General features: G+C 73.0%; 99 protein-coding genes. 41 read left to right on the top strand and 58 right to left on the bottom strand.

Features of this window, described 5'->3' with window-relative positions; translation table 11 throughout:
* Positions 1-141 (bottom strand): aldehyde dehydrogenase family protein (locus ABD944_RS42565; protein WP_425550321.1); only part of this gene is annotated, 141 nt, incomplete at its 3' end.
* Positions 142-292: 151 nt separating this feature from the next.
* Between ABD944_RS42565 and ABD944_RS29130 the strand changes: the two genes are divergently transcribed.
* Entirely contained in the window at positions 293-1,474 is a 1,182-nt protein-coding gene (locus ABD944_RS29130) for an acyl-CoA dehydrogenase family protein (RefSeq protein WP_345182188.1), read from the top strand.
* A 70-nt stretch (positions 1,475-1,544) separates the two neighbouring features.
* On the opposite strand, the gene ABD944_RS29125 is transcribed toward ABD944_RS29130, so the two are convergent.
* The 3 genes from ABD944_RS29125 to ABD944_RS29115 form a co-directional block, all read right to left on the bottom strand.
* Entirely contained in the window at positions 1,545-2,336 is a 792-nt protein-coding gene (locus tag ABD944_RS29125) for an enoyl-CoA hydratase/isomerase family protein (protein ID WP_345182186.1), read from the bottom strand.
* The gene (locus ABD944_RS29120; protein WP_345182184.1) at positions 2,333-3,298 is read right to left on the bottom strand and encodes an alpha/beta hydrolase; all 966 of its coding nucleotides are present in this window, start codon (positions 3,296-3,298) and stop codon (positions 2,333-2,335) included. The genes ABD944_RS29125 and ABD944_RS29120 overlap by 4 nt, the downstream gene beginning before the upstream one ends.
* A gap of 78 nt (positions 3,299-3,376) precedes the next feature.
* A complete protein-coding gene (locus tag ABD944_RS29115; RefSeq protein ID WP_345182182.1) occupies positions 3,377-4,126 on the bottom strand; it encodes a gamma-glutamyl-gamma-aminobutyrate hydrolase family protein in 750 nt (249 codons plus the stop codon).
* 607 nt (positions 4,127-4,733) lie between these two features.
* Here ABD944_RS29115 and ABD944_RS29110 point away from each other — a divergent pair.
* On the top strand, positions 4,734-5,789 hold the full coding sequence (locus ABD944_RS29110) for a globin domain-containing protein (RefSeq protein ID WP_345182179.1): 1,056 nt from the start codon (positions 4,734-4,736) through the stop codon (positions 5,787-5,789).
* A gap of 6 nt (positions 5,790-5,795) precedes the next feature.
* Here ABD944_RS29110 and ABD944_RS29105 read toward each other — a convergent pair whose 3' ends face one another.
* Complete coding sequence (locus ABD944_RS29105) at positions 5,796-6,596, bottom strand: helix-turn-helix domain-containing protein (RefSeq protein ID WP_345182190.1); 801 nt, start codon at positions 6,594-6,596, stop codon at positions 5,796-5,798.
* A 121-nt stretch (positions 6,597-6,717) separates the two neighbouring features.
* On the opposite strand from ABD944_RS29105, the gene ABD944_RS29100 reads away from it, so the two are divergent.
* The gene (locus ABD944_RS29100; protein ID WP_345182177.1) at positions 6,718-7,122 is read left to right on the top strand and encodes a PaaI family thioesterase; all 405 of its coding nucleotides are present in this window, start codon (positions 6,718-6,720) and stop codon (positions 7,120-7,122) included.
* 18 nt (positions 7,123-7,140) lie between these two features.
* Here ABD944_RS29100 and ABD944_RS29095 read toward each other — a convergent pair whose 3' ends face one another.
* Positions 7,141-7,863: a dienelactone hydrolase family protein gene (locus tag ABD944_RS29095; protein WP_345182175.1), complete on the bottom strand. Its 723-nt coding sequence runs from the start codon at positions 7,861-7,863 to the stop codon at positions 7,141-7,143.
* 51 nt (positions 7,864-7,914) lie between these two features.
* Positions 7,915-8,712, bottom strand: a complete 798-nt coding sequence (gene thyX / locus ABD944_RS29090) for an FAD-dependent thymidylate synthase (RefSeq protein ID WP_345182173.1) — start codon at positions 8,710-8,712, stop codon at positions 7,915-7,917.
* A gap of 160 nt (positions 8,713-8,872) precedes the next feature.
* On the opposite strand from thyX, the gene ABD944_RS29085 reads away from it, so the two are divergent.
* Positions 8,873-10,930 (top strand): molybdopterin-containing oxidoreductase family protein, encoded by a 2,058-nt coding sequence (locus ABD944_RS29085; protein ID WP_345182171.1) that lies wholly within the window; start codon positions 8,873-8,875, stop codon positions 10,928-10,930.
* A gap of 204 nt (positions 10,931-11,134) precedes the next feature.
* Complete coding sequence (locus ABD944_RS29080) at positions 11,135-12,388, top strand: DUF1266 domain-containing protein (RefSeq protein WP_345182169.1); 1,254 nt, start codon at positions 11,135-11,137, stop codon at positions 12,386-12,388.
* Positions 12,389-12,397: 9 nt separating this feature from the next.
* Here the strand turns inward: ABD944_RS29080 and add are convergent, their stop codons facing one another.
* On the bottom strand, positions 12,398-13,423 hold the full coding sequence (gene add / locus ABD944_RS29075; protein ID WP_345182167.1) for an adenosine deaminase: 1,026 nt from the start codon (positions 13,421-13,423) through the stop codon (positions 12,398-12,400).
* Between the two features lie 100 nt (positions 13,424-13,523).
* On the opposite strand from add, the gene ABD944_RS29070 reads away from it, so the two are divergent.
* On the top strand, positions 13,524-14,510 hold the full coding sequence (locus ABD944_RS29070; RefSeq protein ID WP_345182165.1) for a helix-turn-helix transcriptional regulator: 987 nt from the start codon (positions 13,524-13,526) through the stop codon (positions 14,508-14,510).
* On the opposite strand, the gene ABD944_RS29065 is transcribed toward ABD944_RS29070, so the two are convergent.
* From ABD944_RS29065 to ABD944_RS29050, 4 genes are all read right to left on the bottom strand, one after another.
* A complete protein-coding gene (locus tag ABD944_RS29065) occupies positions 14,507-14,905 on the bottom strand; it encodes a ChaB family protein (RefSeq protein ID WP_345182163.1) in 399 nt (132 codons plus the stop codon). The two genes, ABD944_RS29070 and ABD944_RS29065, sit on opposite strands and share 4 nt — an antisense overlap.
* Positions 14,906-14,987: 82 nt before the next feature.
* Entirely contained in the window at positions 14,988-15,905 is a 918-nt protein-coding gene (locus ABD944_RS29060; RefSeq protein WP_345182161.1) for an SDR family oxidoreductase, read from the bottom strand.
* 70 nt (positions 15,906-15,975) lie between these two features.
* The gene (locus ABD944_RS29055) at positions 15,976-16,122 is read right to left on the bottom strand and encodes a GPGG-motif small membrane protein (RefSeq protein ID WP_165959128.1); all 147 of its coding nucleotides are present in this window, start codon (positions 16,120-16,122) and stop codon (positions 15,976-15,978) included.
* A 148-nt stretch (positions 16,123-16,270) separates the two neighbouring features.
* Positions 16,271-18,433: an anthranilate synthase component I gene (locus ABD944_RS29050; protein ID WP_345182159.1), complete on the bottom strand. Its 2,163-nt coding sequence runs from the start codon at positions 18,431-18,433 to the stop codon at positions 16,271-16,273.
* A 333-nt stretch (positions 18,434-18,766) separates the two neighbouring features.
* Here ABD944_RS29050 and ABD944_RS29045 point away from each other — a divergent pair, with 333 nt between their 5' ends.
* From ABD944_RS29045 to ABD944_RS28990, 12 genes are all read left to right on the top strand, one after another.
* The gene (locus ABD944_RS29045; RefSeq protein ID WP_345182157.1) at positions 18,767-19,018 is read left to right on the top strand and encodes a DUF3311 domain-containing protein; all 252 of its coding nucleotides are present in this window, start codon (positions 18,767-18,769) and stop codon (positions 19,016-19,018) included.
* Between the two features lie 4 nt (positions 19,019-19,022).
* Entirely contained in the window at positions 19,023-20,633 is a 1,611-nt protein-coding gene (gene mctP / locus ABD944_RS29040) for a monocarboxylate uptake permease MctP (RefSeq protein ID WP_345182155.1), read from the top strand.
* 143 nt (positions 20,634-20,776) lie between these two features.
* Entirely contained in the window at positions 20,777-23,572 is a 2,796-nt protein-coding gene (locus tag ABD944_RS29035) for a family 20 glycosylhydrolase (RefSeq protein WP_345182153.1), read from the top strand.
* Between the two features lie 167 nt (positions 23,573-23,739).
* Positions 23,740-24,840, top strand: coding sequence for an exonuclease/endonuclease/phosphatase family protein (locus tag ABD944_RS29030; protein WP_345182151.1), 1,101 nt, complete (start codon positions 23,740-23,742; stop codon positions 24,838-24,840).
* Positions 24,837-25,787: a DUF6772 family protein gene (locus ABD944_RS29025; RefSeq protein WP_345182149.1), complete on the top strand. Its 951-nt coding sequence runs from the start codon at positions 24,837-24,839 to the stop codon at positions 25,785-25,787. Before ABD944_RS29030 ends, ABD944_RS29025 begins: the two co-directional genes overlap by 4 nt.
* 14 nt (positions 25,788-25,801) lie before the next feature.
* Complete coding sequence (locus tag ABD944_RS29020; protein ID WP_345182147.1) at positions 25,802-26,143, top strand: hypothetical protein; 342 nt, start codon at positions 25,802-25,804, stop codon at positions 26,141-26,143.
* A gap of 11 nt (positions 26,144-26,154) precedes the next feature.
* Positions 26,155-27,669 (top strand): ABC transporter substrate-binding protein, encoded by a 1,515-nt coding sequence (locus ABD944_RS29015; RefSeq protein WP_345182145.1) that lies wholly within the window; start codon positions 26,155-26,157, stop codon positions 27,667-27,669.
* Positions 27,666-28,727, top strand: coding sequence for a LacI family DNA-binding transcriptional regulator (locus ABD944_RS29010; RefSeq protein ID WP_345182143.1), 1,062 nt, complete (start codon positions 27,666-27,668; stop codon positions 28,725-28,727). The genes ABD944_RS29015 and ABD944_RS29010 overlap by 4 nt, the downstream gene beginning before the upstream one ends.
* Positions 28,727-29,653 (top strand): ABC transporter permease, encoded by a 927-nt coding sequence (locus tag ABD944_RS29005; protein WP_345182141.1) that lies wholly within the window; start codon positions 28,727-28,729, stop codon positions 29,651-29,653. The genes ABD944_RS29010 and ABD944_RS29005 overlap by 1 nt, the downstream gene beginning before the upstream one ends.
* Positions 29,654-29,810: 157 nt before the next feature.
* Positions 29,811-30,689 (top strand): ABC transporter permease, encoded by an 879-nt coding sequence (locus ABD944_RS29000; protein WP_345182139.1) that lies wholly within the window; start codon positions 29,811-29,813, stop codon positions 30,687-30,689.
* A 25-nt stretch (positions 30,690-30,714) separates the two neighbouring features.
* Positions 30,715-31,749 (top strand): ABC transporter ATP-binding protein, encoded by a 1,035-nt coding sequence (locus ABD944_RS28995; protein WP_345182137.1) that lies wholly within the window; start codon positions 30,715-30,717, stop codon positions 31,747-31,749.
* On the top strand, positions 31,746-32,816 hold the full coding sequence (locus ABD944_RS28990) for an ABC transporter ATP-binding protein (protein ID WP_345182134.1): 1,071 nt from the start codon (positions 31,746-31,748) through the stop codon (positions 32,814-32,816). The genes ABD944_RS28995 and ABD944_RS28990 overlap by 4 nt, the downstream gene beginning before the upstream one ends.
* Here the strand turns inward: ABD944_RS28990 and ABD944_RS28985 are convergent.
* From ABD944_RS28985 to ABD944_RS28970, 4 genes are all read right to left on the bottom strand, one after another.
* The gene (locus ABD944_RS28985; protein ID WP_345182132.1) at positions 32,801-33,208 is read right to left on the bottom strand and encodes a phosphomannose isomerase type II C-terminal cupin domain; all 408 of its coding nucleotides are present in this window, start codon (positions 33,206-33,208) and stop codon (positions 32,801-32,803) included. The two genes, ABD944_RS28990 and ABD944_RS28985, sit on opposite strands and share 16 nt — an antisense overlap.
* Positions 33,205-33,861: a TetR family transcriptional regulator gene (locus tag ABD944_RS28980; protein ID WP_179848736.1), complete on the bottom strand. Its 657-nt coding sequence runs from the start codon at positions 33,859-33,861 to the stop codon at positions 33,205-33,207. The genes ABD944_RS28985 and ABD944_RS28980 overlap by 4 nt, the downstream gene beginning before the upstream one ends.
* A 95-nt stretch (positions 33,862-33,956) precedes the next feature.
* Entirely contained in the window at positions 33,957-34,550 is a 594-nt protein-coding gene (locus ABD944_RS28975) for a lytic polysaccharide monooxygenase auxiliary activity family 9 protein (protein WP_345182130.1), read from the bottom strand.
* A gap of 254 nt (positions 34,551-34,804) precedes the next feature.
* Entirely contained in the window at positions 34,805-37,699 is a 2,895-nt protein-coding gene (locus ABD944_RS28970; RefSeq protein ID WP_345182128.1) for a M36 family metallopeptidase, read from the bottom strand.
* A gap of 397 nt (positions 37,700-38,096) precedes the next feature.
* Between ABD944_RS28970 and ABD944_RS28965 the strand changes: the two genes are divergently transcribed.
* Positions 38,097-38,819 (top strand): hypothetical protein, encoded by a 723-nt coding sequence (locus tag ABD944_RS28965; RefSeq protein WP_345182126.1) that lies wholly within the window; start codon positions 38,097-38,099, stop codon positions 38,817-38,819.
* Between the two features lie 30 nt (positions 38,820-38,849).
* Here ABD944_RS28965 and ABD944_RS28960 read toward each other — a convergent pair whose 3' ends face one another.
* From ABD944_RS28960 to ABD944_RS28935, 6 genes are read right to left on the bottom strand one after another with little or no spacing between them, the layout of a single operon-like run.
* Positions 38,850-39,722, bottom strand: coding sequence for a class I SAM-dependent methyltransferase (locus ABD944_RS28960; protein ID WP_345182125.1), 873 nt, complete (start codon positions 39,720-39,722; stop codon positions 38,850-38,852).
* Positions 39,719-40,717 carry a dTDP-glucose 4,6-dehydratase gene (gene rfbB, locus ABD944_RS28955; protein WP_345182123.1) on the bottom strand — a complete coding sequence of 333 codons (999 nt, stop codon included), beginning with the start codon at positions 40,715-40,717 and terminating at the stop codon, positions 39,719-39,721. Before rfbB (ABD944_RS28955) ends, ABD944_RS28960 begins: the two co-directional genes overlap by 4 nt.
* A 37-nt stretch (positions 40,718-40,754) precedes the next feature.
* A complete protein-coding gene (locus ABD944_RS28950) occupies positions 40,755-41,708 on the bottom strand; it encodes a homocysteine S-methyltransferase family protein (protein ID WP_345182121.1) in 954 nt (317 codons plus the stop codon).
* A gap of 19 nt (positions 41,709-41,727) precedes the next feature.
* On the bottom strand, positions 41,728-42,846 hold the full coding sequence (locus tag ABD944_RS28945) for a trans-sulfuration enzyme family protein (protein ID WP_345182118.1): 1,119 nt from the start codon (positions 42,844-42,846) through the stop codon (positions 41,728-41,730).
* A gap of 1 nt (position 42,847) precedes the next feature.
* Complete coding sequence (locus tag ABD944_RS28940) at positions 42,848-44,158, bottom strand: aminotransferase class V-fold PLP-dependent enzyme (RefSeq protein ID WP_345182116.1); 1,311 nt, start codon at positions 44,156-44,158, stop codon at positions 42,848-42,850.
* Positions 44,151-44,948 (bottom strand): crotonobetainyl-CoA--carnitine CoA-transferase, encoded by a 798-nt coding sequence (locus tag ABD944_RS28935; protein WP_345182114.1) that lies wholly within the window; start codon positions 44,946-44,948, stop codon positions 44,151-44,153. The genes ABD944_RS28940 and ABD944_RS28935 overlap by 8 nt, the downstream gene beginning before the upstream one ends.
* 226 nt (positions 44,949-45,174) lie before the next feature.
* On the opposite strand from ABD944_RS28935, the gene ABD944_RS28930 reads away from it, so the two are divergent.
* The 3 genes from ABD944_RS28930 (at position 45,175) to ABD944_RS28920 (ending at position 47,802) form a co-directional block, all read left to right on the top strand.
* Positions 45,175-46,527 (top strand): nucleotide sugar dehydrogenase, encoded by a 1,353-nt coding sequence (locus ABD944_RS28930; protein WP_345182112.1) that lies wholly within the window; start codon positions 45,175-45,177, stop codon positions 46,525-46,527.
* An 81-nt stretch (positions 46,528-46,608) separates the two neighbouring features.
* Entirely contained in the window at positions 46,609-47,517 is a 909-nt protein-coding gene (locus ABD944_RS28925; RefSeq protein ID WP_345182110.1) for an SUMF1/EgtB/PvdO family nonheme iron enzyme, read from the top strand.
* Between the two features lie 9 nt (positions 47,518-47,526).
* Positions 47,527-47,802 (top strand): MoaD/ThiS family protein, encoded by a 276-nt coding sequence (locus tag ABD944_RS28920; RefSeq protein WP_345182108.1) that lies wholly within the window; start codon positions 47,527-47,529, stop codon positions 47,800-47,802.
* 37 nt (positions 47,803-47,839) lie between these two features.
* Here ABD944_RS28920 and ABD944_RS28915 read toward each other — a convergent pair whose 3' ends face one another.
* The 3 genes from ABD944_RS28915 to ABD944_RS28905 all read right to left on the bottom strand — a co-directional run bounded on the left by ABD944_RS28915 (position 47,840) and on the right by ABD944_RS28905 (position 51,062).
* A complete protein-coding gene (locus ABD944_RS28915) occupies positions 47,840-48,988 on the bottom strand; it encodes a DegT/DnrJ/EryC1/StrS family aminotransferase (protein WP_345182106.1) in 1,149 nt (382 codons plus the stop codon).
* Between the two features lie 80 nt (positions 48,989-49,068).
* Positions 49,069-50,268 (bottom strand): macrolide family glycosyltransferase, encoded by a 1,200-nt coding sequence (locus ABD944_RS28910; protein ID WP_345182104.1) that lies wholly within the window; start codon positions 50,266-50,268, stop codon positions 49,069-49,071.
* A gap of 32 nt (positions 50,269-50,300) precedes the next feature.
* A complete protein-coding gene (locus ABD944_RS28905) occupies positions 50,301-51,062 on the bottom strand; it encodes a class I SAM-dependent methyltransferase (RefSeq protein ID WP_345182102.1) in 762 nt (253 codons plus the stop codon).
* A gap of 129 nt (positions 51,063-51,191) precedes the next feature.
* On the opposite strand from ABD944_RS28905, the gene ABD944_RS28900 reads away from it, so the two are divergent.
* A complete protein-coding gene (locus ABD944_RS28900) occupies positions 51,192-52,196 on the top strand; it encodes a methyltransferase (RefSeq protein WP_345182099.1) in 1,005 nt (334 codons plus the stop codon).
* A 13-nt stretch (positions 52,197-52,209) separates the two neighbouring features.
* On the opposite strand, the gene ABD944_RS28895 is transcribed toward ABD944_RS28900, so the two are convergent.
* On the bottom strand, positions 52,210-53,904 hold the full coding sequence (locus ABD944_RS28895; RefSeq protein WP_345182097.1) for an ABC transporter substrate-binding protein: 1,695 nt from the start codon (positions 53,902-53,904) through the stop codon (positions 52,210-52,212).
* Positions 53,905-54,249: 345 nt separating this feature from the next.
* On the opposite strand from ABD944_RS28895, the gene ABD944_RS28890 reads away from it, so the two are divergent.
* Genes ABD944_RS28890 through ABD944_RS28880 form a run of 3 tightly spaced genes read left to right on the top strand, consistent with a single transcriptional unit; the run spans position 54,250 to position 58,634 of the window.
* Entirely contained in the window at positions 54,250-55,587 is a 1,338-nt protein-coding gene (locus ABD944_RS28890) for an aminotransferase class V-fold PLP-dependent enzyme (RefSeq protein ID WP_345182095.1), read from the top strand.
* Positions 55,584-57,356, top strand: coding sequence for an ABC transporter substrate-binding protein (locus ABD944_RS28885; protein WP_345182092.1), 1,773 nt, complete (start codon positions 55,584-55,586; stop codon positions 57,354-57,356). Before ABD944_RS28890 ends, ABD944_RS28885 begins: the two co-directional genes overlap by 4 nt.
* Positions 57,357-57,395: 39 nt before the next feature.
* Positions 57,396-58,634, top strand: coding sequence for a DUF885 domain-containing protein (locus ABD944_RS28880; protein WP_345182090.1), 1,239 nt, complete (start codon positions 57,396-57,398; stop codon positions 58,632-58,634).
* Here the strand turns inward: ABD944_RS28880 and ABD944_RS28875 are convergent.
* The 3 genes from ABD944_RS28875 to ABD944_RS28865 form a co-directional block, all read right to left on the bottom strand.
* Positions 58,615-59,748: a nucleotide disphospho-sugar-binding domain-containing protein gene (locus ABD944_RS28875; RefSeq protein ID WP_345182088.1), complete on the bottom strand. Its 1,134-nt coding sequence runs from the start codon at positions 59,746-59,748 to the stop codon at positions 58,615-58,617. The two genes, ABD944_RS28880 and ABD944_RS28875, sit on opposite strands and share 20 nt — an antisense overlap.
* 153 nt (positions 59,749-59,901) lie before the next feature.
* Positions 59,902-61,125 carry a cytochrome P450 gene (locus ABD944_RS28870; RefSeq protein WP_345182086.1) on the bottom strand — a complete coding sequence of 408 codons (1,224 nt, stop codon included), beginning with the start codon at positions 61,123-61,125 and terminating at the stop codon, positions 59,902-59,904.
* Between the two features lie 94 nt (positions 61,126-61,219).
* Complete coding sequence (locus tag ABD944_RS28865; protein ID WP_345182083.1) at positions 61,220-61,921, bottom strand: DUF899 family protein; 702 nt, start codon at positions 61,919-61,921, stop codon at positions 61,220-61,222.
* Positions 61,922-62,263: 342 nt separating this feature from the next.
* On the opposite strand from ABD944_RS28865, the gene ABD944_RS28860 reads away from it, so the two are divergent.
* The gene (locus ABD944_RS28860) at positions 62,264-62,935 is read left to right on the top strand and encodes a DNA alkylation repair protein (protein WP_345182081.1); all 672 of its coding nucleotides are present in this window, start codon (positions 62,264-62,266) and stop codon (positions 62,933-62,935) included.
* Between the two features lie 21 nt (positions 62,936-62,956).
* Here the strand turns inward: ABD944_RS28860 and ABD944_RS28855 are convergent, their stop codons facing one another.
* The 3 genes from ABD944_RS28855 to ABD944_RS28845 are packed head-to-tail and all read right to left on the bottom strand — an operon-like array spanning position 62,957 to position 65,943.
* Complete coding sequence (locus ABD944_RS28855; protein WP_345182079.1) at positions 62,957-63,613, bottom strand: NHL repeat-containing protein; 657 nt, start codon at positions 63,611-63,613, stop codon at positions 62,957-62,959.
* Positions 63,600-64,652, bottom strand: coding sequence for an NAD-dependent epimerase/dehydratase family protein (locus ABD944_RS28850; protein ID WP_345182077.1), 1,053 nt, complete (start codon positions 64,650-64,652; stop codon positions 63,600-63,602). The genes ABD944_RS28855 and ABD944_RS28850 overlap by 14 nt, the downstream gene beginning before the upstream one ends.
* A 52-nt stretch (positions 64,653-64,704) precedes the next feature.
* Complete coding sequence (locus tag ABD944_RS28845) at positions 64,705-65,943, bottom strand: macrolide family glycosyltransferase (RefSeq protein WP_345182075.1); 1,239 nt, start codon at positions 65,941-65,943, stop codon at positions 64,705-64,707.
* A 183-nt stretch (positions 65,944-66,126) separates the two neighbouring features.
* Here ABD944_RS28845 and ABD944_RS28840 point away from each other — a divergent pair, with 183 nt between their 5' ends.
* Together ABD944_RS28840 and ABD944_RS28835 are read left to right on the top strand one after the other, a co-directional pair.
* Positions 66,127-67,140, top strand: coding sequence for an ATP-binding cassette domain-containing protein (locus tag ABD944_RS28840; protein WP_345182073.1), 1,014 nt, complete (start codon positions 66,127-66,129; stop codon positions 67,138-67,140).
* Between the two features lie 10 nt (positions 67,141-67,150).
* On the top strand, positions 67,151-67,978 hold the full coding sequence (locus ABD944_RS28835; protein ID WP_345182071.1) for an ABC transporter permease: 828 nt from the start codon (positions 67,151-67,153) through the stop codon (positions 67,976-67,978).
* A 6-nt stretch (positions 67,979-67,984) separates the two neighbouring features.
* Here the strand turns inward: ABD944_RS28835 and ABD944_RS28830 are convergent, their stop codons facing one another.
* Entirely contained in the window at positions 67,985-69,472 is a 1,488-nt protein-coding gene (locus tag ABD944_RS28830; RefSeq protein ID WP_345182068.1) for an NDP-hexose 2,3-dehydratase family protein, read from the bottom strand.
* 45 nt (positions 69,473-69,517) lie between these two features.
* Here ABD944_RS28830 and ABD944_RS28825 point away from each other — a divergent pair, with 45 nt between their 5' ends.
* Positions 69,518-70,255 carry a class I SAM-dependent DNA methyltransferase gene (locus ABD944_RS28825; RefSeq protein WP_345182066.1) on the top strand — a complete coding sequence of 246 codons (738 nt, stop codon included), beginning with the start codon at positions 69,518-69,520 and terminating at the stop codon, positions 70,253-70,255.
* 23 nt (positions 70,256-70,278) lie between these two features.
* On the opposite strand, the gene ABD944_RS28820 is transcribed toward ABD944_RS28825, so the two are convergent.
* A complete protein-coding gene (locus tag ABD944_RS28820; RefSeq protein ID WP_345182064.1) occupies positions 70,279-71,052 on the bottom strand; it encodes a class I SAM-dependent methyltransferase in 774 nt (257 codons plus the stop codon).
* 41 nt (positions 71,053-71,093) lie between these two features.
* Positions 71,094-72,095: an aldo/keto reductase gene (locus ABD944_RS28815; protein WP_345182062.1), complete on the bottom strand. Its 1,002-nt coding sequence runs from the start codon at positions 72,093-72,095 to the stop codon at positions 71,094-71,096.
* 495 nt (positions 72,096-72,590) lie between these two features.
* Between ABD944_RS28815 and ABD944_RS28810 the strand changes: the two genes are divergently transcribed.
* Positions 72,591-73,967, top strand: coding sequence for an acyltransferase family protein (locus tag ABD944_RS28810; RefSeq protein ID WP_345182059.1), 1,377 nt, complete (start codon positions 72,591-72,593; stop codon positions 73,965-73,967).
* 90 nt (positions 73,968-74,057) lie between these two features.
* Complete coding sequence (rfbB, locus tag ABD944_RS28805; protein WP_345182057.1) at positions 74,058-75,071, top strand: dTDP-glucose 4,6-dehydratase; 1,014 nt, start codon at positions 74,058-74,060, stop codon at positions 75,069-75,071.
* On the opposite strand, the gene ABD944_RS28800 is transcribed toward rfbB (ABD944_RS28805), so the two are convergent.
* Positions 75,055-76,461: a metallopeptidase TldD-related protein gene (locus ABD944_RS28800; RefSeq protein ID WP_345182055.1), complete on the bottom strand. Its 1,407-nt coding sequence runs from the start codon at positions 76,459-76,461 to the stop codon at positions 75,055-75,057. The two genes, rfbB (ABD944_RS28805) and ABD944_RS28800, sit on opposite strands and share 17 nt — an antisense overlap.
* Entirely contained in the window at positions 76,458-77,966 is a 1,509-nt protein-coding gene (locus tag ABD944_RS28795; protein WP_345182052.1) for a TldD/PmbA family protein, read from the bottom strand. The genes ABD944_RS28800 and ABD944_RS28795 overlap by 4 nt, the downstream gene beginning before the upstream one ends.
* A gap of 228 nt (positions 77,967-78,194) precedes the next feature.
* On the opposite strand from ABD944_RS28795, the gene ABD944_RS28790 reads away from it, so the two are divergent.
* The 3 genes from ABD944_RS28790 to ABD944_RS28780 all read left to right on the top strand — a co-directional run bounded on the left by ABD944_RS28790 (position 78,195) and on the right by ABD944_RS28780 (position 82,199).
* Complete coding sequence (locus ABD944_RS28790; protein WP_345182050.1) at positions 78,195-79,784, top strand: CoA-transferase; 1,590 nt, start codon at positions 78,195-78,197, stop codon at positions 79,782-79,784.
* Positions 79,785-79,804: 20 nt separating this feature from the next.
* The gene (locus ABD944_RS28785) at positions 79,805-80,890 is read left to right on the top strand and encodes a methyltransferase (RefSeq protein ID WP_345182048.1); all 1,086 of its coding nucleotides are present in this window, start codon (positions 79,805-79,807) and stop codon (positions 80,888-80,890) included.
* An 85-nt stretch (positions 80,891-80,975) separates the two neighbouring features.
* On the top strand, positions 80,976-82,199 hold the full coding sequence (locus ABD944_RS28780) for a cytochrome P450 (protein ID WP_345182045.1): 1,224 nt from the start codon (positions 80,976-80,978) through the stop codon (positions 82,197-82,199).
* Between the two features lie 38 nt (positions 82,200-82,237).
* Here the strand turns inward: ABD944_RS28780 and ABD944_RS28775 are convergent, their stop codons facing one another.
* From ABD944_RS28775 to ABD944_RS28720, 12 genes are all read right to left on the bottom strand, one after another.
* Positions 82,238-82,924, bottom strand: a complete 687-nt coding sequence (locus tag ABD944_RS28775) for an NADPH-dependent F420 reductase (RefSeq protein WP_345182043.1) — start codon at positions 82,922-82,924, stop codon at positions 82,238-82,240.
* Entirely contained in the window at positions 82,921-83,391 is a 471-nt protein-coding gene (locus ABD944_RS28770; RefSeq protein ID WP_345182040.1) for an acyl-CoA thioesterase, read from the bottom strand. The genes ABD944_RS28775 and ABD944_RS28770 overlap by 4 nt, the downstream gene beginning before the upstream one ends.
* Positions 83,388-88,982: a type I polyketide synthase gene (locus ABD944_RS28765; RefSeq protein ID WP_345182038.1), complete on the bottom strand. Its 5,595-nt coding sequence runs from the start codon at positions 88,980-88,982 to the stop codon at positions 83,388-83,390. The genes ABD944_RS28770 and ABD944_RS28765 overlap by 4 nt, the downstream gene beginning before the upstream one ends.
* Positions 88,979-89,992, bottom strand: a complete 1,014-nt coding sequence (locus tag ABD944_RS28760) for an enediyne biosynthesis protein UnbU (protein WP_345182036.1) — start codon at positions 89,990-89,992, stop codon at positions 88,979-88,981. Before ABD944_RS28760 ends, ABD944_RS28765 begins: the two co-directional genes overlap by 4 nt.
* On the bottom strand, positions 89,989-91,935 hold the full coding sequence (locus ABD944_RS28755) for an FG-GAP repeat domain-containing protein (protein WP_345182034.1): 1,947 nt from the start codon (positions 91,933-91,935) through the stop codon (positions 89,989-89,991). The genes ABD944_RS28760 and ABD944_RS28755 overlap by 4 nt, the downstream gene beginning before the upstream one ends.
* 4 nt (positions 91,936-91,939) lie before the next feature.
* Positions 91,940-92,896 carry a DUF1702 family protein gene (locus ABD944_RS28750; RefSeq protein WP_345182031.1) on the bottom strand — a complete coding sequence of 319 codons (957 nt, stop codon included), beginning with the start codon at positions 92,894-92,896 and terminating at the stop codon, positions 91,940-91,942.
* A gap of 204 nt (positions 92,897-93,100) precedes the next feature.
* Positions 93,101-93,646: an LmbU family transcriptional regulator gene (locus ABD944_RS28745; protein ID WP_345182029.1), complete on the bottom strand. Its 546-nt coding sequence runs from the start codon at positions 93,644-93,646 to the stop codon at positions 93,101-93,103.
* 481 nt (positions 93,647-94,127) lie between these two features.
* On the bottom strand, positions 94,128-94,526 hold the full coding sequence (locus ABD944_RS28740) for a transposase (protein WP_345182027.1): 399 nt from the start codon (positions 94,524-94,526) through the stop codon (positions 94,128-94,130).
* Between the two features lie 614 nt (positions 94,527-95,140).
* Positions 95,141-96,421 carry an ABC1 kinase family protein gene (locus tag ABD944_RS28735; protein ID WP_345182024.1) on the bottom strand — a complete coding sequence of 427 codons (1,281 nt, stop codon included), beginning with the start codon at positions 96,419-96,421 and terminating at the stop codon, positions 95,141-95,143.
* Between the two features lie 5 nt (positions 96,422-96,426).
* Positions 96,427-96,906, bottom strand: a complete 480-nt coding sequence (locus ABD944_RS28730; protein ID WP_345182022.1) for a hypothetical protein — start codon at positions 96,904-96,906, stop codon at positions 96,427-96,429.
* A gap of 635 nt (positions 96,907-97,541) precedes the next feature.
* Complete coding sequence (locus tag ABD944_RS28725) at positions 97,542-98,192, bottom strand: winged helix-turn-helix transcriptional regulator (protein ID WP_345182019.1); 651 nt, start codon at positions 98,190-98,192, stop codon at positions 97,542-97,544.
* Positions 98,193-98,339: 147 nt separating this feature from the next.
* Positions 98,340-99,842, bottom strand: a complete 1,503-nt coding sequence (locus ABD944_RS28720; protein WP_345182017.1) for a B12-binding domain-containing radical SAM protein — start codon at positions 99,840-99,842, stop codon at positions 98,340-98,342.
* A gap of 180 nt (positions 99,843-100,022) precedes the next feature.
* Between ABD944_RS28720 and ABD944_RS28715 the strand changes: the two genes are divergently transcribed.
* Genes ABD944_RS28715 through ABD944_RS28705 form a run of 3 tightly spaced genes read left to right on the top strand, consistent with a single transcriptional unit; the run spans position 100,023 to position 102,451 of the window.
* On the top strand, positions 100,023-100,751 hold the full coding sequence (locus tag ABD944_RS28715; RefSeq protein WP_345182015.1) for an FkbM family methyltransferase: 729 nt from the start codon (positions 100,023-100,025) through the stop codon (positions 100,749-100,751).
* Between the two features lie 39 nt (positions 100,752-100,790).
* Positions 100,791-101,384, top strand: a complete 594-nt coding sequence (locus ABD944_RS28710) for a dTDP-4-dehydrorhamnose 3,5-epimerase family protein (RefSeq protein WP_345182012.1) — start codon at positions 100,791-100,793, stop codon at positions 101,382-101,384.
* Between the two features lie 11 nt (positions 101,385-101,395).
* The gene (locus ABD944_RS28705; protein ID WP_345182009.1) at positions 101,396-102,451 is read left to right on the top strand and encodes a glucose-1-phosphate thymidylyltransferase; all 1,056 of its coding nucleotides are present in this window, start codon (positions 101,396-101,398) and stop codon (positions 102,449-102,451) included.
* Between the two features lie 31 nt (positions 102,452-102,482).
* Here ABD944_RS28705 and ABD944_RS28700 read toward each other — a convergent pair whose 3' ends face one another.
* The 4 genes from ABD944_RS28700 to ABD944_RS28685 form a co-directional block, all read right to left on the bottom strand.
* The gene (locus tag ABD944_RS28700) at positions 102,483-103,394 is read right to left on the bottom strand and encodes an arylamine N-acetyltransferase family protein (protein ID WP_345182007.1); all 912 of its coding nucleotides are present in this window, start codon (positions 103,392-103,394) and stop codon (positions 102,483-102,485) included.
* Positions 103,395-103,498: 104 nt separating this feature from the next.
* Positions 103,499-104,335 carry an ABC transporter permease gene (locus ABD944_RS28695; RefSeq protein ID WP_345182004.1) on the bottom strand — a complete coding sequence of 279 codons (837 nt, stop codon included), beginning with the start codon at positions 104,333-104,335 and terminating at the stop codon, positions 103,499-103,501.
* Between the two features lie 108 nt (positions 104,336-104,443).
* Positions 104,444-104,932: an EF-hand domain-containing protein gene (locus ABD944_RS28690; RefSeq protein ID WP_345182002.1), complete on the bottom strand. Its 489-nt coding sequence runs from the start codon at positions 104,930-104,932 to the stop codon at positions 104,444-104,446.
* Positions 104,933-104,978: 46 nt separating this feature from the next.
* Complete coding sequence (locus ABD944_RS28685; RefSeq protein WP_345182000.1) at positions 104,979-105,458, bottom strand: SRPBCC family protein; 480 nt, start codon at positions 105,456-105,458, stop codon at positions 104,979-104,981.
* Between the two features lie 86 nt (positions 105,459-105,544).
* Between ABD944_RS28685 and ABD944_RS28680 the strand changes: the two genes are divergently transcribed.
* The gene (locus ABD944_RS28680) at positions 105,545-106,696 is read left to right on the top strand and encodes a nucleotide disphospho-sugar-binding domain-containing protein (protein ID WP_345181998.1); all 1,152 of its coding nucleotides are present in this window, start codon (positions 105,545-105,547) and stop codon (positions 106,694-106,696) included.
* 60 nt (positions 106,697-106,756) lie between these two features.
* Here the strand turns inward: ABD944_RS28680 and ABD944_RS28675 are convergent, their stop codons facing one another.
* The 5 genes from ABD944_RS28675 to ABD944_RS28655 form a co-directional block, all read right to left on the bottom strand.
* On the bottom strand, positions 106,757-107,116 hold the full coding sequence (locus ABD944_RS28675) for an ArsR/SmtB family transcription factor (RefSeq protein WP_345181996.1): 360 nt from the start codon (positions 107,114-107,116) through the stop codon (positions 106,757-106,759).
* Positions 107,117-107,187: 71 nt separating this feature from the next.
* The gene (locus ABD944_RS28670) at positions 107,188-108,522 is read right to left on the bottom strand and encodes an ABC1 kinase family protein (protein WP_345181994.1); all 1,335 of its coding nucleotides are present in this window, start codon (positions 108,520-108,522) and stop codon (positions 107,188-107,190) included.
* Positions 108,503-109,171 (bottom strand): NHL repeat-containing protein, encoded by a 669-nt coding sequence (locus ABD944_RS28665; RefSeq protein WP_345181992.1) that lies wholly within the window; start codon positions 109,169-109,171, stop codon positions 108,503-108,505. The genes ABD944_RS28670 and ABD944_RS28665 overlap by 20 nt, the downstream gene beginning before the upstream one ends.
* Complete coding sequence (locus ABD944_RS28660) at positions 109,171-110,055, bottom strand: class I SAM-dependent methyltransferase (protein WP_345181989.1); 885 nt, start codon at positions 110,053-110,055, stop codon at positions 109,171-109,173. Before ABD944_RS28660 ends, ABD944_RS28665 begins: the two co-directional genes overlap by 1 nt.
* A 132-nt stretch (positions 110,056-110,187) precedes the next feature.
* A complete protein-coding gene (locus ABD944_RS28655; protein ID WP_185024253.1) occupies positions 110,188-111,390 on the bottom strand; it encodes a DUF6004 family protein in 1,203 nt (400 codons plus the stop codon).
* A 290-nt stretch (positions 111,391-111,680) separates the two neighbouring features.
* Between ABD944_RS28655 and ABD944_RS28650 the strand changes: the two genes are divergently transcribed.
* Positions 111,681-112,382 (top strand): O-methyltransferase, encoded by a 702-nt coding sequence (locus ABD944_RS28650; protein ID WP_345181985.1) that lies wholly within the window; start codon positions 111,681-111,683, stop codon positions 112,380-112,382.
* 347 nt (positions 112,383-112,729) lie between these two features.
* On the top strand, positions 112,730-112,853 hold a 124-nt coding region (locus ABD944_RS42560), incomplete at its 3' end, for a Clp protease N-terminal domain-containing protein (protein ID WP_139578418.1).

The raw sequence follows: 112,853 nt of genomic DNA, 5'->3' as shown, positions 1-112,853 counted from the left end.
CGCGCTGGCCGCCTCCACGGCCGCGTCCACGTCCGCCGCCGAGGAGGCGGCCACCACCCCGAGCGGCTCACCGGTCGCCGGATCGGTCACCGTGAACGTCTCGTCCCCGGTCCCCTGGCTCCACCGTCCGCCGGCCAGCATCCACCTGTCGCGCGGCCGCATGGTCTCCCCTTCCGTGTCGGCTCCCGGTGTCGCCTACCCGGCACGGGGCGCTTCAGACCCACCCCGCGTCAGTGAACACTTACTCGCGTCGGCTACCGTGGGCCCAGGCGAGAACGTGCGAGGAGGCGCGATGGACTTCGACCTGCCGGAGGGCGCGGCCGCGGTGCGCGAGGGCGTGCTGGCGGTCGCCGGGAAGTACGACCAGGACTACTGGGGCCGGTGCGACGCGGACAAGCGCTGGCCGGAGGAGGTCTGGCGGGAGCTGGTCGACGGCGGCTGGCACAGCCTGGCGATCCCCGAGGAGTACGGCGGCGGGGGCCAGGGCCTGCTGGAGCTGGCGGTGGCCCTGGAGGCCCTCGCCGAGGGCGGCGCGGGCGGCGCCGCGTCCTTCATGTACCTGCTGACGCCCGCGTTCGGCGGCCTGACCATCGCCCGGCACGGCACCGCCGAGCAGAAGCGCGAACTCCTGCCGAGGATCGCCTCCGGCGAGATCGAGACGTGCTTCGCGATCACCGAGCCGGACGCGGGCAGCAACGCCATCGCCATCTCCACCCAGGCGCGCCGCGACGGCGACTCCTTCGTCGTCAGCGGCCAGAAGATCTGGATCTCCGGCGTCGAGCGCGCCGACCTCCTCGTGCTGGTCACCCGGACGATCCCGGCCGCGCAGGCACGCCCCCGCACCGCGGGTTTCACCGTCCTGCTGGTGGACGTCAAGGAGGCCGTGGCCGAGGGCACGCTGACCTACCGGCCGATCCCGAAGCTCGGCACCAACACCGTCGCCTCCAGCATGGTCTTCCTGGACGGAGTGCGCGTGCCCGCCGACCGGGTCCTCGGCGAGCCCGACGAGGGCTTCGCCGTGCTGTGGGACATCCTCAACCCCGAGCGGATCCTGGCCGCCGCGGGCGGCGTCGGGTCCGGCGGCCTGGTGCTGCGGATCGCCTGCGAGTACGCCGGCGAGCGCGCCCCCTTCGGCACGCCGATCGGGGCGAACCAGGCCGTCGCGTTCCCGCTCGCGCGGATCAAGGCGCAGCTGGAGCTGGCCCGGCTGATGACCTACAAGGCCGCCTGGCTGTGGGACCGCGGCCGGCCCTGCGGCTCGGAGGCCAACATCGCCAAGCTCACCGCGGCGGACGCGGCCTGGCAGGCGGCCGACCGGGCGTTCCAGACCTACGGCGGCATGGCGTACTCCCTGGAGTACCCGGTCGCCCGGATGTTCCGGGACGCTCGCATCGCGAAGAACATCCCGGTCGCCGAGGAACTCGTCCTCGCCCACATCGCCCAGCACGAGCTGGGACTCCCCAAGTCGTACTGACCCGTCCTCATGCCCCGGGCCGCGCGGGCGCGGCCCGGGCCACGGGACGCACGGAGGCGGGGGACGCGCCTCAGCCGAAGCGGGGCGGGCGCTTCTCCCGGATCGCCGCGACGCCCTCGCGCACGTCCGGGCCGGTGAACCCGAAGAACTCCATCGCCAGGGAGGCGTCGAACGTCGGCCCCGCGAGGCGCAGCCAGTTGTTCAGCGCGTGCTTGGTGAACGACAGCGCCTCGGCGGGCCCGGCGGCGAGGCGTCCGGCGATCTCCAGCGCGCGCTCGTGCACGTGCGCGTCGTCCACGCACAGCGAGACCAGGCCGATCCGCTCGGCCTCCTCGCCGGTGAGGACGTCGTTGAGCAGCAGGTAGTACTTGGCCTTCGCGAGCCCGCACAGCAGCGGCCACACGATCGCCGCGTGGTCGCCTGCCGCGACGCCCAGCCGCGTGTGCCCGTCGATGATCTTCGCGGTGCGGCCCGCGACGGACACGTCGGCCAGCAGCGCGACCGCGAGACCGGCGCCCACCGCCGGGCCCTGCACGGCGCTGACCACCGGCTTGGAGCAGTTCAGGACGTTCATCACGATGTCGCGGGCCTCGCGCATGATCCGGCGGCGGGAGGCGTGGTCGGTCATCATCTCCTCGATCATGGCGAGGTCGCCGCCGGCGGAGAACGCCGTGCCCTCCCCCCGCACGAGCACCGCGCGGACGTCGTCGTCGGCGTCGGCGTCCCGCCAGATCTCCGCCAGCTCGCGGTGCCCGGTGGTGTCGACCGCGTTCAGCTTGCCCGGTGTGCTGATCGTGACCCGCAGCACCCCGTCCGCCGCCCAGTCGATCTTCAGCCGCTCGTACGCGTCGTACCGCGTCATGCCGCACTCCCCTGCCGCGAGTGGTCGTCGAATGCCGCGCGCAATCGTCGCACAGCGAACTCCACCGCCTCGGCGCCGGCGTCGAAGATCTCGGGCAGCAGGAAGAAGGAGTGCACGACGCCGTCGTAGCGGCGCAGCTCCACCGGCACGCCGGCCTCGGCGAGCCGCCGCGCGTAGGCCTCCGCCTCGTCGCGCAGGATGTCGCACTCGGCGGTGATCACGGTGGCGGGCGCGGCGCCGGCCAGGTCCGCGGCGCGCAGCGGGGCCAGCCGGGGATCGGCCGGGTCGGCTCCGTCCCGGTAGAGCTCCATGAACCGGGCGAGCGACCCGGCGTCCAGCCCGTAGCCCGTCCCGTACTCCCGCCAGCTCGGGGTGTCCCTCGCCGTGTCGGTCACCGGGTAGACGAGCAGCTGGTGGGCGAGGGCGACCCCGGCGTCCCTGGCCAGCAGCGCGGCGGCCGCGGCGAGGTTGCCGCCCGCGCTGTCGCCGGCGACCGCCACGGCCCCTTCCAGCACGCCGTACCGGCCGGGCTCGCGCGCCACCGAGGACACCACGGCCCAGGCGTCGTCCACCGCCGCGGGGAACGGGTGCTCGGGGGCCAGCCGGTAGCCGACGTTCAGCACGACGCACCCCGCCGCGGCCGCCAGGTCGCGGCAGAAGGCGTCCACGTTGTCGACGCCGCCGAGCACCCATCCCCCGCCGTGCAGGTACACGACGGCCGGCAGGGGCCCTCGCTCGGGCGGCGCGGGGCGGTACAGGCGCACCGGCACGGAGCCACCGGGGCCGGGCACCTCGACGTCGCGGACCCGCGGAAGCTCGCGCCGCACGACCGGGAAGGCCGCGCCGATCCGCTCCCGCATCTGCTCGATCGTGGGCTCGGCGGGCCCGTCCCGCCCCGGGGGCACGGCGGTCCACGAGGCGAGCTGCTCCAGGAAGCTCACGGTCTGCGGGTGCAGGGGCATGCGGCGGCCTCCGGTGGGGGGACATCGGCGGAAATCCACCCCTCGGCCTGCCCGGTGGCCGGGCCCCCAATCCCCGCGTCAGCGTCCGGCGGCTTCGGCGACGAGGGCCTCGAAGAGCCGCCTGTCGTCGCTCTCCTCGGGGTGCCACTGGACCGCGACGCCGAAACGGTGGCCCTGGAGTTCCACGGCCTCCACCACCTGGTCCTCGGCCCACGCGACGGCGGTCAGGCCCTTGCCGAGCCGGCTCACCGCCTGATGGTGGTAGGTGGGGACGTCGGAGGAGGCCCCGAGGATCCTGCCGATCCGGCTCCCCTCGCCGGTCCGCACCCGGTGCGAGCCGAGGACCCCGGCGGCGGGGGCGTGCCCCCGGTGGCCCACCGCCTCCGGCAGGTGCTGGACGAGGGCGCCGCCGCGCGCGACGTTCAGCACCTGCATTCCCCGGCAGATCGCCAGGAACGGCAGGTCGGCGTCAACGACGGCGCGGACGAGGGCCAGCTCGAACCGGTCGCGCTGCGGCTGTGGCGGCCCGGTCTCGGGATGCCGGGCGGCGCCGTACAGCTCCGGGTCGACGTCGCCGCCCCCCGCCAGGACGACGCCGTCCAGCCGCGAGACCAGGGTGTCAAGTCCGCGCAGGGTCGCGGCCGGGGGCAGCAGGACCGGGACCCCGCCGGCCCGCTCGACCGAGCGCGCGTACGGCACGGGAAGCAGCGCGGCCTCGCGCACCCAGAACCCCCAGCGGGCCGGCTCCTGGTAGGTGGTGATGCCGATGAGCGGCGGCCCGCCCTCACCGGCCCGCGGGTGCGGCGCTCCGCGCACGGCTCCTGACATGCGTGTCTCCCCCCTGTGCTGGACCCCGGCCCCGGGGCGGCCGCCGACACGGGCGATCGGCCGGCCGCACGTCACCGTGCGCCGCCCGCACCCCTCGCGCCGTCCGCCCCCCGGCCCTCCTCGGGTCAGCTTGCCGCACGGCACGCGGCTCCGCCGTCGGAAGTGGCGAGATCGGCGCATCGCGATGCCGGGGCGGTGGCCTGCCGCGGGGCGCCTCGCGGCGGAAACACCGAAGAATTCGGAAATCTTCTTCCCTGATGCAGGTTCTTCCTCCCCTTCCGGACGGTTCTTCCGAAACGTTCGCGCCCCGATCGGATACCGATCAGTATGCGTTGACCGATTCACTTACCGTCGGTCACGGGGAATTGACGAACAATTACAATGAGTAGCGAAGGCGACCCTCTGTGGCGGCAATCGATTGAACACCTGCGGGGATGGGTGAGAGAATCTCAGCAACTCGGGCAGCAAGGACGGCCGGATCCTCCGTCGGCCCTGCCGCCCGACCGCCGAAAACAGCCCGCTTGGGAGGCGAGCCGACCGAATGGCACCGGAAACTCGCGTTATCAAAGAATGCTTCGCACGGCTTGAGGCCGACCCGGCGGGCGCCATGAGCTATTTCTACGGCCGCCTTTTCGCGGCGCGGCCGCGGCTGCGGACCCTGTTCCCGCCCGCGATGGGCGCCCAGCACGACCGGTTCTTCCAGGCGCTCGGCCGGATCGTGTGGAGCCAGGACAACCCCGAGGAGCTCGCCCGCCACCTTGAGGGCCTCGGCCGCGGCCACCGCAAGTACGGGGTCCTGCGCGAGCACTATCCGGCCGTCGAGGAGGCCCTGACCGCGACGCTGCGCGCCTTCGCCGCCGACGTCTGGACGGCCGAGACCGAGGCGGCCTGGCGCGCCGCCTACCGCGCCGCGGCCGACGCCATGGCCGCCGCGGCGGAGCGGGACGCCGCGAGCGCCCCGCCGTGGTGGGTCGCCGAGGTCGTGCGGCACGAGCGCCGCGCCTTCGACCTCGCCGTCCTCACGCTGCGCCCCGAGCGCCCCCTGCCGTTCGCGCCCGGGCAGCACGTGAGCGTCCAGACCGCCCGCTGGCCGCGGATCTGGCGGCCGTACTCGATCGCGAACGCGCCCCGCCGGGACGGGACGATCTGCCTGCACGTCCGGGCCCGTCCCGCCGGGTGGGTGAGCGGCGCGCTGGTCCGGCACACCGGTCCGGGCGACAGCGTGCTGCTGGGCCCGCCGGACGGCGCGATGACCCTCGACCCGGACTCGGGCCGCCCGCTCCTGCTGATCGGCGGCGGCACCGGCCTGGCCCCCGTGAAGGCGCTGGCCGAGCAGGCCCTCGCCTCCGACCCGGGCCGCGACGTCCTGCTCGTCGCCGCGGCCCGCACGGAGAGCGCCCTGTACGACCTCCCCGAGCTGCGGCACCTGGAGTCGGCCCACGCCCGGCTCCAGGTCGTCCCCGTCGTGTCACGCGAACCCGCCGCCGGTGTCCTCGCCGGCCGCGTGCCGGACGTCCTTCCCCAGCTCGTGGACGGCGCCGCCGGCCACGACGCCTACGTGGCCGGACCCGCCCCGCTCGTCCGCGCGACGGTCGCCGCCCTGCAGCGGCTCGGCGCTCCGCTGACGCGCGTCCACCACGACCTGCTCACGGCCGGGGACTGAGGCGCGTCACCAGCCGGCGCGCTCCCGCAGGAACTCGGTCGTCTTCGCGTCCGCCGGGTAGAACGACTCGATCGCCAGTTCCGCCACCGTGATGTCGACCGGCGTCCCGAAGGTCGCGATCGTGCTGAAGAACGACAGTTCCCGGCCCTCCACCCGCATCCGCAGCGGAACGAAGACCTCGTGGCTCGCGGGCGGGGCGATCGCCTCCCCCACGTCGCCGGGGAAGCTCCGCAGCTCCTTGTGCAGCTGGGCGAGCGCCGCGTCCGCGGTCAGCGCCACATGCCGCCGGACGCGGTCGATCATGTGGGCGCGCCACTCCGCCAGGTTCAGGATGTTCCTGGCCATCCCGTCCGGATGCATGCTGAGCCGCAGCACGTTCAGCGGCGGCTCCAGCAGTTCCGGCGGCGCGCCCTCCATGAAGAACGCGGCCGCGCCGTTGGCGTCGATCAGGTTCCAGAACCGGTCCACGACCACCGCCGGATAGGGCTCGTGGCCCTCCAGCACCTGCCGGAGCGCCGCCCGGACCGTGTCCATCTTCGGCTCTTCGATCGGCGTCTCGTCGAACACCGGCGCGTACCCGGCCGACACCAGCAGCAGGTTGCGGTCGCGCAGCGGCACGTCCAGGTGCTCGGCGAGCCGCAGCACCATCTCGCGGCTCGGCGCCGAGCGCCCCGTCTCCACGAAGCTGAGGTGCCGCGTCGACACGTCCGCCTCCGACGCCAGCTCCAGCTGGCTCAGCCTGCGCCGCTGCCGCCACGCCCGGAGCTGGTCCCCGATCGGCCGCACGTCGCTCAGTCCCGTCGTCATCGTCGTCACGCCACGACGGTAGCGGCACCCGGGTCAGGCTCACGATTACGTGCGGGGTAATGGACGCCCTGACGCCCGGACGGCGAGGGTGGGGCCTTCGACACCCGCCGCAGGAGGCCTCATGACGACCGGGCTCACCCCCGACCAGCTGACCGACGCCATGCCGTTCGCCCGCGCGCTCGGCATGGAGATCGACACCGCCGGGCCGGAGGAGGTCGCCGGCCACCTGGACTGGGCCCCCGACCGGTGCACCGCCGGCGGACTCATGCACGGCGGCGCCCTCATGGCCCTGGCCGACACGCTCGGCGCGGCGTGCGCGTTCCTCAACCTCCCGCCGGACACCTCCACCTCGACGCTGGAGTCCAAGACCAACTTCTTCCGCGGGGTCAGGGAGGGGCGCGTCCGGGGCGTCTCCCGCCCGCTGCACACCGGCCGGACCTCGATCGTCGTCCAGACCGACCTGTACGACGAGTCCGGGCGCCGTGTCGCCCAGGTGACCCAGACCCAGGCCGTGCTCCGCTTCTGAGCTGCCGGCCGAGCACCTTTACATTGTAGATTTTTTAGAGAGGTGCTCGGCGAAGAAGGCGAGGATGCGGTCCCAGCCGTCCGGGGCGTTCTCGCGGCCCTTCCCGAAGCCCATGACGATCTTCGCGATCGGGCCCAACGGGGGCGGCGGCGTGAGGCCGGTGAGGAACCCGTGCCCGGTGCCCGGGTACTCCTTCACGTCGTGCGGCACACCTGCGGCCGTAAGGGCGCGCTCCAGCCTGCCGGCAGCCCCCCGCAGCGACGGGTCGGCGGCGCCGTAGCTGCCGACGATCGGGCACGCGCCCCGCAGGGACTCCTCCGGCCGGCGCGGCAGGATCCCGTAGTTGGCCGCGGCGGCCTGGAAGTCGTACTTCGCCGCCGCGACCAGCGCGAACCCGCCGCCCATGCAGAACCCGCAGACCCCGACGCCGCCGGTGCAGTCGTCCCGGCCGGCGAGCCATGCGCGGGCCGCCTCGATATGGTCGTAGGTCGGCCCGCGCTGGGCCCGCATGTCGCGCATCGCCTTGGCGACGCAGCGCACCCAGGGCGCCCCGTTGTAGAGGTCGGGCAGGACGGCGAGGTACCCGTGGGCGGCGAACCGGTCGGCCTGGGCGCGCATGTCGTCGTTCGCGCCCATCGCCTCGAACACGATCACGACGCCCGGCCAGGGCCCCTCCCCCTCGGGGACGGCGAGGTAGCCCGGAAGCGCGCGGTCGCCTACCGGAATGGAGATGTCAGACATAGCGTCCAATAATTCCCCAGGCGAGCCCGCGCGCCTAGACCCCGCGGAGGATCAGACCTTGCGCCACTGCGGCACCCACGCGCCGTCCTCGACGACGTAGTCGCCGAACAGGTCCGGAGCCTCGGTGCGCATCACCTCGCCGATCTTGCCGAAGAGCAGCCGGATCTCCTCCTCGGCGCCGGGCGCGGTGCGGTTCTCCAGGGTGTGGCGCAGGGTGCGGACGTTGGCCGTCCAGACCAGGCCGGTGCCGACGCCCTCGGGCGCGAACCGGCGCATGAACGAGGTCTTGTGCTTCTTCTCCTTGAACGGCACGCCCTCGTCGTCCAGGCCGAAGTGCGCGGCCATCCAGCCCTGGAACTCCTCCATCTGCTCCAGCATGGCGGTGGCGCGCTTCATCAGCTCGGTGTCCTCACGGGCCCACTCCGGGAACCAGAAGGGGATGTCCTGCAGCCGGACGAACCGCAGCGACTCCTGCGAGATGGCCACGCCCGGGCGGTGCCTGACGAGCTCGTGGGTGAGCACCCGGCTCACGTTGTGCAGGACGAAGCTGAAGCTGACGTGCTCCAGCACCGAGCCGTGCAGGCTGCGCAGGATGTTCTCCAGGTACTGGCCGGAGTCGGTGCGGATCTTGGTGACGTTGGGGTTGAGGCCCGGCTCCCAGGAGCGGTAGCAGAGCCGCCCCGCGAACTCGGCGAGGTTCTGCGGGTCGTTGAGCTCGTCGTCGAGCTCCCCGCGGTCGAGCCGCTCCAGCCAGCCCTCCCCGCCCACCTCCCGCAGGTACCGGGCGACCTCGTCGTAGTCCAGTTCGGGCCGCGCAACGAGGAACACCTCGGGCTCGACGCTCTTCACTCTCGTTCCCCCTACGGGTCGTTTCCGTCGCCCCTTAGGAAACCACCCCGCCAGCCCGGCCGCGACCTGGGGCACGGCCTTCGGGGGTCATGAGCGTCCTGGATCACGCTCATGGGGTCGTGGCGCACACTGGAGAGGTTCGTCCAGCTAGGAGGGTTCTATGCCATCGGAACTGACAGTGCTGGGAGCCTGCCCGCTGGACTGCCCCGACGGCTGCTCCTGGGTCGTCACCGTGCGGGACGGGGCGGCGGTCCGGCTGCGCGGCAACCCCGACCACCCGTACACGCGCGGGGCGCTGTGCGCGAAGGTGAACCGGTGGCTGGAGCGCGCCGCCCAGCCGGACCGCATCCTGCACCCGATGCGCCGCGTGGGCGCCAAGGGCGAGGGGCGGTTCGAGCGCATCGGGTGGGACGAGGCGCTCGACGAGATCGCCGTGCGGCTGCAGGACGTCGCCCGGGAGCACGGCGGCGAGGCGATCTGGCCCTACTGGGGGACGGGCACGCTCGGCTACCTGCAGGGCCTCGAAGGGTATTCCGGCCGGCGGTTCTTCAACGTGCTCGGCGCCTCGGCCCACAGCGCCGACATCTGCTCGGCGGCGGGCAGCGCCGGGATCGCCGAGGCGGTCGGCTCGCCGGGCGGCATGGACCCCGAGGACCTGGCGCACGCCCGGCTCGTCCTGCTGTGGGGCACCAACCCGCTGACCAGCGGGCACCATGTGTGGAAGTTCGTCCAGGACGCGCGGAAGGCGGGCGCGCACCTGGTCGCGATCGACCCGGTGCGGACGCGGACGGCGCGGCAGGCGGACGAGCACCTGGCGCCGCTGCCCGGAACGGACGGGGCGCTCGCGCTCGGCCTGCTCCACGTCATCGTGGGGCTCGGCGCGCAGGACGCGGACTTCCTGGCCCGGGGCACGCTCGGATGGCGGGAGTTCCGCGACCGGATCGCCGAGTACCCCCCGGACCGGGCCGCGCGGATCACCGGCGTCCCGGCGGACCGCATCGTGGCGCTCGGCGAGCGGATCGCCCGCACCCGCCCCACCGCGATCCGCGCGACGCAGGGTCTCCAGCGGCACTCCGGCGGCGGGGCCGCGCTGCGGCTGATCGCCGCCATCCCCGCCGTGACCGGCGACTGGGCGAGGCGCGGCGGCGGGCTCGCGTTCTCCACGTCCGGCCACGTGAAGCTGGACAAGGCCGCGCTGTGGCGCGACGACCTGCGCCCCCGCCCGGTGCGGACGCTGTCGATGAGCCGCCTCGGCGAGGGGCTGCTGGACGTCCAGGACCCGCCCGTCAAGGCCCTGTTCGTCATCGCGGCCAACCCGGCGGGCAGCACCCCGCACCAGAACAAGGTGCGCCGGGGCCTGGCCCGCGACGACCTGTTCACCGTGGTCCTGGAGCAGTTCCCGACCGACACCGTGGACTACGCCGACATCGTCCTGCCCGCGACGGCGCAGCACGAGCACACCGACCTGCACGAGGGCTACGGTCACCTGTACCTCACCTGGAACGAGCCCGCGGTGGCGCCGCCCGGCGAGTGCCTGCCGACGACCGAGACCTTCCGCCGCCTGGCGCACCGGATGGGCCTGCGGGAACCGGCCCTCTACGACTCCGACGAGAGCCTCGCCGAACAACTGCTGGCGTCGGACCACCCGTGGATGGCGGGCGTCACGCTGGACCGGCTCCGCAAGGAGGGGTTCGTGCGCATGTCGGTCCCGGACCCGTTCCTGCCGTACGCCGACGGCTTCCCCACCCCGTCCGGGCGGTTCGAGTTCCGCTCGTCCGCCGCGGGGCTCGCCGGCTACGTCCCGCCCGCGGAGGTCGCCGACGAGGAGCGGGCCGGGAAGTACCCCCTCGCCCTGGTCTCGGCCGCGTCCCACGAGTTCCTCAACACCCAGTTCGCCAACAACCCGGAGTTGAGGCGCCGCTCGGGCGGTCTCGCCGTCCGCCTCCACGAGGACGACGCGCGGGCGCGGGGCCTGGTCGACGGGCAGCGCGTCGTGGTCGGCAACGAGCGGGGATCCTTCGAGGCCGTCCTGAAGATCACCGACGAGGTCCGCCCCGGCGTCGCGGCGACGGGCAAGGGCCACTGGGCCAAGCTCTCCGGCGGCTCCAACGCCAACGCCGTGGTCGACGAGCGCGCCACCGACCTCGGCGGCGGCCCCGTCTTCCACGACACCCGCGTGGAGGTCACCGCCCTGCCGGCGCCGCCGCCGGCCGGGTGAGCGGGAGGCGGTACTCCGTGGATGACCCCCGCGAGACGGCGGCGTCAGCGGAGGCGGCCGGCGGTGTGGAGGTGGTCGAAGATGATCTGGTCGACCGGGGCCACGCGGGGCCGGTCGGCGGGCCCCATCCTGCCGGGCCGCGGCTTTCCGCGAGGGCGGGAAACGTGATCTTTGTGAGCGGTACGGTGTGGCCTGGAGGGATCGATGACGTTTCAGGCCGATACCGGCGCCGTGCTCGACCGCGCCAGGAGGTACGAGCGGCAGGGCCGGGCCGAGGAGGCCGCGGCCGCCTACGCGAACGCCGCCGACGCCATGGAGGCGCGCGGCGACCTGGCGTCCGCCGCCGCGGCGCGGGCGCGGTACGCGCGGGCGCTCGCCGCCGCGGGGAGGACCGGCGAGGCGCAGCGCGTCCTCGACCTCCTGGACCGGGCGGCCGGCGCGATGCCGGCCGAGGTCCGGGCCGGGCTGGACGCCCAGGCGGCGCACGTCCTGGCCGCCGCGGGCAGGACGGGCGAGGCCGCGCGCCGCGCCTGGGCCGCGATGTCGGGGTTCGGGTCGCTGCGCGACCCCAAGCGCGCCGGAGCCGCGGGCGCGCACGCCGCGCGGCTGATCCTGAAGGACGCGGGCCCGCGCGGCGCGCTGCGGCCGCTGCGCGAGCTGCTGGCGCAGATGCCGCCCGGCGGCGAGGCGTACCGGCAGGTCGCCCAGCTGCTCGCGGACGCCGAGCGGCGCCCCGACCGCGACCACGACGTCCTCGTCACCGACCCCGGCAGCGCCGCCTGGGGGCGGCTCGCCGCGGCCCTCGCCGTCGGCGCCCATCTGGCCGTCGGCAACGGTGTCGCCTGGAACAGCCTGGCCGACGACGAGAGCGCCCGCGACGACCGGGTGCTGCTGGAGCGCGACTGGGGCATCACCGGCACCGAGAGCTGGCGCGAGCAGATGGACGCGCTGCTCGACGCCCGCAACAGCGACCCGGCGATCCAGATGGTGCTCGACCGGCGCGGCCGGGGCACCGGCAAGCGGGCCTGGCAGGACGCGATCGTCGCCTGGTGCGGCGAGCGCGACATCTCCGAGCAGACCGTCCGGGAGGTCCTGGACCTCTCCGAGGCGGTCCTGCGCTACGAGGCGCGGTTCCGGGCGGACGGCCTGCTCCCGCCCGACGGCCGCGTCGAGAGCGTCTTCGGCTACGACCTCGGGCGCGCGGTGAACATGGCCCGCTGGGGCCTGAACGCCGGGTACTGCGACGCCGAGGAGGCCGAGAAGTGCGTCCTCACGGCGGGGCACCGCGCCCACCAGACGTACGCGTCGTGGCAGGAGTTCTCGGCCGGGTACGTCCTCGGCCGGATGCTGCGGTTCGACGAGGGCGAGTTCGGCGAATGGTACGAACGCTCCCTCACCGGCCACCGCATCCTCGCCGAGGACCCCGGCAGCCCGTGGCGGCGCATGGCCTGGGGCTGACCGTACGGCTCAGACCAGCGCGTCGATCTCGGCAGTGATCGCCTTGCGCCCCTCCTCGTCCAGCGAGGAGGCCGTCACGGCGTTGCGGGCCAGGGAGGCCAGCTCGGCGCGGCCGAGCCCGAACGCCTCGGCCGCGACGCGGTACTCGCCGGTGAGGGTCGTGTTGAACATCGGCGGGTCGTCGCTGTTCAGGGTGACGAACAGCCCCTCCTCCAGCATCCGCGGCAGGGGGTGGGCGCCGAGGTCCGCGACCTGGCCGGTGCAGACGTTGGAGGTCGGGCACACCTCCAGCGGCAGCTGGGTCTCGCGCAGGTGGGCGACGAGGCGGGGGTCGTCCAGGCAGTTGGTGCCGTGGCCGATGCGCTCGGCGCCGAGCCCCTCGACGGCCTCCCAGATCGTCTCCGGGCCGCTCATCTCCCCCGCGTGCGGGACGCTGCGCAGGCCGGCGGCGCGGGCGGCGGCGAACGCGTCGCGGAACGCGTCCCGGAACGGCGCGCGGGCCTGCTCGATGCCGCCGATCCCGAACCCGACGAGCGTCTCCGGCGGGTGGTGCAGCGCGTGGTCGAGGGTGCCGCGGGCGCCCTCGGCGCCGAACTCGCCGGGGATGTCGAAGATGTAGGCCAGGCCGAGGCCGAACCGGTCGCGGGCCTCGCGGGCGGCGAGGTCGAGCGCCTCGGTCACCGCGGGCATCGGCATCCCGGCCCGCTGGTGGGTGTAGGGCGTGACGGTCAGCTCGACGTACCGGACGTTCTGCGCGGCGAGGTCGCGGGCGATGCCGGAGACGAGCGTGCCGACGTCCTCCGGGGTGCGGACGAGGCTCGACACCGACTCGTACACCTCGGCGAAGTGCGGGAAGTCGCGGAACTCGTAGAAGGCGCGCAGCTCGCGCTCGTCGGCGGGGACGGGCCCGTCCGGGTGGCGGCGGGCGAGTTCGAGGACGGTCGGGACGGAGGCGGAGCCCACGAGGTGGACGTGGAGCTCGACCTTCGGAAGGGCGTCGATGAACGCCGCGATGCTCGTGTTGTCGGTAGGCACGCCGCGAAATTAACAGCGATCCGGCGTGCCGGGACAGGCGAACGCGGCGAACCTCCCACGAAATTGTCAGGAACCCTCCCCGTTCGGCAGGATGGGCACCGTGCGCGCCGCCCGACTGATCTCCGCCGTGCTCCTTCTGCAGTCCCGGGAGACGATGACCGCCGCCGAGCTGGCGCGCGAGCTGGAGGTGTCCGAGCGCACCGTCTACCGCGACATGGAGGCGCTGTCGGCGGCCGGGGTGCCGGTCTACGCCGACCAGGGGCGGGGCGGCGGGTACCGGCTGGTCGGCGGCTACCGGACGCGGCTCACCGGGCTCACCCGCGAGGAGGCCGAGGCGCTGTTCCTGTCCGGCCTGCCCGGCCCCGCCGGCGACATGGGGCGCGCGGACGCGCTCGCGGCCGCCGAGCTGAAGGTCCTCGCCGCGCTGCCGAAGGCCCTGCGCGACGCGCCCGCCCGCGCGAACCAGCGCTTCCACCTCGACGCGCCCGGCTGGTTCGGCGAGAGCGGGCCGCCGCCGCTGCTGCGCGACCTCGCCCGCGCGGTGTGGGACGACGAGACCGTGGAGCTGCGCTACCGCCGCAAGGACTCCGAGGTCACCCGGACGGCCGAGCCGTACGGGCTCGTCCTGAAGAACGGCGTCTGGTACCTGGTCGCGCGGGCCGGGGGCGGGCACCGCACGTACCGGGTGGACCGCGTCGCCGCCGTGCGCCCCACCGGGGAGTTCTTCGAGCGCGACGAGGACTTCGACCTCGCCGGGCACTGGCGCGTGCAGGCGGCCGCCTTCGTGCGGTCGGTGCTGCGCGAGGAGGCCGTGGTGCGCCTGTCCCCGGCCGGCATGCGGATCCTGCGCTACGCCGTCGAGCCGTACGCCGCCCGCCAGGCGGCGGCCGCCGCGGGCGGGCCCGACGAGCGCGGATGGGTGGTGACCACGCTGCCCGTGGAGTCGGCGGCCGTCGCGGCGTCCGAGCTGATGCGGCTCGGAGCCGAGGTCGAGGTCCTCGCCCCGCCGGAGCTGCGGGAGCGGATGGCGGACGCGGCCGCCCGCCTGGCGGAGCTGTACCGGACGGCGGACCGGCCGCCCGGCTAGTCCTGCTTGCGCGCGATCGCCTCGGCGAGCTCCTCCTTGGTCATCTTCGAGCGGCCCTGGACGTCGAGGGCGGCGGCGCGGTCGTACAGCTCGCGCTTGCTGCTGCCCTCGACGTCCACTCCGCCGAAGCTCCTGCCCTTGCCGTGGCGCGCGTCGGGGTTCTTCGCCCGCGGGTCGGACGGCCCCTTGTGCCCCTTGGGGACCCACCGGTCCCCGCGCTTCTCGAACCTGTGCTTGAGCGCCGAGTACGCGGTGCGGTGCGCCCGCTCGCCCTCGCCGTAGGTCTCGACGGCGGAGTCGTGGGCCTTGGCGAAGGTCTCCTGGGCCTCCTTCGGGGAGCGCTGGAGCGTGCCGGGAAGCTCTTCCTTCCGCGGCTCGCCGCTCTTGTCCGTCATTGGCATGGCTCCTCCTTTCACGAGTCTCCACGCCGGATAACCGGTCAGCGCGCCCTCAAACCGGTACGGCGGGGCCCGCCGGCTACCGGTAGCCGGCGACGTCGGCGGGAAGGCCCCCGTCGATCACCTCGACGACGTAGCGCCAGGCGTCGGGGCGGCTGCCGTCGGCGTCGGTGAACCCGTAGACCTGGGCGAGCCCGCCGCTGGACAGCGACGCCCCGTTCCAGCGCGCCCGCTCGGGGTCGGCGGCCAGGGCCGCCACGGCGCGGCCCACGAAGGCCGGCGACTCGGAGATCGCGAAGTGCGGCGTCTTCCGGGTGGCGTCGCGCCAGGTCTCCTCGGTGACGCCGTAGTTGTCGAGCATCGCCTCCGAGCGCAGCCATCCCGGCGTCAGCGAGAGGGCCGTCGCGCCGTAGGACGCGATCTCCTCGGACTGGGCGAGGGCCATCCGGAGGACGGCGCACTTGGCGAGGTCGTAGAAGTAGCCGCACTCCTTGCGGTACGCCGCGTTGTACTCGGCGGTCCCGTCCGTGACCTCCACGACGAGGCCGCCCGGCCGGCGGATCAGCAGCGGCAGGGCGCAGTGGCTGGTGATGGCGTGGGTGTCGATGGCCAGCCTGAGCATGCGCAGGCCGTCGTCCAGGGACTGCTCCCACAGCGGTCTGCCGAACTCGAAGAGCCGGTCCCCGCCCCAGATGTCGTTGACGAGGACGTCCAGCCGCCCGTGCTCCTCGTCGATGCGGCGCACGAGGGCGGCGACCCGCGCCGGGTCGAGGTGGTCGACCTGGACGGCGACGCCCTCGCCGCCCGCGGCCGTGACCAGCTCGGCGGTCTCCTCGATGGTCTCGGGACGGTCCATCTCCGACCGGTGGGTCCGGGTGGACCGTCCCGTCACGTAGACGGTCGCGCCCGCGGCGCCGAGCTCGACGGCGATTCCCCGTCCCGCTCCGCGCGTGGCGCCCGCGACCAGTGCGATCTTTCCAGTCAGTGCACGACTCATGGGGACGATGCTGGCACCGAAACCTGACAGGTCACGTCAGGGTTTCCGCCCCGGTCGGCCGGGTTTTCGGTCAGGTGAAGATGCTCACCCCGCCCGGGCCGACGAGGAGGCCGACGACGATGAGGACGATGCCCCAGAGGAGGTCGCGCCGCGCGAGGATCACGTAGATGCCGGCGATCACCAGGATGACCGCGATGAGCCACAGGATTGTCATCATGGACCCCGGCGTCCCCCCAGGGAGACCCAAGAAACCCCAATCTCTTTGCGGATGACCGAATTACCCGTTTTGTTACAGAGGGGGAAGGCCGAGCCTCCCCCTCCCCCTCCGCGGGACGACGGCGATCATCCGCGCCCCGACCGGGGCGTCAGCCCCCGGCGCGGCACAGGCGGAGGACGTTGGCGACGATGCGGTGCCCGGCGCCCCCGGCCGCGGTGAGGATCGACTCCGGGTGGAACTGCACGGCCCAGCGCCGCCGCGCCGGGTCCTCGATCGCCATGACGACGTCCCCGGTCAGCGCCGTTACCTGGAACCCCTTCACCCGGTCGGGCGTGGCGTGCAGCGAGTGGTAGCGGGCGGCGGTGAACTCCCCGGGCAGGCCCTCGAACAGGTCGCCCCCCTTCACCTCCACCCGGCCGGGCTTGCCGTGGGACGGCTCGGGCAGCAGCGACAGCTCGCCGCCGGCGTGCTCCACCATCGCCTGCAGCCCGAGGCACACGCCGAAGACCGGCAGCCTCCGGGCGTCCAGCTCGTCCAGGAGCGCGCGGGTGCCGAAGTCCTCCGGGCGTCCGGGGCCCGGCGACAGCACGACCAGGTCGGGCGCGTGCTCGTCCAGCAGCCGCAGCGGGAACCCGTGCCGCAGGGTCACCACGGAGGCGCCGTGCTGCCGGAAGTAGTCGGCGAGGGTGTTGACGAACGAGTCCTCATGGTCGACGAGGAGCACCCTGACGCCCTCGCCCGGCTGCGCGGGGAGCGGCGCCTCCTGCGGCACGACCCCGGCGCCCTTCCGCGCGGCGGCGAGCGCGCCCAGCAGGGCGCTGGCCTTCAGGTGCGTCTCGCGCTCCTCCTCGTCGGGGTCGGAGTCGTAGAGCAGCGTCGCCCCGGCCCGCACGGTCGCCACCCCGTCGCGGATCTGCGCGGTCCGCAGCGTCAGCCCGGTGTTCATCGAGCCGTCGAAGCCGACGCAGCCGACCGCGCCGCCGTACCAGCGGCGGGGCGAGTCCTCGTGGTCCTCGATGAACTGCATCGCCCACGCCTTCGGCGCGCCCGTGACCGTCACCGCCCACATGTGGGTGAGGAACGCGTCGAGCGCGTCGAAGCCCGGGCGCAGCCGCCCCTCGATGTGGTCGACGGTGTGGATGAGCCGGGAGTAGATCTCGATCTGCCGGCGGCCGAGGACGCGCACGCTGCCGGGCACGCAGATCCGGGACTTGTCGTTGCGGTCCACGTCGGTGCACATGGTCAGCTCGGACTCGTCCTTCGCCGAGGACAGGATCGTGCGGATCTGCTCGGCGTCCTCCAGCGGGTCGGCGCCGCGCCTGATCGTCCCGGCGATCGGGCAGGTCTCGACGCGGTCGCCGCTGACCCGGACGAACATCTCGGGCGACGCGCCGACCAGGAACTCGCCCTCGCCGAGGTTGAAAAGGAACTCGTACGGCGCCGGATTGGACTCCCGCAGCCGCTCGAAGAACGCCGCGGGCGCGTCGCAGCGCCCGTACATCGCGTGCCCCGGCGTCACCTCGAAAAGGTCGCCCCTGACGAACTTGTCCTTGGCGTCCCGCACCATCTGCGCGTACACGCCGGGGACGGGCTGCGCCGGGACGGCGGCCCGCCGCCGGACCGGCGTCGCCCCGGTGCCGCGCGGCAGCCCCGCGGTGCCCGACCCGTCGACCTCGAACTCGTAGGAGATCCGGTGCGAGGTCTCGCGCTTGCGGTCGACGACGACCATCTCGTCGGCCAGGTGCAGGACGAGGTCGCGCTGGTCGTCGGGGCGCTCCAGCCGCGTCCGCAGCGGCTCGAACTGCAGCGACAGGTCGTACCCGAACGCCCCGTACAGACCGAGGTGCGGGTCGTCGCAGCGGAACAGGTCGACGACCGCGCGCAGCGCGGTGAAGACGGTCGGCTGGCGGCTGCGCTCCTCTTCGGCGAAGAAGCCCTCGGCCGGCGGGACGAAGACCTCGAACAGGCCGGGCTCGTCGGTCCGCACCTCGCCGACCTCGCGCAGCGCGCCCGCCAGCGCGGGCAGGACGACCCGGCCGCGCCCGTTCAGGGAGCGGACGGCGACCGTCCGGCCGCGCGCGACGATCTCCAGGCAGGGATCGACGTAGGCCATGTGCCAGCGGCTGTAGCGGCCCGGGTACTCCATGCCGGAGCTGAGCACGCCGCCGCGCCGCTCCCCCACGGCGGCGACGAGGACGTTCAGCGCGTCGGACTTGCGCTCGGAGTCGACCGGGACGGCGGTACGGGTCACCCGTACGCCCCCGGCCGTGACGAACTCGCTGGTCAGCGGCTGTCGTGAGACGGTCTCCACCGCGGTGGCCCCTCATGTCGGGCCCCCACCGGGCGTCGCGAACAGGAAACGACCGCCGGTGAGGGCGGTCGCCTGGTCGTGAACACGCGCGAACCGGCACCGCCTCAGCGGCGCCACCACCACCGGGAGGCTGCGGTTCGCATGCGGCGAGGCTACCACGGGCGCACGGTTCCCTACCTGGCGCTTCCCGGCGTGGAGCGATCCACCGAAGTCGTGCCGCGGCCGATATCGGGCTGTGACCAGGGCGTGTGTAGGCTCGCCCGGCCGCACCCCCGGCACGGTCCCGTCGCGCGACCCGGGCGGACCGTGCGCGGGCCAGACGAGGAGGACCCCATGACTCCCGACGACTCCCGGGAACCGACTCCGACCCAGCCCCCGCCGCCGGACGCCGACCGCACCGACCGGAGCCCCTGGAACTGGCTCCTGGTCGTTCCCGTCGTGCTCCCGCTGCTCACGCTGCTCTACAACAGCGATGAGCCCCGCCTCGCGGGCTTCCCCGCCTTCTACTGGATCCAGCTGGCCTTCATCCCGCTGGGCGTCGCCTGCACCGTCCTCGTGTACCAGATGACGAAGAAGCGGGGCTGAGCCGATGGCACGCGACCACCTCACCGAGATCATCATCTTCGCCGTCCTGTTCCTGCTGGTCAGCGGGATGGGCTTCGTCGCCGCCCGGTGGCGGCGGCCCGACTCCATGCACAGCCTGGACGAGTGGGGCCTCGGCGGCCGCAGCTTCGGCAGCTGGGTCACCTGGTTCCTGATCGGCGGCGACCTCTACACCGCCTACACGTTCGTGGCCGTCCCCGCCCTGGTGTTCGGCGCGGGCGCGGCCGGATTCTTCGCCGTCCCGTACACGATCGTCGTGTACCCGCTGGTGTTCCTGGTTCTGATCAAGCTCTGGTCGGTCTCGCACGTGCACGGCTTCGTGACGCCGGCCGACTTCGTCCGGGCCCGCTTCGGCTCCCCGACGCTGGCGCTCGTCATCGCGATCACCGGCATCGTCGCCACGATGCCCTACATCGCGCTGCAGCTGGTCGGCATCGAGGCGGTGCTGAAGACGATGGGCGTGAACGGGCACTGGCCGATCATCATCGCGTTCGTGATCCTCGCGGCCTACACCTACCAGTCCGGGCTGCGCGCCCCCGCGCTGATCGCCTTCGTCAAGGACGTGCTGATCTACCTGGTCATCATCGTCGCGGTGCTGTACATCCCGGCGAAGCTCGGCGGCTGGGGCGACATCTTCGACGCGGCCAAGGCCAAGTTCGACAAGACCCCCGCGCCCGGAGACGGCATCACGATCGCCGGCAGCGGCCAGCTGAACTACGCGATGCTGGCGCTCGGCTCCGCGATGGCGCTGTTCCTCTACCCGCACAGCATCACCGGCGTGCTGGCCAGCAGGAACCGCAACGTGATCAAGCGGAACATGGCGGCGCTGCCCGCCTACAGCTTCGTGCTCGGCCTGATCGCGCTGCTCGGCTACATGGCCGTCGCGGCGGGCGTGAAGCCGGTCACCACGGACGGCAAGCCCGACACCAACACCGTGGTGCCGCAGCTGTTCGACCACATGTTCCCCGACTGGTTCGCCGGCGTGGCGTTCGCCGCCGTCGGCATCGGCGCGCTGGTCCCGGCGGCGATCATGTCGATCGCGGCGGCCAACCTGTTCACCCGCAACATCTACAAGGAGTACATCCGCCGCGACGCCGACGCCAGGGAGGAGGCGACCGTCAGCAAGCTGGTCTCGCTGATCGTCAAGGCCGGCGCGGTCGTGTGCATCCTCGCGCTCGACCCCGAGTTCTCCATCGACCTGCAGCTCATCGGCGGCGTCATCATCCTGCAGACGCTGCCGGCGGTGGGTCTCGGCCTCCTCACCCGCTGGTTCCACCGCGGCGCCCTCATCGCCGGCTGGGCCGCCGGCATGGCGGCCGGCCTGTGGATGCTGTACCGGATCCCGAACCCGGCGAAGGGCAAGGAGCACTTCGGCGGCTCGGCCTACCCGCTGAGCGACCTCGGCCTGGACACCAAGACGACGGTGTACGTCGGCATGCTGGCGCTCGCCGTCAACGTGGTCGTCGCGGTCGCCGGCACCCTGGTCTGCAGGGCCGCCAAGCTCGCGGACGGCGAGGACGCGACGCGCGCGGCCGACTACCTCGCCGACGAGGGCGACCCGCGGGTCAAGGATCTGGAGCTGGAGGCCAGCACCTGATCCGGCCCGGCCGGCCACCGGCGGCGCCGACCCGTCAAGATCCCCGGACTGACCGGGAGCGGACGGGCGGCGCCGCCTGCGCCTTCCGCGGTGGCCGGATCAGGCGCGGCCCCGCGGCAAACTATTAGGTTACTTTCCTATTCATGCCGAACCGACCCGCGGCCGTGCTGTCGGCCGCCGCGCTCGCCGCGAGCCTCGCGGCGATCGTCACGCCGGGAGCCGCCGCCGCGGCCTGCCGCCCGGACGCGCGCGATCTCATGGTCACCTACCAGCCGGTGGACCATACCGTCGCCGACGCGCAGTACCACCGCGCGCGGCTGACCATCGACAACCACGACGACCGCTGCGCGCTGGGCGCCGGCGGATGGGCGATGTACTTCAACGCCGTCCGCCGGCCCGCCGCCGTCCTGGACGGGGCTGCGGGCGACTCCGCCCGCGCGCGGCTCGCGGGCCAGGGCCTCGCGATCACCCGGGCGGACGCCGCGCGGAGCGGCGACTTCTACACGCTCAGGCCGGGGGACGGCTTCGCGCCCGTCGGGCCCGGCGAGCGGCGCGCGATCGACGTCGACTTCGAGCTGTGGGCGGTCCACAAGTCCGACGCGCCCGCGGGGTGGACGATCGCCTTCGCCGGCGGGCGACCATCGTGGGTCCCGGCCAAGGCGCTGCTGGACCCGGCGGATCCGAAGCAGACCACCGCGTTCTCGGGCGACCACCGGCCCGTGCAGACCGCCGCGTCGCGCTATGCCGAGAACACGGCGCGCAGGCTCGACCTCACGCTGCGGCAGAGCATCGTCCCGCAGCCGCTGTCGGCCGCGGCCTCCGGCGGCACGGTCGCGATCGGCGGCGGGTCGCCCGTCTCGGCGCCGCGCTCGCTGCGCCGGGAGGCGGGCTACCTGCGCTCCGCGCTGACCGACGTGGCCGGCGGGCGCGGCGCGCCCGTCGCGCTGAGCGTCGACCCGAGGCTCGACGCCGACCGCGACGGCGAGCCCGACCCCGAGGGCTACACGCTGACCGCCGACGGCGGCGTAGTCAGGATCGTCGGCGCCGACCGCGCCGGGGTCCTCTACGGCGTCCAGACGCTGCGGCAGCTCGTCCCCGCGGGCGCCTACGCGGCGGCGGCGAGGGGACGGCCCGCGTCCACGGTCGAGGTGCCGCGCGCGAGGATCTCCGACGCGCCGCTGTTCGGCTACCGGGGCCTGCAGATCGACGTGGGCCGCCACTTCGAGACCAAGCGGACCATCGAGAAGTTCCTCGACCTGATGAGCTTCACCAAGCTCAACCGGCTGCACCTCGGCCTGACCAACGACGAGGGCTGGCGGCTGCAGATCCCGGGGCTGCCCGAGCTGACCGGGTTCGGCTCCGGCCGCGCCTTCGACCTCAAGGAGACGGAGGCTCTGCACCAGGGCATGGGGTCGGCGAACGACCTCGGCCCCGGCGACGGCATCTCCGGCAAGGCGGCCGGGCCGGCCGAGGCCAACCTCGGCCGGGAGCCCGCCTACCAGGGCTTCGAGCAGGGCACGCTCAACTTCGTCGGCAAGGGGAGCGGCTTCTACTCCGTACAGGACTTCGAGGAGATCCTCAGGTACGCGACCGAGCGGCACGTCGAGGTCGTCCCCGAGCTGAACTTCCCGGCGCACGCGCGCGCCGCGGTCCAGTCGATGGAACGCCGGTACCAGCGGACGCACGACTCCGCGTACCGGCTGCTGGACCCGGCCGACACGAGCCGGCACACCAGCGTCCAGTACTACACCGACAATCTCGCGAATCCGTGCCTGCCCAGCACGTACGCCTTCCTGGACAAGGTCGCCTCCGAGGTGGCGAAGATGTACGAGCGCGCGGGCGCCCCGCTCAACCGGCTCAACCTCGGCGGCGACGAGCCGCCGGGCCCGCCCGAGGGGTGGTGGTCGGGGTCCCCGGCGTGCCAGAAGGCGCCCGAGACGGCCGGCAGGTCCGGTGAGGAGCTGAAGGAGCTGTTCTTCACCCGCTGGAACGCCATCGCGCATAAGTACGCCCCCGCGACCGCCGGCTGGGAGGACATCACCGACCCGACGCGCTCGTTCCGCCTCAAGGGGTTCACGCCGCTGCCCTGGCAGAACGTCTGGGGCTGGGGACGCGAGGACTGGGCCTACCGGTTCGCCAACGAGGGCACCCCGGTGATCCTCGCGCACGCCACGAACCTCTACATGGACCTCGCCTACAACAAGGACCCGGACGAGCCCGGCTACTACTGGGCCGCCTACGTGGACGAGAAGAGCACCTTCACCTACCAGCCGTTCGACGTGTACGCCAACGCCACCGAGGACCGCTGGGGCAACCCGGTCACGCCGAACCCGTCCTGGACGAAGCTGACCGCCGAGGGCCGCAGGAACATCCTCGGCCTGGAGGCGCAGCTGTGGGCCGAGAACGGCAAGGCTCCAGGGATCCGCGAGTACCAGGCGTTCCCGAAGCTGCTCGGCGCCGCCGAGCGGGCCTGGAACCGCGACACCCCCGCACCGGACGAGATGGACGCGGCCTGGGGCGTCTTCAGCAACACGCTCGGCCAGAAGACGTTCCCGCTCCTGTCGTTCTACAAGCCGGTGGGCCTGAGCGGCGCCGGGGTGAACTACCGCGTCCCGCCGCCCGGCGCGAAGGTCTCCGACGGGACGCTGGCGGCGAACGTCCGTGACCCGGGCCTGGCGGTCGAGTACTCCACCGACGGCGCGAACTGGCGGCCGTACGCGGGGCCCGTGCGGGTCGGCGCGTACGCGCTCGCCCGGACCCGGAGCGCGGACGGCCGCAGCAGCCGCATCTCCCCGGCCGGCGTCCCGGCCTGGCGGAACAGCACGGCCTACAAGGCGGGGGCGCTGGTGAGCCACCAGGGCGAACTCTTCCGGGCGACCCGCGACGGCTCCGGCGGGGAACCCGGGCGCGACCCCGGCCACTGGGCGCTCCTCCAGTAGCCGGGCGCCTCCCGACCGGCACGGCGACGGCCCGGTTCGTCCGCTCACGCGGACGGCCGGGTCGTTTTCTTTTCGGCTCTTGACAGGCGGATAGGTGAACATCGAAGGTGTGTGAACGATCACGTTAACGTTAATGTGACGCCGCCGACAACGGAAGGCCTCCTCGCATGAGGACACCGCGTCCCCCCGCCCGCCCCCTCGCGGCCCTGACGGCCGCCCTCGCCGCCGCGGCGCTGCTCGCCCCCGCCGCGGGCGCGCAGGCCGCGCAGGGCCCGCACCGCAAGATCGACCTGCGGATCGCGACCTACAACACCTGCGGGCACGGATGCCTGCCGACCACGCAGGCCTGCGTGGACACCATCGGGCGCGACTGCGCCACCAAGCTCGAACCGTGGGCCGACGGGCGCGCCGCCCGGGTCGCCGACGACATCGTCCGCGCGCGTGCCGGGGTCGTCGTCACCCAGGAGATCGGCAACAACGCCACCCCGACGCAGCCCGGCGTGGACGTGGAGTCGTTCCGCGCCCCGCTGACCAAGGCGATGGCCGCCCGCGGCTACGCCGAGGCGCCCGCCGACTACGCCGGGACCAGGCACCCCCAGGAGGGCTACCGGCTGCAGTCCGGCGCGGGGCGCTTCACCTACTACGACGCCCGCAGGTTCTCGCACCTGGACGAGCGCGGCCGCGCGCTCCCCCACGACCTGCTCTGGCTGCCGGACTCCACCGAGATCTACGGCAAGACGATGACCTGGAACACCCTGCGCGACCTGCGCACCGGGCTGCGGTTCGTGGTCGTCGACATGCACCTGGAGTACCGCAAGAACGGCGCGACCGACCCCAACGGCTGGACCAAGAACTGGGACGAGGTCCGCTACCTCGACGCGCGCCGGACGGCCGAGTACCTCACCCGGGACAACGCCGACACCCGGCGGCTGCCGATCGTGTTCGCCGGGGACATGAACTCGGCGTCGAAGGAGGACGGCCACAGCGCCTACGACGCCTTCTCCGACGTCGGCTACGCCGACTCGTTCGAGGCCGCGCCCGCGAGCCGCCGCACCGGCGCCGAGTACGCCTCGTTCAACGGCGGCAAGATCCCGCTGCCGAGGTCCGAGGACAAGATCGACCACATCTTCGTCCGCAACGGCACGCGCGTCCTGCAGTGGACGCTCGTCCCGCAGACCACCGCCCAGGCCGGCGAGCCCCGCGACCTGCTGCGGTCCGACCACAACATGGTGCACGCCACCGTGAGGATTCAGGAGCCCACCCGATGACCTCCCCCGCGAGCGAGCGGTCGCTGGCCGCCGAACTGCGCCGGGCCGACCCCGCCCTGTCCCGCTTCAACCCGCTCGACCGGATCCTCGTCCACGACGAGTTCAACACCGGCACGCACGGGTGGATCGAGCTGCTCGGCAACTACGACGGGCACGGGAACCTCGACACCGTCGACGACCACATGCGCGACTTCCGGCCGCCGCAGCTCAGCTCCTGCAACTTCTTCGACGTCGGCACGCACGGCGCGATGTCCGGGACGTACGCGCTGAAGGTCGCGACGCGCCCGGTGGCCGGGCACACCGGCGTCGCGATCCGGCGGCTCACGATGGCCGGCCGGGGGCGCGTGCAGTTCGAGGCGTACCTGACGTTCAAGACCGAGGCGGCCTCGGAGGAGAACCAGGCGGCGTCGAAGGCGGGCGCCGGCGAGTGGGACGCGAACCTGCACCCGTCCGAGCAGCAGTTCGGCGCGTTCACCATCGCGACCGACATCTGCGACGGCGTCCGCTACCACTGCGTCGCCCGCTACCTGAACACCGACCTGGAGAACCGGCTGCGGCGCGAGTGGGTGTACCCGACGGTGCCCGAGCCGACCCCGCGCGAGCACTTCGAAGGCAAGATCAAGCTGCCGCCGACCGCGGACTTCACCGCCCCGGAGCCGGACGACTGGAAGCCGTTCGGCGGGCCGCAGGAACTCTGCTACAACGAAGTGCCCACCAAGGTGAACTGGCACTACGTGCGCTGGGTGATAGACACCAGCACGCGCTCGAACATCGAACTGCAGGTGAACGACACCGTCTACGACATGCGCGACGTGCCGGTGCCGCCGTACGAGGAGGAGTACGGCTCCCTGGGCAACCTGCTGAACTTCTACGTCTCGGTTAGGACGCACACCGACGTGCGCAACTTCCTGTTCCTGGACTCTGTCCTGATCTCGGTCGACTGGTGAGGAGCCCCCAGAGCATGCGCGAGTCGTTCACGGCGGTACTGGAACGCAACCGCACCCTCGCGGGCGGTTTCGCGACGGAGCCGTACGAGGTGGCGTGGGCCGCGGAGGCCCGCTGGTTCGTCCGGACGCTGGAGCGGACCGGGACCGGCACCCTGATGCGGGTCACCACGCAGGTCTCCCCCGACGGCCTGCACTGGTGCGACCTGGACCCCGAGCGGGAGGTGACCGGCGACCTCGTCACCTGGGAGTCGTCCGGCTTCGGCGGCTGGCTGCGGCTGAAGGGCGCCGTCGAGGGCGAGGCCGGCGGCGGCGAGGCGTCGGCGAAGGTCATGATCTACCTCGCGCTGAAGAGCTGAGAGGAGCCGTCATGGACGTGCGCAGGCGCGAGTTCCTCGCCCTGACCGGCCTGGCCGCCTCCGCCGTGGCGCTCGGCGGCTGCGCGGTGCCCGGGGCGGCGGCCGCGCCGGACGGATCGCTGCGCGCCGCGTTCGGGCAGCCGGTCACCGACCTCGACCCCTACAACGCGGGGACGGCGGTCGACGAGGCGTCGCTGATCGTCAAGCGGCTGGTGTTCGACACGCTCGTCCGCTACGAGGGCGGGCGGCTCGCGCCCGGCCTGGCGACGTCGTGGCGGCGGACGGACGACACGACGTGGGTGTTCGACCTGCGCCCCGGCGTCCGCTTCCACGACGGGAGCCCGCTGACCGCGCGGGACGTCGTCGCCTGCGTGGAGCGCACCAAGGCCGTGAAGTCGGCGCAGTCCGCGCTGTGGGCCACGGTGAAGTCCGCGCGGGCCGACGGCGACCACCGCGTCACGTTCGTGACGGACGGCCCGATGGGCACCCTGCCGGTGAACCTGACCCTGCTGTTCATCGTGCCGGCCCGGCGCGTGGCCGACCCGGCGCAGAAGCGCCGCCCGGTGGGCTCGGGCCCGTTCCGCGTGACGGGGTTCACCCCGTCGACCAACGTGGAGCTGGCCCGGTTCGACGGGTACTGGGGAGGCCGCGCCGGGCTGCCCGGCATCTCGATGCCGTTCATCGCCGAGACCTCCAGCGCGATCACGGCGCTGCGCAACGGGGACGTGGACCTGCTGTGGCCCGTCCCGTCCGACCAGCTCGGCGAGGTGCGGGGGCGGCGCGGCGTCAGGGTCCGGACGGTGCCGAGCTGGACCTACTACCTCACGTGGTTCAACTGCGGCCGCAAGCCGTTCACCGACCCGAGGGTCCGGCGGGCGATGTGGCAGGCGCTCGACATGGAGGAGATCGTCGGGAAGCTGTTCGGCGCGGGCGCCGAGCGCATGCGCGCGCCGATCCCCTCGACCGTCTTCGGCTACGCCGAGCAGGCGCCGTACCGGTACGACCCGGCCGCGGCCCGCGCGGCGCTGCGCGCCGCCGGTCTCGGGGACGGCTTCGAGACCACGATGATGTGGTTCGACGCCACCGGCCCCCTCGCCCGGGAGCTGGCCCAGTCGATGATCTCGGGGTGGGCGCGGATCGGGGTCGAGGTCAGGCCGCAGAGCATCGAGAAGGCCCAGTGGCTGCAGCGCCTCAACTCCCTCGACTGGGACATGGAGCTGCAGACCAACACCGTGACGACCGGCGACGCCGCGTTCACCCTCGGCCGGCTCTACACGTCCAAGGCCGACCGGATGGGCTACCGCAATCCCGGGCTGGACGCGGTGCTCGCCGAGGCCGGGCAGGCCGCCGACCCCGGCCGGCGCGAGGAGCTGTACGCGCGGGCCTGCAAGACGATCTGGGACGACGCGGTCGGGATCTTCCCCGCCGCGCTCACCACCGCCTACGGGCTGCGGACCGGGCTCTCCGGCTTCACCCCGGCGGCGAACAACCAGCCGGACCTGTCCACGGTCAGGAGGAACCCATGACACCCCGCCGCAGGGCCACCCTGCGGGACATCGCCGCCGCCCTCGACCTGTCGGTCAACACGGTGTCCCGCGCCCTGGCCGGCAAGGACGCGGTCAGCCCCGAGACCCGCGAGCGGGTGCGGGCCGAGGCCGAACGCCTCGGGTACGTGCCGAACACCATGGCGCGGTCCCTCGTGCAGGGCAACGCGATGACCCTCGGGCTGGTCATCACCAACCCGTCCAACCCCTTCTACACCCGTCTGATCAGCGCCATCGAGGAGCGCGGCCGGGTCCACGGCTACTCGCTGATGCTGATGGTCACCGAGGACAGCGTCGACAACGAGCGGCGCGTCGTGGACGAGCTGATGCGCTGGGGCGTGGACGGCGTCCTGGCGGTGCCCGTCCAGCACGGGATCGACCACTGGGACCGGCTCCGCAAGTCCGGGACGCCGGTCGTCCTGGTCAACCGCGACCTGCCGGGGCTCGACACCGACCTCGTCGGCGTCGACTACTACGACAGCGCGCGGCGCGCCACCGAGCACCTCGTCGCCGAGGGCGCCCGCGACCTGTACCTGGTCGAGGAGGACCTGGACATCTCACCCGTCGCGGAGCGCGTCCGAGGGTTCCGGTCCGTGCTCGACGAGCACGGCATCGCGGTCCGCGACGACCACATGGTGAAGGTGCCGACCCGGCGCCGCGAGGCCAGCTCGCAGCCGTGGGACCCGGTGGACTCCTACGAGATCGGGCGCGGGCTCGCCGCCCGCGTCGGGCCGGGCGCCGCCGTCCTGGCCGGCAACGACTACTTCGCGCTCGGCGTGTACCGGGCGCTCACCGAGCACGGGCTGAGCATCCCCGGCGACGTCCGCGTCGCCGGGCACGGCGACCACCCGTTCGCCGCCTATCTCGCGCCGCCGCTCACCACGGTCCGGCTGCCGGCCGCCGAGGTCGGCGCCGCCGCGGTGGACCGGCTCCTCGAACGGATGTCGGGCGAGTCCGGCGCGGGCTCCCCGCGGCAGACCCTGCTGCCGGCGGAACTGGTCGTCCGCGCCTCGTCGCGGACCGCGAACGGAGGCGGCTGATGGGACGGTTCCTGCTGAGGCGCGCCGGTCAGGCCCTCATCGTGGCCTGGGGCGCCGTCACGGTCGTGTTCCTCGTCGTGCGCGTCGTCCCCGGCGACCCCGCGACGCTGATCCTCGGACCGGACGCCAGTCCCGCGCAGCTCGCCTCCGTCCGGGCCGACTTCGGGCTGGACGAGCCGCTGTGGCGGCAGTACCTCGCGCACATGGGCGAGATCCTGCGCGGCGACTTCGGCGACTCGTGGCGGCTCGGCGGCGGCGCGATGGGCGCCGTCCTGGACCGGTTCCCCGCCACCCTGACGCTGGCCTCGCTCGCCCTGGTCGTCACCCTCGCCGCCGGCTACCCGCTCGGCATGATGTGCGCGCGGCGGCCCGGCAGGATCCTCGACCTGCTGGTCTCCACGGGTTCGCTGGTCGGGCAGGCGGTGCCGTCGTTCTGGCTCGGCATCGTGCTGATCCTGCTGTTCGCGCGGCAGCTGAACTGGCTGCCGAGCACGGCGGGCGGCGGCCCGGAGGCGGTCATCCTGCCCTCGGTGACGCTGGCGCTGCCGTTCGTGGGCTGGCTGGCCCGGCTCGTCCGCAACGGCGCGCTGGAGGAGAGCGGCAAGGACTACGTCCGCACCGCCCGCGCGAAGGGGACCGGCGAGGGCGCCGTGATGTACGTGCACGTGGCGCGCAACATCGCGCTGCCCGTCGTCACCGTCCTCGGGCTGCTGATGGGCAACTTCATCGCCAACGCGGTGATCATCGAGGTCGTGTTCTCCTGGCCGGGCATCGGTTCGCTGATGGTGGACGCGATCACCAACCGCGACTACGCCGTCGTCGAGGCCGCGATCGTCACGATCACCGTCTCCTACATCGCGCTGAACCTCCTCGTGGACGTCCTGTGCGTCGCCCTCGACCCACGTCTCACCCCGGAAAACGCATGAGCGCAGCGAACCGGGGGGTGTGGGGGGTCGCCCCCCCACCCGAACAGCGCATGAGCGCAGCGAACCGGGGGGTGTGGGGGGTCGCCCCCCCACCCGAAGAACGCATGAGCGCAGCGAAGCAGGGGGCGTGGGGGACCGTCCCCCACAAGGAGGAAGCATGAGTGCCATCGCACCCGCCGCGGTCGCGGTCCCCGCGGCCCGGCGGCGCAGGAGGCTGCCCGCGCGGGCGTGGGCGGGCCTCGCCATCGTCGGGCTGTTCGTCCTGGCGGCCGTGTTCGGGCCGCTGCTGATGCCCTACGACCCGGCCGCGACCGACCTGCCGCACCGGCTGCTGGCGCCGGGCGCCCGGCTCGGGGACGGGTCGGTCGCGTGGCTCGGCACCGACCAGGTCGGGCGCGACCTGCTGTCCGCGCTGCTCGCCGGAAGCCGCGTGTCGCTGCTCGTCGGCGCCGCCACCGTGCTCATCGGCGGCGCCGCGGGCCTGGTGGCGGGGCTCGTGTCCGGCTACTTCGGCGGCTGGACCGACGCCGTCCTGTCCCGGTTCGGGGACGTGCAGCTGGCGTTCCCGTCGATCCTGCTGGCCATCCTCATCGCGGGCGTCCTCGGCCCGAGCGTCACCAACATCGTCATCACGCTGGCGGTGACCCGCTGGGTGATCTTCGCCCGGGTGGTGCGGGCGTCCGCGCTCGCGACCCGGGACCTGGAGTTCGTCGACTCGGCGCGGGTGCTCGGCGCGGGGCACGCGCGGATCCTGTTCCGGCACGTGCTGCCGTCGTGCTGGCAGCCGCTGCTGGTCGCCGCGACCGTGCAGATCGGCCTGGTCATGGTGGCGGAGGCGTCGCTGAGCTTCCTCGGCCTCGGCATCCCGCCGGACCAGGCGTCGTGGGGCGCGACCGTCTCGGCGGGCCGCGACTACCTCGGCTCGGCCTGGTGGATCTCCACGATGCCGGCGATCGCGCTGGCCGCCGTCGTCACCGGCGTCGGCCTCGTGGGCGACGCCTTCCGCGACCTGTCCGACCCGCGCTCGCAGATCTGATGGCGCACATCCCATGGAGGCGCACATGACCGTTCCAGCCGTCGATCACGCGCACGCCCCGGCCTCCGGGGACGTGGCCGCGGAGCTGCGCGACGTGCACATCGGGTTCCGCTCCGGCCGGCAGGTCACGCCGGTCGTGCGGGGCGTCGACCTGCGGCTGCGGCGCGGCCGCGTCCTCGCCCTGGTCGGCGAGTCCGGCAGCGGCAAGAGCCTGACCTCGCTCGCGCTCATCGGGCTGCTGCCGCCCGGCGCGCAGATCACCTCCGGGTCCGTCGTCCTGGAGGGCGAGGACACGGGCGGCTTCTCGGCCCGGCGCTGGCGCGAGACCCGCGGCAGCCGCGTCGCGATGATCTTCCAGGACCCGATGGCGGCGCTGAACCCCGGCTTCGCCGTCGGCCCGCAGATCGCCGAGCCCTTCCGGCGGCGCCTCGGCCTCGGCCGGCGGGAGGCCCGGGAGCGGGCGGTCGCGCTGATGCGCGAGGTCGGCATCGCCTCCGCCGAGTCCCGCTACGGCGACCACCCGCACGAGTTCTCCGGCGGCATGCGGCAGCGCGCGGTGATCGCGATGGCGCTGGCGCTCGGTCCGTCGGTGCTGCTGGCCGACGAGCCGACCACCGCGCTCGACGTCACGGTGCAGGCGCAGATCCTGCGGCTGCTCGCGCGGCGGCAACGCGAGGCCGACCTCGCGACGCTGCTGGTCTCGCACGACCTCGGCGTGGTGGCGCGGGTCGCGCAGGACGTCGCGGTGATGTACGCCGGGCGGATCGTGGAGCGGGGCCCGCTGGACGCCGTCTACACGCGCCCCGCCCACCCGTACACGCTCGGCCTGCTGGAGGCCGTGCCGGACGCCGGGTCCGGCGGCCGCCTCAAGCCGATCGACGGCGTCCCGCCGGACCCGCGGCACCGTCCCGGCGGCTGCGCGTTCCACCCGCGCTGCCCGTTCGCGACCGACCGGTGCCGCACCGAGGACCCGCCGCTCACCGGGGACGGCGACCGCGCCGTCGCCTGCCACCACTCCGCGGAGGTCGTCGCCTCCCAGCACAGCGAGGAGCCCCGATGACGGCCACCGCGCAGGACACCGAGGTCGTGCTCAGGGTCAGCGGCCTGGAGGCGGGGTACGAGCGCCCCGGCCGCCACGGGTTCGGACGGCGGCGGGTGCCCGTCGTCGCCGGGCTCGACCTGACCGTGCGGGCCGGGCGGACGCTGGGCGTCGTCGGCGAGTCGGGCTGCGGCAAGTCGACGCTGGCGCGGGCCGTGGTGGGGCTGCGCCCGGCGTTCGCCGGGTCGATCGAGTTCGCGGGCGCGGACCTGGCGTCCGTCCCGCCCCGCCGGCGCCGCCGCATGAGCCGCGACCTGCAGATGGTGTTCCAGGACCCCTACACGTCGCTGAACCCGAGGATGACCGTCGCCGACGTCGTCGCCGAGGGCTGGCGCGTCCACCCGGGGATCGTGCCGCGCGACCGGGAGGACGCCGAGGTCGCCCGGCTCCTCGACCTCGTGGGCCTCGCCCCCGAGCACGGCCCCCGGCACCTGCACCAGCTGTCAGGCGGCCAGTGCCAGCGCGTCGCGATCGCCCGCGCCCTGGCGCTGCGGCCGAAGCTCCTGGTGTGCGACGAGGCGGTGTCCGCGCTGGACGTGTCGGTCCGCGCGCAGATCCTCAACCTGCTGGCGGACCTGCAGTCCGAGCTGGGCGTGGCGTACCTGTTCATCTCCCACGACCTGGACGTCGTCCGGCACATCGCCCACGACGTCGCCGTCATGTACCTCGGCACGATCGTCGAGCGGGGGCCGGCCGCCGAGGTGTTCGGCGACCCGCAGCACCCCTACACGCGAGCGCTGCTGTCGGCGGCGCCGTCCGTCCGCGACCGGCCCGGCGACGACGCGGGTGAGATCGTGCTGCGCGGGGAGGTGCCGTCGGCGGCCGAGCCGCCCAGCGGATGCCGGTTCCGGACCCGCTGCTACATGGCCGCCGACGTCTGCGAGCGGGAGACACCCGCGCTCGTCCCGCGGGACGGGCTGCCCCAGGCGGTGGCCTGCCACTTCGCCGACGGCGCCGGAACGACGGCCCCGCCCGCGCGGGAACGGGCGCCGGAGGGCGGGGGCCGCGAGGGTCAGGCGCGGCCGTAGGCGTCGTCGAGGCGCTCGATGTCGTCCTCGTCGAACCGGCCGAAGGCGATCTCCATGACGCGCACGGCCGGGCCGTCCGAGCCGAGCCGGTGGGTCTCCCCCGCGCGGATCAGCACCCGCTCCCCCACCTCCGGGAGGACGCGGCGCCCGGCCACCTCGAACACCGCACCGGGGTCGAGCGCGACCCACAGCTCGTCGCGGTCGCGGTGCCGCTGGAGGCTGAGCCGCTGCCCCGGCTCCACGTGAATGATCTTCACGGTGGACGGCTCGTTGAGGGTGAAGCGCTCGAAGCGGCCCCAGGGCCGCCGCTCGGTCCGCACGTCCGGCACGGGCCGCGGGTCACGGCGGGCCTGGGGCTGCGCGCCGGTCGGCACGTCGGTCTGCACGGTCACCTCGGGGATCGCGGGTCGTCGGGCGGGCGGGGGCCGCGGGCTTCGGACGCGGCGGCGGGAAGCCCGCCGAGGACGAGGTCGACGAGGCCGTCGACGACGGCCTCGCGCGGCACGTCGTCGGCGTGGTCCAGCCACCAGTCGCCGGCCGTCTGCACCATGCCGACGATCGCGTGGCCCCACACGTAGGCGCGGGTCCGGTCCGCCATCTCCCCCTCGGCGATCATCACCTCGGCCAGCTCCCGGCTCACGTCCCGGATCATGGTGCTCATCGCGCTGTGCGTGGCCGTGTCCTCGGCGCTCGCCCGGTGCATGAGGAACCGGTAGAGGTTGAGGTTCTTGGAGATCGTCGCCAGGTAGGTGTCGATGGTGGAGCGGGTGCGGTCGCGGATCGGGTCGCCGCGGGAGAACTCGTCCCGGATGCCCTCGATCAGCTTGCGCGTGTGCCGCTCGGCCAGCGCCTGGTAGAGGCCGCTCTTGTCGCCGAAGTGGCGGTACAGGATCGGCTTGCTGATCCCCGCCTCCGCGGCGATCGCGGCCATGGACGCCTCGGGCCCCTCGCGCTGGATGACCCGGTCGGCCGCCTCCAGCAGGGCACGGCGGCGGCCGGGGTCACGCCGTGGTCCGGGCCCCGGCCGGCCCGCCGCACTCGTCATGACAGCACGGTATCCGGGGGTGTTACCCGGTGACAACACCGGCCGGCCCGCGGCGGGGAGGCGTGCCCGCCGCGGGCCGGCCGCCCGCCGGCGGGTCAGCCGAAGTCGAGGTCAGAGCACTGGTAGAAGGCGTTGCCGGTGTCGGCGATGTCCCACACGGCGAGCAGGAGGTGCCGGCCGTGCCGCTGCGGGAGCGTCCCGGTGTGGGTGGTCTGGCCGGACGGCGGCCGCCCGTTGTAGTTCTGCTGGAGGAACGGCGTGAGCTCCAGAGCGCCGCGGGTCAGCGGCTTGGCGGCGTCCCAGCCGTCCTTGGTGAGGAAGTAGCGGAAGGACGTGGTGGCGTGCGCGGCGGTGAACTGCCAGCTGATGCTGAACGACTGGCCGGCCGTCACCTTCGTGGCGGGCCACCCGGTCCCGCCGCGCGGGTCGTCGAGCGGCGCCCAGCGCCCGTCGGCGCCGGCGCAGATCTTCCCGTCGCCCGGTCCGCGCTGCGGGAAGCCCTTCGGCCCCTCGACGCCGTCGGGGTCCCACTGGACCTGGCCGCAGTTGCGGACCTGGTGCGTCCCGCACAGGTAGCTGCGGCTCGGGGGCGAGGTGGTGTACCCGTGGGACCAGGCCGGCACGGCGAGCGCCAGCGGCAGCCCGGCGGTCACGGCGGCGGCCACGGCGAGGCTGGTCTTCCTTGGCATCCTGCGTCTCCTTGGCGGGGGGAGGTACGGCGTACCCGAAAGCGGAGGGAGCCGGCCCAGAGGCCAACTCTAAGGAAACTTTCCTTTTAGAAGGTCGCGGCGCCGCGCCGCTCCGTCAACCGGACCGCCCGGGATCGGGCACGCGGAGACAAGCCTCAGGCAGGCACGGCAAAGCCGCGGGCCCCGGCGGCCCGCCCTGCAAGGCGAAGCGGGGGGCGGATCCTCTCCGCCCCCCGCTCGGTCCGGCCTCTCTCCTAGCGGGCGAACGCCTGGAGCTCGGCGGTCCGCACGATGCCCGCGCTCGGGCTCGCGGTGCCGCAGTCGGTGGCCGACCGCGGGTCGTCGTCCTGCTCCCCGGCGTAGGCCGGCGCGCCCGTGCACTGGCTGGAGACCACCTCCAGCCGCAGGTGCGTCGCGGTGACGTCCCGCAGGCCGAACGAGCGCAGGATCAGGTCCGGCGCCGTGGGCCGCGGCCGGTCGGCCGGGAACGCGTCGGACGGGCTGGTGTAGACGGTGCGGTACGAGGCGTTCTGGGCGCAGTCGGCCTTGGAGGCGTCACAGGCCAGCAGCCGGAAGGCGCGCAGCGCCGTGAACCGGTTCTGCGTGCCGCCCGCGCCCTCCGGATCGCCCGCCACCGAAGGCCGCAGCATCGCGCTCACCTGCACCCTGCCGACCCTGACCGGGCGGTCGCCGGCCAGGTCCACGGTCACCTGGCGTCCGGCGACCGGGGCCGTCACCGACTGCCAGTTCGTCGCCTCGGTCTCGTCGAGCAGCGCGGCCTGGGACGCGCCGTCGCCGGTCGCCGTCGCGCCGTTGGCGCCCGCGGCCTCGTTGCGGGACATCGCCACCGGCAGGGTCCGCTGCGACGCGCCGACCGCGGCGGTGAACCGCCGGTGCCCGAAGCCCGCGCCCACCGCGACGAAGGAGTAGCGGCCCGGGGCGAGCGCGACGGTGTCGCCGAGCGGGGTCGCCGGGTCGGTGTCGGCGACGGGGACCGCGCGGGCCTCGTAGTCGCCCACGTACAGGCGCACCTTGCCGCCCCTGGCGTCCCCGAGGGGCGTCAGCCGGACGCGGGCGTTGCGCGACAGGGGCGAGGCGAAGCTCGGCGTCGGGTCGGCGTCGGCGGGGCCGTTGCTCGCGGCGTCCTTCCCGAGGCCGTGCTCGGCGAAGACCTTCCACATCATCTCGTGGTCCCTGCCGCCGAAGCGGAGGGTATCGGCGGCCAGCAGGGCGTCGCGGTGGTCGACGTAGCTCACCGCACCGCCGGCCATGAGCAGCAGCGCGTCGAACGACAGCTGCGCCCAGCGCCGGTTGCCCGGGCACTTCGCCACCGGCACCGTCCCGTCGGCGCACCCGCGCTGCGACGCGGCGCCGCCCTCGCCGTACCTCCGGACGAACGCCTGGCGCAGGTCGAACTGGGTGGCGGTCCAAATCTCGCCGTCGGCGTGGACCTGGGTGCCCACGAGGTCGTATCCGAGGTCGGCGTAGTTCAGCGGGCTCCGGCTCATGTCGTAGTTGCGGATCCCGGCGCGCCGGTCTCCGGTGACGTACCCGCCGATGACGTACGGCGTGCGGCCGGGCTGGCGCAGCCCGTACTCGTTGAGGTACTCCATGGCGAACAGGTCGGAGGTGCTCTCGTTCATGGCGCCCGCCTGCGGCCCGCTCCACCCGGCGTCCGGTCCGGCGATCATGCGGCCGGAGATGGCGTGGGTGTACTCGTGGCCGATGACGCTCATGTCGAAGTCGCCGTCGACGCACGGCGGGTAGAACGAGCCCGCGATCGGCTGCCACAGGTACATGTTGGTGATGGCGGGCGTCCCGTCCGGCGGGGTGATCTGGTTGGCGTTGTCGCGGACGGTCGGGAACCGCGCGCCGGCCTGCGCGTTGCCCTGCTCGGGGTCGCCGCCGAGCCCGCCGCGCTCACCGTTGTCGGCCTGCATGTTCCAGGCCGACTCGGTGAACCCGAGCCGGTACGACCAGTCGTGCATCCGGTTGTGCTGGACGAACAGGTTGGACATGGCCGCTTCCAGGTCCGCTTCCTGCGGGCTGTCCAGCGTCGCGGGGTCGCACCTGCCCGTGTGCCACTGGTTGGTCCACGGGTAGGTGTAGTTCCGGTCGGGCTTCGGCGCGCTGGTGCGGGTCCCCACCGTGAAGGGGTCGCCGCTCGCGCGGTTCTCGTACGACCTCGCCGCGTTGCCCACGGTCGTCGCGCTGGACGTGCCGGTCGCCGGGTCGACGTCCCAGGGCCGTCCGCTGGAGGGGTCGCCGCCGACGGTGCGGCACCCCGCCGCGGGCGCGAAGCACCAGGTCTCCCGGGTGTCGCGGGAGGAGTAGTCGCCGGGCGGGGTCGCCGGGAACACCGCCCAGCGCGGGTCGTCGCTGTCGTGGTCGACGAGGTTCTCCCGCACGAGCACCGAGCCCGTCCGGGCGTCGACGTGGGAGGTGACGGCCTTCGGCTCCGCCCCGGAGGCGTCCATGAGCGTGACCTGGTACGCGCTGCGGACGCCCTCGGCCGTGGGCACCGCGACGAGCCGCGCCTTGCGGGGGTCGCCGGCCGACGCGGGGATGCCCGCGTCCCGCCCGGCCGCGGCCACCGCGTCCCGCGGGGAGAGCGTGGCGGGCGCCGGGGCGGCGACGTCGCGGGAGAGGGTCGAGGTGACCGAGACGACCTCGCCGCGGGTCACCCCGACCGCCACCAGGCCGTCGTGGCCGGCGGGAAGGCCGCCGAACCGCTGGCGCAGCAGCACGGCCGCGCCGTCGCCGACCGGGTTGACGGCGACCTTCTCCAGCGCGCCGACGGCGGCGGCGTCGAGGCCGAACAGGTCCCGGTGCCCGGCCAGGTACGCGCGGGCGGCCTTCTCCGGATCCCCGGGCAGCCCGCCGGCCAGGGGCGCGGCATCGGTCACCGAGGCGGGCGTGCCGAGCCTGTTCCACCGCACGGTCACGCCGCGGGCGGCGCCCATCTGGCGGCTCGTCGGGGCCAGCCGCCCGGGCCGCGCGTCCTTGTCGGCCGGCTCGGTGTGCTCTCCCGGCGGCCGCGGGCGGGGAGGCGGCGGCTCGGCCCGTCCGGGGACCGCGAGGCCGGCGGTGAGGAGTGTTCCGGTGGCCGCCAGAGCGGTCAGGGCGGTCCAGCGCGTCCTGGGCACCATTGCCTCCTGGAGGCGGGCCGACGGGCCCGGTCTCGGGAATCGGCCGGAGGGGACATCCGGCCGATCTAGAGACAAGCAGCGCTTTCACCACTCACCTATGGCGAATCACCACATTTACGAAGTGTCGCCGTGCGGCGGTCTTCGCCCTTGACACCGCCGTTTCCTCGAAAATCCCATGTCAGGCGCCCGATCGTTGCCGGGCGGCCACGCCCGCCGCGACCGCCCGGCCGGTTGACCGGGCCCGGCCACCGCCCGCCGCCCGCGCCCTCACCGGGTCGGGAACAGACCCTGACCTGCCTGTGGTCTTCGCTCCTCCGCCGCCGGGGAGGGAGCAAAATGATCGCCGCGTTCGACATGCCGCGCCGGAACCCGCGCGCGACGCGGCGCCGGGAGAATCATGAACTGGACACGTTCGCGCCGGACGGCCGCGCTGGGGGTGCTCGCCGGATCGGTCGCCATGGCCCCGGCGGCCGTGGGGCCCGCCCGGGCCGCCTCCCCGATCGGACCCCGGCCGCCGGGCGATGCGACGACCGCGGAGCAGGCCGGCCCGCACACGCCTTCGCCGCCCCGACTCCCGCGGGACTTCCGCGGGACGGGGAAATGGATCGTCCGGGATCTCGGCATCACGGTCCCGTTCACCTGGACGGGGAACGGCGGGAACAGCCAGATGATCGCGGGCGGTCCGCGATACCCGATCTGGTTCACGAACCTCATCTACAAGAATTCCCTCTACACCCTGACCTACAAATGGCCCGGTCTCCGCGACCACCGGTGCTCGCGGATTCCGGGATTCGACCTCGGCGTCCTCAACCGCAAACTCGCGACGGCGCGGTTCGTCGGGCGGGAGATCCTTCAGCGCAGGCCGCAGCGGCACGTCGACCACTGGCGGGTCGGCGTCGTCGCTCCGCAGCTGCCTCCGGGGAAGTACCTCAGGTTCCCGATCGCGCTCGGCGACGTCTACGTCGACCAGCGCGACCCGACGACCTTCTGGCAGGTGCTGCAGTTCGGCCTCCAGAACCTGTACGACCCCGAGCTGGACGAGTGGCTGGTGATGTCGACCTTCGAGCACGCCCCCGGCAGGGTCGTGCTGCCCCGCCGGTGCCCGCCGCCCGCGCCGTGACGCCGCCGGCCCCGGCGCGGGGCCGGCGGGCTAGTCCCGGACGGGCGCGACGGCCCGGACGATCAGCGCCGTCGACGGCAGCGTGAACGCCTCGCCGCCGGAGCGGTAGGGCCCGGTGGCGTCGGCGAAGGCCCGCCACGTGCCCGGGTCGTCCGCGGAGCCGAAGCGCTCCGCGAGCTTCCGCAGCAGCATCGGCGGCGTCACGGCCTTGGTGAACGCGACGCACTGCTCGACGGAGTCGAACGGGAACCGCACGACGAACTCGGTCACCGACACGTCGGCGAACCCCGCCGCGGCCACCTCGGCGGCGAGGCGCTCCGGGTCGGCCATGCTGAACGGGCCCGGCGTTCCGGGCGGCGGGGGCGGCAGTTCGAGCCGCTCGCTCAGCACCCGGAAGCCCAGCGAGATCGCCGGCGCGCTCGGCGCCTCGCCCCACACCGCCGCGGCGAGCACGCCCCCGGGGGCCAGGAGCCGGGCGAGGCCGCGGAAGGCGGCGACGCGGTCCACCGCGAACATCAGCCCCCAGCGGCTGAGCACGACGTCGAACGAGCCCGCCGGCAGGTCGATGGACTCCACGTCCGCCTCGGCGAACACGAGGTTCGGCGTGCCCTCGGCCCGGCGCCTGGCCAGGTCGAGCATCGCCGGGGAGATGTCCACTCCGGTCACCCTCCCGGTGGGCCCCACCCGACGGGCCGCCGTCAGGGCGGGCTCCCCGTGGCCGGTCCCGACGTCGAGGACCGCCTGGCCCTCCCGCACGCCGCCGAGATCGAGCAGCCGCCGCGTCACCGCGGCGGCTCCGAGCTCGAACCTCTCCTGCGCCGCCGCCCAGTTCGCACTGAGGGCGTCCCAGGAGGCCCGCTGCCCCTGCTTGACGGCGACGGGGTCGATGTCCGCGGCCGTCACGAGTTCACCTCCACGTCCCGCGGCACGTGCATCGTGAGCGGCTCCCACCATTCGCGGTTGTCCCGGTACCAGGCGACGGTCTCCGCGAGGCCCGCGGCGAGGTCCCGGCGCGGCCGGAACCCGAGCTCCGCCGCGATCTTCGTGCAGTCCATCGCGTACCGGCGGTCGTGGCCCCTGCGGTCCTCCACGTACGACACCGCGTCCCAGCCCGCGCCGCACTGGGCCAGCAGCCGCCCGGTCAGCTCGCGGTTGGTCAGCGGAACGCCGCCGACGTTGTAGACCTCGCCCGCCCGGCCCTTCGTCAGCGCCAGGTGCACGGCGCGGCAGTGGTCGTCGACGTGCAGCCACTCGCGGACGTGGAGCCCGTCGCCGTACAGCGGCGCCTTCCCCCCGTCGAGCAGCTCGGTGACGAACAGCGGGACGATCTTCTCGGGGAACTGGTACGGGCCGTAGGTGTTGCAGCCCCGGGTGATCCGGACGTCCATCCCGAAGGTCCGGTGGCAGGCGAGCACGACGAGGTCGGCCGCGGCCTTGGACGCCGCGTACGGGTTCCCCGGCGACAGCGGGTCCCGCTCGCTCCACCGCCCCGTCCCGATCGGCCCGTAGACCTCGTCGGTCGACACGTGCACGAACGGGGCGGTGCCGTGGCGCCGCGCCGCCTCCAGCAGCGTCTGCGTGCCGAGGACGTTGGTGACGACGAAGTCCTGCGCGCACCGGATCGACCGGTCGACGTGGGACTCCGCGGCGAAGTGGACGATCGCGTCGTGGGCGGCGACGAGGTCGTCGACCACCGCGGCGTCCGCGACGTCCCCGTGGACGAAGGCGAAGCCCGGCGCGCGGCGCACCGGGTCGAGGTTGGCCGGGTTGCCGGCGTAGGTGAGCTTGTCCAGGACGGTGACCTGGTGCGCGCCGCCCCCGGCCCGTTCGGGCCCGAGGAGCCGGCGCACGTAGTGGGACCCGACGAACCCGGCGCCGCCGGTCACGAGGATCCTCATGAGCCGGTCCGCGCCCGGCGGCGGGCGCCGCGGACCCTCACCGCCCGCTCCGGAGCAGCCGGTCGCGGGCCGCGGCCAGATGGTCCGGCGTCGTGCCGCAGCAGCCGCCGACCACGTCCAGGGAGAACTCCGCGTCCCAGCGGGCGACCAGATCGGCGAACTCCTCGGGCCCCATCGCGGCGGGGACGTGCCGGTCGACGTGCGCCGAACGGGGGATGCCGCCGCGGTCCTCGATGTTGGGGTAGACGCCGATCGGGCCCGAGCAGGCGTCCCGCAGCGCCCGCAGCGCCGTCTCGCTGTCGGTGGGAGCGGTGCAGTTGACGAGCACGGCCTCGGCGCCGTCGCGTTCGGCGGCGGCGGCCGCCTCGGCCAGCTTCTCCCCCGACAGCAGCCGGGCGTCGGCGTCGCACACGAAGCCGACCCAGGCGCGGGCGCCCGCCCGCCGCACCTCCTCCAGCGCGATGCGCGCCTCGCGCTCGGAGTTCATCGTCTCGACCAGCACGAGGTCCACGCCCACCCGCATCAGCTCCGTCGCCAGCCAGCGGTGCTCGTCCCGCAACTCGTCGTCGGGAGGGACCAGGTCGGGCCGGTAGCAGTCCTCGACCGGCCCCACCGAGCCCGCGACCAGGGGGCGGTCCGCGTCCTGCGGCCCGTCCGCCCGCCCGTCCTGGACGGCGCGGACCGCCGACTGGGCCACGCCCACGGCGGCGTGCACCATCCAGGCCAGGCCGGCGTCGAAGAGGCCGAGGCGGCTGAGCGCCCGCAGGTTGCACCGGAAGGTGTTGGCGGTGATCACCTGCGCTCCGGCGCCCAGGTAGCCCTGGTGGATCCCGCGCAGCCGCGTGCGGTCCGCCTCGGTGTTCATGGCCCGGTTGGTCCACCACGGGCCGTCGACGCTCATGCCGGCGCGCTGCAGCTCGGTCGCGGTCGCGCCGTCCAGCCACAGGGGCCCGCCGCCTCCGGACCGGCGTGCCCCGGATAGGTCGTTCATGTGTCCATCCCTCCGCAGTTCAGAGCGCGTCCATCAGGTCCCGCACCAGGTCGGCGGGGTCCTCGATGCCCGCCGACACCCGAATGAGGTTGTCCGAGACGCCCAGCCGCCCCCGGACCTCGCGGGGGACGGAGGCGTGCGTCATCATGGCGGGGCACTCGATGAGCGAGCGCACGCCGCCGAGGCTGACCGCGCACGCGTACAGCCGCACCCGGTCCAGGAGCTTCTCCGGCTCGCCGAGGTACTCGAAGCTCAGGATCGACCCGGGCGCCGACATCTGCCGGGCCGCCACCTCGTGCTGCGGATGCTCGGGCAGCCCCGGATAGTGGACGGCGCCCACCCGCGCGCACCCGCGCAGCGCGGCGGCGATCTCCTCCGCGTTGGCGACCTGCCGGGCCGTGCGCAGCGAGAGCGTCTTGAGCCCGCGGTGCACCAGGAAGCAGTCGAAGCCGCCGGGCACGCTCCCCGTGGTGGTGCGGTGGGACGACAGCTCGCGGTGCAGGTCCTCGTCGTCGTAGACCAGGGCGCCGCCGATGACGTCGGAGTGGCCGGCGATCGACTTGGTGGTGCTGTACAGGGTGATGTCGGCGCCGAACCGCAGCGGCCGCTGCAGCGCCGGGCCGGCGAGGGTGTTGTCCACCACCACGCGGGCGCCGGCCCGCCGGGCCCGCTCGCACACCACCGCGAGGTCGGCGACCTTCAGGAGCGGGTTGGTCGGCGCCTCCACCCAGATCATGTCCACGTCGTCGCCGAGCGCGGCGTCGAGCGCGCGCGCGTCGGTGAGGTCGACGTGGTCCACGGCGATGCCGTGCCGGCCGAGCAGCGCGAACAGCGACCGGGTGCCGCCGTACACGTCGTCCGAGGCGATCAGCCTCCGGCCGGCGCGCAGCAGGGACAGCGCCGTGGTCCCCGCCGCCTGCCCGGAGGCGAAGGCGAGGGCGAAGCGCGCGTCCTCCAGTCCGGCGAGGCAGCGTTCGAGGGCCTCCCGCGTCGGGTTCTCGCCGCGCGAGTAGAAGTAGCGCAACGGGTCCTGGACCCGCCGCTCGAACGTGGCCGCGACATGGACGGGCGGCACCACGTCCCCGGTGACGCCGTCGGATTCCTGGCCGAGGTGGACCAGCCTTGTGTCGAAGCGCATGTCACAGGAAACGCGTGGTCGGGTGGTCGGCGGTCCAGGTGCCCGGCCGCACCGAGCGCAGGGCGCCGGCCACGACGTCGATCTCGTCGACGGTGTTGTAGACGGCGAACGACATCCGCACGGTCCCGAGCAGGCCCATCTCGTCCAGGAAGGTGCTGGCGCAGTGCACGCCGCTCCGCACGGCCACACCGTGGCGGTCCAGATGCCCGCCGACGTCGTAGGGGTGGATGCCGTCGACGACGAAGGACACGATCCCGCTCGGGGCCGCGGCCGGGTCGCCGACGATCCGCACGCCCTCGATCCGCCGCAGCGCCTCGACCGCGTACCGCACCAGGGCCTCGTCATGCCGCCGCACGGCGTCCCAGCCGAGATCGCGGAGATACCGGAGCGCGGCGGCCAGGCCGACGGCTCCCGCGACGTTCGGGGTGCCCGCCTCGAACCGGGCGGGCACGGGGACGTAGCGGACGGGCTCGGTGTGGCTCACCCCCTTCACCGTCCCCCCGCCGACCTGGTACGGCGGCACCTCCGCGAGCAGCTCCCGCCTGCCGTACAGCACCCCGGTGCCCATCGGGCCGTAGGCCTTGTGCCCCGAGAAGCAGTAGAAGTCGGCGTCGAGACCGCGCACGTCCACCGGCGCGTGCGGCACCGCCTGGGCTCCGTCCACGACGACCGGGACACCGCGCCGGTGCGCCTCGGCGATCATCGCGCGCACCGGGTTGACGGTGCCCAGCACGTTGGACACGTGGGCGACGGCGGCGATCCGGACGCGGGGCCCGAGGACGGCGGCGAAGGCCGCGGCGTCGACGGCGCCCCGCTCGTCCACGGGGGCCACGACCAGCTCCGCCCCCGCCCGCTCGCAGAGCCGCCGCCACGGCAGCAGGTTGGAGTTGTGCTCCATGCCGGTGACGACGACCTGGTCCCCCCGGCCGACGAGCCCGGCGCCGAAGCCGTCCGCGATCATGTTCACCGCGTCCGTGGTGCCCCGGGTGAACACGATCTCGTCGGCGTGCTCGGCGCCGAGCGCCTGCCGCACGGTCTCGCGCGCCTCCTCGTAGCGGTCGGTGGAGGCCATGCTCAGCCGGTAGTACCCGCGGCCCACGTTGCTGTTCGCCGTCGAGTAGTAGTCGACGATCGCGTCGAGGACCGCCCGCGGCTTCTGCGCCGTCGCGGCGTTGTCCAGGTAGACCAGCGGCCCGCCGCCGCCCTGCGCGGTCGCCAGGATCGGGAAGTCGTCCCTGATGGATCTGGGAAGGAGATCCTGGTCCGCGAACCGTACGGGAGGTCCCCCCGCTTGCGGCATCAGGTCAGTCATCCGGACTCCTCTCAAGCTGGAAAAGGCTCGTGAACGCGTCGAGGAATCGCACCGGGAACGCGAAGACCTTCTGCTCCGGGTACGGGCGGCGGGCCGGCGGCACGTGGCCGGGTTCGCCGGGTCCCGGCAGCCTGCCCGCGCCGTCCAGGAGGTGCGGGCCGTAGAAGAACCAGCAGATCTGACCGATCTGCTCGGTGAACAGGATCGGATGCACGTCCCGCGAGTACGTGTGCATGTGGCAGAAGGCCGCGAGGAACTCGCCCTTGGGGCCGAACCCGTTGCCGAGCATCACGTGCCCGAAGATGTCGTGCACGGCCCGGAACAGGTCGTTGTGGCAGAACTCCACCCCGTCGACCACGATGCCCGACGGCCCGGACAGCGGGTGGTCGCCGGCGGCCGGCGACGGCCCGTGGCCCGCGCTGGTCAGGTAGACGTGGAGCCGCCCGGTCCGGTGCACGCTCTCGCGCAGGTCTCGTGATCCCCTGTACGGCTGTCCCTCTCCGAGCCACGGGGCGATCTCGATGCCCGCCTCGACGATCGACCGGAACTGCCGGAGGTTCTGGCGCTTCAACCGGTCGTAGCGCCGGCGCAGCTCCGCGTCGCCGCCGCGCAGCGGCGCGCGGTCGTAGTACGCCGCCACGGCCCGGCAGTAGTCCTCGTCCAGCCGGACGGCGGTCCGGGCCAGCCGGGCGATCGAGGGGCCGCGCCCGCCCGCGGGGGCCCACTGGTCGGCATGGCGCTGTGCCAGCGAGGACAGGTCGACGCCGGCGGGGCGTTCCTCGGTCACCATCTCCCGTTCCGGAGGTCACGAGCGCGAGGTCACTCACTTAACTATCATATAGCAAGTGATCGGACGACTCCAACGACCACGTCCGGAAGCGCCCCGGAGAACAGGCAGTCGGTGCCCGTGCGGACCGGTGCTCCCGCAGGCCAGCCCGGGACATCATCACTTCAGTAATATATTGTAACTATGCCCGGCAGCGCCGAAGGCGCGGAGAACGGCGAGGAAGGCGGCCATGGAATTCTTGTCAGATTCTCCGAGCCCGCGGATCGCGATCCTGGGGTTCGGCTACATCGGCACGTGCCTCGGAACGGCGCTCGCCGAGCGCGGCATGACCGTCGTCGGCGTCGACAGCGACGCGCCGATGATCGCCGGGCTGCGGGCCGGCCGGTGCGCGATCCCCGAGCCCGGACTCGCCGAGGCGCTGGCCCCGCTGGTCGCGAGCGGGCGGCTGGCGTGCACGACCGACTACGACGTCCTGGCGGACGCCGACGTCGTGCTCATCACGGTCGGCACGCCCGTCGACGGGAACGGCGCCCTGGTGACCGCGCAACTGGAGGAGGCGTGCCGGCAGCTCGCGCCCCGGCTGCGCGCCGGCCAGCTGGTCATCCTGAAGAGCACCGTCGCCCCCGGGACCACGCGCACGCTGGTCGTTCCGCTGCTGGAGAGCGGCGGCCTGGCCGAGGGCCGGGACTTCGGACTCGCCTACTGCCCGGAGCGGCTGGCCGAGGGGGACGCGCTGGCCCAGCTGCGCGAACTGGCGGTCGTCGTCGGCGGGTGCGGCCCCGGCGTCACGGCGGCGGCGGCGCGGTTCTGGAAGGCGGCGCTGGGCGTGCCCGTCCGGATCGTGCCCACGGCCGACATCGCCGAGATCGTCAAACTGGCCGGCAACTGGTGGATCGACGCGAACGTCGCGATGGCCAACGAGCTCGCCCGGTTCTGCGCGCTGTTCGAGGTCGACGTGATGGAGGTGATCGCCGCGGCGAACTCGCTCCCGAAGGGGGACGGGCGGGTCAACATCCTGCGGCCCGGCACGGGCGTCGGCGGACCGTGCCTGACCAAGGACCCCTGGATGACCTGGCGCACCGCCCGCGACCGGGGCGTCCGGCTGCGGACGGTGGAGACGGCGCGCCACGTCAACGACGCCATGCCCGAATACGCCTACGAGGTCATCAGGGACGGCCTGGCCAAGTTGGGCAAGGACCTGGCGTCGGCGAGGATCGCCGTCCTCGGCGCCGCCTTCAAGAACGACACCGGCGACCTGCGCAACACCCCGGCGAGGGGGGTGGTCCGGGCCCTCCAGGCGGCCGGCGCGGAGGTCCGGGTCTTCGACCCCCTCGCCGACCGGGAGCGGATCCGGGCGGAGGTGGGCGGCTCCCCCGCCGACGACCTCGACCAGGCGGTCGAGGGCGCCGACTCCGTCGCCTTCCTCGCCGGGCACCGGGGGTTCCATGGCATCGACCTGGAGAGGCTGCGGCGGCTGGTCGCGATGCCGTGCCTGGTCTTCGACGGGCGCATGCACTATCCGGCGGAGACGATCCAGCGGCTCCGCGACCTCGGGTTCGGCTACCGCGGGATCGGGCGGTGAGCCGTGACGCGAGCGGCGCCCAAGTGCTATATGTTTATATAGTTTCTGCTCGACGAGAACCCTGATCTACGGGATGGCGCTGTGGCAGACCACGAGGCGGCGTTGCGCGGCGGGGCTTCGGCCGGGGAGGCGGTCCTCATCGAGGGAGCGTCCTTCCGGCTCGGATCGCCCGAGTGGGTGCTCGACTGGCTGGCCGAGCAGGACCAGCCCTTCCCCACGCCCTGGTTCCGCGACGAGACCCCGCAGACGCTCGTGGAGGTCGCGCCGTTCCTGATCGACCGCCACCCGGTCACCTCCGGCCGGTACGCGGCCTTCGTGGAGGCCACCGGGTACCGGACGGTCGCCGAGCGCCGCGGCTGGAGCCTGGTCTACGGCGCCGACTACTGGCAGAGCACGCCCGGCGCGTCCTGGCGCCGTCCGGCGGGGCGGGACTCCGGGTACGTCCCGCCGGACGACCACCCCGCCGTCCACATCGCGGTCGAGGACGCCGAGGCCTTCGCCGCGTGGGCGGGCGCACGGCTGCCGACGGAGGCGGAGTGGGAGCTGGCCGCGCGCGGCCCCGGGTACCGGCTGTGGCCGTGGGGCGACGAGTGGTCCCGCGAGTGGACCAACACCACCGAACTGCGGCTGGGCGACGCCGCCCGCAGCGCCGCCGAATGGCGCGCGTGGTGGAAGGAGCTCCAGAGCGACCAGGGCCCGATCCCCCTGACCACCCCGGTCGGCAGTTTCAGCCCGCACGGCGACAGCCCCTACGGGGTGGCGGACATGGCGGGCAACGTCTACGAGTGGACGGCCTCGCCGAGCCGGCTCTACGGCCCGTCCCCCGACTGCGACGAGTCGCTGCTGAGCGTGATGGGCCGGTTCCGCGTCATCCGCGGCGGCTCCTGGATGAACCTGCGCTTCCAGGCCCGCACCAGCGAGCGCCTGCACGGCGATCCCACCGGATGGGCCTGCTTCGCCAGTGGTTTCCGATGCGTCCGCGACCTGTGAGGATGCCCCATGCCCCACCTCATCGTCCCCGGCAGCTGGCACAACGTGACCTCCGGCAAGGTGCGCTCGGAGCTGCCCGCGGCCAACCTGAGCGAGCTCCTGCGGACGTTCGTGCGCTCGCACCCAGAGGCCGGCTACCGGCTCTACTCCCCCGCCGGCGACCTGCTGCCCTACCACCTGTTCCTCGTCGACGGCGAGCAGGTGCCCCGCACGACGCCGCCGGACGACGTCGAGCTGGCGCCCGGCAGCCGCGTCGAGATCATTCCGCCGCTGGCGGGAGGCTAGGCCTCCCGCCCGGCCCGGCCCGCCGCGGCCGCGGCGGTCACCAGCCCGACCTGATCGTGTCCGCGATGTGGGCGCGCTCCTCCTCCGACAGCCACCAGCCGACGGGAACGTAGACCACGCGGTCGTGCACGCCGTCCAGGCCCGGCAGCTCCTCCCGGGCCGCGGCGACGCAGCTGTGGGCGTCGTTGCGCCGGGAGATGACGCTCGTCATGATCCCGGCGTCGGCCATCTTCCGCATGAAGGACGTGCGGTCCGCCACCTTCAGCGGGTACGCCCAGAACGAGGGCTCCCGGTCGTCGGCCCGCTCGGTGTGCTCGACGCCCGCGATCCCCGACAGCTCCTTGTCGTAGAAGGCGGCGTTCCGGCGCGTCCGCGCGAGCAGGCCGTCGACGATCTCCAGATTGGACAGCCCGATCGCGGCGGAGATGTCGTTCATCGGGAAGCGGTAGCCCCACTCGGCGACGTCGTAGTCGCCGTGCACCCGGTCGGCCTGCCGCTCGATGCCGAGCCAGCGGCGCAGCCGGGCCCGCCGGTGCAGGTCGTCGTCGGGGAGCACGATCAGCCCCCCGCTCCCGGCAGTGAGGATCTTGATGGCGCCGAAGCTGTACACGCAGACGTTCCCGTGGTTGCCGAGCGGCGCCCCCCGGTAGGTCGCGCCCCACGCCTGCGCGCAGTCCTCGATCACCACGGGGCGGAACCCGTGGGCCTCCTCGGCCCGGTCGACGATCTCGCGCAGCCGGTTCAGGTCCACCGGGTAGCCCAGCCAGTGGACGACGACGATCGCGCGGGTGGCCGGCGAGATCTTCGCGGCGAGGTCGTCCAGGTCGATCGTCAGCGTGCCCGGATCGACGTCGACCCAGCGCACGCGCAGCCCGTGGGCCAGGATCGGCCAGTTCGTCGCCTCGAAGGTCAGCGGCGTGCTCAGCACCTCGCCCGGCCCGCCGGCGCCGCCGGAGGGCTGGGCCGTCGCGGGGAACCGGTCGGGGTCGGCCACCATGCTGAGCGCGAGGTGGAGACCGGAGGTGCCGCAGTTGACCGCGAGGACGCGCGGGTTGCCGAGGCGCAGCGCCAGGGCCTTCTCGAACTCGGCCACCTTGGGTCCGTGCTCCAGGCGGCCGCTGTCGAGCACCTCGGAGATCCGGCCGAGCGCGTCCGGCGCCATCGCGACCTTGAACAGCGGAATCATCGCGGACTCCCTCTCTTCGGGACGGCGCCCGGCCGTATTTAGTACCTAATTTTAAAGTTAAGGCGCGGCCTTCGTCCCGGTCAACGCTCCCGTGCGAGATAGGCCTCGAGCACGTCGGCGGCGCGGGCGGCGCCGCCGGCCCGGGCCGCGTGCTCGCGCATGCGGAGCACCCGCTCCAGCGCGGCCCGGTCGCCCGCCAGGTCCTCCACCGCCTCGCGCAGCCGCGCGCCGGTGAACTCCGCCGCGGGGACCACCGTCCCGAGCCCGAGCTCGCCCACCCGCCGGGCCATCGGCTTGACGTCGAACGTGAACGGCACGACGACCATGGGCCGCCCCGCGGTCAGCGCGTCCATCACGGCTCCGATGCCCCCGTGGGTGACGAGCAGGCGCGCGTGTTCGAGCACGGCGGGGAGGGAGACCCAGCGGTGCGCCTCGACGTTCGGGGGCAGCGGGCCGAGATCGCCCGCCCCGACCCTGTCCCCCAGGGCCATCACCACGTGCCAGGGCGTGCCCGCGAACGCCTCCGCGCACTGCCGGTAGAAGTCGGGATGGTCGTTGAAGGTCGTCCCCAGCGAGATCAGCACCACCGGCGAGCCGTCCTCCGGGGGCCGCCACGTGCCGGGCCGGTCCTCTCGCGCCGCCGAGCGCCCGACGAACGCGAACCGCTCGTCGAAGGTGTCCTGCGCGATCTGGAACTCGCGCGGGATGAGGACCAGGTTGAGGTCCTCGACGCGTTCGGCGAACTCCCCCGCCCGGTCCCGCAGGCCGTACCCGGCGAGGAGATCGGCCAGCCGCGCGTCGACGATGTCCCGCGTGCGCTCGTCGACGCCGCCGGTCTCCTCGATCATCTCCCGCGAGTAGGAGTAGACGTGGTTGGAGGCGAAGCCCGGGTTGATCCGGCACGCGGGGCGCTTCCAGACGGCCGCCAGCGCCTGGCCGGCGATGATCGGCACCTCCCCGTACAGCACCAGGTCCGGCGCGTCCTCGCCGTAGTGCGCGTGCGCCGCCCGCAGGATCGCCTCGTTCTCCGCGAGGTACAGCAGGTGCGGCCGGGCGGGGTCGTCGTCCGCGAACGCCTCGGCCGCGCCGGAGGCCCCCGACGCGTAGGGGATCGCCGTCGCGCCGGCCCGCTCGACCATCCCGGCGTACTCCGGCGACGTCACGTAACCGACGTCGTGGCCGCGCCGGACCAGCTCCGACACCACGGGAAGGGTGGGAAGCACGCTGCCGTGGTTGGCGACGTTGACAAGGGCGATTCGGTGGGCCGCTGCGCTCCGCATGGCGGTAGCATCAAGCGTTGACTATATGAAAGTCAAGCATGACGGACGGGTTCGGCCGCTTCCCCCGCGCGGACTCCGACGAAGAGGCCGGGGCTGTTCGGGCGGCCGTCGGCCAGCGAGAAGCCGGGCACGAACTCGACGGAGCAGCCGGCCCGCTCGAAGGCGGCCTCGTACCGCTCCTTGGGGAGCAGGTATTTCACGACCACCTCGGTGAACTCCCGGAACCCGGACGAGTCCACGATCATGAACCGGATCTCCACCCGGCTCTTGTCCCCGTGCCTCGCCGAGTGCGTCAGCCGCGAGACCACCCGCCCGTCCTCCCGGAACAGGTGCCCGGCGGCGTGCCCGTCGAGGAAGTTGTCAGGGAAGTACCACGGCTCGACGATGAGGACCCCGCCCGGAGCGAGGTGCGCCGACATCCTGGCGACCGAGCCGGCCATCTGCTCGGGCGAGTCGACTTCGGCGAGGCCGCTGCCCATGCAGGTCACGACGTCGAAGGTCCGGTGGAGCTCGAAGTCCCGCATGTCGCCGGGATGCACCGCGACGCCGGGCAGCCGCCCCCGCGCGACCTCCCGCATGGCGGGCGAGTGGTCGAGTCCTTCCACGTGGTCGAAGTGCTTGGCGAGGTTCTCCAGATGGGCTCCGGTGCCGCACGCGACGTCGAGCAGGGACCGCGCTCCCGGCAGCCTGGACCGGACCAGGCGGTTCAGCCCCTCGGCCTCCGCCTCGAAGTCCTTCCCGCGGCTGAGGAACACGGGATCGTAGAGTTCGGCGTGCGCCGCTCCGTAGCCCATCGGTGCGTCTCCTGGCGTCAACCTTGATCCACCCCCGTTGCACGCGACCCAAGTTACTTTATATTCATAGAGTAACTCTCTGGCGAGGACGGACCACGGCGGGCTGCCGTCGGGAGGGAGCAGAGGCCGATGGACGCGCAGCAGTCCGCGCTCTTCCTGTTCGAGGAGGCGATGGGGTTCACCTACTCGGCCGCGCTGCGCGCGGCGGCCGAACTCGGTGTGGCCGACCACCTGGCCGAAGGCCCGCGCACGACGGCCGAGCTCGCCGCCGCCACCGGGACGGGGCAGGGCGCGCTGTACCGGATCCTGCGCCTGCTCGCGGCGCGGGACGTGGTCCACGAGGACGAGCCGGGGCGGTTCCGGCTGACCGCGAGGGGCGACGCGCTGCGCGCCGGCGCGCCGATGTCCGCCCGCGCGGGGATCCTGATGTTCACCGACCGGATGTTCTGGACCGTCGCCCACGAGGCCGCGACCGTCGCCCGGGACGAGGCGACGACGTTCGAGCAGCTCTTCGGCACGACGATCGGCGGCTACTTCGCGGAGAACCCCGACACCGAGGCGCTCTTCTACGACGGCATGGCGACGGTCTCCGAGGCCGAGAACGCCCTCGTCGCCGGGAGCTACGCGTTCCCCTCGACGGGCACGGTCGTCGACGTCGGCGGCGGGAAGGGCGGGTTCCTCCGCGCCGTGCTGCGCGAGAACCCGGGGCTGCACGGCGTCCTGCTCGACCGGGAGGAGCACGTGCTCGGCCACCACCTGCTGGGCGGCGACGACATCGCCGGCCGCTGGCAGATCACCGACGGGGACTTCTTCGCCTCCGTCCCCACCGGGGACGTCTACCTGATCAAGCGGATCCTGCACAACTGGGACGACGAGAAGTGCGTGGCGATCCTGCGCAACTGCCGCCGGGCGATGAAGCCCGACGGGCGGGTCCTCGCCGTCGACGCGATCGTCCCGGCCGGCAACGAGGCCCACCAGAGCAAGCCGATGGACTTCATGATGCTCGCGGCGCGCACCGGGCGGGAGCGGACCGAGGCGGAACTGCACCCGCTGTTCGAGGCCGCCGGCCTGCGGCTCGCCCGCGTCGTGCCCACCGCCTCGGTCATGTCGATCGCCGAGGGCGTGCCGCGCTGACCGCCCCCCCTCGTCAGTCGGGCGGGTCCAGCCAGATGCAGGCCGCGTCGAGCCAGCGGTCCACCTGCGGCAGCGGCAGGCCGTTGCGCACGCGCGCGCTGGTCATGTGGGGGATGGTCGGCTCGCACGCCAGGACGGGCACGATCGCGACGTCCTCGATGACCTGCCGGTCGATCCGGTGCCACAGCTCCTCCGCCCGTGCCGGGTCCGGTTCCGACAGGGCCTCCTCGATGAGGCGGTCGACCTCGGGGTTGCGGTAGCCGCCGTAGTTGCTGGTGCCGGCGGCGAAGTTGGACTGGAACATCGGCTGGACGTAGGCACGGCCGTTGTTGCCGAACCAGTCGGGCGTCCACGCGGCCGCCGTGATGTCCCACTCGCCGGCCTCGGCCATGGCCGGGTTCTGCAGGAACCGGTAGTACTCGTCGGGCTGGCTGATCAACCGCAGTTCGACCGTGAACCCGGCCTTCTCCAGGTCGGCGGCGTAGTACCGGGCGATGTCGGCGTGGGGGGCGTCGGCGCGGTAGAGGGCCCTGAGGGTGAGGCCGTCGGGGTACCCGGCCTCGGCGAGCAGCGCCCGCGCCTTCGCCGGATCGCCGTGGTCGCCCGGCGTGGGATAGCGGTCGTACTCGCGGTGCCCGAAGTTGCCCGGAGGGATCGCCGTGTGCGCCGTCTGGGTCACCGTCCCGAGGTCCATGTCGTCGAGCAGCCTGACCATCGAGGCCTTGTCGACGGCGTACGCGACGGCTCTGCGCACCCTGACGTCGCGCAGCGCCCCGCCCTCGTTCGGGCTCTTCATGTTGAACACCAGGTACGGGTTCATCGCGTATCCGAGATGCCGGTCCGCGTCCGGGGGGCGGCGGTCCTCGCTGATGACCGGCGCGCCCCACGAGAGGTCGGCCTCCCCGCTCCGGATCGCCTCCCGCACCCGGTCGTCGTCGACGCGCGCCATCCGCACGTCCAGGCCGTCGACGTACTGGTGCCGCAGCGGGTCGGTGTCCTGCCGCCACACCGGGTTCCGCTCCATCGTCAGGAAGCGGCCGTTCTCGTAGCCGGTGAGGCGGTACGGGCCGTTGGAGCGGATGTTGGCGATGAACTCATCGCTGTCCGGGATGAACTGGTCATACTCGCGCGGCGCGGCGGACGCGAACATCATCGACAGCAGGTTCAGCAGGTCGTTGGCGGGGCGGACGAGCTCGACGACCAGGGTGCGGTCGCCGTCGGCCCGCAACCCGGCGATCTCGTGCGCGTTCTGGTAACCGGCCAGGTCGGCGGCCGACGGGGTCCGTCCGGCGAACTCCCGCCGGTAGCCCTCGGCGAACTCGGCCATCCCCCTGATCGTGCTCGTGTAGTAGGCGATCGCCCCCGCCCCGGCCACCGGGTTGCACATCCGCTTGAAGCCGCGCACGAAGTCCTCCGCGGTCACCTCGCGCGGCGGGTCGGTGTCCCACATGACGCCCGGGCGCAGGCGGATCCGGTACACGAGCCCGTCCGGGCTCATCCCGCCGTTGGCGACCGTCGGCGCCTCCGCGGCGACATCGGGGACCGGGGTCAGGGCGCTCTCGTCCACGGCCGTCGGATAGCCGAACAACTGCCGGGCGAACAGCCTGATGATCTGATGCGAAAAGGCGTAATAGGCGCAGGCCGGATCGACATGGTCCATTCCGCCCGGTCCGAAGTAGCGGAGAGTACCGCCGTAACGAGGCTCCACACCGATCACCCTCCCTGCGCGTCACCGGGCCCCGCCGCCGCGGCCGGCGCCCCACCTGTCCCACGCCGGAGGTTACCATCGTTTCTTAAAGCACAATAGCGACGCCATCCCCTCGCTCGCACCTCTCCCGGCTCCCCTTGACCAGGCCGGCCGCCCTCCCCGGCACCTCTCGATCCTCGCGCCCACCTCTGCCCACAGCAGCCATCGCCCACCCGGACGAAGCCCGGCGCGGGCTCCGGGAGCGACGGACGGAATGCCCTCATCCGGGGTCCATTGGCCGAGTAACTTCAAAAACATATTGTATTGTGAGGGCGACTGGTCATCCGCACGTGGAGGGGGTCACTCGTGACACAGTCCGTGAAGCCCGGCGAGCGCAGCGTCCCGGACCCGGCCGGGACGGCGAACGGCGGATCGCCGCGGCGGCTCCGCGACGCGCCATGGGAGAGCATCCGCGAGATGTTCGCCCTCGATCCGACCACCATCCACCTCAACACCGGCACCGTCGGCGCGATGCCGTACGAGGTGCTCGACACGATGGACCGGGTCACCCGCGAGTGGACCGGCGGGCTCGCCGACGTCTACAAGCCGTCCGGCTACTACGAGCACCGCGCCCTCATCGGCCGGGCGTTCGGCGTCGACCAGGACGAGATCGTGATCTGCCACAACGCCACCGAGGGCGTCGCCCGGATCATCCAGGGGCTCGACCTCCACGAGGGCGACGAGGTGGTCACCACGAGCCACGAGTGCTACTCGGTGCTCTCGAACTTCAACCTCGTCCGGAACCGGTACGGCCTGACGATCAAGACGCTGACCATGCCGACCGGCTACGGCGTCACGGCCGACGAGATCGTCGATCTCTTTGAGGCGGCCATCACCCCCCGCACCAAGGTGCTCGCGTTCGCCGGGATCACCCTGTTCACCGGCACGATGATGCCGATGCGCAGGCTGTGCGAGCTGGCGCAGCGGCACGGCCTGACCACCGTGATCGACGGCGCGCTGCTGCCCGGCCTCGTGAACCTCGACATGCGGGCGCTCGGCGCCGACTTCATCGCGTGCTCGGGGTCGAAGTTCCAGTGCGGCCCGCTGGGCACCGGCATCCTCTACCTCCGCAACAAGGTCTTCCCGGAGTACAACCCGCTTCCGCTGCCGACGTTCTGGCCGGTGATCTCCACCTGGTACCCGATGATCGGCAGTCCCCCGCCGCGGACGAGGACGTCGGTCGAGAGCGACGACACCGCCCTGTACGTCCAGAGCGCCGGCAGCGCCAGCATCGCCCGCGGCGCCGCGCTGGCGCGGGCCTGCGAGATCTGGGACGAGATCGGCCGGGACCGCATCGAGAAGCGGGCGATGGAGCTCGGCGACCACGCCCGGGGGCGCCTCGTGGAGGCCTTCGGCAAGGAGTCGATCTTCTCTCCCGGCGAGGACCCGCTGCTGAAGTCCCCGCTCATCGCCTTCAACCCGTTCCGCGACCCCGAGGCCGCCTGGAACATCAAGAAGTTCACCGCGTTCACCGACCGGCTGGAGCGGGAGCACCGCATCTGGATCCGGTGGACCGAGTTCGACGTCCCGGGCTCGCCGCACCAGCACTACGCGGCGCGGGTCTGCACCCACCTGTTCAACACCCGCGAGGAGATCGACCGGGCCATCGGCATCATGGCCCGCCTCGGCGAGGAGATGTCATGACCGTGTCCGAGCAGCGCGCGGACGCCCGCTGGAGCGAGGACCTGCCGCGGCCCGGGGGGACGCTCCGCCTCCACGGCCCGGCCCCCGTCCACCGCCTCGACCCCTCGGCCTCCCACCAGGCGCCCGCCGACCAGGTCGTCAGGCTGTTCGCCCGGCAGCTGTTCGGCTACGTCCCCGCGCCGGACCTGCGCGACTGGCGGGCCATCGCCCCGGCGCCCGACCTCGCGACCGACGTCCCGTCCACCTACAACACCGGGATGGGCGCGCGGCACACGAACTACGTGGTCCACCTGCGCCGCGGCGTGTTCTGGGACACCGCGCCCGCCCGGGAGGTCACGGCGCACGACGTCGTGCGCGGGCTGAAGCGGCTGGCCAACCCGCTCACGAGGCCCGCCGCCCTGCCCTACTTCACCAGCACGATCAGGGGCATGGCGCGGTACTGCGAGGACTACGCCGCGGCGATCCGCCGCGACGACCCGACCGCCGAGGAACTGGCCGCCTTCCAGAACTCCCACGACATCCCCGGCGTGCTCGTCCTGGACGACGAGTCGCTGGTCATCGAGCTCATGCGGCCGGCCATCGACTTCGCCGCCATCATGGCCCTGCCGTGCGCGTCGCCCGCCCCGGTCGAGTACGACGCGTTCGTGCCCGGCAGCCCGGAACTGCACCGCAACCTCCGGAGCAACGGGCCGTACCGGCCGGTCCGTCTGGTTCCGGGCCGCGAGCTGCGGCTCGAACCCAACCCCGCCTGGCGGCAGGAGTCCGATCCGCTCCGGCGCCGGCACCTGGACGCCATCGAGATCACGGTCGGGGACGCGGAGCCCGAACACGTCGCCGCGCGGATCGCGTCGGGCGCGGCCGACCTGCCCTGGGGCGTGCGGGTCGCCGAGCCGCACGACGCCGAGCCGGGCGATCCGGGCGACGGCCTCGGCCTCTCCCTCGACCCGTACCTCGTCTTCAACGTCGAGAGCCCCACCGCGGGCGGCGCGCTGGCCGACGTCCGGGTGCGCCGGGCGCTCTCGTACGCGATCGACAAGGCGGCGATCGCCGACCTGTACCGGCGGTCCGGCAGCGGTGCGCTGGTGCGGATCGCCGGCTCCGTCGTGCCGCCGGGCAACGACGCGCACCAGGAGCTCGACCTCTACGCGACCCCCGGGAGCCGGGGGGACGCGGCCAGGTGCCGGGCGCTGCTGGCCGAGGCGGGCCACGGCAGCGGCCTGGCGCTCACCGCCGTCCATCTCGACACCGGCCTGGACGCCGCGGTCGCGCGGTCGTACGCCGCCGACCTGGAGAAGGCCGGCGTCACCGTCCGGCTGGTGGCGCTCGACCACGACGCCCGGGACGCCCTTCTCGGGGATCCGCGGCGCGCGGCGGCGGGCGAGTGGGACCTCGCGGCCGCGTCGTGGTCGCCGGACTGGTACCCCGCCAACGGCCGGGTCTTCCTGCAGCCGATGTTCCAGTCGGGCGACTCCCGCAACGCCGCGAACCGCGGCCGCTACCGCCGTCCGGAGGTCGACCGCCTGATCGAGCGGGCGCTCGCCACGATCGAGGAGCCGGCGCGGTCGACCGCGGCCTGGAACCAGGCCGAGCGGACGGTGCTGGAGGACGCCGCGGTCGTGCCCGTCCTGTTCCAGCGGCCGGCCGTCCCGGGCCTGCGCGGCCCGCGGGTGCGGGGCGCGGTCCCGATGCCGGCGTTCGGCCACGCCTACGACCTCGCCGGCATCTGGCTCGACCCGCCGGACGACCCGCCGGGCACCCCCGCGGGATGACGGCGGCGGACCGCACAGCGGCGATCCAGGGAGCGCGGTATGCGTGAAGAGGTGGTGACCGAGTACCTCAGCCTCGGGCTGCGGTTCGGCCGGCTCGCCGACGGGTTCGTCGACTCCTGGTACGGCGACCCGGAGCTGGCCCGCCGGGTGGACGCCGAGCCCAGGCCCGACGCGTCCGGGCTGGCCGCCCGGTCGGCCCGGCTGCTGGCCGCGCTCCCGGACAGCGGCCTCGCCGAGCCGCGGCGCCGGTTCCTGTCCGCGCAGCTCGCCGCGCTGAACTGCGCGGCCCGCCGGATGGCCGGGGAGGAGATCCCGTTCCGGGACGAGGTCCGGACGTACTTCGAGGTCGACATCGAACCCGGCGACCCCGACCGCTACGCGGAGATCCACGACGCGATCGGCGCGCTGCTGCCCGGCTCCGGGGACCTGCGTGCCCGGACCGCGGCGTTCTACGAGCGCAACGCCGTCCCCCCGGACCGCCTGGCACAGGCCGTCCAGGCGGTGTCCGGCGAGCTGCGCGCCATGACCCGCACGGTGTTCGGCCTGCCGGAGCAGGAGAGCGTCGAGTACGTGGTCGTGCACGACAAGCCCTGGAACGCCTTCAACCGCTACCTCGGCGGTTTCCGCTCCAGGGTGGAGCTCAACGCGGAAGCGGGCCGCACCGTCGCCGCCCTGCCGCTGCTGGCGATCCACGAGGCCTACCCCGGGCACCACACCGAGCACTGCCGCAAGGAGGCCGGTCTCGTCGGCGGCGCCGGCCACGACGAGCACCTGATCTCGCTGGTCAACACCCCGCAGTGCCTGATGGCCGAGGGGACCGCGGAGATGGCCGACGCGGCGGTGCCAGGCCCGGGCTGGGGCCGCTGGACCGCCGACATCCTGGCCGGCGAGGGCGTCCGGGTCGAGGGCGAGCTGGTGGAGGAGATCCTGCGGCTGATCCGGCTGCTGATGCCCGCCCGCCAGGACGCGGCCATCATGCTCCACGACCGCGGAGCCGACGCCGACGAGGTCACTGACTATCTGGAACGGTGGCTCCTGGTGCCTCCGGACCACGCCCGGCGGATGACGCGGTTCCTCACCGACCCGCTCTGGCGCGCCTACTCGGTCACGTACATCGAGGGCCCGCGGCTGGTGGGCGCGTGGCTCGGCGCCGGGACGGGCCGGACGTCCCTCGTCGAGCGCTACCAGAGGCTTCTCGACGAGCCGCTGCTGCCGTCCGACCTCCGCGCGGACCTGGAACCCGCGAACCCTCCGGGCCTCAGAACAGGTGCTCGATGATGCGCTGGGCGGTGGCGGCGGGGGTGGGCAGCGTCGCCATCTCCCGCTGAACCTCCGCGGTGGCGGCGCGCACGCCCTCGTCGGTCATCAGCCGGGTCAGCAGGTCGGCGTCGACGTCCTCGCGTTCGCTCACGAACCCGATGCCCCGCTTCCGCACCGCCTCCAGGGTCGTGTGCTGGAACAGGTCCCTGGGGTCGGGCGTGATGAGCTGCGGGATGCCGGCGTCGATCGCGGTCAGGGCCGTCCCCCCGCCGCCGTGGTGGACGATGGCGGTGCACGTGCCCAGCAGGAAGTGCAGCGGGATCCAGCCGACGGAGCTGACGTTGTCCGGCAGCGGGCCGAGTGAGCCGATGTCGACCCCGCCGAGCGCCAGCACGAACTCCGCGTCGACGCCCGAGGCCGCGTCGATGATCGTGCGCATGGTCCCGGTGCCCAGCATCTGGAGCTCGACCGTCCCCATGCTCACGGCGATCCGCGGCCGCCCGGAGGGCTGGGGCAGCCGGTCTCCGACGACCGATCCTCCGCTGTGCGGCAGCCAGCGCATGAACCATCCCTCGGGCTGCTCGCCGGCCAGCATGCTGGGCGGGAACTCCTCGATGGTGACGGCCGGCTTGGAGATGGACACGCCGTACCGCTCGCAGACGTCGGGCAGGTAGGCCTCGGCGGCCTCGTGCATGCCCCGGGTGCGCCAGGCGCTCACGTTCCGCTGCACGGCGGGCGCCCCGGCGCGGGCCGCCGCGAACAGGCCGGCGGTGGTGCCCTGGTCGTAGACCACCAGGTCCGGGCCCCAGTCGTCGGCCAGCGCCACCATGCCGTCGATCAGGGGACGGTTGATCGCGGCGAACCCGGGCCCCCACTCGTCGAGGTTGATCGCCGGCTTGGTCGCGACCGTCCGGACGAACTCGGGGTGCTCGCGGGCCAGCCGCTCGTTGACGGCCTCCATGCTGAAGCCGGGCGCGGCGTCGACGATCTCCACACCGGAGCCCGCCGCGCCCTCGGTGGGCCCCGCGAGCGTGGCGATCACCTCGTGGCCTGCCGTACGGAACGCCCAGGCGAGGTGGACGAGCGGGAAGAAGTGTCCGAGACCTGGGTGAGAACAGAACATCACGCGCATATCCGGAAGATCCCTTCTACCCGGTGCCCCCGTCCGCGACGGGACCGGACGGCACCCGGGATCGGGAGCCGCGGCACGCGGACTTCACTATATGAACTTAAACTACGATCTTCGCTCGTTCAATATCCGCGGCGGTACGGAGGCGGTGGCCGCTCACCAGGTGACCGGGAGCTCGCGCACCCCGTAGATGTTCGCCTTCTCCTTGAACGACAGCGCGCCGAACGGGACCGCCAGCCGCAGGCCCGGCAGGCGCCGGAAGAGGGCGTCGAACACGACCTGCAGTTCCATCCGCGCGAGGCGGTGCCCGAGGCACCGGTGCCGGCCGGCGCCGAACGCCAGGTGCCGCCCGCCGCCGCGCCCGACGTCGAACTCGTCCGGCCGCTCGAACACCTCCGGATCGCGGTTGGCGGCCGGGCCCAGCACCACCACGCCCTCCCCCGCCCGCACCGTGACGCCGCCGACCTCGACGTCGGCCAGCGCCGTGCGCGCGGTCGAGGCGTTGACCACCGTCAGGTACCGCAGCAGCTCGTCGACGGCGAGCGGCGTCCTGGCGGGGTCGGCGAGCATCGAGGCGAGCTGGTCGGGATGCTCCAGCAGGGTCAGGGCGCCGAGCGCGATCATGTCGGCGGTGGTGGAGTGCCCGGCGACGAGCAGCACGAACGCCATGCTCACGACCGCCTCGCGGTCGGCCGCGCCCTCCCGGCGCCCCCGGACGATGAGGCGGCCGAGGAGGTCGTCGGGCGGGTCGCGCTCCTTGTCCGCCACCAGCTCGGCCAGCAGGGAGCGGATCTCGTGCGCCGCCCGGGTGCGCTCCGCGGCCGGGGTGGCGTGGCTGAACATCCGCCCGGTGCGCTCCTCGAAGTGGCCGTGCGCGGAGTAGGGCACCCCGAGAAGCTCGCAGATCACCAGCGACGGGACCGGGACCGCGAGCTCGCGCACCAGGTCGACCGGGCGCGGGGCGGCCGCCATCAGCTCCAGCCGCCGGTCGACGATCTCCTGGACGCGCGGGCGCAGCGCCTCCGTCCGCGCGGGCGAGAACTCGGCGCGGACGGACCGCCGGGCGGCGGTGTGCTCGGGCGGGTCCATCCAGTTCATCGGCGGCCGGAAGCCGCGGAAGGACGCCTGCCGCTCCTCCTCGGTGACGGGGGCGAACCGGGGGAAGCCCTCGCGGCGGCGGTCGACGCTCATCCTCGGATCGCTGAGGACCTTCCGCGCGTCCTCGTGCCGCGCGACCAGCCAGGCCGAGTTCCCGCCGGCCATGCGGGCGCGGACCGCGCGCCCCGCCGACAGCAGCCGCTCGTACTCCGGCGGCAGGCCGAAGGGGCACGCGCGCGGGACGGGGAAGACGCCGGCGTCGGCCGCGGGCTGACTCGTCATCGGGACCCCCGATCAGCTCGGTACTACGAAAATATATACCGAGTCGACCCCCGGGGGCCGGGAGCGTTCCGATCGACCGGCGGCGCGCCGGGGCTCAGCCGCGCCCGGCGTAGGCGTTTCCGGCGTACCAGTCGCCGCGGCCGCCGGGCAGCAGGTCGAGCACGTTCCACACCGGGGAGAGCAGGTCGATGCCGCGCTGGGCGCCGTCGAGGAAGTCGGCCGGAAGCGTGTAGAAGTGGTGGACCCGCCCGTCCTCGCGGACCAGGACGCTGATCATGGGCCGCTGCGCCCCGTCCGGGCGCTCGGCGTGCATGTCGGCGTTGAACGACGTGCCGTGGCTGGACAGGACGCGCACGGCGTCCCATCCTCTCCGCCGCGCCCAGGCGCGCAGCTTCGGCAGGGGCGCCTTGCCGACGACGGCGAAGGCGGTGTGCTGCGCCAGGTGCGCGGCGACGCCGTTGAAGCCGTCCACCCACATCGAGCACATCGGGCACGCCGCCTCGTCGTCGGGGTGGAACATGAGGTGGTAGACGACGAGGGTCTCGCGGTCGCCGAACAGGTCGCGCAGCGACACCGAACCGGTCGGCTCGTCCTTCTCGAGATCCGCCGGCCCCTCGGTGAAGGTGTAGTCACCGAGCTCGGCGCCCCGGGGCATCCGGCGCCGGGCGGCGGCGACCTCCTCGACCCGGTCGCGCAGCCGCCTTTCGGCCTTCGCCAGTTCGATCCGCGCGTCGATGTACTCCCGGCTCGTCCCGACCGGCCACATCGGTGCGATCTCCGGCTCGTCGTCGCTCATCACTGGCCCCTTCGAGTCCGTGGGCGGCATGGGTCAATTCGATATCGGACTCTACGATAATGAACCCGCCGGCGTGCGCGGTTCGGCCCCATCCGGCGGGCGCGGCGGTCGGGGAGCACGCGCCGCCTCGGCCGCCTCGCCGTTCCGAAAACGGCATTAGATCAGCAGATACGCCGCGATTCACCGCATAGCAACTGGTCCGCATAATGAAGACGAAATCACTCTCCACGAGGTCCGGGAGAGTTGAAGGGAAACACGGCGCATGTTAAGCTCGTTATTGCGACAATTGTCAACTATGCCGATATTTTCAGACGCTCGCGATTCGAGGCACAGGAGGCTGGGATGGCCGGGACCGCGGTGGCCGACGTGATGGCCGAGCTGGCCGAGCTGGAGGACCCCAAGGCGCGCGAGGTGAACGAGAAGCGCGGCGACGACCACGGCGTGAACCTCAGCAAGCTGCGCGCGCTCGCGAAACGGCTGAAGACGCAGCAGGACCTCGCGCGCGGGCTCTGGAAGACCGGCGACAGTTCGGCGCGGCTGCTTGCGACCCTGGTCTGCCGCCCCAAGGAGTTCGAGCGCGACGAACTCGACGCCATGCTGCGCGAGGCGCGCACCCCGAAGGTGCACGACTGGCTCGTGAACTACGTGGTGAAGAAGAGCCCGCACTCCGAGGACCTGCGCCTGGCGTGGCTCGACGACGCGGATCCGGTGATCGCGAGCGCCGGCTGGGCGCTGACCACCGAGCGCGTGATGCGCAAGCCCGACGGCCTCGACCTCGGCAAGCTGCTCGACACCATCGAGGCGGAGATGAAGGGCGCCCCGGACCGCCTGCAGTGGGCGATGAACGACTGCCTGGGCAACATCGGGATCAAGCACGAGGAGCACCGCGCCCGCGCGATCGAGATCGGCGAGCGCCTGGAGGTGCTCAAGGACTACCCCACTCCGCCGAACTGCACGTCTCCGTACGTGCCCATCTGGATCAGCGAAGTGGTGGGCAAGAAGAAGGCGAAGTAGGGAGTCCGCGCGCCGGCCCGCTCAGGCGGCGAGGACCGCCGACAGTTCCAGGGGACGGATCGCGCGCGCGGGGAAGTCGCAGTACCAGAGTCTGCGGCCGTCCCACGTCAGCCCGGTGGGGCGGCCCGGGACGGGCAGGGCCCCCAGGTGCTCCCCGGTCTTCGGGTCCATGGCGCGGAGCACGGCGTCGTCGAAGTCGCCGTAGACGACCACCCCGTCGGCATACGTGAGCCCGGAGGGCGACTCCCCCGCCGCCGGGAACTCCCGCAGAACGGTCATGGTGTCGTAGTCGCGGACCTGCACCACCGTCGGACCGCGCAGGCACATGTACATGCCCTCCGGCCCGTGCTCGATCCCGGTCAGCCTGCCGCTCGCGGGGAGCACCTCCTTCTCCCCCGTGATCCGGCCGTCCTCGGGATCGATCAGGACGATCCGCTTCGGGCGGCCGCCGACCTGGCACAGCCGGGCGCCGTCGAAGGCCAGGTCCGCCCGCACCTTGTCGCAGGCGAACGTCCTGCTCACCCCGCCGGTCGCCGGGTCGATCGCGAAGATCTTCTCCGCGTCCTGGTCCGAATGCCACAGCAGGGCGCCGTCCCAGGTCAGCCCGCACATATAGGCGGCGGGAGCGGGCAGGGCGCCGGTGCCCGCGGCCGTCGCCGCCGTCTCACCCGATGTCATGTCCCCTCGCTTTCCGGCCGTCCGCGGCCGTCGTGACGCCTGTGGGTACCAGCGGCCGCCGGGGCGCGCCCGCGACGGCGTCCAGCCACCACGGGCTCTCCCTCGCCCAGGCGATCGTCCTTGCGAGGCCCGCCCGCAGCGGGGTGCGGGCGCGCCAGCCGAGCATCTCCCTGGCCTTCCCGACGTCCGGGACGCGCCGGGGAATGTCCTCGTAGGCGCTGCCGAGCGCCGAGTCCGTGCTCACGCGGATCGGGGCGAACTCCGTCCCGCCCAGCCGGGTCACCAGCCGGACGGCGTCGGCCACGGAGGTCTCGCGGTCGCTGCCGACGTTGAAGCACTGGCCGTCGGCGATCTCCCGGGCGCCGACCCGCAGCGTGGCGTCCACCGCGTCCTCGACGAAGGTGAAGCAGCGCGTCTGGGCGCCGTCGTCGTACAGCAGCGGGGGCAGCCCGCGCAGCACCCGGTGGACGGTCTTGCTGATCACGTACGCCGGGCGCTGCCGCGGACCGTAGACGTTGAAGTACCGCACGACCGAGGCGCGCAGGCCCCGGTGGCGGGCGTAGGCGACGACCATGTGCTCGGCGACGGCCTTGCTCGCGGAATAGGACCACCTGTCGGCGGCGACGCTGCCCAGCACCCGGTCCGCGTCCTCCGACCAGGGGACGGCGGGATTCTTGCCGTAGATCTCGCTGGTGCTGGAGACCACGACCTTCACGCCGGCGGCTGAGGCCGCGCGCAGCACGTTGCGGGTGCCGGAGACCGCGACGTCGATCACTTCGAGCGGGTCGTCGAGGTACTGGTCGACCCCGACCAGCGCGCAGAGGTGGTAGACGGTGTGCACGTCCGGGCCGATGGCGCCGGCGAGGGCCCGCTCGTCGCGGATGTCGGCCCTGACGTGGCGGACGGAGGCCCCGCCGCAGTCGAGGTCGGGCGGCAGCGCCGCGGGGTCGTAGACGACGACGTCCTCGCCCTGGCGCGCGAGGCGTTCCACGAGGTGGCTGCCGATGAAGCCACAACCGCCGGTGACCACGACCGCCATCGGTCCTCCGCCCTTCGCCACGGCCGCCCCGCACGGGGCGGCCATCGTCGTGTCAGCGGACGGCGCCGAACGCGCCGCCCGACCGGGTTCCGGCCCGCCGCGCGTACGAGTCGATCGCCTCCGCGGCCCGGGCGGCGCCCCCGGCGTCGCGGGCCTCCGCGCGCATCCGCGCGATCCGCCGGCGGACGCCGTCGTCGGCGACCAGGTTCTCCACCGCCGGGACGAGGCCGCCGCCGTCGACCTGCTCGGGCCGGAGCACATGGCCCAGGCCGAGCTCGACGGACCGCTCGGCGAACGGCCTGGCCTCGACCGCGTACTCGGTGAAGAAGAGCATCGGGCAGCCCCAGTGGACGGCTTCCATGGTCGCGCCGAGGGTTCCCTGCAGGATGAAAGCCTTCGCGTGGCGAAGGACCTCCATGAAAGAGATGTACTGGTGGACCTCGACGTTGGGCGGCAACGGCTCCAGCGCCTTAGGGTCGGTGCCGTCGCCCGTCACCAGGACGACATGCCACGGCGTGCCCGCGAACGCCTGCGCGCAACTGCGGAAGAATTCCGGATGCCCGTTGAACGTCGAGCCCAGGGAAACGAGGAGCACGTTCGCGTCCTCGCGGGGAGGGCGCCATCCCGGCCGCAGCCGCCCCTGCGAGAAGCTCGGTCCGACGAAGACGAAACGGTCGTCGAAAGTGTCGCTCTTCACCTGGAACGACCGCGGCAGGAAGATGACGTTCAGATCCTCGATCGCGTTCCAGAACTCCGTCGGGGAACGGTCGATGCGATATTCCGGCAGAAGCTCGGACATCATCCTCTGGAAGGTCTCGGTCTCGACGATGGGCCGGTGCCCGTGCACCGCGCTGAGCGCCTCCCACACCGAGTAGTGCTCGTTCGAGGCGAAGCCTCCGTTGATGCAGACGGCCGGCCGCTGCCACCTGGCGGCCAGCAGGCGCCCGGCGATCAGGGGGAAGATGTCGTAGACGACCAGGTCCGGCGGATCGTCGTCCAGGGCGCTCTCCGCCGCCCGGAGCATCGCGAGGTTCTCGTTGACGAAGGCGCTCACCGTCAGCGCCTCGGCGTCCTCCTGCTCGACGATCTCCGGCAGGTCGACGCCGTCCTCGAAGATCGACCGGTGGCGGATCTGCCGGGCCCCGACCTCCGCGAGGTCGTCGGCGTAGTCGCCGGAGGTGACGAAACTGAGCCGGTGCCCCCGGGCGGAGAGCTCGTCGAGGACGCCGTAGGTCGGGCGGATGTGCCCGGACCCGCCGGTGACGGCGAAAAGGATGTGGTGTGGTCGCATCACGATTCCCCGGATCGGGCGAGATGAGCCATGAAAACGGACACTACTATGGTTTTTTCAAGTTAGCAAGAGAGTGATCACCCGGCACGCGCGCGCCGTCCGGCCCAGTCCTTAGGCATTGACTTATATAAGCTGCTGCTTTAGGATGAGCTCGATCTTCTGGTGGCGACGGGAGGCACAACCGTGGGATCGAATTCGACCCTCGCTGTCGAGACGTCCGGGCTGGTCAGGACCTTCGGCGAGACCCGGGCGGTGGACGGCGTCGACCTGGCCGTCCCCACCGGCATCGTCCACAGCCTGCTGGGACCGAACGGCGCCGGCAAGACCACGTTCCTCCGGATCCTGACGACGCTGCTGCGTCCGACGGAGGGCACGGCCAGGGTGCTCGGCCACGACGTGGTCCGGGAGGCCGACGCGGTCCGGTCGCGCGTGAGCGTCACGGGCCAGTCCACCTCGATCGACGAGGACCTCACCGGGAGGGAGAACCTCGCGATGGTGGGGCGGCTGCTCGGGCACCGGGGTGCCGCGGCGCGGCGGCGGGCCGACGACCTGGTGGACGCCTTCGAGCTGTCGGAGGTGGCGGACCGGCCGGTGAAGACCTGCTCCGGCGGCGAGCGGCGGCGGATCGACATCGCCGCCAGCATCATCGTCACGCCGGACCTGCTCTTCCTGGACGAGCCGACCACGGGCCTCGACCCCCGGGCGCGCAACCAGGTGTGGGACATCATCCGCGCCCTGGTCGCCGGGGGCACGACCGTGCTGCTCACGACGCAGTACCTCGACGAGGCCGACCGGCTCTCCGACCGGGTCGCGGTCCTGGACCACGGCAGGGTCATCGCGGAGGACGCGCCCGGGAAGCTGAAGTCCCAGGTCGGCACCGGCGCGCTGAAGCTGCGGCTCCAGGATCCCGGACAGCGCGCCCTGGCGGCGGAGATGCTCTCCCGCGAGCTGACCGTGGAGCCGGGCGCGGACTCCGATCCGCACCGGCTGTCGGTGCAGGTCGGCGACGCCCAGCAGGCGGCGCGGGCGGTCACCGCGCTGGCCGACGCCGGGATCGCCCTCGACGACTTCTCGATGGCCCAGTCGAGCCTCGACGACGTCTTCCTCGCCCTGACCGGCCACCCGGTGGCCGAGGGCGGGCGAGCGGACAAGGACGAGGACGAGGCCGCGGACGACCAGACGCAGACGGTCAACTGAGGAGGGCGAGATGACGACGTCCCAGCCGATGACGCGCGCGCGGGGGCCGCTGGCGGCGCCGGGCGAGCGCCCGCCGAGGGCCGGCGCGCTGTCGGCGTCCATGACGTTCGGGTGGCGTGCGCTGCTGAAGATCAAGCACTCGCCGAACCAGCTGGTGGACGCCCTCATGCTCCCGGTCATCTTCACGCTCTCGTTCACCTACCTGGTGGGCGGCGCGATCGCCGGGTCGCCCGACCGCTACCTGCACTTCTTCCTGCCCGGCGTCATGGTCATGGCGGTGGCCCTGACCACGGCGTACACCGGGATCGTGCTGAACCAGGACGTCGACCAGGGGGTGTTCGACCGGGTGCGGTCGCTGCCGGTGTGGCAGTCGTCGGTGCTGGTCGGGGCGATGCTGGGGGACGTGGTCCGGTACGCGGTGGCCTCGGTGGTGCCGCTGCTGCTGGGGCTGGCGCTGGGTTTCCGCCCCGACGGCGGCCTGGGCGGCGTCGTGCTGGCGCTGCTGTTCCTCCAGGTGTTCGCCTTCAGCCTCGCCTGGATCGGGACCTTCGTCGGGGTCAGCGTGCGGACGCCGACCGCGGCGCAGACGCTGAGCTGGACGCTCCTGTTCGTCCTCGTCGTCGCCAGCAACGTCATGGTGCCGCAGCAGACGATGCCGGGCTGGCTGGAGGCGCTGATCAAGGTCAATCCGATCAGCGTCGTGACGACCGCCATGCGGGGGCTGATGGACGGCACCGTGACCGCGGGCCAGATGGGCTGGGCGTTCCTGGCCTGCGCCGTCCTCGTCGTGGTCTTCGCGCCGCTGACCATGTACCGGTACGGTCGCGGCCGCCGCTGAGCGCCCTCACATCGCGTGCAGGCAGAGCAGGAGGCTGCGGGCCTCGATGTTGACCTGGTAGCTCTGGCGGGCCAGCGCCATCGCCTGGGGCACCGTGAGCCAGCAGAAGTCCGGAGGCGGCTGGAGGGGGAAGCCGCCTCCGACCTCGACCACGAGATGGCGGGTCAGGGCATGCCGGAACCGGCCGCCCTCCTCTGACTGCACCACGTCGTACTTCACCTGGACGGCTCTGGAGAGGACGAGGTCGAGATACCGGGGGCGCCGGTCGCCGGGCGCCTCCGCGTAGTTCTCGGGGGTGCACTGCACGGTGGGGCCGAGCTCCACGGTGTCGCGGCATCCCGGACGCAGGTCGGCGCGGGCCAGGAGATGCCGGACCCCGTTGATGCGGCGGACGACGAGGGCGGCCAGCCCGATGCCGGAGGGTTCGAGGAGCGGCTGGCACCAGTGGGACACCTCCCGGTTGCCCGCGTGGACCTCCACTCCGAGGATGCTGAAGAACCTGCCGTCGGGGCGGGAGACCGCCTCGGCGCCGCGCTCCCATCCGTCCACGGAGTCCAGGGGGACCGCGCGCGTCGTGAGCGTGTACGCGGACTTGCGCTCGGTGAGCCAGCTCCTCACCTGCGCCGGGGAGAGGAGCGCGTCCCCGCCGGAGGCGTACGCCTCCGCGAAGGTGGCCGCGGCGCCGTCGTCCGGCCGCGCGCCCATGGACGGGGCCGCGGCGAGCAGGCAGGCCAGGACGGTCCTGGAGTCCATGTTCACGACGTTGGGGTGGTGCAGGAGGTCGAGGATCTGGCCGAGCGTCATCCACGCGAAGTCCTCGTGCGGCTCCACCTCCCCGGCGACCTCCATGACCACGTTCCGGTTGCGCTTGGCCCAGAACCACGCCCCCTGCTCGGACTGGAGGACGTCGACCAGCACGCGGGCACGCCCGGGCTCGGTGAAGTACTCGACGAACCTGGACCGGGCGCCGCGGTGCGCGCGCAGGTAGTTGCTCGACGTGGACTGCACCGTCGGCGACAGCTGGACCGTGTTCACGTTGCCCGGCTCGATCTTGGCCTGCATCAGGAAGTGCAGGACGCCGTCGATCTCCCTGGCGAGGATGCCCACGATGGCGACGTCCTGCTGGTAGATGATCGGCTGCCGCCATTCGGGGGTGGCGCCGTAGTCGGTGCGGGCGTGGATGCCGCCCACGGTGAAGAAGCGACCGCTCTCGTGCACGAGGTCGCCCGACCCCGGCGCGAACGACCAGCCGGTCATGCGCGCGAACGGGATGCGCGTCACCTCGACCGGGACGCGGCGGCGGCGTTCGTCCAGCCATTCCAGGACGTCCCCGGCCGGCCGGGGCCGGCACTCGGCCGACGCCGCGAGCCGCCGGCCCAGTTCGGATTCCTCGCTCGGCGCCGCCCTCAGCGCAGAGCCCGCGTTCGCACCCGCCATGCCCGCCTCCGTCCGCGGCAGCCGGATCCGGCTGCCGTTCGCGCCCGGCTGTATCATCTACTTAAATTACATATAGCATCAGCAGCCGGGAAGGGAGAGCCCGTGTCCGCCTCGGAGCGCGACGTCGCCTTCGGCCCGCAGCACGCCGAGGTCTACGAGCTGACGTACCGGCACCGGGGCAAGGACTGGGGCGAGGAGGCGGCGCAGGTCGCGCGGCGCATCCGGGCGCGCCGCCCCGGCGCGCGGTCCCTTCTCGACGTCGCCTGCGGCACCGGGGCCCACCTGGAGGCGTTCCGGTCGGGCTTCGACCACGTCGAGGGCCTGGAGATCTCGCGCGCGATGCGGGAGCGGGCCGTCCGGCGGCTGCCGGGGGTGACCGTCCACCACGGCGACATGCGGGCCTTCGACCTCGGCCGCGCCTTCGACGCCGTGACGTGCCTCTACACCGCGATCGCCTATCTGCCGACCGTCGCCGCCATGCGCGCCGCGGTCGGGGCCATGGCGGACCATCTCGTCCCCGGCGGGGTGCTCGTCGTCGAACCCTGGTGGCCGCCGGAGAGGTTCATCGAGGGCTACGTCGGAGCCGACCTGGTGCGGGACGGCGACACGGTCGTCGCGCGGGTCTCCCACTCGACCCGGCGCGACCGGGCCGCGCGGATGGACGTGCGCTGGCTGGTGGGCCGCCCCACCGGCGTCAGCGAGTTCCGCACCCTGGAGACCTTCACCATGTTCACCGCCGACGAGTTCGCGGCGGCGTTCGAGGACTCCGGATGCGACGTCGAGCACGAGGAGGCCGGCCTCAACGGCTACGGCCTGTTCGTCGGAGTGCGCAGGGGCTGACCCGCGGGCGGCGCCGGCGGGCGCTACTCGCCCCAGCGCAGGTACGTGATGGGCGGCTCCCGTCCGGGAAGCGTGCGCAGAGTCATCTTGTCGAGGCCGACGGCCTCGCGCAGCGCCGCCGTCTCCCCCGGCCACTTGGAATAGGCGATCTCGTCGAAGGCGAGCACGCTGCCTTTCGTGAGGTAGGGCCGGATCGCCTCCAGCGCGGCGCGGGTCGGCGCGTGGAGGTCGAGGTCGAAGTAGGCCAGCGCGATCACGGTCTCCGGGTTGTCGGCGAGGTAGCGCGGCAGGGTCTCGCGGATGTCGCCCTGGACCACCGCGGTCCGCCGGACGTGCGCGAAGGGCTCGCCGGACTCGTGCGCGTCGAGCACCTCCCGCAGGTAGTCGGGGTAGCCCTCGCTCACCGCGAACCGGCCGGCCACCGCGTTGGGCCCGGCCCGGTCGACGTCGCCGACGTCGGGGAAACCGGTGAAGGTGTCGAAGCCGATGACGCGCCGCACCGAGGTGTAGGGCTCGTGGCAGCCGCGGAGCGCGGTCAGCGTGGCCAGGTGCCGCCCGTGGAGGACGCCGAACTCCATGATCACGCCGGGGACGTCGAGGATCATGCGGTACAGCGCGTCCATGCACAGCAGGTCGGTGAGCTGGGGCCGCCGCAGGTACAGGGCCAGGTTGTCGATCAGGTACTCGGGCGGGATGGGGGTCTCGCGCAGCAGCCGGGTGAGCCGCTCGCGCACGTCGCGCTCCTGGTCCGACTCGCGCGCCAGCGAGCGCGGGTCCCTGTGGTTCGGCGAGGTCACCTGTCTCGTCCTCCCAGCGGCAGAGATCGCGTCAAGACGGGTCAGCTCATCCACGCGGCCGGCGCCGGTCCGCCCCGGCCGACGGGCGGGAAGAGGGCCTCCAGCCGGTCGGTCTCCTCCTCGGTCAGCGGCTTGTCCAGCGCCCTCACCGCGCCGTCGACGTGGTCGGGGGTGCGCGGGCCGATGAGGGCCGCGGTCACCCCCGGCCTGGCCAGCGTCCAGGCGAGGCCGACCTCCGCGGGGTCCCGCCCGATGTCGGCGCAGAACCGCTCGTACTCGGCGATGGCCGCCGCGTGCTCCTTCAGCGCGTCGACCGCGCGCCCCTGGGCGGACTTGACCGCGGTCCCCTCCGCCTTCTTGCGCAGCACGCCGCCGAGCAGGCCGCCGTGCAGGGGCGACCAGACCAGCACCCCGAGCCCGAGGGCCGTCGCCGCGGGGATCACCTCCAGCTCCGCGTGCCGGGTGACGAGGTTGTAGACGCACTGCTCCGAGGCGAGCCCCGGGACGCGGCGGCGGGCGGCGGTCTCCTGGGCCAGGGCGATGTCCCAGCCGGCGAAGTTGGAGGAGCCGACGTGGCGGACCTTTCCCTGGCCGATCAGCAGTTCCATGGCCAGCCAGATCTCGTCCCAGGGGACCGACCGGTCCACCTGGTGCATCTGGTACAGGTCGATCCGGTCGGTGTTCAACCGGCGCAGGGACGCCTCGCACGCCGCGACGATGCGCCGCGCCGACAGGCCGCGGTCGCCCGGGTCGTCGCTCATCGGGCTCCCGACCTTCGTGGCCACGACGACCTCGTCCCGGCGGCCCGGGCGCGCCGCGAGCCAGTCTCCGATGACCTCCTCGGTGTGGCCCTTGTAGACGCGCCAGCCGTAGATGTCCGCGGTGTCGACGAGGTTGATCCCGCTCGCCAGCGCGTGGTCCAGGAGGCGGTGCGCGTCCGCCCCGTCGACGCGGCCGCCGAAGTTCACGGTGCCGAGGCCGAGGCGGCCGATCCGCAGATCGGTGGAACCCAGCGGTACGCGGAACTCTCCGGGATCGGGCATCGACCGCCTCCTCAGGCTCGAACGGCTTTCACGATACTAGTTATTAAAGCTAGATTCCCCTATGTCCCCTACTATCGCGTCCTGCGACGTCAATGCTATCGTTTTCTCAAGTGTAGGACCTTTGGCGGGTAAAGGTGGTCCACATGGCCCCGAGTGCGGTACCGCATCGGCGCGGGACGGCGATCCGGTCCACGGCGGACGACCCGCCGAGCGTGTCCGGCGACAGATCCTCGGTGACCCAGCCGAGGAGATCCGGGGGGTGGGGGATCGTCAGCGACTCCGACGCATCCCACGCGTGAGCACGGCACGGTGACGGGGAGCGCGCCGCCTTCTCCGGCGGCGCCGGCCTTCTGATCGGCCCCGCACGCCGTCGTCGGACCGCGGCCGAATTCCGCCCGGGCGAGGCCGCGGCCGACCTCGATGGACCGTCCGAACCGATCCGCTCTTCGCTTCGACCCGCCGAATCCAGGGTCGCGCGAGATGGGAGAAACGCCCATGGTAACGAAGGCCTCCAGCGGGGATGCTGTGGGAGCCGCCGCGCCCGATCCAGCGTCGGACCGGCCTCGTAAGTTCATCCCGGAGCTCGAAGGACTGCGCGGCGCCGTCGTGCTGCTCGTCGTCCTCGGCCACACCGGAGTGGCGACCAGCGTGCAGGGCTGGAGCTACATGCACTCCACCGGGAACGGCATCTGGGCCATCATGCTGAACCGGGTGGCGGTCGCCTTCCCGATCTGGTTCGTGATGACCGGCTACCTGCTGTACCGCGCGTTCGCGCTGTACACGCTCACCGGCGAGCGCAGGCCGAACGTCAAGCGCTACTTCTGGCGGCGGGCGCTGCGGATCCTGCCCGCCTACTGGGTCCTGACGATCACCGCTCTCCTCGTGCTCAACCGCGACAGCATCCACGGGGCCTGGGAAGTGATCCGCCCGCTGCTCCTGCTGCAGATCTGGGAGCACGGCGCCATTCCCATGGGGATGATGCACACCTGGAGCAACGCCAACGACTTCCTGTTCTACCTGGCCATGCCGGTGTTCGCCTGGCTCCTCCACCGCTACGCGCGGCGCGCCGAGACCCACGAGGCACGGGTGAAGCGGCTGCTCGTGCCGCTGGCCGTCCCGGTGTTCATCGGCTTCGCCTTCTTCACCTGGCTCCATTTCCCGCAGTTCCGGGACGACCCGATGAAGCTGTGGCCGACGCAGTACTTCTGGCCGATGAGCTACATGGGCTGGCTCTCGGTGGGCATGATGCTGGCCGTGCTGTCCGCCGCCGCGGAGACGCGCCCCGACGCGGTGCCGCGGGTGTACCGCCTGATCGGCCGGCACCCGGGCAAGCTCTGGCTGGGAGCCCTCGGCATCTTCGTCCTGGCCTGCCTCTCCCCGCTCGCGGACTACCGCCTGGTGGACTACGTGCCGGCGCCGGCCGCGGCCGCCGACTACTGGCTCTTCCTCGCGTTCTCCGTGGCCGTCTTCGCGCCGCTCACCGTCCCGGGCGTCCGGTTCAAGGTGGCGGGCCTCATGCTGGACAACTCGCTGCTGCGGTTCTTCGGCCGGATCTCCTACAGCGTCTACCTCTGGCACATCTTCGTCTACGCCAAGTTCGTCGGGCCGCTCTTCGCACCCGAGATCGGCGGCTACTGGGAGGTCCTAGCCGTCGAGCTGGCGCTGTGCGTGATGGTCGGCTACGCGAGCTACATCGTGGTCGAGAAGCCGTTCCACATGCTCCGGCCGCGGCTGGGCAAGGCGCCGGTCGAGTTGAGCGTCGCCGTCAGCACTCCCGCCGAGGCGGCGCCCGCCACGGCGGGCGCGGCTGGCACGGCGGGCGCGGCTGGCACGGCTGGCACGGTGCGCGCCCCCCGGGACGCGCAAGCCTGACCGACGCCCGCGGCGGGCGGGACGGCGCCCCGGCCCGTCCCGGCCGCCGCCGGCGCGCAGACCACCAGGGAACGCCGAGGAGGCGGGGCGATGAGACTCCTGGTCACCGGGGGCGCCGGGTTCATCGGCTCGGAGTTCGTGCGGGCGACGCTGCGCGGCGAACTGCCGGGCACCGCGGGCGCGCACGTCACCGTGCTGGACGCGCTCACGTACTCGGGGAACCCGCAGAACCTGGCCCCGGTCGCCGGGCATCCGCGCTACCGGTTCGTGCACGGCGACACCTGCGACCCGGACGCGGTCGACGCGGCCGTGGCCGGGCAGGACGCGATCGTCCATCTCGCCGCCGAATCGCACGTGGACCGCTCGATCGACACCGCCACGCCCTTCGTGCGGACCAACGTGCTCGGCACGCAGAACATGCTGGAGGCGGCCCAGCGGCACGGCGTCGGCCGGTTCGTGCACGTCTCCACCGACGAGGTCTACGGCTCGATCGCCCAGGGGTCGTGGACGGAGGACGCCCCGCTGCTGCCGAACGGGCCCTACGCGTCGGCCAAGGCCGGGTCGGACCTGCTGGCGCTGGCCTGGCACCGGACCCGCGGCCTCGAGGTCGTGGTCACGCGGTGCACCAACAACTACGGGCACTACCAGTTCCCGGAGAAGGTGATCCCGCTGTTCGTGACCAACCTGCTGGACGGCCGGCGGGTCCCGCTCTACGGCGACGGCCGCCACCGGCGCGGCTGGCTGCACGTGTCGGACCACTGCCGCGCGCTCGACCTGGTGCTGCGGTTCGGCCGCCCGGGCGAGGTGTACCACGTCGGCGGCGGCAAGGAGCTGTCCAACGAGGACCTGACGTCCCTGCTGCTGGAGGCGTGCGGCGCCTCGTGGGAGATGGTCGACCACGTTCCCGACCGGCAGGGCCACGACCGCAGGTACGCGCTCGACACCACCAAGATCGAGGAGCGGCTCGGTTTCGTTCCGCGCGTGCGCTTCGAGGACGGGCTGGAGGCGACCGTCGAGTGGTACCGCGCGAACCGGGCCTGGTGGGAACCGCTGAAGGCCGGTCTCCGGAAGGCGCCGGGGCCGATGCTCAGGTCGCCTCGCTGACCGCCGACATCGTGTAGCCGTCCACCCGGAGCGCGGGCATGGCCGTCCGGGGCGTGGAGTCGTCCCGCTCCCTGGGCAGGGCGCGTTCGGTGCGGCCGATCTCCGTCACCCGGCCCAGCAGGTCCACCGGGCTCTCGTTGAAGCGGAAGTTGTTCGCCTCCCCCACCACTTCGCCGTTCTCCACCAGGTAGACGCCGTCGCGGGTGAGCCCGGTGAGCAGCAGCGTCCGCGGGTCGACGTCGCGGACGTACCACAGCGAGGTGACCAGGAGCCCGCGCCTGGTGGTCGCGACGAGATCGGCGAGCGGCCGGCCCTCCCCCGCGCCCTCCAGCACCAGGTTGCCGACCTGCGGCGTGACCGGCAGCCCGGTGAGCTCGGCGGAGTGGCGGGTCTGGACCAGGCCGGCGAGGACGCCGTCGCGGATCCACTCGGTCGGCCGGAGCGGCAGCCCGTTGTCGAACACCGAGACGGTGTCCGCGAACACCTGCGCGACGTCCGCGGAGCCCCGGGCGGCGACGAACGGCGCGCACCGCAGGCCCGGCTCCCGCGGGTCGCTCCGCAGCGTGAGCGGTGCGCCGGTCAGGCGCTCGCCGATCCGCGTCCCGCCGTCCGGGCCGCGGAACACGGTGCGCGCGTCGGCGGCGTCCTTCGCCCCGGCCGCGCGGTACAGCCGCAGCATGAGGTCGGCGACGCACGACGGGGACAGCAGGACCTCGTACCGCCCGGCGGGGAGCGCGACGCGCCTGCGCCCCCAGCCGAGCCGCTCACCCAGCTCCGCGTACAGGGGAAGCGGATCGATCTCGCCGAGATCGGCCGCCTCGGCGCCGCTCCACGTCGAGGCGACGCCGTCCTCGGACTTGGCGGTCAGGTCCACCACGCCCGCGGTCTGGACGTGGCGCAGCCGCAGGCCCGTGGAGGACGCCAGCCAGGTCGTGTGCTGCCGCTGCTCGGCGTAGCCGTACAGCAGGCGGCGTTCCGCGCGGGCCCGCTCGAAAGCGCCGGCGAGGCCGCCGGCGAACCGGGCGAGGACGCCCGCCGACGCCGTGGGAGCGGGCTCGGCCCAGTCCGGCGAGGACGGCACGGCGTCGCCGGTCAGCAGGGGGCGGGCGTCGGCGGCGGGCGTCGCCGTGCGCGCGGCGCGTTCGGCCGCCGCGACGACGGCCCGCACCGCGTCCTCGTCCACCGCGCCGCGGTGCGAGACGACGCCGGCCGCGGTGCCGCGCCCGTCCGAGGTCACGGCGATCACGGTCAGCCGCGTGTCGGCGGTGAGGCCGCTCGACGTCAGCGCGTTGCCTGCCCACCGCGCGTGCGCCGTGGCGGCCTCGTCGACGATCGCCACGTAGGCGTCGGCGTCCTTCCCGGCCTCGACGGCCAGTTCCGCGAGCCTCACGCCAGCCCCTCCGCGCCGGTGTCGATGACCTCGACCCCCTCGAACACGGCCGCGGGGCAGCCGTGGCTGGCCGCGGCCACCTGCATCGGCTGGCCCTTGCCGCACAGGTCGGCGCCGAAGAGCCGGTAGGTGTCCTCGCCGCCGAGCGCGGTCAGCGCCGACCAGAACCGCGTCGTGGAGGCCTGGTAGGCGACCCCGCTCAGCTGGCCGTCCAGCCTGCCGTTGCGGATCCGGTGGCACCGCTGGGCGGTCATCTGGAAGTTCTGGCGCCGCATGTCGATGGACCAGCTGTCGGACCCGACGAGGTAGATCCCGTCCTCGACGCCCGCGATGAGGTCGCCGGTGGACGGGCCGCCGGGCGCGGGGCGGAGCCCGACGTTGGGCATCCGCGGCAGCGGCACGTGCATCGCCGACTCGGCGAACGAGCAGCCGTTGGAACGCCCGAGGCCCGCCAGGCCCGCGGTGCGCCGGTCGTGCTGGAAGCCGGTGAGCACCCCGTCCCGGACGAGGCTCCAGGACTGCGCCGCGACCCCTTCGTCGTCGAAGCCGACCGTCGCGAGGCCGTGTTCGGCCGTGCGGTCCGCGGTGACGTTCATCAGCGGCGAGCCGTAGCGGTGCGAGCCGAGCCCGTCCGGAGCGAGGAACGTCGTGCCGGTCGAGGACGCCTCGTGCCCCAGCGCGCGGTCCATCTCCGTGGTGTGGCCGACCGACTCGTGAACGGTCAGCCAGAGGTTGGACGGGTCGATGACGAGGTCGTAGCGGCCCGGCCGCACCGGGCGGGCGCGGAGCTTGGCGGCGAGGTGCGCGGGCAGCTCGGCCAGCTCGCGCTCCCAGTCCCAGCCCTCGCCGCCCAGGTACTCCCAGCCCCGGGCGACCGGGGGCCCGAGGGTGCGCAGCGTCGCCGTCCCGCCGCCGCGGGGGTCCGCGCCCTGGACGAAGAACAGCGGGTGGACCCGGATGCGCTGCTGCGCGGTCACCGTGCCCGCGAGATCGGCGTAGAACTTGTTCTCCCGGACGAGGGTGAGGAAGGCCAGCACGTGCTCGACCTCGGGCGCGGCCAGCAGCCGCCGGCTCCGGTCGGCCATGAGCGCGATGCGCTCCTGCTCGGGCACCTCGAACGGATCGACCCGGTACGACGAGATCCACGTCGTGTCGCGGTGGACCGGCTCGCCGACCGGCTCGCCTGAGCCGCCGCCGATCGCCGCGCACGCGCGGGCCGCGGCCACCGCCTGCTCGGCGGCTCCGGCGGCGGCGCTCGCCGTCAGCTCGGGGGCGGCGGCGAAGCCGGGCACGCCGCGGTGCCACAGGCGCACGGCCAGCCCCGTGTCCGTCGTGTCCTGCCCGCCGCCGAGGACGCCGTCGCGCAGCAGCAGCCGCGCCGTCCGGACGCGGTCGAGGCGGAAGGACGCGTGCGCGGCTCCGAGCTCGGCCGCGCGGCCGAGCGCCGCGTCGGCCAGGGAGCGCAGCGGCAGGGCGGAGAACGAGGCGTCCATCCCATGTCGCACGCTGCCTCACTTTCCACACCCGAACACGTCCTACTAGAAAAACATATTGCCTCTCCCCGGAAAAGGCGATCGCAGACCTCGAATCCAGCGGCAAGTCCGGGAACTCAATCCGCCGATCTGGGCGATAACTATAGTTTTTGATAGCATCGGTGATCGACGGCGTCCGCGCGGAAGGGGACCAGGTCCGCCGCGGGACGACCGGGACCGGTGCGACGCCGAGGGGACGCGATGGACGATGCCGCGGCTGCTGCCGTGGGGGGCAAGGTCTGCGACGCGGCGACCGCGGCGGCCCTCGTCGAGGACGGGCAGGCCGTCGCGAGCACCGGCGTCATCGGCTGGATCACCCCCGACGCGGTCCTGCGCGCCATCGGCGAGCGCTTCGAGCGGCTCGGCTCCCCCCGCGACCTGACCTTCTTCTTCCCCTGCGCCACCGGCGACGCCATGGACATCGGCGGCATGGACGGCGTGGCCCGCGAGGGTCTGATGCGCCGCATCGTCGCCGGCTCCTACATCAATCCGCGGCATCCGCGCACCGGCACCCGCCCGGCGCTCACGGGCCTGATCCGCGACGATCTCGTCGAGGCCTACAGCTGGCCGATCGGCGCCGCCATGCACTGGCTGCGGGAGGTCGCGCGGCGGAGCCCGGGCTACCTCACCCGCATCGGCCTCGGCACCTTCGCCGACCCGCGCCACGGCGGCGGCCGCCTCACCGGGCGGGCCAAGGACGACCTGGTGGAGGTGGTCGAGCTCCGCGGCGAGGAGCTCCTGCTCTACCCCACCTGGCCGCTGGACGTGGGGGTCATCCGGGCCAGCAGCTCCGACGTCCAGGGCAACCTGTCCTTCGAGGACCTGCCGCTCACCTCCGCCGCCCTCGCCCTCGCCCTCGCCGTCAAGGCGAGCGGCGGCACCGTGATCGCGCAGGTGTCGCGGATCGTGCCGCGCGGGTCCCGGCCCGCGCGGGAGGTGCAGGTCCCCGGAGTGCTCGTCGACCGCGTGGTGGTCGCGCCGGGCGAGCTGATCGGGACGGAGGTGCGCAACGACCCCGGCTACCTGCGGCCGGTGGCGAACCCGGTCGGGCGCCTGCCGCGCCTGCGGTCCGGGCCGGGGAAGGTCATCGCGCGCCGTGTCGCGCGGGAGATCCGCCCGGGTGAGACCACGATCCTCGGGTTCGGCGCGGCGTCGAGCGCGATCCTGGCCATGGCGGAGGACGGCGCGTTCCAGGACGGCCGGCTGGACGACTACACCTTCACCACCGAGCACGGCTCCTTCGGCGGCGTCGTCATGGGCGGCTGGCAGTTCTCGGCCAACTACTCGCCCGAGGCGCTGGTCGACGGCACCTACCAGTTCGACTTCATCGACGGCGGCGGCTGCGCGCTCGCCGCGCTCTCCTTCGCCCAGCTCGACGCCGCGGGGAACGTCAACGTCAGCCGGTTCGCGGGCACGAGCCCGGGCGGCGGCGGGTTCGTCGACATCGCGCACAACGCGCGGCGGATCGTCCTCGGGGGCACCCTCACCACCAAGGGCCTCGAAGTGTCCTGCGACGGCGGCAGGCTGGACATCCTGCGGGAGGGCGAGATCCAGAAGCTCGTGCCCGAGGTCGACCACGTCACCTACGCGGTCCGCGCCGGTCTGGAACGCGGCCAGCGGGCCGTCGTCGTCACCGAGCGCGCCGTGTTCGAGATGACCTCCGAAGGACTCGTCCTGACGGAGGTGGCGCCCGGCGTCGACGTCCGGCGGGACGTCCTGGGGCAGATCGGCTTCCCGGTGCGTCCCGCCGCCGGCGTCACCGCCATGGCCTCCGAGCTCTTCCGTCCCTAGCCGCGCAACCGGGGAGATCGATGAACGCGATGGTCAAGCCCGACGAGCCGCACGGCCGCCGCTCCGGGGACCCGGCGCCGCCGCGCCACGACGCGGGACTCGTGTCGGCGGCGGCGGACGAGGCCGTCCCCGCGCTGTGGGCGATGGCCCAGCTCGCGACCCCGATGGCGGTGCGGGTGGCGGCGACGCTGCGCATCGCCGACCACATCGCGGCCGGGCTGCGGACCGTGCCCGAACTGGCGGCGGCCACCGGCGCCGACGCCGGCGGGCTCGCCCGCCTGATGCGCTACCTCGCGGTGCGCGGGGTGCTGACCCGGGACGACTCCGACCGGTACGGGCTGACCGCGCTGGGCGAGCCGCTGCGCGGCGACCACCCGGGCGGCCTGCGCGCCTGCCTCGACGTCGAGGAGGGCGGCCGGGCCGAGCTCTGCTACGTCGAGCTGCTGCACAGCGTCCGCACGGGCGAGCCCGCCTACCCGCGGCGCTTCGGCCTCTCCTTCTGGGACGACCTGGCCGCCGAGCCCCGCCGCGAGGCCGCCTTCCGCGCCATGCTCCGGCCGGGAGGAGCGGACCGCGCGCGCCGGATCGCGTCGGCGTACGACTGGGCGTCCCTCGGCCGCGTGGTGGACGTCGGCGGCGGGGACGGCACGCTTCTGGCCGCGCTGCTCACCGCGCATCCCGGGCTCCGGGGCGTGCTCGTCGAACGGCCCCCGGCCACCGACGCGGCGCGCAAGGCGCTGGCCGCGGCGGGCGTCGCCGACCGCGCCGAGGTCGAGACGGGCGACATGTTCGGCCGGCTCCCGCCGGGGGCCGGGGGCTACGTCCTCTCGCTGATCGTCCACAACTGGGGCGACGACCCGGCGCGCGCCATCCTGGCCCGCTGCGCGGAGGCCGCGGGCGCGGACGGCTCGGTGTTCGTGGTGGAGAACGTCGGTCCGGACGGCGCCGGGCCGACCGGGCTGGACCTGCGGATGCTCGCCTACTGCGGAGGGAAGGTGCGGTCGCTGCCGGAGCTGTCGGCGCTCGCCGCCGAGGCCGGGCTCGGCGTCGTCTCCGTCCACCCCGCCGGGGCGGTGTCGATCGTCGAGCTCCACCCCGGCGGGTGACCGCCGCCGGAACGCGGCGGGCCGCGGCGGGCCGAGGAACCCCGCGCAGCGGCGACCACGAGGAATCTCGCGAAGGGACGAGGCGATGGCCACGGGGACGATGCAGCCGCGCGAGGCGCTCGCGGCGCTGGTGGGCGAGGGACTCCGGGATCCGTATCCGCTGTACGAGGAGATACGGGCGCACGGCGACCTGGTCGACGTCAAACCGGGGGTGATGGCCGCCGTCGGGTACGACGAGTGCGACCGGGTGCTCCGGGATCCGCGGCTGCGCGTCCAGGACGGGGACAGCTTCGACCTCTTCTACCCGGAGTGGCGGGCGCACTCCTCGCTGCGCGCCTACACCGACTCCATGCTCTACAGCAATCCGCCGGCGCACACCCGCCTGCGGCGGCTCCTGCGGGGCGAGTTCACGCCCCGGCGGGTGGCGGGCTACGAGACGGCGATCGAGCAGATCACCGACCGGCTCCTGGACTCGCTGGCGGAGGCGGGAGCGGGCGGCGCGGCCGTCGACTTCATCGCCGAGTTCGCCTCACGTCTCCCGATCGCGGTGATCAGCGGGCTGCTCGGGGTGCCCGAGCGGGACCAGGCGTGGTTCCGGGCCATCGCGGCCGACGTGACGACCGCACTGGAGGGGATCACGAACGCCTCCCGGCTCGCCCCGGCGGACGCCGCCATGGACGACCTGGCGGTGTACTTCGACGACCTGATCGAGCGGCGCCGCCGCTGCCCCGAGGCGGACCTCGTCAGCTCCCTGGTGCGGACGCACGACGGCGGAGGCGGGCTCGGCCGCGACGAGCTCGTCGGCAACATGATGCTGCTGCTGACCGCCGGGTTCGAGACGACGAACTTCTTCATGGCGCACGCGCTCCTGCTGTCGTTCGAGCACCCCGGCCTCGCCGACCGCCTCCGCACCGAACCCGGCTTCGCCTCCGCCTACGCCGAGGAGGTGCTGCGGTTCGAGCCGCCGGTGCAGGCGACGAGCCGCTGGGCCGAAACGGACGTGGAGCTTCTGGGGACGACCATCCCGGCGGGCACGAAGGTGGTCGCGATCCTGGCCGCCGGCAACCGGGACCCCCGCCGCTACCGGCGACCCGACCGCTTCGACCCGGACCGCCCCTACACCGCGCCGCTCACCTTCGGGGCCGGCGGCCACTTCTGCCTCGGGGCTCCGCTGTCACGCCTGGAGGCGCGGATCGCGCTTCCGCGGCTGCTGCGCCGCTTCCCCCGCATCCGGCCCGCCGGGGAGCCCGTCCGCCGCGACTCGTGGGTGGGCCGCGGCATCGACCACTTCCCCATCGCGATCGGCTAGACCGCGCCCCGCGCCCGGCCCGTGGCAGGGCGCCGGGGCTACGGCCTCGTCCAGGTCTCCTCGCACGCGGTGAGGCGAAGCAGCCGGAACCCCACGGCGTCGCCGAGCCCGGGCTGCTTCTCGAGACGCATGAGCAGTTGCGCCAGGGCCTCGATCCAGCGGCTGCCGGGAAGGTCGCCCGCGTCGGCGACGTCGAGTCCGGCCGGCTCGATGATCGAACGGACGGCCTCCTTGGCGCGCGGGTCGTCTCCCGCGATGGGGACCGTCAACGCGACGCCGCCGCGAGCGACGCCGGCGAGCTGCCGCGCGGAGACGCAGTTGAGCGCCTTGACCACGGCGCCGCCCGGAAGCAGGCGGGCGATCAGCTCGGCGGCGGAGCCGTGGCCGAGGAGGTCGTGCCCGCACGGGTTGGACATGTCGATGACCGGCTTGCCGGCCACATGGGCGCGGATGCGCGGTGCGATCTCGGCGCGGATGGCGTCCAGCGGGCTGGCCAGGGCGACGATGTCGGCGTCGCGGGCCACCCGTTCCAGGGTGGCCGCGCGGGCGTCCGGCAGCCGTTCGGCGAGGCCGCTCGCGGACCGGCCGCCCCGGCTGGCCAGCAGCACCGGCCGTCGCTGCGCCGCGACGGTCTCCGCCAGCGCCGTGCCCATCCGCCCGCAGCCGACGATGCCGACGACCGGCGCGCGGGACCGCGGGCCCGCGGCGGGTTCGCGGGACCTCATCGCGGCGGCGTCTCCGACCGCGGCCGGAGGGCCCCGTGCGGGTCCGGCGCGTAGGCGTCGAGGGCCGTCCGGAGTTCGTCCGGGACCTCGACGGGGGTCAGCCCGTCCTCCGCCCGCAGCGTGCAGGCGACGGTCTGCTCGCCGCGCGCCACCAGCCGCGCCGGGCCGTCGGTCACCCGGTAGTACTCGAAACCCATGGTGATCTGGTGGAAGTCGATCCCGACGAGGGACATCCGCACGGACACGGTGTCGAGCGCGTAGAGCTCGGAGAAGAACTCGCACGAGCACGACGAGGTGACCAGCGCGAGGTCGTCGTGCATGCGCGCCACGGTCTTCGGCGCCTTCTCCGCGAGAAACCGCTCCCGGCAGGCACCCTGCCAGGAGAGATAGTTCGTGAAATAGACGTTCCCCACGAGGTTGGTGTCGGCGAACGTCACGAGATGCCGGTACTCGAAATACGCCCTCACGAGGCCCCCTTGACGGGGATCGCCATCGCCGTCGGCCCGGCTTCTCCCTCGATGGAAAGGACCACCGAGACGATGTCCGCTCCCCCGGCCCGGAGGACCACCCATCCGTTCTCGTAAATGCCTTGGACGTCGAGTCCGGGCGGGCCCGGCGGCCCGGACAGGCATGCGCCGACCGTCTGCAGTCGCGCCCGGACGTGCTGGTCCGGCTCACCGACGAGGCGGCGGAGCCGGGCGGCGAGGCCGGTCCAGTGCGCGGGGGGCTCCGGCGCCGGCTCGGAGGTCCGCGCGCAGGCGACGGGCTCCCCCTCCACCAGGACGGCCCAGGGTTCGCCGGCTTCGACGGCCACCTGGATGTCGCGCTCCGGGAGCAGGGCGGTGAGGCTGCGCTGCAGGTACGGCCCGACGAGCACCGGATGCAGGGTCGTGACCGGTACGGGGCCGACGTCGCGAAGGCGGAGACCGCTCCAGCTCACGACCGGCCGGCCGGAGCCGTCGCGCACCACCACGTCGTAGGTGTAGTCGGCGCCGGAGTGCTCGCGTTCGACGGCGGCCAGCGTCAGCTCACCCCCTCCGTCCCCGCTCCGGTGGACGGCGAACCGCGCGCACCCGACCGGCAGAAGCCGCCGGTGGGGGACGCACGCCTGGAGGACGTGGATCGAGGCGTCGTTGCGGGCGGGGTCGCCGAACAGCAGGTCCGCCGGGAGGCCGTCCCCGAACCGCCAGGGCCGGTCGCCGTCCAGCACGGCCGTGCACGCGGTGGCCTCCAGGTGCGCGTAGCGGCGGAGCCTGCGGAAGCGCCGGCCGTGGAAGAAGAGCGGCCCGTACAGGTCGTCGCCGGTGTGGGCCGGTGTCCGCGCCGCCGCGGCCGGGTGCTCCGGGGGCTCGGCGTCCGCCGCTGTGACGGTCCCGGTGAAGTGGTCGACCGCGAAGCCCGTCTCGTCACTGCGCACCGCGACGTCCACGTCTCCGTCCTCGCGGGCGAGCGCGCACACCCGGAGGGTGCGGGTCCCGTGCTCGGGGACGACCACGGGGCGGTCGAAGCGGGAATCCGCCACCCCCGCCACGGGCCGCCCGGTCAGCGCGGACGCCGCCTGGGCCATCGCCTCGAGCACGCACACAGCCGGCAGCACGGCCACACCGTCGATGCGGTGGTCGTCCAGGTACGGGTCGTCGGCCAGGCTCAGCTCGGCCTCGGCCACCAGTTCGACGCCCGGGGTCCACGCGCGCACCCGCCGCAGGAAGCGGTGCCCGTCCGGGGCCGCCTCCCCGGCGCGGCCGAGCTGCGGCAGCCGGCCGCTGACCACCAGGGAGTGCGAGGGCGGCTTCGCCTCGGCCGCCCGGGCGAGCAGCTCGGCGCCGCGGTCGGGGGGCACCGGCGACACGCCCGCGCGGGCGAGGTCGTCGAGCACCTTGAGGCGCTCGCCCATGCCGACTCCCGACCAGACCGTCCAGTCGAGGTTGGCTACCCGGCAGTCCGGCAGGTCCCGGGCGAGGACCCGGGCCAGCTCCCGCATGCGGCCGTTGGCCAGGGCGTAGTGCGCCTCCCCGGCGAGGCCGAAACGGCCGATCACGGAGCCGAAGGTGAGGAGCAGCCGCAGCCCGTCCGTGCCGGCGGCGTCCAGCAGCGCGCGGAGCCCGTGGTGCTTGGGCGCCGCGTGCTCGGCGTAGGCGTCGCCGATCTCGCGGAACCGCGCGGGGCGGTTCAGGCCGCTGGCGTGGATCACTCCCCTGACCGGTCCGAGCCGGCCGGCGATCGCGGCGACGCCGCGGCGGAGCGACTCCGGATCGGTGACGTCCGCGGCCTGGTAGCAGAAGTCGACGCCGGCCTCCCGCAGCCGGGAGAGGTTGTCCCGCAGCTCGGCGTCGGCGTCCGGCCCGCTGCGTCCGATCAGCCCCAGCCGGACCCCCCAGCGCCGCGCCAGGAAGGACGCGCTCGCGAAGCCGATGCCCTTCCCGCCTCCCGTCACCAGGAGCACCTCTCCAGCGGACAGCGGAGGCGCGGCGGCGTCCTGCCCCCGGCCGTCGGGCACGCCGGGCGCGGCGGCCCGGTACGCGGGGGTTCCGGCGCGGCCCTCCTCGTCCACGACGATCTCGGCATGGCCCTGCCACGGGGCCGCGAGCAGAGCGCCGACCGCGTCCGCGGGCGCGGCCTCCAGAGCCCGGACCCAGCGGACCGGCAGGGACGGGTACTCGGCGGCGATCGTGCCCACGAAGCCCGACGCGGTGTCGCCCGAGTCCACGACGGTGAAGGGCGCCTCGGTGTCCACCGCGAGGTGCGCGGCTTCGACCAGCGCGTCGATCGCGCCGTCGTCCGGGTTCTCGGGGAGGAACGCGACGACCGCCGGGCGCGCCTCCCCCTCGGGGCGGGCGGTCAGCCGCGGCTCGACGAGCGCGCGGAGCCGTCCGCCGCCGAAGACGTGCCAGGCATGGGAGGCGGTTCCGGCTTCCTGTTCGACCGGACGGCTGAACTCGACCAGGACGCGATGCCATTCGCGGACCCCCTCCGGCGGCCCGTGGGACCCGGCCTCGCCTTCCGCGGCGGGCAGTTCCTCGATCGCCTGGACGAACGCGGCGACCGTGGCCTCGGCGAAGACCGGCGGGGCGGCCGGCACGGCCCGCCGGGTCCGTTCGGCGGCCTCGGCGGCGAGCTGGACGACGCGGAGGGAGTTGAGATGGAGGTCGCCGAGGAGCCGGTCCCCGTCGCCGATCACATCGGGCGGGAGCTCCAGGGCCTCGGCGATGAGCCCGCGCACCACGGCGGGCACGTCGGATTCCGCCTCGGGCGGCGCCTGCGCCACGGCGTCGGCGGGGGCCGGGGCCGGGGCGGCCGTCGCGGCACGGCCGAGCCCGTGGTCGAGGTCGTGATCGAGGTTGACTGCCGGGGCGCTCTCGCAGGGGTTGGCGAGGAACTCCGGCTCCCGCCAGAGGTCGAACGGGCGGTGGAACCGCTCGGCGAAGAGGGCCGTGAGATCGGAGACGGTGCCGGCGGCGAACAGCGCGGCGGTGGCGTCGCCGAGCGCGGCGGCCGACTCCGCGCCCGCGTCCAGCGTGCGGACCGGCACGTCCGTGATCGACTGGGCCATCGCCGTGAGGGTGTGGCCGGGGCCCGCCTCGACGAGCAGGTCGCAGTCCGCGGCGAGGAGCTCCAGCGCCCGGCGGAACCGCACCGGCGCGGTGAGCTGCCGGGCGAGCAGCGCGCGGACGTCATCGGCGGCGGTCAGCTCCCGCCCGGTGACCGTGGAGTACACGCGACCGGAAGGGGCCGCCACCGCCAGGTCGGCGAGGTGGCGCGCGAGCACCGGCTCGGCCGCGGCGACCGCCGGGGAGTGGAAGGCGTGGCTGACCCTCAGCCTGCCGGCGGTGATCCCCTTCGCGCGGGCCCGCTTGACGACGCGGTCGACCTCGGTGAGGGGGCCGGCGACGACCTGGACGGCGCCGTTGTCGGCGGCGATCACCAGGTCGGCGTCGTCGATGAGCTCGGTGACCGCGCCGGCCGGCGCGGCGAGGGAGGCCATCCCGGTTCCCGCCTGGGAGGTGTCGGCCATGACGCGGCCGCGCGTGGTCACCAGGTGCAGGGCGTCCGGGCCGCCCAGGGCGCCGGCCCAGTGCAGGGCGGTGATCTCGCCGAGGCTGTGCCCGACCGCCGCGGCCGCCGTGACGCCGAGCCGGTCGAGCCAGCGCAGCGCCGCCGTGGAGGCGCGGAAGACGGCGGGCTGGGCGACGGCGGTGTCGATCGGGTCGGCCCCGGGCCCTTCCTCGAAGTGCTCCCCCGCCTCCGGGAGGACCACGCCGAGGGCGCCGGCGCTCTCCCGGACGGGGGCGCCCTGCCCCGGGAACAGCAGCCCGACCCGGCCCGGAGCGCCCCGGCCGACGTAGACGCCGGGCCGGGCGGCGAACCCGGGTCCGGCGAGGCCCGCGAGGAGCTCGCCCGCCCGTTCCGCGCGCGCGGAGAGCTCGGCGGGGTCGCGGGCGACGATGGCCGCCCGCACCGGCGCGTCGCCGTGCGCCCGCTCCGCCAGGGCGGCGGCCAGGTCGGCGTGCTCGGCGAGCGACATCGTCCTCGCCCGCACGGCCACGCGCTCCAGCACGGCGGCGAGGTCGGCGTCCGTGCCGGCGGAGAGGGCGAAGACCTCGCAGTCGAGCGGCCTTCGCGCCGTCAGGCGGTCCCGGGCCGCCAACCGCGCCGTGGCGCGGCGGGCGCCCGGGGCCTCCAGGACGACGTGGGTGTTGATACCGCCGAACCCCATCGCGCTGACGCCGGCCCGGAGCGGGGCGTCCGGCCAGGGCTCGGCCTCGCGGACGACGCGCAGCGGCGCGCCGGGTTCGCGCAGGAGCGGGTGGGGCTCGTCGCAGCCGGTGGTCGGCGGGATGACCTGCCGCTGCAGCGCCAGCGCCGCCTTGATCAGCCCGGCGGCGCCCGCGGCCGCCTTCGTGTGCCCGATGTTGGCCTTGACGGATCCGAGCGCCGCCGGTCGCGGTCTCCGCCGCCCGTCGTGGATCTCGGCGAGGGCGTGCAGTTCGGTGCGGTCGCCGACCTCGGTGCCGGTGCCGTGGCCCTCGAACAGCGCCACGGTCTCCGGTCCGAAGCCCGCCCGCGCGTAGGCGCGTTCCAGGGCGAGCCGCTGCCCGGAGACGTCCGGGCGGGTCAGTCCGCCGTTCCCGTCCGAGGACATCCCCCAGCCCCTGATCAGGGCGATCGGCCGCCGCCCGGCGGCGACGGCGTCCCCGGCGCGCATCAGCGCGACCATCGAGCAGCCCTCGCCGGGCAGGAAGCCGGTCGGCCGGGCGTCGTACACCCGCATCGCCGAGCCGGCCAGCGCGCCGAGCCGGGAGAACCCGACCAGCTCGAACGGGTCGAGGCTGAGGTCGACGCCGCCCGCGAGGGCGAAGTCGAGATCGCCGTCGCGCAGGTAGGTGCAGGCCGTGATGACGGCGAGCAGGGACGACGAGCAGGCGCCGTCGACCGTGTAGCCCGCGCCGCGGAAGTCGAAGTGGTTGCACACCCGGCCCGCGATGGCGTTGGCCAGCCCGCCGACGAGGCTCTCGTCGTTGGGTTCGGCGAACGGCTCCTTGTAGGACTCCTCGACCTCCCGGAGCAGGCCGCCCATCTCCTCGGCCCCCCAGCCGCGCGCGGCGAGGGCGGACACCAGGTTCCTGCGGACGTAGGGCCAGCGCAGCCGCATCAGCGCGGCGCGGCTGAACTCGCCCGTCAGGGTGTTGCCGAGGATCACGCCGGCGCGCCGGCGGTCCAGCCCGCCTCCCCCGGCGAAGCCGCCGGCGGCCAGCGTGTCGCCGGCGACGTCCAGGGCGAGCCAGTGCGCGAGGTCGGTCACCCGGTACGCCGGTCCGGGCACCCGGTAGCGCGAACGGTCGAAGGACCAGCCGTCCAGCACGGCCGCGTACCGCAGGTCGGTCGCGTCGGGGCCGGCCGCCGGGTCGCCGTAGTCGCCGAGGTCGAGGCGCTCGCGCGGGAGCGGCCGGAAGGCGCGCCGCCGCGCCAGGACCGTCTCCCACAACTGCTCCGGCGTGGAGGCGTCGGGATGGCGGCACCCGAGGCCGACGACGGCGATCGCGTCGCTCGGAACGGTCACTTCGCCTCCTCGCCGGTCGCCAGCACGCCCCCGCGCGCGGGGGCGTGCCGGCGGGGCACGGACTGGGGCTCGGCCAGTGGCGCGGGCTGCGCCGCGGCACGCTGCCGCATGTCCATGACCGCCAGGGCGGCGCCGCGCAGCAGGCACACGATGACGAGCGCGAAGAACAGGCCGTAGACCACGTGGAAGTGGACCAGGAGCGCGTAGACGAGGGCGGTCGACGCGCCGAAGGCGAACTGGTTGCGCGGCCGCACCGGCGTCGTCCCCGGGTCAGTGATCATGTAGTTGGTGAACAGGACGAACGCCACGCCGCTCATCGCCAGCAGCGCGCTGAGCGTCGCCGTGCCCTCGATGGGGGTCCTGATCAGCGCCTGGAGCGCGAACACGCCGATCCAGCCGAGGATCAGGGGCATCTTCCTGGTGAGCTTGGCGTTCAGCATCGTCCCCGCGGCGAGGATGAGCGCGGGGATCGCCAGGTCGAGCGGGGTGCCGACCCACTCGGTGAACTGGTACGGGGGCGCGATCCCGACCCAGGGGAACAGCACGAGGACCACCGCGATGCCGAAGTTGGAGGGGTTCAGCACGTGCCGCGGCCGCCCGCCGATCCGGACCCTGATCAGGTACTTCGACGCGACCGCCACGATGACCGCGAAGATCACCGGTCCCAGCCGCGCGTTGGCGTAGAGGAGCATCGCGCAGGCCAGCGCGGTGATGTGGGCGGGCATCAGGAAGTTCACGAGCGCCATCGGGCCGCCCGCGTACTTGACCGGCCGCCGCGTCGCCCAGGCGTCCAGGGTCTCCAGCCCCAGTTCCATCACGTACGCGACGGCCATCGCGGCGAGAGGGGTCGCCCAGGACGGCTCGAACCCGAGGACCGTGTGCCCGAGGATGTTGAACACCGTGATCGAGATCGCGAACCGGCGCAGCGCGATGATCCGCGGATCCTTGGCGGGCCCGGCCGGGGCGGCGGGCGCCGGGTTGGCGGTGGGTTCCACGTTCGCCGAGTTCACGAGGCCATCTCCCTGATCGAACCGTCGGGGCCGAGCAGCATGGTGTGCCAGCCCGGAGTCGCCTGGACCTTGCCGGTGTGCCGGCCGCCGCAGGAGTCGCGCCAGGTGACCGTGACGGGGACCGGCGCCGCGGCCCCCTCCAGCGCGAACAGCAGCTCCGGCGAGGAGACGCCGGCGTGGCCGTTGGCCGGGTAGACCTGGCCCGTCCGCTGGCCCTTGGCTCCGGAGTCGAGGACGACCTTCGCGCCGATCGCCGGCACTCCGCCGGAGCCGGCCGGTCCCGGCGCGGTGGAACCGGCGGGCCGCGCTCCGCATCCCTGGGGCGAGCGGAGGAGCCTCAGCCCGAGGTAGGGCCGCTGCGCGCTGCGGACGTTGCGGTAGAACTGCGATTGCCCCCACTGGTTCGCGACGGCGAAGTCGAGCCGCCCGTCGTGGTCGACGTCGGCGAGGGCGATGCCCCGCGACACCCCGCGGTCGCCGACACCGAGCCGCTCCCCCAGGTCGTGGTAGCGGCCGTCCGAGCCGCGCACGAAGAACCGGTTGGGGTTGTTGCCAGAAATGTCGTCATTTTTCTGCACGTTGGGCCACAGGCGCGGGTGCGCCAGCACCTCGTCGTTGGACATCGCGAGCTCCTGCAACTGGGCCCAGCGGTTGTCCCTGCCCTCGACGAATCCGGTGGCCTGGACGATCTGGTCGCGCCCTTCGCCCGCGAAGTCGCCGGCCTTGATGTCCCAGCCCCAGCCCGACCGGGACAGCCCCAGCCGCTCGCTGTGATCGTCGTAGTAGGCGCGCCCGTCGGGCCCCACGACCTTCCTGCGGGTGCTCACCCAGGCGAAGTTGCTCTCCAGGAGCCCGTACTCCTGGGTGATGTTGCTGACCACGATGTCGGGCACGCCGTCGGCGTTGATGTCGGTGAACCCCACGCCCATGCCCTTGAAGGAGTCCCGGCCCAGCTGCATCGACTTGGGCGTCGTGAGGTGGCGCACGCCCTTGAGCAGGCGGAGCTTGATCTTCCCGGGGCGGGACTCGTTGTAGAGCAGGCGGTCGGGGCCGAAGTCGTTGGCGAAGTACAGCTCCGGGAGCCCGTCGCCGTCGAGGTCCTGCGCCCCGGTCGCCAGCGTCCACCCCTTGGCGACCTGGTCGGAGAAGGGCCAGCGCTCCTCGCCGAAGACCGCCGAGGGACGGGAGCCGCCCTCCGCGGACCGGAACCGCAGGACCCGGTTGACGCCGCCGTTGAAGCCCGCGGACATCGAGCTCTGCATCTGCAGCTCGCTCTGGCGCGCCGTCGGATCGAGGACCCGCGCCCGGTCCGGGAAGTAGTTCCCGACCACGATGTCGGTGTGGCCGTCACCGTCCAGGTCGGCGAGCGAGACGGCGTTGCTGTTCCACACCTGGTACGGGCGCACCAGTTCCTGCACGGCGAAGGAGTCGCTCTTGCCGAGCGCGGCCGGAGTGCGCAGGAACAGCACCGGCGAACGGCCCCAGTAGTAGACGAGGACGTCCATGCGGCCGTCCTCGTTGTAGTCGCCGGGCACGCACCCCATCGGCGCCATCGTTCTGTCGTACGGAAGGCCTTGCGGAGCCAGGACGGTCGCCGGGAACCGCGCCCCCGTGCCCGGCGCCGGGCGCAGCGTGACGCTGTCGTCGCGCGGATCGACCAGGCAGACGTCGTCCGCGCGGCCGCTGCCGTCGATGTCGGCGAGCGCCACCGCGGCGCCGACCGACGAGATCCAATGGTCGATGCCCTTGTAGGCGGGGGCGACCGTGCGTATGTCGCGGGGCGAGGCCGTGCCGTTCAACGGTTGCCGCTGGAACGCGAAACCGCTCGCCAGGCGTTCGTTCTCGGCTCGCGCCACCGACGGGAGCCGGGCGTTGTACCAGCCCCCCACGATGAGCAGCGCCGCGCAGATCGGGGCCAGCAGTACCCGAATCCTTCTGGTCATGCCCTCACCCCTCGCTGTGCTTCCGCCATGCCTGGCGCACCCTCGCGCGCCACACCTCGTAACCCTCCGGACCGCTGCAGCAGCGCTCGGCGGTCACCGCCGCCTCGTCCGTCCACGCCGCGGCGACCGCGGGGGCGGCTCCGGTCAGCGTCTGGATCGCGGCCGCCGACCGCTCCGGCACCTCCTGCGACACCACATGCGCCTTCGCCGCGAACGCGGCGCCCTGGGCGATGTGGTCCTCGAAACCCGCGGCCCGCTCCAGCAGCTCGCCCAACCGCTCCGGGGGCAGCGCGCCGGTGTACGCGGCGGCCAGCCCGATGCCCGCCCACACGTCCGACCTGCGGGCGGCCGGGAAGGCACCGATCGTCTCGGCGACCACGACCGGATCGGCGCCGGCGTAGAACCACAGCGCCCGGCCGACCCCCTGGTCCCGGATCGTCCGCGTGCTTCCGCGCGCCGGCCGCTCGACCCAGTGCCGCACCAGCACCCGCCGGGACTTGAAGAAGGCCTGATGGAATCCCCAGCCGTCCCACGCGAGCCAACGCAGCAGCGGCCGCCCGAAGCGGATGCCCGTCCAGGGAGGCACATGCGTGCGCGCGTACGCCCATCCGACGCCGACGTGAATCAGATGGACATAGCGTGCGCCGGCCCCTTCGGCCAGCGCGCGCACTCTGCGGCCCCCCGAGAAGGTGGCCAGGTCGACCAGGGCGACGCCCATGGCCGCGCCTTCGAAGGCGAACCCGCGTAACCCGTGCGGCAGCGTCCCGAAGTCCAGGGTCGCCGGATCCGCACTCAGAGCGGTATTGAATCCGGTAGCGAAGCTCTCCACCACGTCCGCCAGCAGGGCACGAGCCCGCGGATCGCCCGGCGGAAACCCCAGGCGCTCGACGTCGAGGGTCTTGGGATCGATTTCCAGAAAGCCGCGCAACGGCGGCGCGAGCAGATTCCCTACAGCGACCATTCCAACCCCACAGTGGCAATACCGACCGGTGGCGTTCAGCCAATGAATTTCTTTCGTACTGGCGAGGACCGCGGTGGCCTCCGGCCGATGCGGTGCATGGCGCTTTGCGGTCTAAAGATGACCGACTAGCGCCCCTTCGCCTACCGCGCAGTGCGCATGAGCGGCCTTACGCCCCTCTACTCATACACTCGGCCCGGCGAAATGTCACGCCTCTTCGTCGTTCTTCGCAACGGCCCCGGCGACCTGGCCCGCGGCCTGGTCGAGAATGACCACGATCCATTCCGCCAGGCTCAGCTCCATCGCCTCGGCGGCCTCCTGCCAGCGGCGTTGGCGCTCAGCGATCACATCGATGCGGACGGTGGCCTCTTCCGGCTTCTTGTCCTCGCCGCCGTTGCGGATTCCTCGCAGGCGCTTTCTGAGTTCTCTTCTCGTCCATCCCAGCTCTGCCGCCTGCTGGAGCCAGTGCTCCTGCTCGGACGGCGGAAGTGCGGCCACCTCGGCGTGGTGCTGGAGGCTGAGTTGGTCCCGCCGGCGGGACCTCGGAATGCGGCGAGCGATCCAAGCGTAGTTCTTGAGCGTCTGGTAGTCGAGCGAGGTGGCCTCTATGGCCATCCGGTACCGGTTCGGGTAATGCCGCTCCCCGTAGATGAGCCAGTCGCCGAGCCACCAGCGCGAGCAGTCCGAAATCAGGGATATCTGGCGTCCGATCCGCTGCCATGTCTCGAACGGAAGCCGAGGAGGCAGCTCCAATCCGCTCCGCCGCGGCCTCGCCGACTGGTCGAGAACCATTCTTGCCGCGGAGACGCGGTTCGCCTCTTCAATGGGGGACCGATGAGGCGTTGTGTAGCGCTGCCCATTCCCGGAGCCGGACACGAATATCCTCCCGAACCGTCGCGAGACGCTGCGTTCTGCCGAATCAAGTCAGAAACTGGAGATGAATCTGCCGACCACGGCTTTCAAGAATCTTCTCGGCCGTGGCGAATGCGAAATCCCCGAGAGACTTGAGTTCGGCCCCCTCCGATCGCCCGCCATCGTCGGCCGCCCCCCTTCGATCGCGCCTAACGCCCGCCGGCCGCCCACCTGCGATCGTCTCCAGCCGTCGGAGTGAGCAGCAATGATGGTCATCGTCAAACTATTTGAGCAGGTTGTCAATAGGGCGTATCGGTGATTAACGCCTTGCCGAGGAGATCTCACCGAGATGCGCCTGGAACATTGACCTTTCAAACGTGTCTCACGTGGAGTGGGGCATTTCCGGCGTCGGACGAGGACGGTCCGGTCCCCGCACCTCCGAGCGGGCGACGGCGGCCTCCACGATCGCCGACACCCAGCCGACCTGCCCGCTCGCCCCCGGCTCCGCCAGCACGGCGCGGTGCAGGCGCGGCCACAGCCCGGCCCCGGTCCACGCCGCGAAGCGCCGGTGCGCGGTGGGCACGCTGACCCCGAACTCGGCCGGCAGATGCCGCCAGGCGCACCCGCTGGTCAGCACGTACACGATCGCGGTGAACACCGTCCGGTCGTCCACCGGCGCCGTCCCGCCGCCCTGCCGCCGCGGCGCGAACTCCGGGATCAGAGGGCCGACGATCTCCCACAGCTCATCCGGCACCAGCCGGATCGAAAGGTCCGACAACACGACACCGATCATGCCGCATCCACGACCGAGCCACATGAGACATGCTCTTAGTAGTCTCGAACAGACAAGCGAGGGAAGCCGCGCGGTCTGTTCACGTCGGCCCGAACAGCGCGAAGCCACGCTATGAAGTTGTCTCACCACAAAAGATCAGCTCAATGGCGTTCGGCTCTGCGTGATCTCGCTCATCGAGCCCGGGCGCGATGGCTCAGCGAAAAATCGTGAGGTTCGACGCCCGGGCCTGCGCGGCCGGCGCCGACCGGCCGGCCCTCATGGCGGCCACCGGGGCGCGGACCTGCTCCGGCGGCCGGTGCCGGTGGCGCGCCGGGATCGGAACGCCGGCGAGCGGGCAGCCTTGGGACCTGCCTCTAATTCCCCTGCCGGGCCGCCTGGTTCCGACCACGGGGCCGCCTCACCGGCAGAGAATGCACGCGGTCGTCAATGCCGCGCCCTGCCGCCTATCCCGTGACCGGCAATCCGCCCGCATAAAGTCGATGAGATCAAGCTGCGGGGCTTCCCATTCACGGCCGGGCCCGCGGGCCCCGGTGCGACGCCGAGGGGCCCGGGACGCCCACCGGCCGGTTCTCACCCCGTGCGTGCCCGCCAGGGACGACCCCTCATCCGGTAACGCCGCTCGTCACAAGCAGGCCGTGCATCACGAAAGGCGCGGCCTCCAACTGGAAGTCCATCATCGGATGGTGACGCTTGACCACACCCTGCAATGTGAGCAGGCTGAGCATGGGGAATATGAACTCCGGCTCCGCGTGGAGACGGTGTTTCCGCTGGAGATCGAACAGATCCAGGCAGAACGCGGGGAGATCGAAGTCCCGGGCCACCATTCCGGCATTTCGCACGACCAGGTCGGAGACCTCCGCGCGAAAGGCCGCGATATCCGTCTCCGGTTCCCTGCGCCGCACCGTCGACAGCAGGATGTCGGCGCACGCCTCGCCGTCTCCCTGGATCATGCCGGCGAAGAACCCGGTGAATCTCTCCCGGGCCTCGCGGCCCATACGGAAGACCAGACCGGCGTCCAGGAGCACGACGGTGCCGTCGGGCATGAAATAGGTGTTCCCCTGATGCAGGTCGACGTGAACGAAGCCCTCGACGAAGAGCATCCGGTAGACGGCGTGCACGAGCGCGGTGATCTGCGCCTCGCGGACTCGCGCGGGAAGAGTCTCGATCACGTCGCGGTCCAGGCCCTCGATGAACTCCATGGCGATGACCCCGTCCCCGCTCAGTTCGGGGATGGGCCGCGGGACGACGACGTCCGGCATGTCGGCCAGAGCGTCGTGCAGCCGCCGCAGGTTCGCCGCCTCCGCGCCGAAGTCGAGCTGGGCCATGAGGCAGTCGCCGACCTGGTCGACGATCTCCATGAACGGAACCCGCCGGAGCGCCGGGATCCGCGCGGCGACCCCGGCGGCGAACCGCAGCACCGCCATGTCCGCCGCGATCGCGGCGCCCGCGCCGGGGCGGCGGACCTTCACCGCCACCGCCCGGTCCCCGAGCTGCGCGCGGTACACGCAGGCGATCGAGCCGCCGGCCGCGGACGGCCCCCCGACCGCCCTCACGAACTCGGGCGGGGTCCGGCCGAGCCCGGCCCGGACGGTCCGCAGCGCCTCCGCGGGGGCCATCGGCTCCACGCTGTCGTGCAGCCTGCCGAGCGCGGCCGCGGCCGTCTCCCCCACGAGGTCCACGCGGGTGCCGAGGATCTGCCCGGCCTTCACGAAGGCCCCGCCCAGCTTTTCCAGGAGGCGCGCGGCCTCGGCGGCCAGCCGCGGCCCGCGGGTGCTCCTCGGTGACGTCGCGACGATGGCCGCCATACGGACCGCGGCGGCTCCCCCGAACGCGCCCAACCGGAAGGCCCGCGCCGCCAGGGAGCGGGCGGTGGCACGATCCACCACTCTCAGGCCGCCTTTCCGGAAAGCCCGTGCTCGAGCGCCTCCCGGAGTCGTGCGGGCCCGGCGTCGAAGGCCTCCTGCGGGACGGGGACCGGCTCCCCGACGCGGCGGAAGTCCGTCCAGCCGCCGGTGCGCATGCGGGAGGCCCGGACCCGCTCGGGCAGCCCGCCCACGTCCGGACGGCCCATCTCCACGACCTCCCAGCGGCGGAGCGGTTGCCGGAGACGCTCGACGGAGCGCGCGACGACCATTCCCGTCTCGTGGTCGATGGCCTCGGTGACGCTGAGACCGGGCGTGGTGACCGGCCCCAGATAGCACCGCGGCTCGGCCGCCGGCCACCGGCTCCAGGACATGTCGACCTCGACGTCCTCGGGATTGGAGCCCAGTCCGGGATAGCGCCAGGCCATGAGATCCAGATATCCGATGTCGGTCAGCGGAAGGCAGTCGAACAGATACCGCTCGACCAGGCGCACCGAATTCCTCATCGTGGGTATATGTGTTTCCACATCACATTTCCCAAGAGCGGGGTCCTCGGTTATCCAGACATGACTTCCGGCAAGTATCTGCGGCTGCAGAACGAATAGAGCCGTCACCGCCGAGTGGTCGACAAAACGGCGGCCTATCAGATAGCGCATGGGCCGCCGACCGATCGCGGCCTGGATGGCGAAGCCGTATGACGTCAGGCCGCCCGCGCTGAGATTCGGACGAACCGACCTGGTCATGCGCGCATGGTCCACTGATGGCACCTTCCCGATGACGGCCGCGACCGTGCTGTTCGCTTTCCGTCCTATCGGCGGTCAGAATCGGCTGGTGGTCTCATGTCGATGGCGATCACGTAGTGGGCTCATTACTCTGCGCCGGTGCAACGTCGTCGTCATGCCGTCACGGAATTCGAGGCGCTCGCCGCCAGTAAAAGCTATCGCCGCGACGGCGTCAAGATAGGACTTCCAAGTCCGGCGCGCGGCCGGCGGCGCGGCAGCGGAAGATCCGCCGTAGAACGCGGCATCGAGGCCCAGGGGTTCCGGTCGCAAGGGGTTTTACCGGCACGGGGTGCGGGCTATCGAGATGTGCCTTTGAAGAGCGGAAGGCGACCGCCGGCGCTCCCGGGAAGGGAGCTCTCTCAGGCCACCAGGCCGAGCAGGCGCGAGCAGCGGATGATCGCGTCCTCGTCGCCCTCCATGACGATCCGCTTGGTGAGCGTCGCCTCCAGCGGGTCGAGGCGCCCGGCGCCGATGTCGACGAAGGTCACCGCGTCCGTGTGGACCACGAGCGCCGGTTCGTCGGGCGCCTTCCCATGGGCGACCGCGACCTTGCCGTCCAGCACCGTGATGTGGAACACGTCGTCGTCGATGCGGAATTCGTACTGCTCGTCGGGGCCGTCCACGGTCGGGGCCGCCATCGCCTCCACCGCGAGAACCGCCCACCGGGGGCGCACGATGTACTCGGCCTTGGGCTCCGTGAGCACGCCGAGCCCCCACCGCGCGAGCACGAGCACCGCCTCGCGCAGGCCCTGCCCCTGCTCGGTGAGTTCGTACACCCGCACCTTCGAACCTTCGCGAGCCCGCTGCCGGATGATCCCGACCTCGGTGAGGAACTTCAGCCGGTCCGCCAGCAGGTTGGTCCCCAGACCGGGCAGGTTGGCCAGAAGCTCGTTGTAGCGGCAGGGCCCGGTGAGCAGTTCCCGGATGATGAGCAGCGTCCAGCGCTCGCCGACGATGTCCAGCGCACCGGCGAGGCCGCAGTACTGCCCGTAGTTCCGACGCTGATTCACGTGCCCGCACCGCCTCCCAGGTTCACTTTAGAAGTGTATACCCAGTTGGCCGCGCATCGCGGAACCTCGGCCGTGGCGGGGCGGCGCGTTCTCTCCCGCCTCCCCGCTCCTCACGGACCTCCGGCGGCCGGCCCCGCGCGAGGGCCCTCAGCTCTCCGTCGCGGCCCAGGCCTTCTTCGCGTTCTTCCACGTCGGGGAGTTGACCTCCTCCCAGGCTCGGCTGCGCAGCTCCTCCAGGACCTGCGACGGCACCACCGTTCCGGACATGTTCGCCCGGTAGATGTTCATCGTGTCCGGATCGAAGTCGCTGCGGAGATACCCCTCGGAGATCGCCGTGTCGAACAGCGGCGTCCCGGGGAGCGGGACCACGATGAAGAAGTTCGCGGCGTCGAGACCGTAGGAAACGTGGTCCCGGGCCAGCCGTATCGTGGTCTCGATCTCTTCCAGGGTCTCGTCCGGGTACCCCATCATGTAGTTGCCGAAAATCTTGAAACCGTAGTCTTTCAAGGCCACGATCAGCGATTCGATGTCGGCCATCTCGATGTTCAGCTTGTTGCTCGCGTACTTGCGCAGGATCCGCAGATTGCCCGACTCGAACGGAAGATTGAGCTGGGTGAAGCCGGCCTCGGCCAGGGCCTCAAGCACCTCGTGGTCGGGTTTCCACCGCTTGAGGAGGTGGATGATGTTGATGCCGTTCAGATCGCAGATGTCGACGCCGGCGCCCCGGATCTTCCTCAGCAGCCGCAGGGCGCGCTTCTTCTCCCCCAGGAGCGAGTCGTCCTCGATCATCACGTGCTCCACGCCCAGCCCCTTCAGGACGTCCAGCTCGCGCAGCACTCGATCGTCCGACTTGGTGCGGTAGCGCCCGATCGGCCCGCTCATGCTCCCCTCCTGCTCCCCCGCGATGTGGCAGTAGGCGCAGTGGAAGGGGCAGCCGAGCGAGGTCATCATGTCCGCGTAGCGCAGCTCCGTACCGGACTCCCACACGCCCGAGTGGGGCCGGGCGATGGTCCAGTACCGGTCGTTCGGCAACAGGTCCCAGGCCGGCATGGGAAGGGCGTCCAGATCCCAGACCACGTCGTCCGGGCGCGCGGGGTTGACGCGGATCCCGCCGGAGTCCCGGAACGCGACGCCGCTGATCCCGGCGAAGTCAGGGCGGGCCGACCTGCGCACCTCGTCGACGATCCTCGTGATCGTGCCCTCGGCCTCGGAGAGGCAGACGACGTCGAAACCGGCCTGGAAGAACTGCGGCAGCCGCGACCGGGCGTTGACCCCGCCCGAGACGAGGATCTTCTCCGGGAAGGCCGCCCGGATGAGCCGCGCGCAGTTCAGGACCATCGTCTCCTGGTCCGTGAAGATCGAGGTGATCCCCACGACGTCGTACTCCGCCGCCTCCTCCAGGATCCGCTCGTCGCTGACGCCCGTGCGCAGGAGGCCGCTCGGCAGCTGGACGGGCCTGTCGAACAGCCCTGCCAGCTCGTCGGAGTCGTCGCCCACGCACGCGTCGAAGACGCGCACGTCGACGCCGTGGTCGCGCAGGGCGCCGCCGAGGTTGGGGTAGGCGAGCGATCCGTTCGGCTTGCACACCGTCCCGGGGGCGCTCTGGTTCGGCGGGTACAGAAGCAGGACACGCACATCACGCAAGGCCATGTATGACTCCTCAACCGACGGCGTCCCGGTCCGTCCCGGCGTTCCGCCGGCGGACTCGCCGCCGCCGCACGCCGCGGACGCGGCCCCGGGGACCGCCCGGGCCCGCCATGCCATCTCACTGTACTATATGCTTCTAAAGTTAATAGCGCGGTGGTGTCCGTCTTCTCTGGAGGTACGTCGATGTCCCACGGGTCCTCCCCCGCCTCGCAGGGCCACGCCCTGACCGAGATCGACCGGTCCGCCGCCCCGGTGTACGTCAGATGGGAGCGGCAGCTCCCCGGGCTGATGGACCGGCTCGGCGTGGCACCGGTGGGCGTGGTGCAGGTCGGGGCGCATGTCGGACAGGAAGTGCCGGCGCTCGTCCGGTGCGGTTTCCGGCGGCTCGTCATGGTCGAGCCCAATCGCGACCACTCGGCGGCGCTCGCCCGCGAGCTCGGGCGCCACCTGTCCGGCCGGCCGGAGGGCGGCCGGCCCTCCCAGGAGGTCGTCATGGCCGCGGCTGGGCGGGAGCGCGGGACGGCCACCCTGCACGTCACGGAGTACGACCAGCAGGCCAGCCTGCTCGCGCCGCTGCCGCCGATGACGGTGACCCGGCTGGACACCACCGAGGTCGTCCCGGTGCGCGAGGTCCAGGACGGCTGCAACGTGCTCGTGGTGGACGCCCAGGGGGCGGAACTGGACGTGCTGGCGGGCGCGGACCTGGACCGGCTTGACCTGGCCGTGATCGAGGGCAGTGCGGAGGCCCGCTACCGCCGCGGGGCGACCCGGCAGGCCGTGGCGGCCTACATGCAGGACCGCGGCTGGCGGCTGGTGGCGAACTGGACCCACGCACGCGCCAACGTCGCCGACATGGCCTGGCTGGCCCCCTCGACCACCCTGCGCGCGGCGTACCGCGCCGACCCGAGCTGAGGGCGGGCCCCACGATGCGACTGCCACGATCGGCGCCCCATGCACGTCAGTGAGACGGCCGTCCCCGGGGCCTACGTCTTCACCTCCGACCACCACTCCGACCGGCGGGGCGGCTTCTTCGAGGTCATGCGCGCCGACGTCCTGGAGGCCGCGCTGGGGCGCCCGTTCGTCCCACGCCAGATCAACTGCTCGACGTCGCGGCGCAACACGCTCCGCGGGATCCGCGGCGTGGCCGTCCCGCCCGGACAGGCGAAGTACGTCACCTGCGTCAGGGGCGCGGTGCGCGACATCGTGGTCGACCTGCGGATCGGCTCCCCCGCCTTCGGGCACCACGCGGTCAACGAGCTGTACGCCGGGTCGGGCCGGAGCGTCTACGTCCCGGAAGGCGCCGGCCACGCCTTCCTGGCACTCACCGACGACACCTGCGTCTGCTACGCCCTGTCCAGCACCTACGCGCCCGAAGCCCAGATCTCCGTCAACCCGCTGGACCCCGATCTCGCGCTCCCCTGGGGGATCACGGAGCCGCCGCTGCTCTCCGACGGGGACGCGGCGGCGCCCACCATGGCCGAGTCCGTCTCCGCCGGTCTCCTGCCCCTCTGGCAGGAGACCGGCGCTCCTTCTCTGCGCCTGTGAGGAAGCAACCGATGAAAGCTCTGGTGCTGGCGGGTGGTTCGGGAATGCGGCTGCGCCCCTTCAGCCACTCCATGGCCAAGCAGCTGATGCCGATCGCCAACAGGCCGGTCCTGGAGTACGTCCTTCTCAACATCCGCGCCCTCGGCGTCACGGAGATCGGAATCATCGTCGGCGACCGCGCCCAGGAGATCATCGATTTCGCGGGCGACGGCTCCCGCTTCGGCGCGCGGGTGACCTACATCCACCAGAAGCGGCCGCTCGGTCTGGCGCACTGCGTGATCCTGGCCCGCCGCTTCCTCGCCGACGACGACTTCGTGATGTACCTGGGCGACAACATGCTGCCCCACGGCGTCGCCGACATCGCCGAGGACTTCGCCGCGCGGCGGCCCGACGCCCAGGTGCTGGTGCACAAGGTGGCCGACCCGCGCGCCTTCGGGGTGGTGGAGCTGGACGCCGAGGGACGGGTCGAGCGGCTGGTGGAGAAGCCGGCGGAGCCCCGGAGCGATCTGGGGCTCATCGGGGTGTACTTCTTCACCCCGGCCGTCCATGAGGCGGTGGCGTCGATCGAGCCGAGCGCGCGGGGGGAGCTCGAGATCACGGACGCCGTCCAGTGGCTGGTGGCCCGGGGCGCGGACGTGCGGGCCAGCGAGTACGGCGGCTACTGGAAGGACACCGGCCGCGCCGAGGACGTCCTGGACTGCAACCGCCGGCTCCTGGAGTCGCTGCAGCCCGGGATCGCCGGCGAGGTCGACGCGCACTGCCGGATCGACGGCGCGGTCGTCGTCGAGGCCGGGGCGCGGGTCGTGCGCTCCCGCATCGAGGGCCCCGTGATCGTCGGCGCGGGCTCGGTCGTCGAGGACAGCCACATCGGCCCCCGCACCTCGATCGGCCGGGGCTGCGTCCTGCGGCGCGCCGGCGTGGCCGGCTCCATCGTGCTCGACAACGCGTCGGTCTCCGGCTTCGCCGGGCTGCACGACTCGATCATCGGCCGCAACGCCAGCGTGAGCGCCTCGGCCCGGTTCAGCCTGGTCGTCGGCGACGACGCGCGGGTCGAGGTCCCGGCATAGCCCGGCCGGTGCGCGGGCCCCGGGCGGCGCCTCAGGCCCGGGCCGCGGACCGCCGGGCCCTCGCCTCCAGCCAGGCCTCATGGGCGCCCCGGACCTTCGTCCACAGCGCGGTCCGGTCCTGCGGGCCCACGTCCGCCAGCGGCAGGCCGAAGACCTCGGCGAGCGCCCCGTACCACTCGGCGGAGGTGCCGAGCTCCCTGGTCGTCGTGCCGGAGTCGTCGATGTGCCGCAGCATGCATCCGGTGAGGCCGTCGACGCTCGTCGCGTCGCGCCGCATCACCGCGACCGTCCGCACCAGGCGAGATTCGGGGTCGGTGGCCAGGTAGCGGTGCCATTCGGCGAAGTCCGCCGGGCTCGCGGGAGCCATCGAGAAGTCGAGCCCGGCGATCGCGCCGCCGCGGTCGTGGTCGAAGCGCCAGGCGCCGGGCTCGAACCGCGAGGGGCCGAGGTGGAAGGCGAAGGGTCCCTGGCGGTACGTCCCCGCGCGCAGCGGCAGGGGCTCGTGCAGCCCGTCGCCGAGGCCGACGTCCACCATCCAGTCCTCGCCCTCGACGCTCACGGTGAGCACCAGGTGCGGGGCCGGTTCGGCCGGTCCGACCTGGGGCAGCTTGCGGGCGGCGTGCACGCCGGCCCGGTGCCACGTGACGTCGTATCCGAGGGCGCCCAGCAGAGTGGAGAACGCGCCGTTGAGCTGCACGCAGTACCCGCCGCGTCCCTTCAGCACCTGGCGGGCCGCGTCACGCGGGTCCGCGGTGGTCGGCCGTCCCAGCTGGATCTCCAGCACTTCGTACGGCACCCGCTCCACGTGGGCCCGGTGCAGCGCGAAGAGTCCGGAGAGCGAGGGCTCGCCCGGGTCGCCGATGCCGAGGCGCTCCAGGTAGGCGGCGACGTAGCCGGGCCCGCCGGGGACAGGCGCGGTACCCGATGTGTACTGGTCGGCCATGACCCTCCGTCCGGAACCGGGTGCGGTCGCGCCACCACACGCACTTTACTTTAAAGTAGCACAAGCCGGACTCGCCCCTGGGAGGGCGCGGCGACCGTCCGCCGCTACGCGCGGCCGCGTCGCGAGTACGCGTACGCGGTGAGCGGGGCGAAGACCGCGACGAGGATCGCGCAGGCCAGGAACGCCCGGCCCATCTGGCCCGCGGTCTCGGTGCCCTGCATCAGCCCGCGCACGGCCGTCGCCGCGTGCGTGATCGGGTTGAACCCGATGACGGTCTGGAGCCACGACGGCATGGTCTCGCGCGGCGCGATGATGTTGCTGCCGAACAGCAGGACCGAGTCCAGCGTGATGATGAGCATCTGCGCCGACGCCGCCGTGCGCACCGCCACGCCGATCAGGGCCCAGATCCACGCGAGGCTGAAGGCGAACACCTGGAGGAACAGCAGCGCCAGCACGACGCCGCCCAGGCCGCCGTCGGGGCGGAAACCCAGCGCCAGCCCCAGCAGCAGCGGCACCACCGAGGCCACCGCGTACCGGACCACGTCCCCCAGCATCGCCCCGACCAGCACCGACGACTGCCACACCGGCAGCGACCGCACCCGGTCGAACACCCCCTGGTCGATGTCCACGTTCAGCACGAACCCCGTGTTCATGCTCGCGAGCACGATCGCGATGACCGAGACCCCGGGCAGGAAGAAGTCCAGGTACTCGCTCGGCGACCCCGCGATCGCCCCGCCGAAGAGGTAGGTGAACAGCAGGGTGAACATGACCGCCTGCAGCAGGGCGCCGAACAGCCCTTCGGGCGCCCGCTTGATCTTCAGCAGCGAGCGGAACGCGAAGGTCAGCGACGCCGAGAGCACGCCCGCCCTCGGCGGGCGCTCGCCGGGCGTCAGCAGGGGTCCGCGCACTCTCTCGCCCGCCACCGGCTGGGACGTCGTCATCTCGCCCGCCTCCCTCACTCCGCGCTGAGCCGTCCAGGCCAAATAATAAACCCGCAGCTTATATAAGACAAGTCTAATGACCCGTCGGCGGAGCCGCCCCGGAGCCGATCAGGCGTGGTCCCGGTGGTAGAAGTCCTCGATGTACTTCACGAAGGGGTCCCTGTCGAGATAGCCGTCCCCGTCCTCGTCGAGCCGCTGGAACCCGGCGAGGCTCTCCAACTGCGGGTAGCCCGTCGCCGAATGCGTCGTCATCCACACCTGGAGGGACACCCGCGCGTCGGCGTCCGCGCCCATGTCGAACACCGCGACGCCCCAGGGGATGGCGACGTCCTCGATGAATCCCGGCCGCTCGTGCGAGGCGACCCACTGCTCGCGGCTCACCTTCTTGTCCCCCGCCTCGTCGACGCTCCCCTCCAACCGCTGGAACAGGCGGTTGGACGGCCGCGTTATCGCCAGCCACTGCGGGGAGCCGGGCGACACGTGCAGCGCGCGGCACCACCGCTGCACGAGCAGGTCGACGTCGGTCTGCTCGATGACGCCGTCGCCGTCGTGGTCGAACGCCTTGAAGAGGGCTTCGTACTCTTCGGCAGTGGCCATGCGGAACACTCCTCGGGTCGGAACGCGCGGCGCGCGGCGCCGCCGGTCAGGCCTCCGTCCCCCGCAGCACGGGGTCGAGGCGGTTCAGGAGGATCGATCTCCACGCGGTCTCGTGCTCGTCCCTCGTCCGGTCGTCGGGGAAGCCCGCGTGCGTCAGGCGCAGCAGGGAGCCGCCGGGACGGGGCGACAGCTCGACGGTCAGCACCGTCTCGACCCCGCGGGTCCCCGCCTCGTTGAGCCACGTGAGTTCGAGCAGCCGGTCCGGGTCGACCCGGAGGAACCGGCCGTAGTGCGGATGCCGCCGGCCCTCGTGGAACGTCTGGAAGAAGTAGGGCGCGTCGACCTCGGCCTTCATCACGATCTCGCCCGGCTGGGCGAACCACCGGTCGAACCGCTCCGTCCAGGCGCGGAACACCGCGGCGGCCGGCGCGGCCGCGGGGTGCTCCACGATCGCTCGGTACGGCCTGGCCGACAGGTCGGGCGGGCAGATCGGCGGCGTCACGAACCCCTCCAGCTCGCTAGACACTTGAACTATATATAGTAATCTCCTGGAGGAGTAGACCGGAGACCGCCTCGTCGGCGCCCCGGTCCCGCCCCCGGGAGGATTCCACCATGCGCGTGCTGTTCATCTCCGTTCCCGCGGCCGGCCACGTCTTCACGCTCGTGCCCCTGGCCTGGGCCTTCCGCTCCGCGGGCCACGAGGTGCTCGTGGCGCTCGCGGAGCGCCCCGAGTGGGCGGCCGGGGCCGGGCTGCCCGTGGTCGACGTGGCGCCGGGCTACAGCGCCGTGACGATCGCGCAGAAGGTACTCGAGGACGATCCCGGATTCGCGGAGACGTGGTTCCGGAGTGTCGGGCCGGACAGGGACATCTCCCCCCGGGCGCCCATGTTCGCCGGGTTCAACCGGCCGCTGGTCGCCGGGACCATGGAGGTGGTCGACCAGTGGCGCCCGGACCTCGTCGTCTACGAGCAGACGACCACGGTCGGGGCCATGGCGGCGGCCAGGCTCGGCGTCCCGGCCGTCCAGCGGAACCTGGGGCCCTTCACCACCGGGCGGACCCACCAGCTGACGGCCGGGCTGCTGCCGGACCTGTGCGAGGAGTACGGGGTCCCGGCCATCCCGCGGCCCGCGATGATCCTGGAGCGGCTGCCGCCGAGCATGCTGCACGCCAGGCCCGAGGGCGGGTTCATGGGCGGGCACTCCTACGACGGCGGCGGCGTCCTCGGCGGGCTGTGGCGCCAGCGGCCGCAGCGGCCGCGAGTCGTGCTCTCGCTCGGCGGCGGCTTCTCGGCCAAGTTCTTCGGGCTCGGCACTCTGCCGCCGGTCATCGAGGCCGCGTCGAAGGTGGACGCCGACTTCGTGCTCGCGCTCGGCAACGTCGACACCTCGGCCCTGGGCACGCTGCCGCCGAACGTCCGGCCCGCCGACGGCTGGGTCCCCTTCGGCGAGCTGTTCCGGACGTGCTCGGCGGTCGTGCACCACGGCGGCGCCAACACGGTCATGTCCGCGGTGGAGGCCGGCATTCCCCAGATGGTCGCCCTGGACCCGCAGGACGTGGCCTCGGAAGCCATCGGGCAGGACGTGCGCGACCGGGGCATCGGCCTGACGGCGCCCGCCGAGGAGATCACCGCGACGATGCTGGAGCGCCTGCTGGAGGACGAGACGCTGCGGACGGCGACCGCCGAGGTCCACACCGAGGTCGCGGGCCTGCCGTCCCCCGCGGCGGTCGCCGCCGAGCTGGCCGGCCTCGTCGCGCGCCTGTAGCCCGTCCCCCCGTCCGCCCGCCCGTCGCGAGTCGAGGCCCGGGGCGGGCGGCCTGGCGGATCAGGCCTTCCGCGGTGCCCGGTCCCCCGCCGTGCCGCGCGGCTCGCGCCGGCCCCTGGCGACCTCCGTGGCCAGGGCGTCGAGGGGCTGGGCCCAGAACCCGCGGAACTGCTCCAGCCACGTGTCGACCTCGCGCAGGGGCGCGGGGTCGATCGCGTACAGCCGCCTCGTCCCCTCGGCCCGGACCGAGGCGAACCCGTGGTCGCGCAGCACCTTCAGGTGCTGCGACACCGCCGGCTGGGAGATGCCGAACTCCTCCTGGATGACGGCGCAGATCTCCCCGGAGGAGTGCCCGCCGGCGGACAGCAGCTCCAGGATGCGGCGGCGGACCGGATCGCCGAGAACATCGAACGCGTGCACGGGATAATAATAGCAAACTTATATAACTCGGCCTCGAACGCGGGCGGAGGCCGGGCGTGCGCCCGGTGCGGCTACCGGGCGCCGAAGAGGCCGCGGTTCAGGACGGGCTTCGCCGTCTCCTGGAAGTCGATCTCCGGGTCGAGCTCGCGGATGGTCCCCTCGATGACGAGCAGGGACAGCAGCGGGAAGATCAGCTCGGGCGCGGCGTGGATGCCGAACCGGCGCTGCAGGTCGAACATCTCCGCGGCGAAGGCGATCAGGCTGAACTCCTTGGCGGGCAGGCCGTGGCTGCGCTCGACCAGGTCGGCCATCCGCACGATGAAGCCGTCGAGGTCGGCGTCGTCGCGCACCCCCGCCGAGCTCTCGATGACGATCTCGGCGCAGCGGCTGCCCCGGCCGGTGGACATGTTCATGAAGAACTCCGCGAACAGCCGGCGCAGGCGCTCGGTCAGCTGCACGCTGAACCCGGCGTCGAGCACGACGACCTGCCCCTGGCGGGTGAAGTAGAGGTTCCCCGGGTGCATGTCGCAGTGCACGAAGCCGTCGACGAACAGCATCTGGTAGATCGCGGTCAGCGCCGACGCCGCGAACCGCCGGCGCACCGCCGGAGGGCACTTCGCCGCGGCGCCCACGTCCAGGTCCGGGATGAACTCCATGACGATGCAGCGCGGCCGCGACTCCGCCTGGTGCACCTGCGGAACCCACACCCGGGGCACGGGCGCCAGGTTGTCGCGCAGCCGCGTCAGGCTGTCGGCCTCGCGGGTGAAGTCCAGCTGCCCGAGGACGGCGGCGCACATGCTGTCCACCACGTCGGTGACCGGAACGCCGCGGAACACCGGCAGGCGGGCGGCCAGCGCGGCGCCCGCCCTCATCAGCGCGAGGTCCTGCCTCATCACCCGGTCGATGCCGGGGCGGCGCAGCTTGATCGCCACCTGGCCTCCGGACGCGAGCGAGCCCCGGTACACGGAGGCGACGCTCCCGCTGGCGACGGGCCGCTCCTCGACGTGCGCGAAGCGCCCCTCGGCGGCCCGCGGGCCGTAGGCCTCCGCGAAGGCGCGGCGCGTCTCGGCGCGGTTCAGCGGCGCCACCGAGTCCTGGAGGACGGACAGCTCGTCGCAGAGAGCCGCGGGGAGCACGTCCCTGCGGGTGCCGAGCACCTGACCGGCCTTGATGAAGGTGGGGCCGAGCCTCATCAGCAGGACGGCGGTCCGCCGGTAGAGGTACCGGCGTCCCGCCGTGCGGCCGCGCGTCGCCGTCCGGACGAGCCCGGCGACCACGGCCGGCACCAGGGTCACGGCGACGATCGCCATCACCCGCGCGCCCCGGCCCGCGAGCGCGAGCGGCGCGGGGGCCTCGCGCACGGCGGGGGTCGGCTCCGTGCGCCGCTCAGCGCCTGTCGTCGTCATGGCTCTGCCTGCCTCCGGTGATTCCGGGCACCTCGATCGCCCGCAGCTGGAGGGTCGCGTGGTCGCAGTACCAGATCAGCTGGCCGTCCCAGGCGATCCCGGTGGGACTGCCGTTGACGGTGATCGACGCCACCTCGCGCCCCTGCTTCAGATCGACCAGGTTGATGGAGCATCCGCGGTAGTCGGCGTACGCCAGGTAGTCGTCGGAGACGGTGACCCCGGCGACCGGACGGCGCACCGGGAAGCTGGCGATCAGCCGCAGGTCCTCGACGCTTCGCAGGTCGACGACCTGGAGGTCCTCGTATCCCGTCCACACGCCCTGGCTCGTGGCCTCGAGCCCGCACAGGTGCCGCCCCGGCCGCGGGTTCGGCAGTTCGCCGACGACGTCCCCGGACTCGGGGTCGATGACCCGCAGGGTCCGCCGATCGCCCACGACCTGGACGAGGCTGCCGCCGATCGTGGTCAGGTCCGTGCGGACGCCGGGGCACGGGATCCTCCGCACCACCTCGCCGGTCCGGGGGTCCATCGCCGCGATCTGGTTCTGCACGGCCTCGGAGTACCAGAGGTACTGCCCGGTCCAGGTCAGCCCGCACAGTTTCAGGCCGCCGCGAACCGGGATGTCGCGCACCGACCCCGCCGCGTAAGGCATCAGCGCCCTCCCTTCCTGCTGAGGCCGCACTCAAGCCGCCAGTCGGTGGCCACCCGCACGTCTTCGGGCCGGTGCATCCGGACGTGCAGCACGTCCCCCGCCGCCACCGCGGTGTGCCGCAGCGGCCAGATCCAGACCGCCCAGTTGCAGCCCGGATACGAGGGGAGGTTGGACAGCGTCACGCCCGGGGCGAGGGTGGCCGTGAAGTATCCGGCGATGGCGTGCAGCCGGCCGGCCCGGTTGATCGTCAGCCGCCGGCTCGGCCGCTGCTCCTCCCCCTTGCCGCCGCGCTGGTCGGCGATGGCCGCCGGCTCGCTGAGCAGCGTGGGCGGGCGCTGGAAGAAGTGCAGCTGGGCGGCGGGGGCTACAGATTCCTGAACCGCGTCCAGCCGGTAGCCGAGGAAGTCCTCGTTCCAGAGCCCCCAGCCCTCGCCGTCGAACTCGATGGCGGCCAGCCGGGTGACCAGCCGCTCCGGAACGATCCTGCCGCCGGGGGCGAGGTTGCGCCGCGCGAAGGAGCCGAGGACCTCCATCATCTGCTCCTCCGGCCCGAGGTTGCCCATCATCTCCGAGACCACGACGTCCGTCTTGACCGGCAGCCGTACCCGGCGCGCGTCCGCGTGGACGAGGGTGAGCCTGCCCTTGAGGTCGTTCTGCTCGGCGATCCTGGCCGCGACCTGGGCCATCTCAGGGTCGGCCTCGACGGCGTAGACGTGCTCGGCGCCGCACCGCAGCGCGAGCATGGACAGCGCCAGCGTCCCCGCCCCCACGTCGGCCACGACTCCGCCGGGCGGGATCGCGTCCTCCAGGGCCCGCTCGTAGGCCTCCAGCCGGGGCCGGTCGGCGAGCATCGCCTGGTGCATCAGCAGCAGTCGCTGGTCCACGACGCCTCCCCTTCTCAGGTGCCCGGAACGGCCGGCGGGGCGGGCCGCACGCGCGTCCCGGCGGGACTGGAACTATTGGAATTTCCATCAGATCCAGTCCCGCCGGTCGCGTCAAGAGGCTCGCGGGAAACCTCAGATGTTGACCGCCGCCGTCTCGCCGACGTGGGCGTCGCGCATCGCCAGCCGGACGCCGGTCAGCCGTGCCTTGACCGTGCCGTCGGTGGTGACGAGCGGCGAGTCCGCGCCGACCATGCGCAGCTCGCTGCCGGTGGCCTCGAGGTCCCTGAGCTTGCCGGACACGTGGGCGGGCCGGGCCGCGTACAGGTTGCCGTGCGGCGTGACCAGCTCGAACTCGGCGTCGATGTTCAGCTCGCTCGGGAACCTGACCCGGCTGAGGCTGTCCTCGGTGCCGTCGCCCAGCGTGCCGCCCGACGGCCGCGGCCAGCTGGCCCGCAGCATCACGCGGCCGCCGAGGGCCTCGTTGTGGCCGACCATGGCGACCCGGGCCATCTGGGCGAGCACGCCCTGGCCCTCGTCGTGCTTGTCGGGGCCGAACAGGAGGATCTCCGTGCCGGCGGCCTTGCGGTAGTCGCCCTCCAGCTCGATGACCTCGGTCTTGCCGTTGACCTCGACCTCGATCTGCCCCTCCAGGGAGACCTGCATGATCATGGAGGGGTCGACCAGCATCGACATGCAGGGGCCGGCGCTCGCGGCGAAGAACACCGTGGGCGTCAGGCCGACCGGCTCGTTCTGGTCGTTGGCCGGGTACCAGGCCTCGGGCAGGGTGGTCCCGCGGACCACGTTGGGCGCCTGCACCACGTCGAACGGACCGTCACCGCGCGGGCTGCCCAGGTACGGGCCGGTCAGCGGCTTCTTGTACGGCGGGATGCTGTCCACCACGCCGTAGATGTCGATGACGTTGCGGTGGGCCAGCCGCAGGGTGCTGGTCTCCAGGATGCCGAAGCGCCGGATGTAGAACTCGGCCGGGAAGTTCTTGCCCGGGACGATCTGGCGCACGTGGCCGGAGTTGGGGAGGAACGGGTTGGACAGCACCTGGATGCGGTCGTCCAGCTCGTAGCTGTACCCCTTGATGCCGACCTCGGGCGCGCTGATCAGCTCGGTCTCCAGCTCGGCGTGGCCCTTCTCGTCCACCCGGTGCTCGAAGCCCGGCATCGGCCACTTGTTCAGCTGGACGAAGCCGGACAGGTTGATGGTCTCCCGCCGGCCGGCGTAGTAGTCGTCGCCGAAGACGACGGTGGCCGCGGCGAGGATGTGCGGACGAATCGGCTTGGGTTCGAGGTTGAGGGACTCGTACGTCTCACGGAGAGAGCTCAAACCAGACACCTCCAGCGTCTGTCGAGAACGTGTGGTGGGCCACTGCCTGGTCCGCGGATCGATGACGGGGCCCTGTCGCTGAAGTTTTATATAGCGATTCCCCCTCGTCAACCCCTCTTCGGGACGCCTCTCCGCGGCCCGGGACGGCCGAGGATTTCACTGGCCACTTAACTGACCAGCTCAAAGCGAGCGCGACGAGAGGGTGGGGCCGGCGCGCGCGCCTTGGAAATGAGAAGGATGTTGCTACAATTTATTAAAGTTTCTCGGAGAACCGCGGAGGGACCGGGGCCATGTGCGCGCTCAAGACCACGCCGGTGACGGCGGAACTGTACGACTACCTCACGGCGCACAGCCTCCCCCCGGACGACGCGCAGCGCCGCCTCATGGAGCGGACCGCCCGGCTCGGCCCGGTGGCGCGGATGCAGATCGGGCCTGACGAGGGAGCGTTCCTGACGCTGCTGACCAGGCTCATCGGCGCCCGCCAGGCGATCGAGATCGGCACGTTCACCGGGTACTCGTCGCTCTGCATCGCCCGCGGGCTCGCCCCCGGCGGCCACCTGCTGTGCTGCGACGTCGACGAGGAATGGGGCCGCATCGCCCGGGAGGCGTGGGAGCAGGCCGGGGTGGCGGACCGGATCCGGCTGCGGCTCGGCCCCGCACTCGACACGCTACGGGCGCTCCCCCCGGATCCGGTGTTCGACCTCGCCTTCATCGACGCCGACAAGGAGAACTACGTCGCCTACTACGAGGAGCTGGTCCCGCGCATGCGGCCGGGAGGCGCCGTCCTGGCCGACAACGTCCTGTGGCGCGGCCATGTCGTCGACCCCGTCGACGACACTCCTCCCGAGGAGCTCTCCGCGACCAGGCGCGCGAGGGACGCCGACACCCGGGCGATCCGCGAGTTCAACGCCCATGTCGCCGCGGACGGCCGGGTCGAGGCGGTCATCCTCTCGATCGGGGACGGCGTCACGCTGATCCGCAGACGGGACTGACCGCGCTTGGAACGCTCATGCCCGACGCCCACCCGGTGCCGCGGGAGGACGGAGCCCCGGGGCGGCCCCGTCCGCGGGACGGCCGGGACGCCGCCGGGTGGAGTCCCGGCCGGCGCCGCGGGTACTCGTGCGGGCCGCCGGGCCGTTCGGCGGGAGCCGGAGCCAGGGCGTCGACCATGGGATGGTTTTCGAGAGACATGGGTCCCCTCCAGGTCGAGGCCGTCGTGCGGACGGCCGGCCGGGCCCGCGGCCTCCCGGGCTCTTACGCCCATTGCGAACAGCCGCCGATCCTCGCCAAATCACTTTAGAATCTGATAGTAACCGGCACCCCCGGGAGGAGCGAGGAGATGTTCGAGAGGTTCACCGACCGCGCGCGGCGGGTTGTCGTTCTGGCTCAGGAAGAGGCCAGGATGCTCAACCACAACTACATCGGTACCGAGCACATCCTCCTGGGTCTGATCCACGAGGGTG

Origin of the sequence: Actinomadura verrucosospora (assembly GCF_039540335.1) — a bacterium.
GTDB lineage: Bacteria > Actinomycetota > Actinomycetes > Streptosporangiales > Streptosporangiaceae > Spirillospora > Spirillospora verrucosospora.
This window is presented reverse-complemented; position numbering and strand designations above follow the sequence as displayed.

Bases quoted from the DNA above. Each gene is read 5' to 3' on its own strand.
- ABD944_RS28900 (WP_345182099.1), top strand. From the start codon at position 51,192: ATGGACGCGCAGCAGTCCGCGCTCTTCCTGTTCGAGGAGGCGATGGGG.
- ABD944_RS28780 (WP_345182045.1), top strand. From the start codon at position 80,976: ATGGCCACGGGGACGATGCAGCCGCGCGAGGCGCTCGCGGCGCTGGTG.
- ABD944_RS29080 (WP_345182169.1), top strand. From the start codon at position 11,135: ATGACGTTTCAGGCCGATACCGGCGCCGTGCTCGACCGCGCCAGGAGG.
- ABD944_RS29100 (WP_345182177.1), top strand. From the start codon at position 6,718: ATGACGACCGGGCTCACCCCCGACCAGCTGACCGACGCCATGCCGTTC.
- ABD944_RS28710 (WP_345182012.1), top strand. From the start codon at position 100,791: ATGCACGTCAGTGAGACGGCCGTCCCCGGGGCCTACGTCTTCACCTCC.
- rfbB (WP_345182123.1), bottom strand. From the start codon at position 40,717: ATGAGGATCCTCGTGACCGGCGGCGCCGGGTTCGTCGGGTCCCACTAC.
- ABD944_RS29000 (WP_345182139.1), top strand. From the start codon at position 29,811: ATGAGTGCCATCGCACCCGCCGCGGTCGCGGTCCCCGCGGCCCGGCGG.
- ABD944_RS28835 (WP_345182071.1), top strand. From the start codon at position 67,151: ATGACGACGTCCCAGCCGATGACGCGCGCGCGGGGGCCGCTGGCGGCG.
- ABD944_RS28785 (WP_345182048.1), top strand. From the start codon at position 79,805: ATGAACGCGATGGTCAAGCCCGACGAGCCGCACGGCCGCCGCTCCGGG.
- ABD944_RS29035 (WP_345182153.1), top strand. From the start codon at position 20,777: ATGCCGAACCGACCCGCGGCCGTGCTGTCGGCCGCCGCGCTCGCCGCG.
- ABD944_RS28690 (WP_345182002.1), bottom strand. From the start codon at position 104,932: ATGGCCACTGCCGAAGAGTACGAAGCCCTCTTCAAGGCGTTCGACCAC.
- ABD944_RS29110 (WP_345182179.1), top strand. From the start codon at position 4,734: ATGAGCTATTTCTACGGCCGCCTTTTCGCGGCGCGGCCGCGGCTGCGG.
- ABD944_RS28965 (WP_345182126.1), top strand. From the start codon at position 38,097: ATGAACTGGACACGTTCGCGCCGGACGGCCGCGCTGGGGGTGCTCGCC.
- ABD944_RS28665 (WP_345181992.1), bottom strand. From the start codon at position 109,171: ATGCCTTACGCGGCGGGGTCGGTGCGCGACATCCCGGTTCGCGGCGGC.
- ABD944_RS29095 (WP_345182175.1), bottom strand. From the start codon at position 7,863: ATGTCTGACATCTCCATTCCGGTAGGCGACCGCGCGCTTCCGGGCTAC.
- ABD944_RS28775 (WP_345182043.1), bottom strand. From the start codon at position 82,924: ATGAGGTCCCGCGAACCCGCCGCGGGCCCGCGGTCCCGCGCGCCGGTC.
- ABD944_RS29115 (WP_345182182.1), bottom strand. From the start codon at position 4,126: ATGTCAGGAGCCGTGCGCGGAGCGCCGCACCCGCGGGCCGGTGAGGGC.
- ABD944_RS28810 (WP_345182059.1), top strand. From the start codon at position 72,591: ATGGTAACGAAGGCCTCCAGCGGGGATGCTGTGGGAGCCGCCGCGCCC.
- ABD944_RS29125 (WP_345182186.1), bottom strand. From the start codon at position 2,336: ATGACGCGGTACGACGCGTACGAGCGGCTGAAGATCGACTGGGCGGCG.
- ABD944_RS29065 (WP_345182163.1), bottom strand. From the start codon at position 14,905: ATGACGGACAAGAGCGGCGAGCCGCGGAAGGAAGAGCTTCCCGGCACG.
- ABD944_RS29105 (WP_345182190.1), bottom strand. From the start codon at position 6,596: ATGACGACGGGACTGAGCGACGTGCGGCCGATCGGGGACCAGCTCCGG.
- ABD944_RS29025 (WP_345182149.1), top strand. From the start codon at position 24,837: ATGACCTCCCCCGCGAGCGAGCGGTCGCTGGCCGCCGAACTGCGCCGG.
- ABD944_RS28705 (WP_345182009.1), top strand. From the start codon at position 101,396: ATGAAAGCTCTGGTGCTGGCGGGTGGTTCGGGAATGCGGCTGCGCCCC.
- ABD944_RS28875 (WP_345182088.1), bottom strand. From the start codon at position 59,748: ATGCGCGTGATGTTCTGTTCTCACCCAGGTCTCGGACACTTCTTCCCG.
- ABD944_RS28905 (WP_345182102.1), bottom strand. From the start codon at position 51,062: ATGGGCTACGGAGCGGCGCACGCCGAACTCTACGATCCCGTGTTCCTC.
- ABD944_RS29005 (WP_345182141.1), top strand. From the start codon at position 28,727: ATGGGACGGTTCCTGCTGAGGCGCGCCGGTCAGGCCCTCATCGTGGCC.
- ABD944_RS28995 (WP_345182137.1), top strand. From the start codon at position 30,715: ATGACCGTTCCAGCCGTCGATCACGCGCACGCCCCGGCCTCCGGGGAC.
- ABD944_RS29055 (WP_165959128.1), bottom strand. From the start codon at position 16,122: ATGATGACAATCCTGTGGCTCATCGCGGTCATCCTGGTGATCGCCGGC.
- mctP (WP_345182155.1), top strand. From the start codon at position 19,023: ATGGCACGCGACCACCTCACCGAGATCATCATCTTCGCCGTCCTGTTC.
- rfbB (WP_345182057.1), top strand. From the start codon at position 74,058: ATGAGACTCCTGGTCACCGGGGGCGCCGGGTTCATCGGCTCGGAGTTC.
- ABD944_RS28730 (WP_345182022.1), bottom strand. From the start codon at position 96,906: ATGAGGAATTCGGTGCGCCTGGTCGAGCGGTATCTGTTCGACTGCCTT.
- ABD944_RS28715 (WP_345182015.1), top strand. From the start codon at position 100,023: ATGTCCCACGGGTCCTCCCCCGCCTCGCAGGGCCACGCCCTGACCGAG.
- ABD944_RS28830 (WP_345182068.1), bottom strand. From the start codon at position 69,472: ATGATACAGCCGGGCGCGAACGGCAGCCGGATCCGGCTGCCGCGGACG.
- ABD944_RS28670 (WP_345181994.1), bottom strand. From the start codon at position 108,522: ATGACGACGACAGGCGCTGAGCGGCGCACGGAGCCGACCCCCGCCGTG.
- ABD944_RS28885 (WP_345182092.1), top strand. From the start codon at position 55,584: ATGACCGTGTCCGAGCAGCGCGCGGACGCCCGCTGGAGCGAGGACCTG.
- ABD944_RS28990 (WP_345182134.1), top strand. From the start codon at position 31,746: ATGACGGCCACCGCGCAGGACACCGAGGTCGTGCTCAGGGTCAGCGGC.
- ABD944_RS28845 (WP_345182075.1), bottom strand. From the start codon at position 65,943: ATGCGACCACACCACATCCTTTTCGCCGTCACCGGCGGGTCCGGGCAC.
- ABD944_RS28680 (WP_345181998.1), top strand. From the start codon at position 105,545: ATGCGCGTGCTGTTCATCTCCGTTCCCGCGGCCGGCCACGTCTTCACG.
- ABD944_RS28970 (WP_345182128.1), bottom strand. From the start codon at position 37,699: ATGGTGCCCAGGACGCGCTGGACCGCCCTGACCGCTCTGGCGGCCACC.
- ABD944_RS28815 (WP_345182062.1), bottom strand. From the start codon at position 72,095: ATGCCCGATCCCGGAGAGTTCCGCGTACCGCTGGGTTCCACCGATCTG.
- ABD944_RS28910 (WP_345182104.1), bottom strand. From the start codon at position 50,268: ATGCGGAGCGCAGCGGCCCACCGAATCGCCCTTGTCAACGTCGCCAAC.
- ABD944_RS28975 (WP_345182130.1), bottom strand. From the start codon at position 34,550: ATGCCAAGGAAGACCAGCCTCGCCGTGGCCGCCGCCGTGACCGCCGGG.
- ABD944_RS28855 (WP_345182079.1), bottom strand. From the start codon at position 63,613: ATGACATCGGGTGAGACGGCGGCGACGGCCGCGGGCACCGGCGCCCTG.
- ABD944_RS28880 (WP_345182090.1), top strand. From the start codon at position 57,396: ATGCGTGAAGAGGTGGTGACCGAGTACCTCAGCCTCGGGCTGCGGTTC.
- ABD944_RS28695 (WP_345182004.1), bottom strand. From the start codon at position 104,335: ATGACGACGTCCCAGCCGGTGGCGGGCGAGAGAGTGCGCGGACCCCTG.
- ABD944_RS29030 (WP_345182151.1), top strand. From the start codon at position 23,740: ATGAGGACACCGCGTCCCCCCGCCCGCCCCCTCGCGGCCCTGACGGCC.
- ABD944_RS29085 (WP_345182171.1), top strand. From the start codon at position 8,873: ATGCCATCGGAACTGACAGTGCTGGGAGCCTGCCCGCTGGACTGCCCC.
- ABD944_RS28700 (WP_345182007.1), bottom strand. From the start codon at position 103,394: ATGGCCGACCAGTACACATCGGGTACCGCGCCTGTCCCCGGCGGGCCC.
- ABD944_RS28935 (WP_345182114.1), bottom strand. From the start codon at position 44,948: ATGGTGACCGAGGAACGCCCCGCCGGCGTCGACCTGTCCTCGCTGGCA.
- ABD944_RS28850 (WP_345182077.1), bottom strand. From the start codon at position 64,652: ATGGCGGTCGTGGTCACCGGCGGTTGTGGCTTCATCGGCAGCCACCTC.
- ABD944_RS28945 (WP_345182118.1), bottom strand. From the start codon at position 42,846: ATGCGCTTCGACACAAGGCTGGTCCACCTCGGCCAGGAATCCGACGGC.
- ABD944_RS29010 (WP_345182143.1), top strand. From the start codon at position 27,666: ATGACACCCCGCCGCAGGGCCACCCTGCGGGACATCGCCGCCGCCCTC.
- ABD944_RS29120 (WP_345182184.1), bottom strand. From the start codon at position 3,298: ATGCCCCTGCACCCGCAGACCGTGAGCTTCCTGGAGCAGCTCGCCTCG.
- ABD944_RS29045 (WP_345182157.1), top strand. From the start codon at position 18,767: ATGACTCCCGACGACTCCCGGGAACCGACTCCGACCCAGCCCCCGCCG.
- ABD944_RS28650 (WP_345181985.1), top strand. From the start codon at position 111,681: ATGTGCGCGCTCAAGACCACGCCGGTGACGGCGGAACTGTACGACTAC.
- ABD944_RS28755 (WP_345182034.1), bottom strand. From the start codon at position 91,935: ATGACCAGAAGGATTCGGGTACTGCTGGCCCCGATCTGCGCGGCGCTG.
- ABD944_RS29130 (WP_345182188.1), top strand. From the start codon at position 293: ATGGACTTCGACCTGCCGGAGGGCGCGGCCGCGGTGCGCGAGGGCGTG.
- ABD944_RS28860 (WP_345182081.1), top strand. From the start codon at position 62,264: ATGGCCGGGACCGCGGTGGCCGACGTGATGGCCGAGCTGGCCGAGCTG.
- ABD944_RS29015 (WP_345182145.1), top strand. From the start codon at position 26,155: ATGGACGTGCGCAGGCGCGAGTTCCTCGCCCTGACCGGCCTGGCCGCC.
- ABD944_RS28915 (WP_345182106.1), bottom strand. From the start codon at position 48,988: ATGATTCCGCTGTTCAAGGTCGCGATGGCGCCGGACGCGCTCGGCCGG.
- ABD944_RS28790 (WP_345182050.1), top strand. From the start codon at position 78,195: ATGGACGATGCCGCGGCTGCTGCCGTGGGGGGCAAGGTCTGCGACGCG.
- ABD944_RS28865 (WP_345182083.1), bottom strand. From the start codon at position 61,921: ATGAGCGACGACGAGCCGGAGATCGCACCGATGTGGCCGGTCGGGACG.
- ABD944_RS28980 (WP_179848736.1), bottom strand. From the start codon at position 33,861: ATGACGAGTGCGGCGGGCCGGCCGGGGCCCGGACCACGGCGTGACCCC.
- ABD944_RS28930 (WP_345182112.1), top strand. From the start codon at position 45,175: ATGGAATTCTTGTCAGATTCTCCGAGCCCGCGGATCGCGATCCTGGGG.
- ABD944_RS28750 (WP_345182031.1), bottom strand. From the start codon at position 92,896: ATGGTCGCTGTAGGGAATCTGCTCGCGCCGCCGTTGCGCGGCTTTCTG.
- ABD944_RS29060 (WP_345182161.1), bottom strand. From the start codon at position 15,905: ATGAGTCGTGCACTGACTGGAAAGATCGCACTGGTCGCGGGCGCCACG.
- ABD944_RS28720 (WP_345182017.1), bottom strand. From the start codon at position 99,842: ATGGCCTTGCGTGATGTGCGTGTCCTGCTTCTGTACCCGCCGAACCAG.
- ABD944_RS28920 (WP_345182108.1), top strand. From the start codon at position 47,527: ATGCCCCACCTCATCGTCCCCGGCAGCTGGCACAACGTGACCTCCGGC.
- ABD944_RS29020 (WP_345182147.1), top strand. From the start codon at position 25,802: ATGCGCGAGTCGTTCACGGCGGTACTGGAACGCAACCGCACCCTCGCG.
- ABD944_RS28940 (WP_345182116.1), bottom strand. From the start codon at position 44,158: ATGACTGACCTGATGCCGCAAGCGGGGGGACCTCCCGTACGGTTCGCG.
- ABD944_RS28950 (WP_345182121.1), bottom strand. From the start codon at position 41,708: ATGAACGACCTATCCGGGGCACGCCGGTCCGGAGGCGGCGGGCCCCTG.
- ABD944_RS28870 (WP_345182086.1), bottom strand. From the start codon at position 61,125: ATGACGAGTCAGCCCGCGGCCGACGCCGGCGTCTTCCCCGTCCCGCGC.